At 71.3% G+C, this 98770-nt stretch carries 89 protein-coding genes and 4 pseudogenes; 42 read left to right on the top strand and 51 right to left on the bottom strand.

What is annotated here, in order from left to right; genetic code table 11:
- Positions 1 to 300: 300 nt before the first annotated feature.
- The 7 genes from ABT078_RS23790 to ABT078_RS23760 all read right to left on the bottom strand — a co-directional run bounded on the left by ABT078_RS23790 (position 301) and on the right by ABT078_RS23760 (position 7345).
- Positions 301 to 1092 carry an ABC transporter ATP-binding protein gene (locus tag ABT078_RS23790; RefSeq protein ID WP_351230897.1) on the bottom strand — a complete coding sequence of 264 codons (792 nt, stop codon included), beginning with the start codon at positions 1090 to 1092 and terminating at the stop codon, positions 301 to 303.
- Between the two features lies 1 nt (position 1093).
- Positions 1094 to 2023, bottom strand: coding sequence for an ABC transporter permease (locus ABT078_RS23785; RefSeq protein WP_351230881.1), 930 nt, complete (start codon positions 2021 to 2023; stop codon positions 1094 to 1096).
- Positions 2024 to 2118: 95 nt separating this feature from the next.
- The gene (locus ABT078_RS23780; RefSeq protein WP_351230879.1) at positions 2119 to 3000 is read right to left on the bottom strand and encodes a glycosyltransferase family 2 protein; all 882 of its coding nucleotides are present in this window, start codon (positions 2998 to 3000) and stop codon (positions 2119 to 2121) included.
- Positions 2997 to 3776: a CDP-alcohol phosphatidyltransferase family protein gene (locus ABT078_RS23775; protein WP_351230877.1), complete on the bottom strand. Its 780-nt coding sequence runs from the start codon at positions 3774 to 3776 to the stop codon at positions 2997 to 2999. Before ABT078_RS23775 ends, ABT078_RS23780 begins: the two co-directional genes overlap by 4 nt.
- A complete protein-coding gene (locus ABT078_RS23770) occupies positions 3754 to 4815 on the bottom strand; it encodes an iron-containing alcohol dehydrogenase family protein (RefSeq protein ID WP_351230875.1) in 1062 nt (353 codons plus the stop codon). The genes ABT078_RS23775 and ABT078_RS23770 overlap by 23 nt, the downstream gene beginning before the upstream one ends.
- Positions 4803 to 5555, bottom strand: coding sequence for a phosphocholine cytidylyltransferase family protein (locus ABT078_RS23765; RefSeq protein WP_351230873.1), 753 nt, complete (start codon positions 5553 to 5555; stop codon positions 4803 to 4805). Before ABT078_RS23765 ends, ABT078_RS23770 begins: the two co-directional genes overlap by 13 nt.
- Entirely contained in the window at positions 5552 to 7345 is a 1794-nt protein-coding gene (locus ABT078_RS23760) for a DUF5941 domain-containing protein (RefSeq protein WP_502981285.1), read from the bottom strand. Before ABT078_RS23760 ends, ABT078_RS23765 begins: the two co-directional genes overlap by 4 nt.
- Here ABT078_RS23760 and ABT078_RS23755 point away from each other — a divergent pair.
- The 5 genes and pseudogenes from ABT078_RS23755 (at position 7226) to idi (ending at position 12165) form a co-directional block, all read left to right on the top strand.
- Positions 7226 to 7516 (top strand): hypothetical protein, encoded by a 291-nt coding sequence (locus ABT078_RS23755; protein WP_351230869.1) that lies wholly within the window; start codon positions 7226 to 7228, stop codon positions 7514 to 7516. The genes ABT078_RS23760 and ABT078_RS23755 overlap by 120 nt on opposite strands.
- A 220-nt stretch (positions 7517 to 7736) precedes the next feature.
- Positions 7737 to 8723, top strand: coding sequence for a UDP-glucose 4-epimerase GalE (gene galE / locus ABT078_RS23750; RefSeq protein WP_351230867.1), 987 nt, complete (start codon positions 7737 to 7739; stop codon positions 8721 to 8723).
- Between the two features lie 250 nt (positions 8724 to 8973).
- Entirely contained in the window at positions 8974 to 9915 is a 942-nt protein-coding gene (locus ABT078_RS23745; RefSeq protein ID WP_351230865.1) for a cation diffusion facilitator family transporter, read from the top strand.
- Positions 9916 to 10109: 194 nt separating this feature from the next.
- Positions 10110 to 11437, top strand: a pseudogene (locus tag ABT078_RS23740) (bifunctional class I SAM-dependent methyltransferase/N-acetyltransferase).
- Positions 11438 to 11571: 134 nt separating this feature from the next.
- Positions 11572 to 12165 carry an isopentenyl-diphosphate Delta-isomerase gene (gene idi / locus ABT078_RS23735; RefSeq protein WP_351230863.1) on the top strand — a complete coding sequence of 198 codons (594 nt, stop codon included), beginning with the start codon at positions 11572 to 11574 and terminating at the stop codon, positions 12163 to 12165.
- A 60-nt stretch (positions 12166 to 12225) separates the two neighbouring features.
- Here the strand turns inward: idi and ABT078_RS23730 are convergent, their stop codons facing one another.
- Positions 12226 to 12702 carry an ATP-binding protein gene (locus tag ABT078_RS23730; protein ID WP_351230895.1) on the bottom strand — a complete coding sequence of 159 codons (477 nt, stop codon included), beginning with the start codon at positions 12700 to 12702 and terminating at the stop codon, positions 12226 to 12228.
- A gap of 146 nt (positions 12703 to 12848) precedes the next feature.
- The gene (locus tag ABT078_RS23725) at positions 12849 to 13460 is read right to left on the bottom strand and encodes an HdeD family acid-resistance protein (protein WP_351230861.1); all 612 of its coding nucleotides are present in this window, start codon (positions 13458 to 13460) and stop codon (positions 12849 to 12851) included.
- A 65-nt stretch (positions 13461 to 13525) separates the two neighbouring features.
- Between ABT078_RS23725 and ABT078_RS23720 the strand changes: the two genes are divergently transcribed.
- Complete coding sequence (locus tag ABT078_RS23720; protein ID WP_351230860.1) at positions 13526 to 14299, top strand: enoyl-CoA hydratase/isomerase family protein; 774 nt, start codon at positions 13526 to 13528, stop codon at positions 14297 to 14299.
- Between the two features lie 3 nt (positions 14300 to 14302).
- Here the strand turns inward: ABT078_RS23720 and ABT078_RS23715 are convergent, their stop codons facing one another.
- Complete coding sequence (locus tag ABT078_RS23715) at positions 14303 to 14956, bottom strand: DJ-1/PfpI family protein (protein WP_351230858.1); 654 nt, start codon at positions 14954 to 14956, stop codon at positions 14303 to 14305.
- 25 nt (positions 14957 to 14981) lie between these two features.
- Positions 14982 to 15950 carry a GlxA family transcriptional regulator gene (locus tag ABT078_RS23710; protein ID WP_351230856.1) on the bottom strand — a complete coding sequence of 323 codons (969 nt, stop codon included), beginning with the start codon at positions 15948 to 15950 and terminating at the stop codon, positions 14982 to 14984.
- 125 nt (positions 15951 to 16075) lie between these two features.
- On the opposite strand from ABT078_RS23710, the gene ABT078_RS23705 reads away from it, so the two are divergent.
- The 3 genes from ABT078_RS23705 (at position 16076) to ABT078_RS23695 (ending at position 20331) form a co-directional block, all read left to right on the top strand.
- Positions 16076 to 16939, top strand: coding sequence for an SCO6745 family protein (locus ABT078_RS23705; protein ID WP_351230854.1), 864 nt, complete (start codon positions 16076 to 16078; stop codon positions 16937 to 16939).
- A gap of 254 nt (positions 16940 to 17193) precedes the next feature.
- Positions 17194 to 19578, top strand: a complete 2385-nt coding sequence (locus tag ABT078_RS23700) for a Tex family protein (protein WP_351230852.1) — start codon at positions 17194 to 17196, stop codon at positions 19576 to 19578.
- 291 nt (positions 19579 to 19869) lie between these two features.
- Positions 19870 to 20331, top strand: coding sequence for a type II toxin-antitoxin system PemK/MazF family toxin (locus ABT078_RS23695; protein ID WP_351230850.1), 462 nt, complete (start codon positions 19870 to 19872; stop codon positions 20329 to 20331).
- Between the two features lie 35 nt (positions 20332 to 20366).
- Here ABT078_RS23695 and ABT078_RS23690 read toward each other — a convergent pair whose 3' ends face one another.
- The 4 genes from ABT078_RS23690 to ABT078_RS23675 all read right to left on the bottom strand — a co-directional run bounded on the left by ABT078_RS23690 (position 20367) and on the right by ABT078_RS23675 (position 24770).
- Complete coding sequence (locus tag ABT078_RS23690) at positions 20367 to 21119, bottom strand: 2-phosphosulfolactate phosphatase (protein ID WP_351230848.1); 753 nt, start codon at positions 21117 to 21119, stop codon at positions 20367 to 20369.
- Entirely contained in the window at positions 21116 to 22753 is a 1638-nt protein-coding gene (locus ABT078_RS23685; protein ID WP_351230846.1) for an ABC-F family ATP-binding cassette domain-containing protein, read from the bottom strand. The genes ABT078_RS23690 and ABT078_RS23685 overlap by 4 nt, the downstream gene beginning before the upstream one ends.
- Positions 22754 to 23057: 304 nt before the next feature.
- Positions 23058 to 23594, bottom strand: a complete 537-nt coding sequence (locus tag ABT078_RS23680; protein ID WP_351230844.1) for a TrmH family RNA methyltransferase — start codon at positions 23592 to 23594, stop codon at positions 23058 to 23060.
- 153 nt (positions 23595 to 23747) lie between these two features.
- Positions 23748 to 24770 (bottom strand): oxidoreductase, encoded by a 1023-nt coding sequence (locus ABT078_RS23675; protein ID WP_351230842.1) that lies wholly within the window; start codon positions 24768 to 24770, stop codon positions 23748 to 23750.
- Between the two features lie 67 nt (positions 24771 to 24837).
- On the opposite strand from ABT078_RS23675, the gene ABT078_RS23670 reads away from it, so the two are divergent.
- Complete coding sequence (locus ABT078_RS23670; protein ID WP_351230840.1) at positions 24838 to 25800, top strand: FAD-dependent oxidoreductase; 963 nt, start codon at positions 24838 to 24840, stop codon at positions 25798 to 25800.
- A gap of 19 nt (positions 25801 to 25819) precedes the next feature.
- Here ABT078_RS23670 and ABT078_RS23665 read toward each other — a convergent pair whose 3' ends face one another.
- From ABT078_RS23665 to ABT078_RS23655, 3 genes are all read right to left on the bottom strand, one after another.
- Positions 25820 to 27601, bottom strand: a complete 1782-nt coding sequence (locus ABT078_RS23665) for a BCCT family transporter (RefSeq protein ID WP_502981284.1) — start codon at positions 27599 to 27601, stop codon at positions 25820 to 25822.
- Between the two features lie 80 nt (positions 27602 to 27681).
- A complete protein-coding gene (locus ABT078_RS23660) occupies positions 27682 to 29007 on the bottom strand; it encodes a M14 family metallopeptidase (protein WP_351230838.1) in 1326 nt (441 codons plus the stop codon).
- The gene (locus ABT078_RS23655; RefSeq protein WP_351230836.1) at positions 29004 to 31016 is read right to left on the bottom strand and encodes a Xaa-Pro dipeptidyl-peptidase; all 2013 of its coding nucleotides are present in this window, start codon (positions 31014 to 31016) and stop codon (positions 29004 to 29006) included. Before ABT078_RS23655 ends, ABT078_RS23660 begins: the two co-directional genes overlap by 4 nt.
- Before the next feature lie 199 nt (positions 31017 to 31215).
- On the opposite strand from ABT078_RS23655, the gene ABT078_RS23650 reads away from it, so the two are divergent.
- Positions 31216 to 32760 (top strand): M1 family metallopeptidase, encoded by a 1545-nt coding sequence (locus ABT078_RS23650; protein WP_351230834.1) that lies wholly within the window; start codon positions 31216 to 31218, stop codon positions 32758 to 32760.
- A 98-nt stretch (positions 32761 to 32858) separates the two neighbouring features.
- A complete protein-coding gene (locus ABT078_RS23645) occupies positions 32859 to 33896 on the top strand; it encodes a LacI family DNA-binding transcriptional regulator (protein ID WP_351230831.1) in 1038 nt (345 codons plus the stop codon).
- Here the strand turns inward: ABT078_RS23645 and ABT078_RS23640 are convergent.
- Positions 33859 to 34776, bottom strand: coding sequence for an oxygenase MpaB family protein (locus ABT078_RS23640; protein WP_351230829.1), 918 nt, complete (start codon positions 34774 to 34776; stop codon positions 33859 to 33861). The two genes, ABT078_RS23645 and ABT078_RS23640, sit on opposite strands and share 38 nt — an antisense overlap.
- Before the next feature lie 239 nt (positions 34777 to 35015).
- On the opposite strand from ABT078_RS23640, the gene sph reads away from it, so the two are divergent.
- Both sph and ABT078_RS23630 read left to right on the top strand, forming a co-directional pair.
- The gene (gene sph, locus ABT078_RS23635) at positions 35016 to 36041 is read left to right on the top strand and encodes a sphingomyelin phosphodiesterase (RefSeq protein WP_351230827.1); all 1026 of its coding nucleotides are present in this window, start codon (positions 35016 to 35018) and stop codon (positions 36039 to 36041) included.
- Positions 36042 to 36133: 92 nt separating this feature from the next.
- Entirely contained in the window at positions 36134 to 37132 is a 999-nt protein-coding gene (locus tag ABT078_RS23630; protein ID WP_351230825.1) for a cation diffusion facilitator family transporter, read from the top strand.
- A gap of 214 nt (positions 37133 to 37346) precedes the next feature.
- On the opposite strand, the gene ABT078_RS23625 is transcribed toward ABT078_RS23630, so the two are convergent.
- The 3 genes from ABT078_RS23625 to ABT078_RS23615 all read right to left on the bottom strand — a co-directional run bounded on the left by ABT078_RS23625 (position 37347) and on the right by ABT078_RS23615 (position 39190).
- Entirely contained in the window at positions 37347 to 37832 is a 486-nt protein-coding gene (locus tag ABT078_RS23625; protein WP_351230823.1) for a hypothetical protein, read from the bottom strand.
- Positions 37833 to 37909: 77 nt separating this feature from the next.
- Positions 37910 to 38389 carry a macro domain-containing protein gene (locus ABT078_RS23620; protein WP_351230821.1) on the bottom strand — a complete coding sequence of 160 codons (480 nt, stop codon included), beginning with the start codon at positions 38387 to 38389 and terminating at the stop codon, positions 37910 to 37912.
- A gap of 285 nt (positions 38390 to 38674) precedes the next feature.
- A complete protein-coding gene (locus tag ABT078_RS23615; RefSeq protein ID WP_351230819.1) occupies positions 38675 to 39190 on the bottom strand; it encodes a hypothetical protein in 516 nt (171 codons plus the stop codon).
- A 126-nt stretch (positions 39191 to 39316) separates the two neighbouring features.
- Here ABT078_RS23615 and ABT078_RS23610 point away from each other — a divergent pair, with 126 nt between their 5' ends.
- Entirely contained in the window at positions 39317 to 39598 is a 282-nt protein-coding gene (locus ABT078_RS23610; RefSeq protein WP_351230817.1) for a hypothetical protein, read from the top strand.
- Between the two features lie 100 nt (positions 39599 to 39698).
- On the opposite strand, the gene ABT078_RS23605 is transcribed toward ABT078_RS23610, so the two are convergent.
- Together ABT078_RS23605 and ABT078_RS23600 are read right to left on the bottom strand one after the other, a co-directional pair.
- A complete protein-coding gene (locus tag ABT078_RS23605) occupies positions 39699 to 40577 on the bottom strand; it encodes a class I SAM-dependent methyltransferase (protein ID WP_351230815.1) in 879 nt (292 codons plus the stop codon).
- Positions 40578 to 40733: 156 nt separating this feature from the next.
- The gene (locus tag ABT078_RS23600) at positions 40734 to 41336 is read right to left on the bottom strand and encodes a helix-turn-helix domain-containing protein (RefSeq protein WP_351230891.1); all 603 of its coding nucleotides are present in this window, start codon (positions 41334 to 41336) and stop codon (positions 40734 to 40736) included.
- 59 nt (positions 41337 to 41395) lie between these two features.
- Between ABT078_RS23600 and ABT078_RS23595 the strand changes: the two genes are divergently transcribed.
- Together ABT078_RS23595 and ABT078_RS23590 are read left to right on the top strand one after the other, a co-directional pair.
- Positions 41396 to 41602 (top strand): hypothetical protein, encoded by a 207-nt coding sequence (locus ABT078_RS23595; protein ID WP_502981283.1) that lies wholly within the window; start codon positions 41396 to 41398, stop codon positions 41600 to 41602.
- Positions 41603 to 42138: 536 nt separating this feature from the next.
- Entirely contained in the window at positions 42139 to 42873 is a 735-nt protein-coding gene (locus ABT078_RS23590; protein ID WP_351230813.1) for a MerR family transcriptional regulator, read from the top strand.
- A 55-nt stretch (positions 42874 to 42928) separates the two neighbouring features.
- Here ABT078_RS23590 and ABT078_RS23585 read toward each other — a convergent pair whose 3' ends face one another.
- From ABT078_RS23585 to ABT078_RS23570, 4 genes are all read right to left on the bottom strand, one after another.
- Positions 42929 to 45109 (bottom strand): 3-hydroxyacyl-CoA dehydrogenase NAD-binding domain-containing protein, encoded by a 2181-nt coding sequence (locus tag ABT078_RS23585; protein ID WP_351230811.1) that lies wholly within the window; start codon positions 45107 to 45109, stop codon positions 42929 to 42931.
- A 41-nt stretch (positions 45110 to 45150) separates the two neighbouring features.
- On the bottom strand, positions 45151 to 46365 hold the full coding sequence (locus ABT078_RS23580) for an acetyl-CoA C-acetyltransferase (protein WP_351230809.1): 1215 nt from the start codon (positions 46363 to 46365) through the stop codon (positions 45151 to 45153).
- A gap of 76 nt (positions 46366 to 46441) precedes the next feature.
- A complete protein-coding gene (locus ABT078_RS23575) occupies positions 46442 to 47584 on the bottom strand; it encodes an acyl-CoA dehydrogenase family protein (protein ID WP_351230807.1) in 1143 nt (380 codons plus the stop codon).
- A gap of 49 nt (positions 47585 to 47633) precedes the next feature.
- Positions 47634 to 48782 carry a CaiB/BaiF CoA transferase family protein gene (locus ABT078_RS23570; protein WP_351230805.1) on the bottom strand — a complete coding sequence of 383 codons (1149 nt, stop codon included), beginning with the start codon at positions 48780 to 48782 and terminating at the stop codon, positions 47634 to 47636.
- Between the two features lie 149 nt (positions 48783 to 48931).
- On the opposite strand from ABT078_RS23570, the gene ABT078_RS23565 reads away from it, so the two are divergent.
- Entirely contained in the window at positions 48932 to 49438 is a 507-nt protein-coding gene (locus ABT078_RS23565; RefSeq protein ID WP_351230803.1) for a hypothetical protein, read from the top strand.
- Positions 49439 to 49485: 47 nt separating this feature from the next.
- Here the strand turns inward: ABT078_RS23565 and ABT078_RS23560 are convergent, their stop codons facing one another.
- Entirely contained in the window at positions 49486 to 49869 is a 384-nt protein-coding gene (locus ABT078_RS23560) for an MmcQ/YjbR family DNA-binding protein (RefSeq protein ID WP_351230801.1), read from the bottom strand.
- A gap of 87 nt (positions 49870 to 49956) precedes the next feature.
- Here ABT078_RS23560 and ABT078_RS23555 point away from each other — a divergent pair, with 87 nt between their 5' ends.
- Positions 49957 to 51147, top strand: a complete 1191-nt coding sequence (locus ABT078_RS23555) for a saccharopine dehydrogenase family protein (protein WP_351230799.1) — start codon at positions 49957 to 49959, stop codon at positions 51145 to 51147.
- Positions 51148 to 51320: 173 nt separating this feature from the next.
- Here the strand turns inward: ABT078_RS23555 and mmpA are convergent, their stop codons facing one another.
- Positions 51321 to 51488, bottom strand: a complete 168-nt coding sequence (gene mmpA, locus ABT078_RS23550; protein ID WP_351230797.1) for a morphogenic membrane protein MmpA — start codon at positions 51486 to 51488, stop codon at positions 51321 to 51323.
- A 70-nt stretch (positions 51489 to 51558) separates the two neighbouring features.
- Complete coding sequence (locus ABT078_RS23545; protein WP_351230795.1) at positions 51559 to 52242, bottom strand: endonuclease V; 684 nt, start codon at positions 52240 to 52242, stop codon at positions 51559 to 51561.
- A gap of 39 nt (positions 52243 to 52281) precedes the next feature.
- On the opposite strand from ABT078_RS23545, the gene ABT078_RS23540 reads away from it, so the two are divergent.
- Complete coding sequence (locus tag ABT078_RS23540) at positions 52282 to 52581, top strand: YciI family protein (protein WP_351230793.1); 300 nt, start codon at positions 52282 to 52284, stop codon at positions 52579 to 52581.
- A 131-nt stretch (positions 52582 to 52712) separates the two neighbouring features.
- On the opposite strand, the gene ABT078_RS23535 is transcribed toward ABT078_RS23540, so the two are convergent.
- The gene (locus tag ABT078_RS23535) at positions 52713 to 53792 is read right to left on the bottom strand and encodes a WD40/YVTN/BNR-like repeat-containing protein (RefSeq protein WP_351230791.1); all 1080 of its coding nucleotides are present in this window, start codon (positions 53790 to 53792) and stop codon (positions 52713 to 52715) included.
- Between the two features lie 186 nt (positions 53793 to 53978).
- Between ABT078_RS23535 and ssgD the strand changes: the two genes are divergently transcribed.
- From ssgD to ABT078_RS23510, 5 genes are all read left to right on the top strand, one after another.
- Positions 53979 to 54395: a spore wall synthesis regulator SsgD gene (ssgD, locus tag ABT078_RS23530; RefSeq protein WP_351230789.1), complete on the top strand. Its 417-nt coding sequence runs from the start codon at positions 53979 to 53981 to the stop codon at positions 54393 to 54395.
- Between the two features lie 263 nt (positions 54396 to 54658).
- Positions 54659 to 56305: an ABC-F family ATP-binding cassette domain-containing protein gene (locus ABT078_RS23525; RefSeq protein WP_351230787.1), complete on the top strand. Its 1647-nt coding sequence runs from the start codon at positions 54659 to 54661 to the stop codon at positions 56303 to 56305.
- A gap of 137 nt (positions 56306 to 56442) precedes the next feature.
- Positions 56443 to 57219 carry a dimethylargininase gene (gene ddaH / locus ABT078_RS23520; protein ID WP_351230785.1) on the top strand — a complete coding sequence of 259 codons (777 nt, stop codon included), beginning with the start codon at positions 56443 to 56445 and terminating at the stop codon, positions 57217 to 57219.
- A 181-nt stretch (positions 57220 to 57400) separates the two neighbouring features.
- Positions 57401 to 58375 carry an acyl-ACP desaturase gene (locus tag ABT078_RS23515; protein WP_351230783.1) on the top strand — a complete coding sequence of 325 codons (975 nt, stop codon included), beginning with the start codon at positions 57401 to 57403 and terminating at the stop codon, positions 58373 to 58375.
- A gap of 263 nt (positions 58376 to 58638) precedes the next feature.
- On the top strand, positions 58639 to 59556 hold the full coding sequence (locus tag ABT078_RS23510) for a chitosanase (protein WP_351230889.1): 918 nt from the start codon (positions 58639 to 58641) through the stop codon (positions 59554 to 59556).
- A gap of 67 nt (positions 59557 to 59623) precedes the next feature.
- On the opposite strand, the gene ABT078_RS23505 is transcribed toward ABT078_RS23510, so the two are convergent.
- The 5 genes from ABT078_RS23505 to ABT078_RS23485 all read right to left on the bottom strand — a co-directional run bounded on the left by ABT078_RS23505 (position 59624) and on the right by ABT078_RS23485 (position 65183).
- Positions 59624 to 60955, bottom strand: coding sequence for an SDR family NAD(P)-dependent oxidoreductase (locus ABT078_RS23505; protein WP_351230781.1), 1332 nt, complete (start codon positions 60953 to 60955; stop codon positions 59624 to 59626).
- 108 nt (positions 60956 to 61063) lie between these two features.
- Positions 61064 to 61357 (bottom strand): WhiB family transcriptional regulator, encoded by a 294-nt coding sequence (locus ABT078_RS23500; protein ID WP_502981282.1) that lies wholly within the window; start codon positions 61355 to 61357, stop codon positions 61064 to 61066.
- A 263-nt stretch (positions 61358 to 61620) separates the two neighbouring features.
- Positions 61621 to 62868 carry a hypothetical protein gene (locus ABT078_RS23495; RefSeq protein WP_351230779.1) on the bottom strand — a complete coding sequence of 416 codons (1248 nt, stop codon included), beginning with the start codon at positions 62866 to 62868 and terminating at the stop codon, positions 61621 to 61623.
- A gap of 134 nt (positions 62869 to 63002) precedes the next feature.
- Complete coding sequence (locus ABT078_RS23490; protein WP_351230777.1) at positions 63003 to 63794, bottom strand: VOC family protein; 792 nt, start codon at positions 63792 to 63794, stop codon at positions 63003 to 63005.
- Between the two features lie 888 nt (positions 63795 to 64682).
- Complete coding sequence (locus tag ABT078_RS23485; RefSeq protein ID WP_351230775.1) at positions 64683 to 65183, bottom strand: phytoene desaturase family protein; 501 nt, start codon at positions 65181 to 65183, stop codon at positions 64683 to 64685.
- 394 nt (positions 65184 to 65577) lie between these two features.
- Here ABT078_RS23485 and ABT078_RS23480 point away from each other — a divergent pair, with 394 nt between their 5' ends.
- The gene (locus ABT078_RS23480; protein ID WP_351230773.1) at positions 65578 to 66084 is read left to right on the top strand and encodes a hypothetical protein; all 507 of its coding nucleotides are present in this window, start codon (positions 65578 to 65580) and stop codon (positions 66082 to 66084) included.
- Positions 66085 to 66110: 26 nt separating this feature from the next.
- Here the strand turns inward: ABT078_RS23480 and ABT078_RS23475 are convergent, their stop codons facing one another.
- Both ABT078_RS23475 and ABT078_RS23470 read right to left on the bottom strand, forming a co-directional pair.
- On the bottom strand, positions 66111 to 67073 hold the full coding sequence (locus ABT078_RS23475) for a multicopper oxidase domain-containing protein (protein ID WP_351230771.1): 963 nt from the start codon (positions 67071 to 67073) through the stop codon (positions 66111 to 66113).
- A 309-nt stretch (positions 67074 to 67382) separates the two neighbouring features.
- On the bottom strand, positions 67383 to 68543 hold the full coding sequence (locus tag ABT078_RS23470) for an RNA-guided endonuclease InsQ/TnpB family protein (RefSeq protein WP_351230769.1): 1161 nt from the start codon (positions 68541 to 68543) through the stop codon (positions 67383 to 67385).
- A gap of 160 nt (positions 68544 to 68703) precedes the next feature.
- On the opposite strand from ABT078_RS23470, the gene ABT078_RS23465 reads away from it, so the two are divergent.
- Together ABT078_RS23465 and ABT078_RS23460 are read left to right on the top strand one after the other, a co-directional pair.
- Complete coding sequence (locus ABT078_RS23465; RefSeq protein ID WP_351230885.1) at positions 68704 to 71190, top strand: ThuA domain-containing protein; 2487 nt, start codon at positions 68704 to 68706, stop codon at positions 71188 to 71190.
- Entirely contained in the window at positions 71187 to 73397 is a 2211-nt protein-coding gene (locus tag ABT078_RS23460) for an OmpL47-type beta-barrel domain-containing protein (protein WP_351230767.1), read from the top strand. Before ABT078_RS23465 ends, ABT078_RS23460 begins: the two co-directional genes overlap by 4 nt.
- A gap of 56 nt (positions 73398 to 73453) precedes the next feature.
- On the opposite strand, the gene ligD is transcribed toward ABT078_RS23460, so the two are convergent.
- On the bottom strand, positions 73454 to 74584 hold the full coding sequence (gene ligD / locus ABT078_RS23455; protein ID WP_351230765.1) for a non-homologous end-joining DNA ligase: 1131 nt from the start codon (positions 74582 to 74584) through the stop codon (positions 73454 to 73456).
- Between the two features lie 52 nt (positions 74585 to 74636).
- On the opposite strand from ligD, the gene ABT078_RS23450 reads away from it, so the two are divergent.
- Complete coding sequence (locus ABT078_RS23450) at positions 74637 to 75704, top strand: ATP-dependent DNA ligase (RefSeq protein ID WP_351230763.1); 1068 nt, start codon at positions 74637 to 74639, stop codon at positions 75702 to 75704.
- 228 nt (positions 75705 to 75932) lie between these two features.
- Here ABT078_RS23450 and ABT078_RS23445 read toward each other — a convergent pair whose 3' ends face one another.
- The 3 genes from ABT078_RS23445 to ABT078_RS23435 all read right to left on the bottom strand — a co-directional run bounded on the left by ABT078_RS23445 (position 75933) and on the right by ABT078_RS23435 (position 79016).
- On the bottom strand, positions 75933 to 76679 hold the full coding sequence (locus ABT078_RS23445; protein ID WP_351230760.1) for a class I SAM-dependent methyltransferase: 747 nt from the start codon (positions 76677 to 76679) through the stop codon (positions 75933 to 75935).
- On the bottom strand, positions 76676 to 76990 hold the full coding sequence (locus ABT078_RS23440; RefSeq protein ID WP_351230758.1) for a hypothetical protein: 315 nt from the start codon (positions 76988 to 76990) through the stop codon (positions 76676 to 76678). Before ABT078_RS23440 ends, ABT078_RS23445 begins: the two co-directional genes overlap by 4 nt.
- Before the next feature lie 109 nt (positions 76991 to 77099).
- Positions 77100 to 79016 (bottom strand): AMP-dependent synthetase/ligase, encoded by a 1917-nt coding sequence (locus ABT078_RS23435; protein WP_351230756.1) that lies wholly within the window; start codon positions 79014 to 79016, stop codon positions 77100 to 77102.
- Between the two features lie 191 nt (positions 79017 to 79207).
- Between ABT078_RS23435 and ABT078_RS23430 the strand changes: the two genes are divergently transcribed.
- The gene (locus ABT078_RS23430; RefSeq protein ID WP_351230754.1) at positions 79208 to 79465 is read left to right on the top strand and encodes a hypothetical protein; all 258 of its coding nucleotides are present in this window, start codon (positions 79208 to 79210) and stop codon (positions 79463 to 79465) included.
- 54 nt (positions 79466 to 79519) lie between these two features.
- On the opposite strand, the gene ABT078_RS23425 is transcribed toward ABT078_RS23430, so the two are convergent.
- Positions 79520 to 80473: a GlxA family transcriptional regulator gene (locus tag ABT078_RS23425; protein WP_351230752.1), complete on the bottom strand. Its 954-nt coding sequence runs from the start codon at positions 80471 to 80473 to the stop codon at positions 79520 to 79522.
- Positions 80474 to 80627: 154 nt separating this feature from the next.
- Here ABT078_RS23425 and ABT078_RS23420 point away from each other — a divergent pair, with 154 nt between their 5' ends.
- Both ABT078_RS23420 and ABT078_RS23415 read left to right on the top strand, forming a co-directional pair.
- The gene (locus tag ABT078_RS23420) at positions 80628 to 81077 is read left to right on the top strand and encodes a hypothetical protein (protein ID WP_351230750.1); all 450 of its coding nucleotides are present in this window, start codon (positions 80628 to 80630) and stop codon (positions 81075 to 81077) included.
- Positions 81078 to 81475: 398 nt separating this feature from the next.
- Positions 81476 to 82141, top strand: a complete 666-nt coding sequence (locus tag ABT078_RS23415; protein ID WP_351230748.1) for a GntR family transcriptional regulator — start codon at positions 81476 to 81478, stop codon at positions 82139 to 82141.
- A 51-nt stretch (positions 82142 to 82192) separates the two neighbouring features.
- On the opposite strand, the gene ABT078_RS23410 is transcribed toward ABT078_RS23415, so the two are convergent.
- A complete protein-coding gene (locus tag ABT078_RS23410; RefSeq protein WP_351230746.1) occupies positions 82193 to 82618 on the bottom strand; it encodes a YchJ family protein in 426 nt (141 codons plus the stop codon).
- Between the two features lie 125 nt (positions 82619 to 82743).
- On the opposite strand from ABT078_RS23410, the gene ABT078_RS23405 reads away from it, so the two are divergent.
- The gene (locus ABT078_RS23405) at positions 82744 to 84510 is read left to right on the top strand and encodes a hydroxysqualene dehydroxylase (RefSeq protein ID WP_351230744.1); all 1767 of its coding nucleotides are present in this window, start codon (positions 82744 to 82746) and stop codon (positions 84508 to 84510) included.
- A 51-nt stretch (positions 84511 to 84561) separates the two neighbouring features.
- Here ABT078_RS23405 and ABT078_RS23400 read toward each other — a convergent pair.
- Positions 84562 to 84929: pseudogene (locus ABT078_RS23400) on the bottom strand (beta-galactosidase small subunit-related protein); the annotation flags it as partial.
- 475 nt (positions 84930 to 85404) lie between these two features.
- Between ABT078_RS23400 and ABT078_RS23395 the strand changes: the two are divergent.
- The 6 genes and pseudogenes from ABT078_RS23395 to ABT078_RS23370 all read left to right on the top strand — a co-directional run.
- Positions 85405 to 85642, top strand: a pseudogene (locus ABT078_RS23395) (family 4 glycosyl hydrolase); the annotation flags it as partial.
- A gap of 11 nt (positions 85643 to 85653) precedes the next feature.
- Positions 85654 to 88770 carry an alpha-mannosidase gene (locus tag ABT078_RS23390; protein ID WP_351230742.1) on the top strand — a complete coding sequence of 1039 codons (3117 nt, stop codon included), beginning with the start codon at positions 85654 to 85656 and terminating at the stop codon, positions 88768 to 88770.
- 138 nt (positions 88771 to 88908) lie between these two features.
- Entirely contained in the window at positions 88909 to 89412 is a 504-nt protein-coding gene (locus tag ABT078_RS23385) for a DinB family protein (RefSeq protein ID WP_351230740.1), read from the top strand.
- A 53-nt stretch (positions 89413 to 89465) separates the two neighbouring features.
- A complete protein-coding gene (locus ABT078_RS23380; protein WP_351230738.1) occupies positions 89466 to 89975 on the top strand; it encodes a mycothiol transferase in 510 nt (169 codons plus the stop codon).
- 52 nt (positions 89976 to 90027) lie between these two features.
- Positions 90028 to 91017: a D-cysteine desulfhydrase family protein gene (locus ABT078_RS23375; protein WP_351230736.1), complete on the top strand. Its 990-nt coding sequence runs from the start codon at positions 90028 to 90030 to the stop codon at positions 91015 to 91017.
- A gap of 368 nt (positions 91018 to 91385) precedes the next feature.
- On the top strand, positions 91386 to 93296 hold the full coding sequence (locus ABT078_RS23370) for a M64 family metallopeptidase (RefSeq protein ID WP_351230734.1): 1911 nt from the start codon (positions 91386 to 91388) through the stop codon (positions 93294 to 93296).
- Here ABT078_RS23370 and ABT078_RS23365 read toward each other — a convergent pair.
- The 3 genes from ABT078_RS23365 to ABT078_RS23355 all read right to left on the bottom strand — a co-directional run bounded on the left by ABT078_RS23365 (position 93289) and on the right by ABT078_RS23355 (position 95330).
- Positions 93289 to 94098: an SAM-dependent methyltransferase gene (locus ABT078_RS23365; RefSeq protein WP_351230732.1), complete on the bottom strand. Its 810-nt coding sequence runs from the start codon at positions 94096 to 94098 to the stop codon at positions 93289 to 93291. The genes ABT078_RS23370 and ABT078_RS23365 overlap by 8 nt on opposite strands.
- Positions 94099 to 94232: 134 nt before the next feature.
- Positions 94233 to 94469, bottom strand: coding sequence for a DUF397 domain-containing protein (locus ABT078_RS23360; protein ID WP_093657991.1), 237 nt, complete (start codon positions 94467 to 94469; stop codon positions 94233 to 94235).
- Complete coding sequence (locus tag ABT078_RS23355) at positions 94470 to 95330, bottom strand: Sco1979 family transcriptional regulator (RefSeq protein WP_351230730.1); 861 nt, start codon at positions 95328 to 95330, stop codon at positions 94470 to 94472.
- A 211-nt stretch (positions 95331 to 95541) separates the two neighbouring features.
- On the opposite strand from ABT078_RS23355, the gene ABT078_RS23350 reads away from it, so the two are divergent.
- The 3 genes from ABT078_RS23350 to ABT078_RS23340 all read left to right on the top strand — a co-directional run bounded on the left by ABT078_RS23350 (position 95542) and on the right by ABT078_RS23340 (position 97533).
- The gene (locus tag ABT078_RS23350; protein ID WP_351230728.1) at positions 95542 to 96003 is read left to right on the top strand and encodes an ATP-binding protein; all 462 of its coding nucleotides are present in this window, start codon (positions 95542 to 95544) and stop codon (positions 96001 to 96003) included.
- A gap of 5 nt (positions 96004 to 96008) precedes the next feature.
- Entirely contained in the window at positions 96009 to 96416 is a 408-nt protein-coding gene (locus ABT078_RS23345) for a hypothetical protein (RefSeq protein WP_351230883.1), read from the top strand.
- A gap of 295 nt (positions 96417 to 96711) precedes the next feature.
- The gene (locus ABT078_RS23340; RefSeq protein ID WP_351230726.1) at positions 96712 to 97533 is read left to right on the top strand and encodes a metallophosphoesterase family protein; all 822 of its coding nucleotides are present in this window, start codon (positions 96712 to 96714) and stop codon (positions 97531 to 97533) included.
- 180 nt (positions 97534 to 97713) lie between these two features.
- Here ABT078_RS23340 and ABT078_RS23335 read toward each other — a convergent pair whose 3' ends face one another.
- Positions 97714 to 98061, bottom strand: a complete 348-nt coding sequence (locus ABT078_RS23335; RefSeq protein WP_351230724.1) for a hypothetical protein — start codon at positions 98059 to 98061, stop codon at positions 97714 to 97716.
- 475 nt (positions 98062 to 98536) lie between these two features.
- Positions 98537 to 98770: pseudogene (locus tag ABT078_RS23325) on the bottom strand (IS701 family transposase); the annotation flags it as partial.

Here is a 98770-nt window from a genome sequence, read left to right as displayed (position 1 = left end):
CTCCCGGCAGGGAGCAGCCGCTGCCTGCCAGCGGCAGGCAGGGGATCACTCCCGGGGGGGCGGGTTGGGGGGCCGGGCCCCCGGGGGCGACCACTCGGCGACTGCGCCGAGTGGTCGCCGAGTCGTCGCCGCAGGGCGGGCTCGGGAAGAGAGGCGCGGGCGTCCCACCCCGCCCAGGGCGTCACGGCCTCGCGTTCAGGGCCGGAGGCCTTCACGCGCCGGGGCCGGAGGCGTCGGGGCGCTGGAGTGCGTGAGGCCCCCGTCGGAGCGATCCGGCGGGGGCCTGTGACGACCGGGAAGCTACTTCCCGGTCTCCTTCTCGTACGCCTTGATGACCTCGTCGGTCGGGCCGTCCATCAGCAGCTCGCCCTTCTCCAGCCACAGGACGCGGTCACAGGTGTCCCTGATCGAGCTGTTGCTGTGACTGACCAGGAAGACCGTGCCGGCCTCCTTGCGGAGTTCGCGGATGCGCTCCTCGGAGCGCTTCTGGAACTTCCGGTCACCGGTGGCCAGCGCCTCGTCGATCATCAGGACGTCGTGGTCCTTGGCCGCGGCGATGGAGAAGCGGAGCCTGGCACCCATGCCGGAGGAGTACGTGCGCATGGGCAGCGTGATGAAGTCGCCCTTCTCGTTGATCCCGGAGAAGTCGACGATGCTCTGGTAGCGCTCGCGGACCTCCTCGCGCGACATGCCCATGGCCAGGCCGCCGAGGATGACGTTCCGCTCACCGGTCAGGTCACCCATCAGCGCCGCGTTGACGCCGAGGAGGGACGGCTGGCCGTCGGTGTAGACCTTGCCGCTCTCGGTGGGCAGCAGGCCGGCGATGGCCCGCAGCAGGGTCGACTTGCCGGAGCCGTTGGTGCCGATGAGGCCGATGGCCTCGCCGCGGTACGCCGTGAAGGACACGCCGCGCACGGCGTGCACCTTGCGGACGCCGCGGGACTCGCCGCGGTCCCGTCGCAGTATCCGGCTCAGGGCCGCGGTCGCGCTGCCCCGGCCGCCGGTGCTGCCGTGGACGCGGTAGACGATGTGCACGTCGTCGGCGATGACGGTGGGGACCCGGGCGCCGGGTACCAGGTCTTCTTTCTGCAGATCAGCCACGGCCGTACCGCTCCTCCGCCTTCCAGAAGTACACGAACCCCGCGACACCCAGCAGGACCGCCCAGAGCAGGCCCGCGAGCCACACGTGCGAGGGGAGGTTCGACGAGTCGTACGAGTCGATCAGGGCGAACCGGATCAGGTCCATGTAGATCGCGGCCGGGTTGTACATCAGGACGTCCGCGATCCAGGCCGGCTTGTCCTCCAGCATCACCGGGATCGAGAACATCACGCCCGAGCCGTACATCCACGTGCGGAGGATGAACGGCATCAGCTGGGCGAGGTCCGGGGTCTTGCTGCCCATCCGGGCGAAGATCAGCGCGAGGCCGACGTTGAAGACGAACTGCAGCGCGAGCGCCGGCAGCACCAGCAGCCAGCTCAGCGACGGGTAGCTGCCGAACGCGACCACGATCAGCAGGAGCACGATCATCGAGAACAGCAGCTGCTGGAGCTGCTGCAGCGCGAACGAGACCGGCAGCGAGGCGCGCGGGAAGTGCAGCGCCCTGACCAGCCCCAGGTTGCCGGCGATCGACCGGACACCCGCCATCACCGACGTCTGGGTGAACGTGAACACGAACACGCCCGTGACCAGGAACGGGATGTACGTCTCCTTCGACATCCCGCGTCCCGCGCCGAGGATGAGCCCGAAGATCAGGTAGTACACGAGAGCGTTCAGCAGAGGTGTCGCCACCTGCCACAGCTGGCCGAGCTTCGCCTGGCTGTACTGGGCCGTGAGCTTCGCCTGGGAGAAGGCCAGGATGAAGTGCCGACGGCCCCAGAGCTGCCTGACGTACTCGAAGAGCCCCGGTCGGGCACCGCTCACCGACAGGCCGTACTTGGCGGCGAGTTCCGCCGAGGTCAGACCGTCGTCGGGAGACGGCGGAGCGCTGGTCGCGATCGCGCCGTCGTGGGTTGTGTCACTCACAAGTTGAAACTTTCGTGTTCAAGATGCGCGGCAGGTGGGCGCTCAGGTGGCGGCCAGGTCCCGGAGTACGCCCGATGCTCTCAGATCCCGGTCCGTCAGACGACAGGTGGTCGGCCCAGCCGGGTCAGTCGCCACACGGTACGCCACTTCATCGGACGCCGAGGCCCGCACGGAGTCGTCCAGCCCTCCTTGAAGCCACCGAACCACGCCTTGAGCGCCGAGACCGAAGGCCGCCTCACCAGGGTGAGGAGGATCCAAACGCCCAGGTAGACCGGCACCAGGGGCGCGGGCAGATTGCGCCGGGCCAGCCACACGCGATTGCGCGCGACCATGCGGTGGTAGACCGCATGCCGCGAGGGCGGCGTCGTCGGGTGGAACAGCACCATGTCGGAGCGGTAGTCGATCATCCAGCCGGCGTCGAGCGCCCGCCAGGCGAGGTCCGTCTCCTCGTGCGCGTAGAAGAACTCGTCCGGGAGACCGCCGACCTCGCCGATGACCTTCGTACGGACGGCGTTGGCGCCGCCGAGGAAGGTCGTCACCCGCGACGAGCGCATCGGGTCGGACGCGCGCAGCCGCGGGACGTGCCGGCGCTGGGTGGCCCCGGTGTCCGGATCGGCGATCCGGAAACTCACGATGCCGAGGCAGGGGTCCTCCAGGAACGCCTGGCGGACCAGCTCGCCGGTGTCGTTGTTGGGCAGCAGACCGTCGTCGTCGAGGAAGAGCAGGACGTCGACGTCCCCGCCGCCGGGGCCGAAGGCCTCGATCCCGGCGTTCCGGCCGCCGGGGATGCCCAGGTTCTCCGGCAGGTCGACCGTGCGGACGCCCTCGGGCACATCGGTCACCGGGGCGCCGTTGCCGACGACGACGACCTCGATCGGGTCACCCTCCTGCTTGGCGACCGAGTCGAGAAGGGCACGCAGGTCGTCGGGCCGGTTGCCCATGGTGATGATGACGGCGCCCAGCTTCACGGTGCTCACCTCAGCCTGCTCGACACGAGGACGGACACGAGGTGCAGCAGCGTCTGGACGATCGCGATACCGGCGAGTACGGCGACGCCCAGGCGCGAGAAGAACAAGTCACCCCTGACCGTGTCCAGGACGGCCAGGACCAGGATCAACAGGGACGCCTCGATCCCGAGGACGAGCCGGTGGAACTTCAGCGCCGCGGCGGCCTTGCGGGCCAGCGCCAGGCCGGACGAGCGCGGCTCGGACGCCGCCTCCTTCACCGGCGGCAGCCCGCCCTGGTGACGGGCGACGCCGACCAGATCGGTCTCGGCCTTGATCAGGATTGCGCCGAGGGCGGCCAGGGTGCCGAGGAACGCCCACAGCCAGTCCACCCGCCCCTCGCCCCACAGGTCGGCGGCGCGCAGGCCGAAGCCGACCAGTACCGCCGCGTCGCACAGGTAGGCGCCGACGCGGTCCAGGTACACCCCGCCGAGCGAGTACTGCTTCTTCCAGCGGGCGAGCTCGCCGTCGACGCAGTCGAGCAGCAGATAGAGCTGCACCATGACGACACCGAGCACGGCCCCGGCGATCCCGGGCACCAGCAGGGCCGGGCCCGCGAGCACGCCGGCGACGGTCATCACATAGGTGACCTGGTTCGGCGTGATCCGGGTGTTCACCAGGTACCGGTCGACGCGCAGCGAGATCTCGCGCATATACAGGCGCCCGGCCCAGTGCTCACCGCTCCGCCGGTCCTTCACCCCTTCCGGATGAACGACCGGACGGAGCTCAGCTACGGATGGTCTTGGCATAGTCGGCGTACGCGTCCCTGATCTGGTCGGTGGACAGGTCGAGGTGCTCGAGGATGGTGAAGCGTCCGGGGCGGGTCTGCGGTGCGTACTCCACGGCCTCGACGAACTCGTCGACGGAGAAGCCGATCTCCTCGGGGAGGACCGGCAGTCCGTGGTTGCGCAGCACTTCGGCGAAGAGCCCGGACTCCTCGTGGGCGCCACGCAGATGCATCGCGAAGGCGGCGCCCAGTCCGACCTGCTCGCCGTGGAGCGCGCAGCGCTTGGGGTGGAGCAGGTCGAAGGCATGGCTGATCTCGTGGCAGGCGCCGGACGAGGGCCGGGTGTCTCCACTGATCGACATGGCGATGCCGGTCAGGACCAGGCCCTCGGCCAGCACGGTGAGGAAGCCGTCGTCTCCGACACCACCGGGGTGGCGCAGGACCGCCTCGCCCGCGGTACGGGCCATGGCGGCGGCCAGTCCGTCGACGGGCTCGCCGGTGACCCGGTGCGAGAGCTCCCAGTCGGCGATGGCCGAGAGATTCGAGATCGTGTCGCCGATTCCGGCCCGGACGAAGCGGACCGGAGCCTCGCGGATGATGTCCAGGTCGATGACCACGGCGATAGGTGTCGGGACACCGTAGGAGCCCCGGCCGTTGTCGTTGTCCAGCGTCGCGACCGGGGAGCAGAGCCCGTCGTGCGCGAGGTTGGTCGCCACGGCCACCAACGGCAGGCCGACCCGGGCCGCGGCGTACTTCGTCACATCGATGATCTTGCCGCCGCCGAGACCGACGACCGCGTCGTAGCGCCTGCCCTTGATGTCGTCGGCCAGCTTGACCGCGGCGTCGATCGTGCCGCCCGCGACCTCGTACCAGTCGGCGTCGGGCAGCAGCGGGGCGAGTCGCTCGCGCAGGGCCTGGCCGGAGCCGTTGCTTATGGCGAACGCCAGCCTGCCCGACGCGGAGATCCGCTGGTCGGCGAGGAGTCCGGGGAGGTCGTCCAGGGCGCCCGGCCGGATGTCGACGACGACCGGCGACGGGATGAGCCGGGTCAGTACTGGCACGCGATCTCCCGGCCCTTCGCGAGGTCGTCGTGGTTGTCGATCTCGACCCACTTGACGTCGCCGATGGGCGCCACGTCGATCCGGAAGCCGCGGTGGACCAGCTCCTGGTAGCCGTCCTCGTAGTAGAGGTCGGGGTCGCGCTCGAAGGTGGCCTTCAGCGCGTCGGCGAGTTCCTCGGCCGCCTCGGGCTCGATGAGGGTGACACCGATGTACTCGCCCGTGGCGGCGGCCGGGTCCATCAGCTTGGTGATCTTCTGCACACCCTTGCCGTCGGCGGTGATCACCTTCATCTCCTCGTCGGCGAGCTGCTTCACCGTGTCGAGGGCGAGGATGATCCGCCGGCCTTCACCGCGGGCGGCGAGCAGCGTCTTCTCGACGGAGACCGGGTGCACGGTGTCGCCGTTGGCGAGGATCACGCCCTGCTTCAGGACGTCACGGGCGCACCAGAGGGAGTAGGCGTTGTTCCACTCCTCGGCCTTGTCGTTGTCGATGAGGGTGAGCTTGAGGCCGTACGTGGCCTCGAACTCCTCCTTGCGCGCGTACACGGCTTCCTTGCGGTAGCCGACGACGACGGCGACCTCGGAGAGGCCGATCTCGCTGAAGTTCTGCAGCGTGAGGTCGAGGACCGACAGGGCCGGCCCGTCCTGCTCGGGTCCCACGGGCACGAGGGCCTTCGGAAGCGTGTCGGTGTGGGGACGCAGACGGCGTCCGGCACCGGCTGCCAGTACGAGGCCGATCATGCGGGTTCTCCTTCGTCATGTACGGCGGGTGCTCCGGCGGAGACCCAGAAGCGGATGGACTCCACGAGCACCACCAGCGCCACGGCCACCGCGAGCACGGTGAGCGCGACGGCGAAACCGCTGCCGTGAGACGCCAGGAGCGCAGCGAGAACCGCCACCGCCAGCGTGCGGCCCTCGTGCCCGCCGATCGTCCGCACCAGCCAGGCAGGCGGCGCGCCGGTGCCGCCGCGAATGCGGTACACCGTGTCGTAGTGATGGTAGGCGACCGCGGCCACCAGGCCGAAAGCCGCGGGCAGGGCTCCGTTCACCTCGGAGCGGGCGGCGAGGAGCAGGATCACGCCGTACTCCACGGCCCGGAAGACCGGGGGGACGAGCCAGTCGAGGGCGCCCTTGAGGGGGCGGGCGACGGCGAAGCCGGAGGTCGCGACGTACAGCGCGGCGGCCGCGACCGGCCACCAGCTACCGACCTCCGCGAAGGCCGCGGCGCTCGCGACGGCGGCGCCGCCGGCCACGGCGACGAGGAGGGGCGCGATGCCGGGCAGCGCGCGGGCGGTCCTGGCGAAGGCCGCCGCGAAGCTCTCGGCGAGCTGACCGGAGTCGGTGAGGTCCGCCAGGGCGGTGGCGGCCCGGTCCGTCCTCCGCGCCTTCCGGGTCAGCGACCGCAGGACGCGGCCCGCGGTGGTGTACGTGGCGGCGAAGGCACAGCCGACGAGCAGGGCGTAGAAGACGATCCGGGGCGTGGCCACGGCCGTCAGCACGGCGATCATGGCCCAGCGCTCGCCGATCGGGAGCACGATCATGCGGCGTACCCAGACCGTCCAGCCCACGCTGTCGAGCCTGTCGGAGAGGGCGGCGGTGGGGCTGGTGTTGGACACCGCGTCGTGGTTGGCCTCGTTGAAGGAGAAGTCCACGACATGCCGGCAGGTCTGCAGCACCATCGCGCCGAGGGCCAGCGCCCAGACGTCGTCCCCGCCGCGGGCGGCACCGAGGGCGAGGCCCGCGTAGTAGGCGTACTCCTTGGCCCGGTCGAAGGTGGCGTCGAGCCAGGCGCCCATCGTCGAGTACTGCAGCGAGTAGCGGGCGAGCTGCCCGTCCGTGCAGTCCAGCACGAAGGAGCAGAGCAGCAGCACGCCGGCGGCCACGTATCCCCCGCGCGTGCCGGTCGCGGCGCATCCGGCCGCGATCAGCGCGGTGATCAGCGACGCGGTGGTGACCTGGTTGGGGGTCAGCCCCCGCCGGGCGCACCAGCGGGCGATGTACCTCGAGTAGGGGCTGATGCAGAAGGTGGTGAAGAACCCGTCCCGCGCCTTCACCGCCGAGCGCAGCCGTACGTCCTCGTCGTCGACGGCCGCGACGGCCTGCCGGGCCTCGTTACGGGCCTGGGGGTCTCCCGGCACGGTCGCCACGAGCGAACCGAGCTCGGGCCGGTGCACGGGAGTGCCGTCGGCGTCGATCGCCCCCGCGACCCGGTCGGCGAGCACGCCGGCGGGTACGGGGACGCGCGCACCGGCGGACGACACGGCGTCCGGAGCCGGGGCCGAAGCCGAAGCCGGGGCTCCGGCCGACCGCAGCGCGCTCAGCAGGGCCGCGCGCGCCTCGGCCTGGGCCGTGACCGCGCCCGGGACCGCGGCCGCCGGGAAGCGGGGATCCGTGAGGGCCAGGCGCAGGGCGTGGAGGTGGCCGACGAAGCCGGGGTCGACCAGGGCGACCCGGTCGGCGGCCGGGACACCGGCGAGGAGCGTGGCGGTCTCGTCGGCGCCGGAGGCGGCGACGCGGACGTCGAAGCCCAGCGACCTCAGATCGCCTTCGAGCGGCGATCCGGGTACCGGCGGACCGGTGAGGATGGCGGTCGACAGACGGACTCACTCCTTGGCGCTGAACAGGTGGGTGTACACGGCGGCTCGGCCCGTGACCCGGGCGGCGGCACGTCGGGTGAGGCTATCGGATGTTCGGAATCTTGAGTTCACCGAGGTTTACCGCCGGGGACATCCCCGCTCCCCCGCCCGGCCTTCGTGCCCCCGTCGGGGGACGCCGTTCTCCCGGCCCGGGGCCGCAGTCGTCCCGGCCTCAGGGCCTGTCTCCCGGATCGGACCGGATCGGGGAGGCAGGTCCTAGATCATCATCGTCGATCCTCCCCCATGCCCCACAAACCGCCCCCGCGCACCCCCTAGGGTGGCGGCTATGACTTGGCTGATCACAGGTGGAGTGGGGTACATCGGGGCCCATGTGGCGCATGCCATGACCGAGGCCGGGGAGCGCGTCGTCGTCCTCGACGACGTCTCGTCGGGGGTTCCCGGACGGCTGCCCGACGGCGTGCCCCTGGTGCACGGCTCGGTGCTCGACCGGGAGGTGCTGGACCGCGCGCTCGCCGAGCACGCGATCACGGGTGTGGTGCATCTCGCCGCGAAGAAGCAGGTCGGGGAGTCCGTGGAGCAGCCGCTGCGCTACTACCGCGAGAATGTGCACGGGCTCACAGTCCTGCTGGAGGCCGTGGTCGACGCAGGCGTGAAGCGGTTCCTCTTCTCGTCGTCCGCCGCCGTGTACGGGGTCCCCGATGTGGAGCTCATCACGGAGGACACCCCCGCGGTACCGATCAACCCGTACGGCGAGACCAAGCTCGCGGGCGAGTGGCTGGTGCGGGCGGCGGGACAGGCCCACGGCATCGCCACGGCCTGTCTGCGGTACTTCAACGTGGCGGGCGCCGCCCGGCCCGACCTCGCCGACACCGGGGTGTTCAACATCATCCCGATGTTCTTCGACCGGATCACCCGTGGCGAGGCGCCGCGGATCTTCGGCGACGACTATCCGACTCCGGACGGCACCTGTGTCCGCGACTACATCCATGTCGCCGATCTCGCCGACGCGCACCTGACCGTGGCCCGCCGCCTGGCCGCCCAGGACGGCGCCGGGGACCTCACCGTGAACATCGGCCGCGGCGAGGGCGTCTCGGTGCGCGAGCTCGCCCGCCTCGTCGCCGAGGTGACGGGCCACGGGACACCCGCGGTCGTCGAGCCGCGGCGCGCCGGTGACGCGGCTCGGGCGGTCGCCTCCGTCGAGCGGATCGCGAAGGAACTGGGCTGGACGGCCTCGCGCGGAGTGCGCGAGATGGTCGACTCGGCATGGGAGGGCTGGGTGCTGCGCCACCCCGAGGCGGCCCGCGTCGGCTGAACCGCCCGGCCGGCCGGCCTTCTCGCCGAGCCCTCGGCCCCGTCCCACGGCCGAGCACCCCGGCCCGCCGGCCCGGCCCACACCTACCGGCCGACGGCCGCGCAGATCGCCCGGCGCTCTGACCTGCGGACATAATCGCAGGTCAGAGCATATGACAACGGTGTTCAACGTCGGGTTGCCGGATACCCCCCACCCGTAGTTCACTGGCCACGCGGACAGATCGAATCGGACGATCCGGGAGGCGTCTCTCATGGGGGCTGGGCACGACCACGGACACACGCACGGCGGCGCCCCGCCGACGGGCACCGCGGCCGCCGCCTACAGGAACCGGCTGCGGGTCGCGCTCGGGATCACGCTGGGCGTGATGGTCCTGGAGATCGTCGGCGGAATCCTGGCGGACTCACTGGCCCTCATCGCCGACGCCGCACACATGGCGACGGACGCCCTCGGCCTCGCCATGGCGCTTCTGGCGATCCACTTCGCCGCCCGCCCGGCCGACAGCCGGCGGACCTACGGGTTCGCCCGCGCCGAGATCCTCGCCGCGCTGGCGAACTGTCTGCTGCTGCTCGGGGTCGGCGGCTATCTCGTCTACGAGGCGGTGCAGCGCTTCATCACGCCGGCCGACACCCGGGGCGGCGTCGTCATCGCGTTCGCCCTCGTCGGGCTGGTCGCCAACCTGGTGTCGCTCACACTGCTGATGCGGGGCCAGAAGGAGAGCCTCAATGTGCGCGGCGCGTACCTGGAGGTGCTCGCGGACGCACTCGGCTCGGTGACGGTACTGATCTCGGCGGGCATCATCCTGGCCACCGGCTGGCAGGCCGCCGACCCGATCGCCTCGCTCGCGATCGGGCTGATGATCGTGCCGCGTACGGTCAAGCTGCTCCGGGAGACCATCAACGTGCTGCTGGAGGCGGCGCCGAAGGGTGTGGACATGGCCGAGGTCCGGGAGCACATCGTGGCCCTGCCCGGCGTCGAGGACGTCCACGACCTGCACGCCTGGACCATCACGTCCGGGATGCCGGTGCTCTCCGCGCATGTCGTCGTCGCCCAGGACGTGCTGGACGCGGTCGGGCACGAGAAGATGCTGCACGATCTGCAGGGCTGTCTCGGGTCCCATTTCGACGTCGGGCACTGCACGTTCCAGCTGGAGCCGAGCGGTCATGCCGCGCACGAGGCCGGCCTCTGCCACTGACAGCTGCTAGATTCGTGCGGAGCCGTGATCGTGAGAGGAGCTGAGGTTGATGACCGTCGCAGTGTCGGCTGCCGTGCTGTGCAGCCCCCGGTCCGTCATCGGCCTTCCGGGCTCCCGGCCTGCCTGACTCCGTACGCTGACCTGATTCCGTACGGCACGTCGGCCGGGGCCCACTCACTCAAAGGGTTCCCACGTTGTCCGACAACCCACGCCGCGGCAGCGGCACGTCCAACGCAGCGCACGACGCTTTCTTCTCCCTCCACCACGGGCTGCCCCGGCAGGGCCCCGGCTCCGACGACACCACCCGCCGGCTGCTGGCCCTCGCGGGTCCGCTGCCGTCCCGTCCGCGCGTCCTCGATCTGGGCTGCGGCCCCGGCCGTGCCGCCCTGCTGCTGGCCGCCGAGGCCGGCGCCGAGGTCACGGCCGTGGATCTGCACGAGCCGTTCCTCGAGGAGCTGCGGCGGGCCGCCGAGGCCCGCGGGCTCGGCGACCGTATCCGTACCGTCAACGCCGACATGGGCGAACTGCCCTACCCGGACGGGTCGTTCGATCTGGTCTGGGCGGAGAGTTCCGTGTACTCGATCGGATTCGACACCGCTCTGCGCGGCTGGCGACGGCTGCTCGCACCCGGCGGCGCGCTCGTCGTCACCGAGTGCGAGTGGACCTCCGACACACCCAGCCCGCAGGCCCGCGCCTTCTGGGAGGAGCACTACCCGCTGCGTACGCCGGCGGCGAACACGGCGGCCGCGGTCGAGGCCGGCTACCACGTCCTCGGTGTGTACGGGCAGCCCGTGAGCGACTGGGAGGAGTACTACGGCCCGCTCGGCGCCCGCGCCGACGCCGCCGATCCCACGGCTCCCGGAATGGCGGAGGCACTCGCCGCCACCCGGGCCGAGCTCGCCATGTGGCACGACCACGGCACGGAGTACGGCTACACGGGCTTTGTGCTGCGGCCCGCCGGCGCGCGCCGGCGAACGCTCCCCCAGGGCTTCGTCCGCGGGTACCCCCGGTGACGGGCGGCCGGCAGCCCGGCGGGGAGCGCGGTCGACACGGCGGCGTTCCCCACGGGGGAGGAGGCGGATCCGGTCGACGCGCTGCGCAAGGACGCGTCGGCCCGGCCGCCGGGTCTCTCGTACGTGGCGGAGGCGCCGGACGGCTCGGTGGCGGCGTACGCGCTGCCGAGCCTTCCCCTGCCTTCGGCGGGGAGGCCCCGGGCCGGGTCGGTGACCCGCCCGCGCCGGCCCTGGCGCCGTGCGCCACCGCACGGGAGCATCGGCGACGGGGCGCGGGCTCCGCGGTGATCCGGGCCGTGCCGGACGCGGCACAGGCACGCGGTGAGCGGCTGGTCCTGGTGATGAGCCATCCGGAGTACTGCCCGCGCTTCGGTTTCGCTCCCGCCCCGCGGCTGGGCGTCGCACCGGGGTTCGAGGTGCCCGTCGAGTCGATGTCGGCGCTGTTCCTGGACGGTTCCACGGCTGTGCCGCAGGGCACGATCACCTACCTGGGGGCCTTCGGAGTCTGATCCAGCGTCCGCGCCCGCCGCGCATCCGCGTGGCGGGCGCGGACATGCCCAGGGCGGTGAAGTGCGGACAAGCCGCTTTTGTACGGCAGACTGGGTGCGCCCCGCAGGGCCGAGGAACGAAGCGAAGGATGGCTATGCCGACCACACCCGCCACCGCGGCGAACAGCTCGCCCGCCGGCACCCAGCAGCCGATCTTGCTCGAACTCGTCGACGAGAACGGCCATACCATCGGCACCGCGGAGAAGCTCTCCGCCCATCGGGCGCCCGGGCAGTTGCACCGGGCGTTCTCCGTGTTCCTCTTCGACGAGCAGGGGCGGCTGCTGATCCAGCGCCGCGCCCTGGGGAAGTACCACTCCCCCGGCGTCTGGTCGAACACCTGCTGCGGCCACCCGTACCCGGGCGAGGCGCCGTTCGCCGCCGCCGCGCGGCGTACGTACGAGGAGCTGGGTGTGTCTCCGTCGCTGATGGCGGAGGCGGGCACGGTCCGCTACAACCATCCCGACCCGGCGTCGGGCCTGGTGGAGCAGGAGTTCAACCACCTCTTCGTCGGCCTGGTGCAGGCTCCGCTGCGGCCTGACGCGGAGGAGATCGGCGAGACGGCGTTCGTGACGGCGGGCGAGCTGGCCGAGCGGCACGCCCGGGACCCGTTCTCCGCCTGGTTCATGACGGTGCTGGACGCGGCGCGCCCGTCCATCAAGGAGCTCACGGGGCCGGCCGACGGCTGGTGAGGCCGCCGCCCGGGGACGTGGCTGTGGCTTCGGGCTGCGGCTGCGGGGCCTGGGCGGTGACTACTGAGGCACCACGCCATGGACACCGGCCGTCGCGAGCGGGAGCGCCGCCCAGATGATCTTTCCGCCGGTCGCGGTGTGCTCCACGTCGCAGGTGCCGCCCGCCTCGCGGGTGATCTCCTTGACGAGCAGCAGGCCGCGGCCGCCGGTCTGTGCGTAGTCCGTCTCCAGTGCCTTGGGCCGGTACGGGTGGTTGTCCTCGACGGCCACCCGGATCCACTCGGGACCGATCGCCACCTCGACGGCGACCTCGGGCGACAGCAGGGCGGCGTGCCGCACGGAGTTGGTCACCAGCTCGGAGACGATCACCAGCAGTCCCTGCAGGAGCTCGTCGTGGACAGGCACGCCCTGGCGGCGGATCAGATCACGGACCGCATGCCTGGCCTGCGGCACGGAGACCTCGAGCGCGGGTGCGGTGAACCGCCAGACGCCTTCGTACGACAGTGGCCGGGCCGGGATGCTCCCGGGGCTCTCCATAAGTCCGGCACCCACCCTCGTGAATTGTGGTCAGGAACCAATTGAGTTCTTGACTACAGAGTGTTGGGAACCGGCTGGTCCATACCGGGCTCCTGATCAGAAGTAGCCGCCTATCGACAGAATCTGACCAGATGGGTATGACAGGGTCAGTTCTTCGACTGATCCTGATCTTCTTCTGATGACTTCGCCGACACCTCCGTGTCGCTCACCGTGCCGATGATCCGGCGGCCGCCGATGCCGACCGCGATCAGCCCGAGCCCGTCGAAGAGCAGCGCCAGCGAGAAGAAGGCGCCGAGCACATAACGGCTGCTCTCGGGCCAGTTCGCGAGCACCAGAATGCCGAGCAGCAGGCCGAACGCGCCCTGCAGCAGCGTCCAGCCGAACTGCGGCCCACGCACCACCACACTCCCCACCAGCCGGAACAGGCCACCGGTCAGGAACAGCAGCGCGGCGAACATGGTCAGCGCCTCCGCGCTGCCCTGCGGATGCCGGATGACGACGACACCGGCCGCGATGTTGAGCGCGGCGACGACCACGGCGAGCCAGAAGAAGTGGCTGCCGCGTGACTCGATCGCCTGCAGCAGCCCGACCAGTCCGCCGATCAGCAGCAACCAGCCGAAGAGCAGCATGGAGGTCAGGGTCGCGACGCCGACGTAGACGAGTCCGACCACTCCGGCGAGCACGAGAATCACGCCGAGGGCCGCCAGCCAGCCGAAGCTGCGGCGGAGCTTCCTGCCCTCCTGGGTGGGACCGGCCATGCGTGCCTCCTCGTCACACCCCCTTCTTGATCATAGGTTCGGGCCGGGCGGATAGCATCCGGCGCATGGACCGTACGGAGCCTCAGCAGGGGCACATCTCCGCCGAGGTGGCGGCCGGGGTCGCCACCGTCGTCATCAGCCATCCCGAGAAGCGCAATGCGATGACGGCAGCGATGTGGCGCGCGCTGCCGGACGTGCTGGAGGGCCTGGCGCACGACGTGGAGGTACGGGCGCTGGTGCTGACCGGAGCCGGGAGCACGTTCTGCGCGGGCGCCGACATCTCGTCGCTGCGCGAGCGCGCGACGGTCGCGGGCGAGGAGCCGCAGAGTCTGGCCGTACGGGCCGAGGAGGCGCTCGCCGCCTTCCCCAAGCCGACGCTCGCGGCCGTGCGCGGCTACTGCGTGGGCGGCGGCTGCCAGCTGGCCGCCGCGTGCGATCTGCGGTTCGCCGAGGAGGGTGCCTCCTTCGGGGTCACCCCGGCGAAGCTCGGGATCGTCTATCCGGCGTCCTCGACCCGGCGGCTGGTGTCGTTGGTCGGACCCGCGGCGGCGAAGTACCTGCTGTTCTCGGGCGAGTTGATCGGCACGGAGCGGGCGCTGCGCACCGGCCTGGTGGACGAGGTGCTGCCGGAGGGGGAACTGGGCAAGCGGGTCGCCGAGTTCACCCGCGTGCTGGCGAGCCGCTCGCAGCTGACGCAGGCCGCGGCGAAGGAGTTCGCTTCGGGGCGCACCGACCGGTACGCGTACTGGGCGGAGCAGGCGCGCGGCAGCGGCGACACCGCGGAGGGTGTCGCCGCGTTCCTGGAGCGCAGGCCGCCGCGCTTCACCTGGACCGTGTGACGGTCACTGGTCGCCGGTCCGGACCAGGTCGTCGGTCACCGCCTGCGCGCGCCAGTACTCGACGACCTTGGCCGGGGCCTTGTCCGGCGAGCCCGCGTCGTACGGCGGCTGCGGGTCGTACTCGGTCAGCAGCTGGATCGTCTGCGCGGTCTCCTCGCCCGCGATCCGGCCGATCAGGTGCAGGGCCATGTCGATGCCGGACGACACCCCGGCTGCCGTGACGTACTTGCCGTCGAAGACGACGCGCTCGCCGGTCGTCTCGGCGCCCAGCAGACCGAGTATGTCCAGCGCCAGCCAGTGGCTGGTGGCCCGGCGGCCCTTGAGCAGGCCGGCCCCGCCCAGCACGAGCGAGCCCGTGCACACCGAGGTGGTCCAGGTGCTGGTGGCGTCCACCGCGCGCAGCCACCGCAGAACCGTCTCGTCCGTCATGGTCTGCCGCGAGCCGGGTCCGCCGGGCACGAGGACGATGTCGGGAGCCGTCACATCGGCGAGAGAGCGGTCGGCGACCAGCGCGAGGTTGCCCTGGTCGTTGCGGACGGGGCCCGGCTTCTCGGCGACGAAGACGGTCTCGGCGTCCGGCAGCCGGCTGAGCAGTTCGAACGGGCCGACGGCGTCGAGGCTGGTGAAGCCGTCGTAGAGCAGGATGGCGATCTGCATGGCAGTCCCTCTCGGTTGCACGGGTTCAGTGGACGGGTGCGTGGAAACGGCGGCGGTACTCGGCGGGTGCCGTGCCGAGCGCCTTGACGAAGGCGCGGCGCATCGCCTCGGGCGTTCCGTATCCGCAGGCCCGGGAGATCTCCTCGACGCCGTCGCCGGTGTCCTCGAGCAGCCGCCGGGCGTGCTCGATGCGGACCCGGTCGACGTACCTGCCCGGCGTCGTGCCCGTCTCGCCGCGGAAGGCACGGGCGAACTGGCGCGGTGAGAGCCGGGCGCGGGCGGCCAGTGCCTCGACCGACAGATCGCCCTCCGGGTGCTCGGTGATGTACTGCTGCACCTCGCGCAGCGGTTCGCGCTGCGCGGTCTGGGCGGCGAGCTGGGCGCTGAACTGCGCCTGGTTGCCGGGGCGGCGCAGGAAGACCACGAGGTGGCGGGCGATCGTCAGCGCGGTCTCGCGCCCGAGGTCCTCCTCGACCAGCGCGAGGGCGAGGTCGATACCGGCGGTGACGCCGGCGGACGTCGCGAGCTTCCCGTCCCGTACGAAGATCGGCTCGGGGTCGACCTCGACGGCGGGGTGGCTGCGGGCGAGGTGGTCGCAGACCGCCCAGTGGGTGGTGACGCGATGCCCGTCGAGCAGGCCCGCCTCGGCCAGCAGCAGGGCTCCGGTGCAGACGGAGACGAGGCGCTCGGCGCGCGGGGCGTGGGCGCGCAGCCAGTCGATCAGCTCCGGATCGGGGTGGCGGGTGCCCTGGCCGCCCGGGACGATCAGGCTGTGCGGTGCGTCGGACTCGTACGCGTGCAGAGCCCCGTCCGGTACGAGAGTGAGCCCGCTCGATGTGCGGATCGGCCCGCCGTCGAGCGAGGCGGTGCGGATGCCGTAGGTGAACGGGCGGGCCGGCTGTCTGTTGGCGCCCGCGAACACCTCCAGCGGGCCTGTCACATCAAGACTCTGCACGCCGTCGAAGAGCACGACGAGCACGGTTCGCTCGGTCATGTCTCCATCGTCGGGGCCCCACCATGTGACCGCAACGACATGCACCCCACCATTCCTGCCATCGCGCGTTCGGGCGCCACCCCCGGCCCTTCCTGTCGTACCGACCAGTCGGTAACGTGCCCGTCATGACCTCACTGCCGCCGCGCGCGGGACGGCGCTGCCACAACGCCGTCAACCCGCTGCACTCCACGCTGTACTTCTCGCCCGACTACGCGAAGGAGCTCGCCGCGATCGGCGTAGGGGACACGAGTGCCGCCTACTTCGCGGGGCGCGCCGCCGCGATGGGCGCCGTCGGCCCCGGCACGGTGGCGGCGACGTTCTACAACTTCAACCACGAGCTGATCGCCCGGCATCTGCCCGCGGTGTGGGACACGGCGTCCCCTGCCACCGTCCTGGCGGCCCGGATGCGGGCCGCGGACGCCACGCTGCGCCGGCTGCTCGGCGACGACGTGGTCGCGTCGGACGAGATGGCGGAGGCCGCCGGGCTCGCGCTGCGCGCCACGGAGGCGTGCACGCGGCACGCCCGGCCGCTGTACGCGGCGCACGCCGACCTGCCCGTGCCCGACGAGCCGCACCTCGCCTACTGGCACGCCGCGACCCTGCTGCGCGAGCACCGCGGCGACGGTCATCTCGCCGCGCTGCTGTCCGCGGGGCTCGACCCGCTGGAGGCCCTGGTCAGCCACACCGCGACCGGCAAGGGCATGTCACCGCGGTGGATCCTCGCCAGCCGCGGCTGGCGGCGCACCGACTGGGAGGCCGCGTCCGAGCGGCTGCGCGAGCGTGGACTGCTCGACGCCGAGGGCGAGTTGAGCAGTGCGGGCTCCGCCCTGCGGGCGGAGCTCGAGGACCACACCGACCGGCTCGACGCCGCCCCGTACGAGCACCTCGGCGCCGTGGGCGTCGAACGGCTCACCGAGCTGGCGCGAGGTTTCCTGATGGCGGCCGTCGCGGCCGGGGCGTTCCCGGCGGATCTGACCGGCAGAGGCTGACCCCGCGCCTCGGAGGGGGTGCGCGACACGACACCCGGCCACCCGGCAGAATGCAGCCGAGAGGCCGCGCCGACAGGGAGCGCGGGAGAAGGAGCGGGACGAGGGCCGAGCATGGCGGGGCGGAGGAAGGAGTCATGGCGGAGCCATGGCGACCGACGATGCCGCAGCCAGGCGACAGCCGTCGGCCGGCGGCGCCGCGGACCCTGTCCGCGGCCTCCAAGCACAGCCAGCAGCAGAAGGCGAGTCGGGAAACCGTGACGACGTCCATCGAAGGCAGGATCGCCGAGGAGCTCGGCGTACGGGAGCGGCAGGTGAAGGCGGCCGTCGAGCTGCTCGACGGCGGGTCGACCGTGCCGTTCATCGCTCGCTACCGCAAGGAAGCGACCGAGATGCTCGACGACGCGCAGCTGCGCACGCTCGAGGAGCGGCTGCGGTATCTGCGGGAGCTCGAGGAGCGGCGGACCGCGATCCTGGAGTCCGTGCGGGAGCAGGGCAAGCTCACCGACGAGCTGGAGGCGCAGATCAGGGGCGCCGAGACCAAGGCCCGCCTGGAGGACGTCTATCTGCCCTTCAAGCCCAAGCGGCGCACGAAGGCGCAGATCGCCCGTGAGGCCGGTCTGGAGCCGCTCGCCGAGGGCCTGCTGGGCGACCCTTCGGTGGAGCCGCTCGCGGCCTCGGCGGCGTTCGTCGACGCGGACAAGGGCGTGGCGGATCCAGCGGCGGCACTGGAGGGCGCTCGGGCGATCCTCACCGAACGCTTCTCCGAGGACGCCGACCTCATCGGCGAACTGCGTGAGCGCATGTGGACGCGGGGCCGGCTGGCGGCGAAGGTGCGCGAGGGCAAAGGCGACGCCAAAGAGGGGCCGGGCGCGAAGTTCGCCGACTACTTCGACTTCGCCGAGCCGTTCACCGAGCTGCCCTCGCACCGCGTGCTGGCGATGCTCCGGGGCGAGAAGGAGGAGGTCCTGGACCTGGTCCTGGAGCCCGAGGAGCCGTCGGACGAGCCCGGCCCCACGACCTACGAGGGCATGATCGCCCGCCGCTTCGGCATCGCCGGCCGCGGCCGCCCGGCCGACAAGTGGCTGGCGGACACCGTGCGCTGGGCGTGGCGGACCCGGATCCTCGTCCACCTCGGGATCGATCTGCGGCTGCGGCTGCGGACGGCGGCCGAGGACGAGGCGGTACGGGTCTTCGCGGCGAACCTGCGCGACCTCCTGCTCGCCGCCCCGGCGGGTACGCGGGCGACGCTCGGCCTCGACCCCGGCTTCCGTACGGGCGTGAAGGTGGCCGTCGTCGACGCGACCGGCAAGATCGTCGCCACCGACACGATCTACCCCCATGTCCCCGCGAACAAGTGGGACGAGTCGCTGGCGAAGCTGGCGCGGCTCGCGAAGGAGCACGCGGTCGAGCTGGTCTCCATCGGCAACGGCACGGCGTCGCGCGAGACCGACAAGCTCGCCGGCGAACTCATCGCCAAGCACCCGGAGCTGAAGCTCACCAAGGTGATGGTGTCGGAGGCGGGCGCGTCCGTGTACTCGGCGTCCGCGTTCGCCTCGCAGGAGCTGCCGGACCTCGACGTCTCGCTGCGCGGCGCGGTGTCGATCGCACGGCGGCTGCAGGACCCGCTCGCCGAGCTCGTGAAGATCGACCCCAAGTCGATCGGCGTCGGCCAGTACCAGCACGACCTGTCCGAGGTGAAGCTGTCCCGTTCGCTGGACGCGGTCGTCGAGGACTGTGTGAACGGCGTCGGTGTCGACGTCAACACGGCCTCCGCACCGCTGCTTTCGCGCGTGTCGGGCATCAGCTCGGGCCTCGCCGAGAACATCGTGGCGCACCGGGACGCGAACGGGCCGTTCCGATCGAGGCAGTCGCTCAAGGATGTGGCACGGCTCGGCCCGAAGGCCTACGAGCAGTGCGCCGGCTTCCTGCGCATCCGCGGCGGGGACGACCCGCTGGACGCGTCGAGCGTGCACCCCGAGGCCTACCCGGTGGTGCGGCGGATGGTGAAGACGGCGGGGAGCGAGGTCGCCTCGCTGGTCGGCAACACGTCGGTGCTCCGGTCGCTGCGGCCCGACGACTTCGTGGACGAGACGTTCGGTCTGCCGACGGTGACCGACATCCTGCGTGAGCTGGAGAAGCCGGGTCGCGACCCGCGGCCCGCGTTCAGGACGGCGACCTTCAAGGACGGTGTCGAGAAGATCTCCGACCTGTCGTCGGGCATGGTGCTGGAGGGTGTCGTCACGAACGTGGCGGCGTTCGGGGCCTTCGTGGACGTCGGCGTCCACCAGGACGGGCTCGTCCATGTGTCGGCGATGTCCCGGACCTTCGTCAAGGACCCGCGGGACGTGGTGAAGCCGGGCGACGTGGTCAAGGTCAAGGTGCTCGACGTCGACATCCCGCGCAAGCGGATCTCGCTGACGCTGCGGCTGGACGACGACGCGGCGCCGCAGGCGTCGGGCGGCGGTGCCCGGCGCGAGCGGGGCCAGGGCGGCCGTCCGCCCCAGCAGCGCCAGGGCGGCGGCCGCGGCGCCGGCGCGCCCTCCCGCCAGGCCCCCGCCCCGGCCAACAGCGCGATGGCGGACGCCCTGCGCAAGGCCGGCCTCCTCGACCCGAAGCAGGGTGGGGGCAAGCGGCGCTGACCCGCCCCGTACCGGGGCCCCGCGTCGGGCCCCGGTACGCCCTGTGAGCCGGCGCGGGCGGGCACGGACGGGCGGGCTCCGTGGACGACCGGTACCGTCCGGTGGGCCCGGTGGTGCATCCTCGATCGCCGGTCGGGCCCGACGTGCACCCGGCACCGGCAGGTGCACCCGAGTGTCGTCCTCGAACGCCGGACGGGCCGCGGGAACAGCCCGGGCCGGCCACAACTGCCCCCGCGCCGTGGGGAGGCCCCGCGGTTCGGGGTCGGGTGGGGTGGGCCTAACGTGACCCGTGTGACTGCCCTCACCGAAGAAGACCCGGAACGCTTCGCGTCACCGGGCCGCGTGGGCCCCCACGCGACGACCCAGGTCGACCCGCGCGCAGTGGGTACCGTACGTACCGAGTACTCGCCCGAGTGCGACGGGGATCCGGATCCGGGCGAAATCGTCTGGACCTGGGTGCCGTTCGAGGAGCACGACGGACGGGGCAAGGACCGGCCCGTCCTCGTCGTCGCACGTGAGTCCGGAGGCACGCTGCTGGCCGTGCAGCTGTCCAGCAAGCGGCATGATCACGACCGGGAGTGGGTGCCGCTGGGAACCGGGCCGTGGGACCGCGAGGGCCGGGACTCCTGGGTCGACGTGGATCGGGTGATACGCGTGCACGAGGCCGGAATGCGGCGGGAGGCGTGCGCGCTGGATCGCATGCGCTTCAACCTCGTTGTGCGGCGCTTGCGCGAACTGTACGGCTGGCGCTGACCGCCCGGCCGGCCCGCGAGAGGCGGGCGCCGGCCTCAGGTCGCCGCGGTGAACGCGCCGTCCACCAGCACCGGCACCGACGCCGACGCGTCCAGTTCCGCGGCGATGTCCACGTCCTCCCCGAAGCCCGCAAACGCACCCTCGCTCAGTTCACGGCCGGAGAAGCAGCCGCGGAGCGCAGCCGCCGGATCGGCCGTGGCGTCCCACGTGGCCGCGGCCGCGGCCGCCTCGGGCGTCAGACCGGTGGTGCCGAGGCCGCGGAGCACGGAGATCAGTGACCCCGCGCCCAGCAGGTCCTCCACGGCGGGCCGCAGGGAGCCGTCGGGCCAGTGCTCGCCCGCGGCGACGACCGCGAGGGGGCGCTCGGCGGTGCCGTGGCCCCGGGCCTTCAGCCAACGGGCGACCGCTCGGGCGTTGCGCAGGGACACGGCGACGACCGTCGCCCCGGAGCCGGCGGCCTCGGCGGCGATCGCCGAGCCGTTCGGTGAAGGCAGAACGAGGCGCGCGGTGCGGGGTGCGCGGCGCAGCGCCGCGGGCGACAGGGACCAGGGCGATCCCTCGCCGACCGCGCGCCGGCCGACGCCGAGGGCGGCGTCCATCCGGGCGGCGTACTCCTCGGCGGTCGCGTCGCGCCAGCGGTACGGGTAGACCCGCGTGCCCGCGTCGACGGCGACGCTCACGGCCGTCGTGAAGGACAGCACGTCCACGACGGCCACGCAGGCCGCGTCCGGCGCGAGGTGCCGGGCGCCCGCCGGCCCCCACTCGAAGGCGACGGCGTATCCGGTCACAGCTCGGTCGCCTTGCCGTCCGCCACCTCGATGCGGCGTGTGGTGCGGACCGCCTCCAGCATGCGCCGGTCGTGCGTGACCAGCAGCAGCGTGCCGCCGTACGAGTCGAGCGCGGACTCGAGCTGCTCGATGGCCGGGAGGTCGAGGTGGTTGGTCGGCTCGTCGAGCACGAGGAGATTGACCCCGCGGCCCTGGAGCAGGGCGAGCGCCGCGCGGGTGCGTTCGCCCGGGGAGAGGGTGACGGCGGGGCGCAGCACATGCGCGGCCTTGAGGCCGAACTTGGCGAGGAGCGTGCGGACGTCGGCGGGTTCGGTGTCGGGGACGGCCGTGCAGAAGGCGTCCAGCAACGACTCCGTGCCGTGGAAGAGCTTCCGCGCCTGGTCGACTTCGCCGACGACGACGCCGGAACCGAGCGACGCGTGCCCGGAGTCCAGCGGGAGCCGGCCGAGGAGGGCCGCGAGCAGCGTGGACTTGCCGGCGCCGTTGGCACCGGTGATGGCGACCCGGTCCGCCCAGTCGACCTGCAGCGACACCGGACCGAACCGGAAGTCGCCCCGCCGCACCTCCGCGTCCCGCAGCGTGGCGACGACCGCGCCGGAGCGGGGCGCGGCGGCGATCTCCATCCGCAGGTCCCACTCCTTTCGGGGTTCGTCGACGACGTCGAGGCGTTCGATCATCCGCTGGGTCTGGCGGGCCTTGGCGGCCTGCTTCTCGCTCGCCTCGCTGCGGAACTTCTTGCCGATCTTGTCGTTGTCGGTGGCCTTGCGCCGCGCGTTCTTGACGCCCTTGTCCATCCAGGAGCGCTGCATCTGGGCGCGCCCTTCGAGGGCGGCCTTCTTGTCGGCGTACTCCTCGTAGTCCTCGCGCGCATGCCGCCTCGCGGTCTCCCGCTCCTCCAGATAGGCCGCGTAGCCGCCGCCGTAGAGCGTGATCTGCTGCTGGGCGAGGTCGAGCTCGAGGACCTTGGTGACGGTACGGGTGAGGAACTCGCGGTCGTGGCTGACGACGACCGTTCCGGCGCGCAGCCCCTGGACGAACGTCTCCAGGCGTTCCAGGCCGTCCAGGTCGAGGTCGTTGGTCGGCTCGTCGAGGAGGAAGACGTCGTAGCGGGAGAGGAGCAGCGAGGCGAGCCCGGCGCGGGCCGCCTGGCCGCCGGACAGGGACGTCATCGGCTGGCCGAGGCCGACGGTCAGGCCGAGCGAGTCGGCGACCTCGTCGGCGCGCTCGTCGAGATCGGCGCCGCCTAGCGCCAGCCAGCGCTCGAGGGCGGTGGCGTACGCGTCGTCGGCGCCGGGCGCGCCGTCGACGAGACCCTGCGTGGCCTCGTCCATCGCGGCCTGCGCGGCGGCAACCCCGGTGCGGCGGGCCAGGAACTGCCGTACGGTTTCTCCCTCGCGGCGCTCGGGCTCCTGCGGGAGATGGCCGACGGTGGCGGCCGACGGGGAGAGCCGCAGCTCTCCCTGCTCGGGGGTGTCGAGGCCGGCGAGCAGCCTGAGCAGGGTGGACTTCCCGGCCCCGTTGGCGCCGACGAGGCCGATGACATCGCCGGGCGCGACGACGAGGTCGAGACCGGAGAACAGCGAGCGGTCGCCGTGTGCGGCGGCGAGGTCCTTGGCGACGAGAGTTGCAGTCATCAGGGTGACGATCCTAAGGCCTGTCTCTTCGGGTCGGACCGGATCAGGGAGCCGCCCGCCGCGGAGCGGACGACGTCCCAGCGTACGTGGAGACGCACGGCGGAGGTGCAGACGCACGGCGGAAGTGGGCCCCGCCGAAGGCAGGGGCAGTGATCGACGCGGTGGGGGGACCTCTCGTGCCCGACGGGCTACCGGGGAGTCGGTGAGCGACGACAACGCGGCTGGGGGAACCCCCGGGCGGGGCTCCGGGGCTCGCGTGCCCTGGGCACGCGAGCCCGGCAAGATCGGAAAGAGCGGCCCTGGGTCAGAGGAGACCGGCGAGCTTGTAGAGGGCGAGCGATCCGGCGACGGCCACGTTCAGGCTGGCGCCCGTGCCGACCATCGGGATCTCCACGCACTCGTCGAGCAGGTCGAGTGCTTCGGGCGGGATCCCGGACTGCTCATGGCCGAGGACCATGACGGTGGGCTCCCGGGCGGGCGCGAGGTCGGCGAGGCGCACCGCCTCGTCCGCGAGCTCGACGCCCACGATCCGTACGCCCCGCTCGCGCTGCCGCGCCAGCCAGCCCAGCGGATCGCCGGTCCAGTGGGTGCACAGCGGCTTGCGCAGGGTGTTGCCGCGCGCCAGCGCCTCGGGCACCCACGGGAAGCGCGGCACGGTCAGGCAGGCGCCGACCGCGTCACAGGTGCGGGCCAGGGTTCCCAGGTTGGCTCCGTGCAGCGGCCACAGGGGCGCCGCGTAGAGGTGGTCCCAGCAGGAGTGGGCGCGCGGTCTGCGCGAGCGGCGCAGTTCCGCCGGCGTACGCGTACGGATCGCGGGTCCGTTCCTCCGTGCGCCGCTCATCGGCGGGGGGAGGCGGACCTCCAGTGCGGTCGGTTCCTGTCGTCCCGGCGACTCATGTCGGCTCGGAGACTCGTGTCGGCTCGGAGACTCGTGTTGTCTCGGTGATTCATGCGTCTCGGCGATTCACCGGCTCGCCCGGGCCCCTCGGCTGTGTCATCGCACCACCGGCGCGACCAGCACGCCCCCCGTGGCGCGTGCCACCACGAAGGATTGCCCTTTCACCGCCCGCCCGTCCAGCGGAATTCTGTGGCTGCCGGCCTCCAGCCGCCCGTCGAAGACGTCGTGGGTGTGCGTGCGGTGGAGCCGGTCCATGCGGTACGCGACGAGCCGGACGCGGCAGGCCGAGGTGACCGTCACCTCGGCCTCTCCCGCCTCGGCCGTCAGCCCGGTCAGCCGGCGGCGCTCCACCGGGCTCCGGTCCAGGGCGTGTTCGATCTGGGCGACGAGGAGCGGGACGACCGGGGCAAGGCCGTCGACGTGAGCGGCGTCGACACCTGCGCGTTCGAACGCGGCGCACACCGCGGCGCGTTCCGCCTCCCCGACGGCCCGCCCGAAGGCGACGGCCCCGTACGTCCGCAGCTCCTCGGCGGGGATCTGCGCGGCGTCGTCGGTGATCTCGGCGCCGATGCCGATGGTGCGCAGGGCGGCGGCAAGTTTGGCGAGGACGGCGACGCGGGCGCCGATGAGCAGGACACGGCGCCGCGGGCGGGCCTCCTCGTCGTCGAGCAGCCGCTCGAGCTCCGCGCGGTACTCGGCGGCGCGGAAGCGGAACGGCCCTGTTCCGTGGTAGCCGTTGAGCTCCAGGTCGGCGCTCTCGTCCGTCTGCCAGGCGAAGTCCCGCCAGACGATGTCGTCGCCGTCCCGCTCGATCACCGCGGTGACGGCACCGCAGTCGATCCCTTCGCACTCGGGGCAGCCGTAGATGACGTACCGTCCGCCGGGCAGCGGAGCTTCCGCCTCCAGCAGCAGACTGCGCACCTGGTGGGTGAAGATCGCGGGCGGGATGTCGGAGGCGAGCGGGGAGACCGCGTCGAGGTCGGAGAGCTCGAAGAGGAGCGGCCGGCCGTCGACGATGAAGTCCATGAAGTCCCGGTGGACCTGATAGCCACCATCGGCGAGGACTCCCCCGGCCCGCATCGCGGGCGCCAGCCCGAAGGTCGCGTACTCGGCAGACATGTCCTGAGTATCCCCAGCTGCACGGGGTTGTGAGCACGTCGCGAAGGATTCGGCTACGGTCCCGACCGTGAGCAGGGATTCGGGCGAAGTGATCGTGGTCGGCAGCGGGGTCATCGGGTTGACGACGGCGGTGGTGCTCGCGGGGCGGGGCCGCCGGGTGCGGGTGTGGACGCGCGAGCCGGCCGAGGAGACGACGTCCGCGGTGGCGGGGGCGCTGTGGTGGCCGTACCGGATCGAGCCGCAGGAGCGGGTCGGCGCGTGGTCGCTCACCTCGCTGAAGGTGTACGAGGAGCTGGCGGCGAGGCCGGAGGAGACCGGGGTGCGGCTGGTGCCCGGCGTGCACGCCGGGGTCCGGCTCGACAGTCTCGGTCCGTGGGCGCGGCAGGTGGCGGACCTGCGGCAGTTGCCGGCCGACGAGGTGCCGGGCGCACCCGCGCCGGCGCTCGCTGCACGCCTTCCGCTGATCGACATGCCGGCGCATCTGCCGTGGCTGCGGGCGCGGCTGGAGGCGGCGGGCGGTGTGGTGGAGACCCGGGAGGTGCGCTCGCTCGCCGAGGCGGCGGCGGAGGCCCCGGCGGTGGTCAACTGTACGGGGCTCGGCGCCCGGGAATGCGTACCGGACCCGGACGTGACGCCGGTGCGTGGGCAGTTGGTGCTCGTGGAGAATCCGGGGATCACGTCGTGGTTCACGGCGGCCGACGAGGCGTCGAGCACGACGACGTACTTCTTCCCCCAGCCCGGCCGGCTGATCCTGGGCGGCACGGCCGACGAGGGCGACCGGTCGCTCACCCCCGACCCGGAGACGTCCGCGGCGATCGTGGAGCGCTGCGCCCGGATCCGCCCGGAGATCGCGGACGCGCGGATCCTCGGCCACCGGGTGGGGCTGCGGCCGGTGCGAGCGAAGGGCGTACGGCTCGATGCCGCGGACGGCCCGTACGGCACCCGGCTCGTCCACAACTACGGGCACGGCGGCGCGGGCGTCACCGTGGCGTGGGGCTGCGCGCAGGCGGTGGCATCGCAGCTGGGCTGAACACCCCCTCCGCTCCCGGTCAGGAACCCTTGGCACCATCCGGGCCGCTCCCGGGCTCGTCCCCTTGGTCCGTCTCGTTCCCCGGTTCCGTATCCGTGTCCTTCTCCGCCACGGGTCCGGGCCCGATACGGATCTCGAAGGCACCTGCGTACTTCTCCTGACCCGCGATCACGGCCTCCTCCACGGCCTCCTCGGCCAGCTCGATGCGGACGATCAGCGGGTCCTCGCGGAGGTCGCGCATGAGGGACAGGCACATGCCGACCATCACCAGCACGAACGGGGCCGCGACCAGGATCGTCAGATTCTGCAGTCCGGCGAGCGCGTCACCCATGCCCTCACCGACGAGCAGCATCACGGCCGCCACCGCACCGGTCACCACGCCCCAGAAGACGACGACGAGCCGGGTCGGCTCGAACGTGCCCTTCTGCGAGAGCGTGCCCATCACGATCGAAGCGGCGTCCGCCCCGGAGACGAAGAAGATGCCGACCAGGATCATCACCACGATGCTCGTCACGCCCGCGATCGGCAACTCCTTGAGCACGCCGAAGAGCTGGCCCTCGGGCGTCGTCTCGGCCCCGAGCCGTCCCCCCTCCTGGAGCTTCATCGCCGTACCGCCGAAGATCGCGAACCAGATCAGGCTGACGGTGCTCGGCACCAGGATCACGCCGCCGACGAACTGGCGGATCGTCCGCCCACGGCTGATGCGGGCGATGAACATGCCGACGAACGGCGTCCAGGAGATCCACCATGCCCAGTAGAAGACCGTCCAGTTGCTCAGCCAGTCGGCGACCCCTTCACCGCTCGCTGCCTCCGTACGGCCGGCGAGCTGCGGCAGATCGCCGATGTAGGACGCGAGCGAGGTCGGCACCAGATCGAGGACGAGGATGGTCGGTCCTGCGACGAAGACGAAAAGGGCGAGCGCCACGGCCAGCACCATGTTGGTGTTGGACAGCCACTGGATACCCCGCTCGACCCCGGTGACGGCCGAGACCACGAACGCCACGGTCAGTACACCGATGATGCTGACCAGCAGACCGGTACCGGCCCTCTCCATCCAGCCCAGTTCCGTGAATCCGCTGCCGATCTGCAGGGCGCCGAGCCCCAGCGAGGTGGCGGATCCGAAGAGCGTGGCGAAGATCGCGAGGACATCGATCACCCTCCCCGGCGCGCCGTCCGCACGCCGCTTTCCGATCAGCGGCTCGAAGACGGCGCTGATGGTCTGCCGCCTTCGGCGCCGGAAGGTGCTGTACGCGATGGCGAGGCCGACCACCGCGTAGATCGCCCAGGGGTGCAGCGTCCAGTGGAAGAGCGTGGTGGCCATGGCCGTCTGCATGGCGTCCGCCGAGTCGGCGGGGTCGGTCCCGGGCGGTGGGTTGACGAAGTGCGCCAGCGGCTCGCTGACACCGTAGAACATCAGGCCGATGCCCATGCCCGCGCTGAACATCATCGCGACCCAGGAAACGGTGCGGAACTCGGGTTCCTCGTGCTCCTGGCCGAGCTCGATCCTGCCGTAGCGGCTGATGGCGAGCCAGAGAGCGAAGACGACGAAGCCGGAGGCGGCCAGGACGAACGCCCAGCCGCCGTTGTGCATCAGACCGCCCAGCATCGTGTCGGAGATGCTCTCCAGCGCCTTGGTGGCGACGGATCCCCAGACCACGAAGGCGAGGGTGAGCACGGCCGTCACTCCGAACACCACCCGGTCGGTCACGGGCGGCTTGTCCTCGTGCGGGTGGCGGCCCGGGAGGGCCGCCCTCACCGGGAGCCGCTGCCGCTGACCCGGCCTCTGTTCGTCGTGCGACACAGGGGGCACCTTTCACGAAATTTCGTGCCTGATTTCGCTCTCCGGTACCCCCTACCACACCCTCCCCGCACCGCCCGGGATCAACAGGCGGTCACGGGCTGCCCGGATGTGAGGTGATATGCCGCCCGCTCGTCGAGCAGCAGCGCCGCGAGGGCGCGGCGGGACTGCCGCAGCGGTACGTACGCCCCGTCGCGGAAGGGCTTCGACAGGACGCCGTGCAGGGCGAGTTCGTCCTCGACGTCCGCGTACTGCGCGGCCGTGAGCCGGTAGCCGCACGGCGGGTCCTGAAGGGTCTCCCCGGGTGCTGCCGGGTCGTTGTCGGCGCCACCGAGATACACCGGTCCGCGGTCCGTGAGGCCTGCGAGGCGTGCGGCTCCCGTCGCGGCCTCGATACGCGCCCGCCGCTCGTCGACGAAGCCGAACGCTCCTTCCAGAGCCGCGAGTTGGGTGTTCACCCGACGCCGGTTGTTGAGCGCGGGATCGTGCTTCTCCGCGTCGGTGAGCGCGTCGATGCGGGTCTCGACGAGGAGCCCGACCGCGTGCTTGAGCCCGGCGGTGTTGCGCAGGATGCGCTCCTGGCCGTCGCCGGCGACCTGCTTGACCGGATCACCGGTGACGGGGTCGGTCCAGATGCCGTAGATGCCGCTGCTGAATCCGGCGTCGTGGGCCGCGGGCCGTACATACGTCTCGGAGAGGGTGTGCGCCTCCTCGTGCACCTGCGCCCGGGTGTTGAGGTTGCGCGGCCAGAGGGAGAGCAGCTCCTTGTCGTAGAAGGACGGTGTCGCGTTGTACTCGTGCAGATCGTGGACCACATCGGGCCGATGGTCGCGGATGACGGCGGCCAGGGCGCGGCCCTCGGCGGTTTCGAGGGCGATGTGGTCCCGGTTGATGTCGGTGCCGTCCGCGTTGCCGCGGGTGTCGGCGGATCGGCCGTCGGGATTGGCGGTGGGGACGACGAGCACGGTCGTACGGTCCAGGAAGCGCCGGGTCTTCGCGTCCTCGGCCCGGGCGAGATCGCGAACCGTGGTGAGGCAGGCCTCGCGGCCCGAGGGCTCGTCGCCGTGCTGGGTGCAGATCAGCAGCATGGTGTTCGCGGTGGGCCGGTCGCCGCCGATGCGGACAAGCTGGAGCGGGCGGCCCTGTGCGGTAATGCCGATGGTGCGCAGCGACACCCGGTCGCTCGCCCGGTCGACGGCGGAGAGGAACCGCCACTCCTCGGGCTGGCTGGTCCAGCGCGCGCCGCCCGAAGCTTCGAATCCGGTGCGGGGCAGGGAAGGGCTGTGCGCGTCGGGCGCCGCCCGGGCTGTCGCTGTCCGGGCGGGGGCCGCCGCCTGGGCGTGTGCGGCCGCCAGGGGTACGGCGAGTGCGCAGACGGCCACGGCGACAGCGCGGAGACGGCGGTTCATCGGTTGCCGCCTGCCGGGATCGGGCGGATCGGACGCGGTTCGGCGACACCGTCGAGCCGGGATCCGCGTGGGGCGCCGGCCGGCGGCGCGGTGCCCGTCGTGGCGCTCAGGAACGCGTGGGCGCCGCCGGGGATCGGCAGCCGTGCGGCGGTGCGGGCCAGATCGAGTGTGAGGCTTGGCCGCGCGGACCGCGGGTCCCCCTCGCTCGAAGAGCTCGGGGGAGGGTCGATGAGGCCCCTGTCGGTGCCGCCGATGATGAGGGCCAGCCGGTGCCCCGCCGGGACCACATGGTCGGTGGCGTGCAGATCGAGGGTGATGGTGTAGGCGGTGCCGGGTGTGAGCGGGCGGCCCGCGGCGGCGGATGCGTGGTTGCCGAGGTCGGCCCAGCCGCGGCTGACCACGGTGTGCTCGACGGCGGTCGTACGCGCCACGGTCTCCTTGAAGCAGGAGCTGTCGCCGGTGGTGCTCGCGCCCCAGCAGGTGCGCTCGGGCAGGGTGGTGATGCCTTCGCCGGCGGCGGTGTAGTCGCGGATGGTGTCGGGGCCCAGGTCGACGAGGACCGCGGACAGGTGCGCGGTCGTGGTCGTCGGGGTGGCGGTGACCGTGACCGTGGAGGAGCCGGAGAGCCGCAGTGCGCGACTGAGCGGCGGGGTGATGAATCCGGCCTTGGCCGGGGTGGAGCGGTCGATGTCGGCGGCCCAGTCGGTCTCGCCGAGGGCCGGGTCGTCGGTGAACGTCTCGGTGGCGCCGGGCCGTGCGGGCTTCAGGGCGAGGGTGCCGACCCCGGGTGCGGCGCCCTTGCCAGGGCGGATCGTGGTGACGGCGGTGGAGCGGGGCGGCCAGACGCGGTCGGTGGACCACTGGCCGGGGGCGCGTTCGATGTCGCCCATCGGCTCGCGGTCGATGCCGTTGTCGTAGCCGAGCAGGTAGTGGTCGAACCAGCGGTGCAGGGTCCCGACCCACTCGGCGCGGCGGAAGTCGAAGGGGTCGACATGTCCGGTCTGGGACAGCCAGACCTTGCGCTCGACACCGTGTGCGGCGAGGGCGTCCCACCACTGGCCGAAGTGCTTCGGGCGGACGTTGAGGTCCTGCATGCCGTGGACGGCGAACACACTGGCCCTGACCTTGCGGGCGTCCGGGACGTAGTCGCGTTCGCTCCACAGCCCGGTCCAGTCGCCGGTGCGCGGCGCCTCGTCGACGAGGCGCCGCTGGACGGCCTCGCAGCGGGCGCGGGCGTCGGGGCTTTCGACGTAGTCCGAGAGCCAGTCGGGACCGGAGTCGTAGAGCGGGGCGCCCTTGGCGAAGTAGTAGTCGTACCAGGAGGAGATGGCGGCGATCGGGACGACGGTCTTCAGTCCCTCGACCCCGGTCGCGGCGACGCCGTTGGCGATCGTGCCGTCCCAGCTCTTGCCGATCATCCCGACGTCGCCGGTCGTCCAGCCGGCCGTGGCGCGCTCGGCGCCGGTGCGGCTGGTGTAGGCGCGGGCACGGCCGTTCAGCCAGTCGACGACGGCCTTGGCGGAGTGGATGTCGGAGCGGCCGCCGACGTCGACACAGCCGTCGGAGCGGTTGGTGCCGGCGAGGTCGACGGCGACGAAGGCGTAGCCGCGCGGCACGAAGTAGTTGTCGTAGTAGAGCGGGAACCGGACCGGGTTCCCGTTCGCGTCGTAGGTCTTCTTCTGGCTCTCGTTGCCGCGCCCACAGCAGGAGTAGTACGGGCTGGCGTCCATGATGACCGGTATCTTCCGGCCATGCTGCCCCGCTTCACGCGACCGGACGATGTCGACCGCGACGCGGTCGGTCCTGCCGTCCCCGTCGCCGTCGAGCCGGGTGTCCACCCATACGGACTCACGGATCGCGTTGTCGTACGAGTAGACGGGCCTGCTCTCGCGCGGCGGCGCGGCGCTCTGGGCGCCGGCCGGCGGGACGAGGGCGGCGGTCAGGGCGGCGGTGGCCGCCACGATGAAGGATCTGCTCGAAAGGCGGGTGCCCCGCGCACGTATCGGCATGGGCGGAAGGTACTCCGGTCAACTCCTGTGCAACAGAGGGCAGTCGGGGGCGAAAAACGACCGGAATGGACCGATGGGGCGCGGCACGTCATGTCGGCCGAATGGCGATCGTGTGACAGCAGGGGCCATGGACATGACCGTGCGTAGTGACATGAATAGGGTCCGAAGAGATCATCCGCCCCGACGACTTGGAGCATTCGTGCACCGCAGAATCCTCGTCCCGAGCGTGTTCACGGCCTCACTCCTGCTGGCGATCCCGGCATCGGCCGCTGACTTCTCGCCCGGGGCCCCGGGCATCGGTGACCCCTACTACCCGGCCGGCGGCAACGGCGGCTACGACGTGTCGCATTACGACCTGAGGCTCAAATACCAGCCGAAGACGGACCTGCTGGAGGGCACGGCGACGATTCTCGCCACCACGAAGCAGAATCTGTCGCGTTTCAACCTCGACTTCGGCCTGAAGGTCAGCGAGGTACGGGTGAACGGGCGGAAGGCGTCCTTCACCAAGACCGGCGACCATGAGCTGGAGATCACCCCGGCCTCACCCCTGGAGAAGAACAAGCCCGTCGCCGTCGTGGTGAGGTACGCCGGCAAGCCGTCCGAGCTGACCATCGGCGGCTGGACCGCCTGGCACCGCACCCCGGACGGCGGCGTCGCAGCGCAGGAGCCGGACTCGGCGGTCTGGTGGTTCCCGTCCAACGACCACCCGCTGGACAAGGCGACGTACGACATCTCCGTGTCCGTGCCGGACGGCAGCCAGGCGATCAGCAACGGCGTGCTGAAGTCGCAGTCCTCGCGCCTCGGCTGGACCCGCTTCGCCTGGCGGTCGAACAAGCCGCAGGCGACGTATCTCGCCACCCTCGCGGTCGGCAAGTTCGACATCACGACCGACAAGACCGCGAAGGGCCTGCCGGTCCTCAACGCCTACAGCGTGGACCTGGGCGACAACGCGGGCGCGGCACGCGCGAGCATCGAGCGCACGACCGAGGTCGCGGAGTGGCTGGAAGAGGTCTTCGGCCCGTATCCGTTCAACGCGCTCGGCGGCTACGTTCCGAACGTCACCAGCGGCTACGCCCTGGAGACGCAGACCCGCCCCTTCTACAGCCCGCGGCAGTTCGCCAACGGGGCGAACGTCTCGGTGGTCGTGCACGAGCTGGCCCACCAGTGGTACGGGGACAGTGTCTCCGTCAAGAGCTGGAAGGACATCTGGGTCAACGAGGGCTTCGCCCGCTACAGCCAGTGGCTGTGGTCGGAGAAGGAGGGCGAGGGCACGGCCCAGGAGCTGGCCGACCACGTCTACGCGCTGCACCCGGCGGACGACCCGTTCTGGACGGTGAAGCCGGGCGACCCGGGCCCGGACAAGCAGTTCGACATCGCCGTGTACGACCGCGGCGCGCTGGCCCTGCAGGCACTGCGGGTCGAGATCGGCGACGAGGACTTCTTCGCGATCCTCAAGGGCTGGCCGACCGTGAACGCCCACGGCAACGGCAGTGTGGGCGACTTCGTGACGTACGCCGAGAAGGTCTCGGGCAAGCCGCTCGCCGCGCTCTTCGACACCTGGCTGTACGAGCCGTCGAAGCCGGCCGTCCCGGCCGCGGCGGGAGCGGGGGTCGCGGCGCGCGCCGGTACCCGGCCGGCGCAGCCGAAGTCCTGGAAGAAGATCGCCGCCACGAACACGATCCACGACCACGACCGCGGGCACGGTCGCGCCGGCCTCCAGGGGCACGGCCGCCACGACAACTGACGGGGCTGCCGGACGGTGCCGTCGCCCCCTCGGGGGGCGGCGGCGCCTGCGGTTACCCTCGTGTGCATACGGTCCGACGCGCCGACGAGGAGCATCCGTTGCCCGATCCGACCACTGGAGCCCGGCCCACGCTGGAGGCCGTCGCCGCCCGCGCAGGCGTCTCGCGGGCCACGGTCTCGCGTGTCGTCAACGGCGGGGCCGGTGTCCGGGCGCCGCTGGCCGACCGGGTGCGCGAGGCGGTGGCCGAGCTCGGCTACGTACCGAACCACGCGGCGCGGACCCTGGTCACCCGGCGCAACGGCGCTGTCGCGGTGATCATCGCCGAGCCCGAGTTCAGGATCTTCTCGGATCCGTTCTTCGAGCGGCAGGTGAGGGGCATCAGCCGGGAACTGGCCATGCATGACTCGCAGTTGGTGCTGCTCTGGGTGGAGGGGGCGGACGACCACGACCGGATCGCCCGGTATCTCGGCGGCGGTCATGTCGACGGCGCGCTCGCCTTCTCGCTGCACGACGACGACGAACTCCCCGCCATCGTGGTGGAGTCCTGCGTACCCGCGGTCTTCGGGGGCCGTCCCGGAGGGATCCGCGGCCGCGACCGGGCCGTGCCGTACGTCGACTGCGACAATCGCGGCGGCGCCCACGAGGCGGTGTGCCATCTGGTCGGGCTGGGCCGCACCCGGATCGCGCACATCGCCGGCCCGCTCGACCAGACCTCCGCGCTGGACCGCGTCGACGGCTACCGCGAAGCACTCGGCGGGGCCGCCGGCCCCGTCGCACAGGGGGCCTTCACCGTGGAGAGCGGGGCACGCGCGATGGCGGAGCTGCTGGACCGGCACCCCGACCTGGACGCGGTGTTCGCCGCGAACGATCTGATGGCGTCGGGCGCGCTGCGCGTGCTGCGCGAGCGAGGTCTCAGGGTGCCGGAGGACGTTGCGCTCGTCGGCTTCGACGACGTGGCCTCGGTCGCGGAGGCCACCGATCCCCCGCTGACGACGGTCCGTCAGGACATCGAGGGCAACGGCCGGCTGATGGTGCGGCTGCTGATGGACGTGCTGGGCGAGGGGAACGGTGCGCGGGACGGCGCGCCGCACTCGGTGGTCACCCCGACGACGCTGGTGCGCCGGGCCTCCGCGTGACCGGTGCGCCGTGCGGGCCGCGCTGGATCAGCCCGGCCGCGCGCGCCCTCCGTCGCGCCTCGCGGGCAAGCGGCAGATAGCGCAGCCGCTCGGGAAGGACGGGCACCACGGCCCGTACGAGGAGGCCGAGGCGCCGCAGCCGCCGCTCCTGCCGGTCCGTCCACGGCAGGCCGATCGCCGCGCGCGCGTCGGACGGCATCAGCCCGATGGTGACGAAGCGCCGGAAGCGGAGGAACGGCGGCAGGATCACCGGCCAGAAGGCGCGCAGCAGCAGCCTGAGCGGGAGCGGACCGCGGTCCGGCGGCGGCAGGGGCCGGTCGGTCGCCACGAGCTCCCGGACGACGACGGTCGCTGCGAGTTCATCGGCGAGGACCTTGCGGTAGTACGGCCAGAACTCCTCGATCGTCTGCGGCATGTCCCGGTCCTGGATGCCGAGGACACGGCCGACCCGCAGCCACTCCGCGTACAGCCGGCGCTCCTGGGCCCCGGTGAGCGGGCGGTGCAGATAGCGGGTCGCATGCCGGTAGACGGGGAAGCCGGTGGCATGGACCCAGGCGTAGTTCTCCGGGCTGAGCGCGTGGTAGGGGCGGCCGCGGGCGTCCGTGCCCTGGATGGTCCGGTGGAGCTGCCGCAGCCGCCGGCCCTCCTCGGCCGCAGCGTCGCCTCCGTACACCCACAGCTGGAGCGAACGCAGCGAACGTTCGCCCCTCCCCCAGGGGTCGGTGCGGAAGACGGAGTGCTCGTCGACCCCGGCGCCGACGGCCGGATGCGCGACCTGCATGGTGAGTGCGGCCGGCAGCATCAGCAGCCCGCGGATGTCTCCCGCGAGGCTCCACAGCACGCCGCCGGGCGGCGGTGGCACGGGGTCCGGCCTGTACATACGCACGCTCCAGGTCTCGGAGGACGGCCCGGTGCCCGGTCCCTCCGGTTCCAGTATGGGCGAGACCGGACGCGTCGCCTTGCCCGGACGGCAGGGCATGGCCGGACAAGTTGTTCAGACACGTTCCGAGGATGGTGTCGCTGCGGCAAGAATGTGGGCACCTGGTGGTTACCCAAAGGTAACTGCCGCTGCTTTGATGTGCGCGCCGGTCAATCCCCCACCTTCCACCGGGAGTTCCAGTGCCGCACTCCGCGCTCCGCCGTGTCTCCGGCGCAGCAGTGTCCACCGCGCTCGCTGCCGCCGCCCTCGGCGCGGCGGCGCCCTCCGTCTCCGCCGCACCCGCGGCCGGGACCGCTCGGTCCGCGCAGAACGCTGAGGCCGCAGCGACGCCGTCGCTGAAGGTCCTGACGTACAACGTCTTCCTCTTCAGCAAGACCCTGTACCCGAACTGGGGCCAGGACCACCGCGCCACGGAGATCCCCAGGACGTCGTTCTTCCAGGGCCATGACGTCGTCGTCCTGCAGGAGGCCTTCGACAACTCGTCCTCCGACGCCCTGAAGGCCAACGCCTCCGCCCAGTACCCGTACCAGACCCCCGTGGTGGGCCGCTCCAGGACCGGCTGGGACGCGACAGGCGGGGCGTACTCGGCGACCACGCCCGAGGACGGCGGCGTCACGATCCTCAGCAAGTGGCCCATCCTCCGCAAGGAGCAGCACGTCTACAAGGACGCGTGCGGCTCCGACTGGTGGTCGAACAAGGGCTTCGCGTACGTGGTGCTGGACGTCAACGGCACCAAGGTGCACGTGGTCGGGACCCACGCGCAGTCCACCGACCCGGGCTGTGCGGCCGGTGAGGCGGCACAGATGCGCAGCCGCCAGTTCAAGGCGGTCGACGCGTTCCTCGACGCCAAGAACATCCCCGCGTCCGAGCAGGTCGTCGTCGCCGGCGACCTCAACGTGGACTCGCGCACGGCCGAGTACGCGACGATGCTGGCGGACGGCGGCCTGGCCGGCGCCGACTCCCGTACCGGGCACCCGTACTCCTTCAACACGCAGGAGAACTCGATCGCGGCCGACCGCTACCCGGACGACCCGCGCGAGGACCTGGACTACGTGCTGCACCGGGCGGGCCACGCGAAGCCGGCGGGCTGGAAGAACGAAGTGATCAAGGAGCAGAGCGCGCCCTGGACGGTCACCAGCTGGGGCACGTCGTACACGTACACGAACCTGTCCGACCACTACCCCGTCGCCGCCTCCGGGCAGTAGCGGCGAGAAGGTAGTCGCAAGGCCTTCGCAGCTGGTCAGCGGGCGCTCTTCGACAGTGGCTGCAGGGCTTTCGGGCTGCCATGGTGGTGTCCATGAAGGGTCACGGGCACACTCATGAACACGGGCGTGGACACCACCACCCTCACCATCATCACCACCACCACGGCGAGCGCATCGACGCCGCGCTCGAGGGCTCCGCGCAGGGGCTGCGGACGCTGTGGTTCTCGTTCGGGGTCCTCGCTGCGACCACCGCCGTCCAGGCGGTGATCGCGGCGCTGTCCGGGTCGGTCGCGCTGCTGGGCGACACCGTCCACAACGCGACCGACGCCCTGACCGCGCTGCCGCTCGCACTCGCCTTCGTGCTGGGCCGGCGGGCCGCCACCCGCCGCTACACGTACGGGTTCGGACGGGCCGAGGACCTGGCGGGCGTCTTCGTCGTCCTGGTGATCGCCGCATCGGCCGCCTTCGCGGGCTACGAGGCGGTCCGGCGGCTGCTGGAGCCGCAGGACGTCACCCACCTCCCCGCAGTCGCCGCGGCCGGGCTCGTCGGCTTCGCCGGCAACGAGTGGGTCGCCAGGGCCCGTATCCGTACCGGCAGGCGCATCGGCTCCGCGGCCCTGGTCGCCGACGGACTCCACGCACGCACCGACGGATTCACCTCGCTGGCCGTGCTGCTGGGCGCGGGCGGCTCGGCGCTCGGCTGGCGCTACGCGGACCCGCTGATCGGGCTTGTGATCACGGGCGCGATCCTCATGGTGCTGCGCGGCGCGGCGCGGGAGATCTGGCACCGGCTGATGGACGCCGTGGACCCGCAGCTGGTGGACCGGGCGGAGCAGGCGCTGTCGCACGTCGAGGGCGTACGCGGTGTGGGCGCCGTCCGCATGCGCTGGCTCGGACACGCGCTGCGGGCCGAGACGTCGGTCGAGGTCGACCCGACGCTGACGGTCGTCCAGGCGCATGCGGTGGCGGTGGCCGCCGAGCACGCGCTGCTGCACGCGGTGCCGCGGCTGGCGGGCGCGACCGTCCACATCGACCACGGGCATCCGAAGGGCCAGGACCCGCATGCAGCCCTGTCCCATCACTTCGCCTGACGCACGTCCGGGTGCCACGGCGCCCGGGGCCCTGGCTTGCGGACGGACCTGGTCCGCGTCGCCCTGCGCGTGGCGACGGAGACCGCGAGTAAGCACCCCGCGGCGAGCGCCCCGACTGCGCGAGCACGCCCGACGCGCAGTGCGCGACACCGGGAACAGGCCCGCATCGCTCGCCCGTTGAGCGCATGCGGGAACCGCCCCCGGCTCAACACACCTAGGGGTACACGCGGGCCACGCTGTAGGCGTACAGGGCGACCATGCCGATCACGCAGAGGATGACGACCCACGAGGCGAAGCTCGTGTGCCGCCCCTGTCCCCCGGACCGACCGGAACGCCCGGAACGCCGGGTCCGCCGGGAGCGCTCGGGGCGTGCGGGCCCCCCGGAAGCCCGCGGCGCGGAGGGTGCGGCGTCGGCGGCCGCCTCGGCCAGGAGGCGGCGGCATATCGCGGCAAGTTCACTCGTCCCGGCGGTGAGGCTCGCGACCGCCTCCGAACGCGCAGGGGCGGTCGTGCCGCCGTCCAGTATCCGGCCGGCGCGCAGCAGGATCTCGTCCCTGCCGCCGCTCGGGGCGAGGCTGATCCAGCGCTGAACGTGCTCACCCCGGATGACCACGCCTCCGGCCCGGTCCCGGTACACGGTGTGCTCGCGCCACAAGACGTCGGCCAACTCGGTGGCCATCTCCCTCAGTTGCGCGCTCATGCCCTCCCCGTTCATCGCGCAGCAATTCGAACAAGCACCGCACTCTAGCGTCAGGTACGCACCAATCCCGAGGGGGGTTACGGCTCGAAGTCGTACACCGTCACCGGTACGCCGCGCGTCACCAGCCGCTCCGTGATCAACGGCTCCACCCGTGACCACTTGCCGCCCGCCAGCCCGCAGCCGATCCGCGGCATGTGGACCGACGCGCCGAGCTCCACGGCCCTGTCGCCCAGCGCCCCGAGAGCGGTGCCGATCGCCTCGTACCGCACGGGCACGCCCTTGCTGCCCGTGCGCATTCCGCGCTGCCCCACCATGTTCGCCACCCACAGATACGGGCCGACCTGGACGAACTGGACCGCTCCCATGCCGAAGCCGTTCCCCGCTCGCTCCCGGTGCCAGCGCCGGTACGCCGCCTCGGGCTCGGGCCAGCGCCGGGATATCGCGACGACGAAGCCCTTGCCCCAGCCGCCCAGATCGTTGCAGACGTGCGCGATCAGCTTGACACCCTTGCCGTGCGGCGCGGTGGCATCCCCTCGTACATACATGATCCCCGACATGCCACCACCGTACGAGCCCCCTCCGACAACGGCGACTGAGCTCTCCCGTTGGCCTCACGGGCCGACTCGAGAGCTGAGCTCCGGGACGGCTTCGACGCGTAGCCACTCGTCGTCAAACGTCCATGCGCTCGATGTGCCAGTGATCATCGTTGTCCGTCGCGTGGCGACGTGGCCTGGCGGGACGGTGGCCATCGGGGCAAGCGGGCAAGCGGGCAAGCGAAGGGTCGCAGGCAAGAACGTGGTCGGGGTGCAGCGGACCCGCTCGTGGACAGCTGCGGAAAGGCGCTACCCGCGCACGACGGTGAGGTGGTACGTCGTGTCGACCCAGAACCCGCCGGTCGTGCTGCCCTTGATCTCCAGGACGTACTGTCCCGGCGTCAGGGGAGCTGTGCCCGCCCATATCCCCCAGGCGAGATGCATGCGCAGCCCTACCCGGAACAGAGGCGCGGTGAATTCCCTCAGTGAGAGCGGTACTCCGTTGAGGAAGGCCTTCGCCTCCGCCACCGAGAGGGTCAGCGGCTTCCGCGAGTAGTACTTCGTGTGCTGGATGTTGAGAACGGGGAAGAACAGGGGGCGGTCGGAGGGCACCTCGCACCGCCGGACCACACGGCCTCCGTAGGTCCCGGAGAGGAACCACAGGTCCTCCGGCTGCTGCCAGCCCGCGTGTTCACCGGTCTCGTCGGCGACCGGGCTCATGTCGTCGGGCGCCGACAGCGCCCACTGCCACCAGCGTGCCGCCAGTACGCCGCCCTCCTGATCGCCGATCTCCCAGGAACCGCTGCTCCGAACCGCGTCGCTCACGCCCCACACCCCTCCCCCGGGGCCTGCCGCCCCGCCTGTCGAACAAGCGAACCCTACAGACGCGGCTGCGCTCCACCTCGACCCGAGGTCGTTGCCGGCCCCAGCCACACCGCGAGCCTGCCGTTCTTGTTCGCCATGGCCGACGACCCCGCCACGCCCGACCGTGCTGCGATCGTCGAGCTGCTGGTCAGCATCGGGCGCCATGCCGTAGAGCTCTGCGAAACCGTCTACGTCGACGGACCGGATTACGCAGGCAGCGCGGTGGTGGTGCGCGACCGCGCGGACGCAGCCCTGCCTCGCATCCGCGCGGAGCTCGCCCTGCTCCGCCGCAGTGGCCGATTCAGAAGCATCCAGCACGACGAGGAACTGCAGCGCACCGGTCGCGCCATCCTCACGCGGTCGGCCTGAATCCTGACGGAGCCTGCCCCACCCGGCACACGGGTCGGCAGGTGCCGGCGCACCGACGGTCGGCACGCCGGCTGAGTCACGCGTCGGCCACGAAGCGCCTTCAGGTGCGTCGTGCGGCCCACACCGTGCGCTCGGTGCGTACCGTCAGGTCGTCGCGACGCAGGACGCTGTGGGGGCTGTCGGTGTCGAGGAGCTCGTCGAGGGCGGTGAGGTCCTCGGCTGCCAGTGCCTGGGCGACGCTGCCGCGCATGCGGCGCAGACTGTTGAGTGCGTAGCGGCCGACTGCCTCCGTGTGGGGTGGCCCGATGTTCACGGTGATGGTGCGTTCGGCCTCGATGGCGAAGCCGGTGGCGGTGAGTTCGGATCCCCAGTCGGCGCCGCGGTACGGCACGTGCTCGGCGTGGTGCCGGTCGAGTGCGGCGTGGCAGCGTTCCTCGAGACCGGGACGGCCTTCGGGAGCGTCTTCGGGCAGGAACCTGGGGAAGCCGGCCAGCTCGACGACGGCGAACAGCCCGCCCGGCGTGAGCGTGTCGTGGACCCGGCGCAGGGTGTCGTCAGGGTTGGCCATGTGGTGCATGGACGCTGATGCCCACACCAGGTCGGGCGTGGCGAGGTCGGGCCACGCTGCGTCGAGATCGGCCTGGACGATGTGCACTCGATCGGCCAGGCCTGCTGTCCTGGCCTTCTCGAGCAGACGGTGCAGGTGGCCGGCCGAGGTGTCGACGGCGGTCACCTCGGCATGGGGGAAGCGTTTGAGCAGTGCGAAGGTGCCGGCCCCGGTCCCGCAGCCCAGATCCACGATGTGACGGGGGTCGGCTTTGACGGGCAACCATGCGGTGATGGAGGCGATGTGCTCGGCAAGCACTTCCGCGTCCAGGTCGAGGATCTCCGCCTGACCGTCGGCGTCGTGGTCCGCGCCGTGCTGATGGACCGGGTGGGCGCCGTGGTCGTGCGCCGTGTTGGGGGATGCGTGAGTCATGCCGGCCACGCTAAGAGGATCAAGGGCGTGCGGCACGGCCGCTTCCCGGAAGAGCGGGACGATGGCCGCTGGGCCTGCTCGCTGCGCAAGACGTTGCTGACCTGAGGTGTGCTCCGGCACCTTGCCGCACGGAGGAGCCGCTGAAGGGCAGCGCATTCATGGCGATGGGCGGCTCGCTTCGCCGCTGCCCTCGTTGCGCTGGTGGCCGCGGCGGGCGTCGCGGTCGAAGATGCCGAGGATCTCGCACGGTCCGCCATCGGCGCCGATGGCGTGCGGGAGCATCGTGGGGAACTCGGCGGCCTGGTTGGTCTCCACGCGAAAGCGCCGGTTGCCCAGCAGCAGGATGGCAGTGCCGGAGAGGACGACGAGCCATTCGCGGCCGGGGTGGGCGCGCATGCGCGAGGGGCTGTCGGGCGGCGGGTTCGTCAGTCGCTGGCGCACGACGGTCATGCCCGGGTCCGCGCGGATGGGCCACCGCATCAGCTGGTGGGCTGCGTCGATCATCGGGCTGGAGATGACATCGTCGGTGGCGGTCTCGACCAGCTGGTCGAGGGAGGTGTCCAGGGCGCGGGCGAGGGTGACGAGTTGATCCAGCGCAAGGCGGCGCTGGCCGGTCTCGATGCGGCTGAGCGTGGACGGGCTGAGCCGGGCGCGGGTGGCCAGCTCGTCGAGCGACCATCCCTGTGCCACGCGCAGTGCGCGGATCCGTTTGCGTACGAGGCTGTCGAGCTCGCCGTTGCCCTGCGTCATAGGCAACATCATATGCCCGGTACGCAAGGGTTGCTCAGTGTGAACGTGTAAGGGCCCTGGGGGCCCGCTTGTGGGTCGCAGGTAACGCCACCGAGCTGACCGCCCAGGTCGGCGCCTCCGCCGCAGCCGGCGCCCTGGCCGGAGCCCACATGAATGCCGACGTGGCCGGCGCCGACACCGATGCTGCCCTCGCCGCCGCACAGCACGGCGCGGTCGGCTCAGGGGCCGACCGGAGCGCGCCTTATCGGGAGACCGAGGGGCCTGGGTGTGGCTGAAAGCGCCATGCCGTACGTGTGACTTCGGCTGCGCCGGACCGGCCCCATGACGCCGGCCGGTATCTCGGCCGTCTCGCTGACAGGGAGGACCACCTGCGTGCGTGCCGACTTCCACACGGTCGTCCACCTCGTGCCCGAGCCCCTCGGCAGGCTCACCGTTCGAGGAGGGAGACCGCCGTACGTTCGCACCTGCCACTCAAGATCTTCGACGTTCACAGACCCGAGCACAGGTACGGCCCCTGACACTGCCGCCCAGGGCGATCCGCGGCCACCTGGATCGCCGACACGGGGAGGCAATGCGTGTCCAGGGCTCCTATGCAGGAGCAGGCCGGATCGAGTGCCCGTACCGGAACTCGCCCAGTCCGCTGCGCCGCAGGCCACATGAAGCGCTCATCCGGGCCAACCAGAACGCTCACGGGGCGACTACAGCGCCACGTCACAACGATCGGCCCGGAATTTCCCGCCGCTTTCACAACACTGGTGAGACAGCAATACTGTTGCACCCGAGGCGGTGCACGCGCGGAGTGAGGGAGACCATGGCGACCGAGACCGAGGAGTTGACGCTGACCGTCGACGAGCTGGCCGCGCGGGCCGGGGTCACCGTCCGCACGATCCGGTTCTACAGCACCCGCGGCCTGCTGCCGCCGCCGGTGATCGGTCCTCGTCGGGTCGGGCACTACGGCGCGGACCACCTGTCCCGGCTGGCGCTGATCGAGGAGCTGCAGCACCAGGGAATGACGCTCGCCGCGATCGAGCGCTATCTGGAACAGCTGCCGCCCGATCTGAGCGCGCACGACCTGGCGATCCACCGCGCGCTGGTGTCGTCCTGGGCCCCCGAGTCGGCCGAGGAGGTCGCGCGGGCCGATCTGGAGCGCAGGGCCGGGCGTCCGCTGTCGGACCAGGACGTCGACCGCCTCGCGGCGATGGGCGTCCTCGACCGCGCGGACGTCCCCGACGTGTTCCGGCTCGACGGGGGGCTGCTGCGGCTCGGCGTGGAGCTCCTCGACGTCCCCATCGCGCACGAGACGATCCTCGCCTCGCGCACGGTGCTCCTGGAGCACGCGCGCGCGGCTGCGCACGAACTGACCCGGCTGTTCCGGGACGAGGTGTGGGGGCCGTACCGGGAGCGGGAGTCGGATCCCGATCATGTCGCGACGATGAAGTCGCTGTCGGCGCACATGCAGCCGATGGTGATCCAGGCGCTGGTGACGGCGTTCCAGCGGTCGCTGCGCGAGGAACTGCGGGCCGCGTTCCAGTCGCAGCCCGAATGAGGGCAGGGCCCCCGCGCGATCCACGGGGGCCCTGCCTTTCGCCGACGGCGCCGGCTCAGGCGTCGGTGAAGACCTCGCCCTTCTCGGCCTTCCGCACCAGCAGCGACGGGGGCTCGAAGCGCTCGCCGTAAGCCGCGGCCAGCTCACGCGCCCGGGCGACGAAGCCGGGCAGGCCGCCCTCGTAGCCGTTGATGTACTGGAGCACACCGCCCGTCCAGGCCGGGAAGCCGATGCCCATGATGGAGCCGATGTTGGCATCGGCGACCGAGGTCAGCACGCCCTCCTCGATGCAGCGGACGGTGTCCAGCGCCTCGGAGAAGAGCATCCGCTCCTTCATGTCGATGAACGGAACCTGCACGTTCGGCTTCCCGAAGTGCTCGCGCAGCCCCGGCCACAGCCCGGCCCGCTTGCCGTCCACGTAGTCGTAGAAGCCGGCCCCGCCGCTGCGGCCCGTACGCCCGAACTCGTCGACCATCCGGTCGATCACCGCGTCCGCGGGGTGGCCCGCCCACGTACCGCCGGCCTCCTCCACGGCCCGCTTCGACTCGCCACGGATCTTGCGCGGGAGGGTCAGGGTCAGCTCGTCCATCAGCGAGAGCACCTTCGCCGGGTATCCGGCCTGCCCCGCGGCCTGCTCGACCGAGGCGGGCTCGATGCCCTCGCCGATCATCGCCACACCTTCGTTGATGAACTGCCCGATGACGCGCGAGGTGAAGAAGCCGCGCGAGTCGTTGACGACGATGGGGGTCTTGTTGATCTGGCGCACCAGGTCGAAGGCGCGGGCCAGCGCCTCGTCGCCGGTCCGCGCGCCCTTGATGATCTCGACGAGCGGCATCTTGTCGACGGGCGAGAAGAAGTGGAGTCCGATGAAGTCGGCGGGCCGCTCGACGCCCTCGGCGAGCAGGGTGATGGGCAGCGTGGAGGTGTTGGAGCAGAGCAGCGCGTCCGGCTCCACGAGGCCCTGGACCTCCTGGAAGACCTTGTGCTTGAGCGCCGGGTCCTCGAAGACGGCCTCGATGACGGCGTCGCAGCCCGCGAGATCGGCCGGGTCGGCGGTCGGGGTGATCCTGGCGAGCAGTTCGGCGCGCTTGGCCTCGGTCGTGCGGCCCCGGCTGAGCGCCTTGTCGAGCAGCTTCTCCGAGTACGCCTTGCCGCGCGCGGCGGCGTCGGCGTCGACGTCCTTGAGGACGACCTCGATCCCCGCCCTGGCGCAGGAGTACGCGATGCCCGCGCCCATCATCCCGGCGCCGAGGACGGCGACCTTGCGGACGGGGCGCGGCTCGATGCCCTGGGGGCGGTTGGCGCCGGAGTTGACGGCCTGGAGGTCGAAGAAGAACGCCTGGATCATGTTCTTGGCGGTCTGGCCGGTGACCAGCTCGGTGAAGTACCGGGCCTCGATGGTCAGCGCGGTCTCGAAGTCCACCTGGGAGCCCTCGACGGCGGCCGCGAGGATGTTGCGCGGTGCCGGGTACGGGGCGCCGTTCAGCTGCTTCTTGAGGTTGGCCGGGAAGGCGGGCAGGTTGGCGGCGAACTTCGGGTTGGACGGCGTACCGCCCGGGATCCTGTAGCCCTTGACGTCCCAGGGCTGCTGGGACTCGGGGTGGGCGTCGATGAAGGCGCGCGCCTTGGCGAGCATCTCCTCGGGCGTGGCGGCCACTTCGTGGACAAGGCCGTTCTCCAGCGCGCGCTGCGGGGCGTACTGGGTTCCCTGCAGCAGCACCTTCAGCAGCGCGTCCGCGATGCCCATGAGGCGCACGGTGCGGGTGACGCCACCGCCCGCGGGGAGCAGGCCGAGGGTGACCTCGGGCAGGCCGATCTTGGAGCCGGGCGCGTCGAGCGCGATGCGGTGGTGGGAGGCGAGCGCGATCTCGTAACCGCCGCCGAGGGCGGCACCGTTGATGGCCGCGACGACCGGCTTGCCGAGGGTCTCGATGCGGCGCAGCGAGTTCTTGATGGCCGTGCCGGTGTCGAAGGCGAGCCGGGCGTCCTCGGGCCGGAGCCTGATCATGTCCTTGAGGTCGCCGCCCGCGAAGAAGGTCTTCTTGGCGGAGGTGTAGATGATGCCGCGGATCGAGTCCTTCTCGGCCTCGGCGCGGTCGGCGATCGCCGCGATGGAGTCCTTGAAGGCCTGGTTCATCGTGTTGGCGGACTGGTTGGGGTCGTCGAGGACGAGGGTGACGACGCCGGTCTCGTCCTGTTCCCAGCGGATGGTGGAACTCGTCGGTGTTGCTGCCATTGCTGCTCTCCGTACGGCGGGAAGGGGAAGGGACGGGACGGTCAGAGACGCTCGACGACGGTGGCGACGCCCATGCCGCCGCCGACGCAGAGCGTTGCCAGGCCGTACCGCTTGTCCTGGCGTTCCAGTTCGTCGACGAGCGTGCCGAGGATCATCGCGCCGGTGGCGCCGAGCGGGTGGCCGAGCGCGATGGCGCCGCCGTTGACGTTGACCTTGTCCAGGGAGAGCCCCATGTCCCGTACGAAGCGCAGCACGACCGCGGCGAACGCCTCGTTGATCTCGACCAGGTCGATGTCGTCGATGGTCAGTCCGGCCTTGGCCAGGGCCTTGCGGGTCGCCGGGGCCGGGCCGGTGAGCATGATGGTGGGCTCGGAGCCCGAGACCGCCGCGGAGACGATGCGGGCCCGGGGCGTGAGCCCGTACCGCTCGCCGACGGCCTTGGAGCCGATCGCGACGAGCGAGGCGCCGTCCACGATGCCCGAGGAGTTGCCGGCGTGGTGGACGTGGTCGATCTTCTCGACCCAGTGGTACTTCTGCAGCGCGACGGCGTCGAAGCCGCCCATGTCGCCGATGCCCGCGAACGAGGGCTTGAGCGCGGCCAGCGAGTCGGCGGTGGTGCCCGGGCGCATGTGCTCGTCGTGGTCGAGCACGACCAGCCCGTTGCGGTCCTGCACCGGGACGACGGAGCGGTCGAAGCGCCCGTCCTTCCAGGCGGCCGCGGCCCGCTCCTGGGAGAGCGCCGCGTACTCGTCGACGTCGCGCCGCGAGAAGCCCTCGATGGTGGCGATCAGGTCGGCACCGATGCCCTGCGGTACGAAGCCGGTGTCGAAGTTGGTCATCGGGTCGGCGAACCAGGCGCCGCCGTCGGACGCCATCGGCACCCGGGACATCGACTCGACGCCGCCGGCGAGCACCAGGTCCTCCCAGCCGGAGCGGACCTTCGCCGCGGCCAGGTTGACGGCCTCCAGACCCGAGGCGCAGAAGCGGTTCTCCTGCACGCCCGCGACGGTGTCCGGCAGTCCGGCCGCGATGGCGGCGATACGGGCGATGTCGGAGCCCTGGTCGCCGACCGGGCCGACGACGCCGAGGACGATGTCGTCGATGGCCGCCGGGTCCAGCTCCGGGTGGCGGGCGCGGATCTCGTGGATCAGCCCGACGACGAGGTCGATGGGCTTGGTGCCGTGCAGGGCGCCGTTGGCCTTTCCGCGGCCGCGCGGGGTGCGGATCGCGTCGTACACAAACGCTTCGGTACTCAAGACAGAGCCTTTCGCATCACGAATGAGAGCTGCGCAAACGGAGTGAGGAGTGGGAAGGGACGGGTGAGGACCGGGGTCAGGAGAGCAGGGAGCGGCCGATGATCTCCTTCATGATCTCGGTGGTGCCGCCGTAGATCGTCTGGATGCGGCCGTCCGTGAACGCCTTCGCGACCCGGTACTCACTCATGTAGCCGTATCCGCCGTGCAGCTGGAGGCAGCGGTCGGCGACGCGTTTCTGCAGCTCCGTGGCCCACCACTTGGCCATCGACGCATGCACGGCGTCGAGCTCCCCGTTCGAGTGATCGACGATGCAGCGGTCGAGGAACGTGCGGGTGACGGCGCACTCGGTGGCCATCTCGGCGATCTCGAAGCGGATGTGCTGGAGCTTGGCGAGCGAGCGCCCGAACGCCTCGCGCTCCTTCACGTACTGCGTGGTGATCTCCAGCAGAAACTCGGCCGCCGCGATCCCGGCGACCGCGATGTTGAGCCTCTCCTGGGCGAGATTGGTCATCAGATGGAGGAAGGCGCCGTGGAGGTCGCCGAGCAGGTTCTCCTTCGGGACGCGTACGTCGGTGAAGAAGAGCTCCGCCGTGTCCTGCGCCTTCTGGCCGATCTTGTCGAGGTTGCGGCCGCGCTCGAAGCCCTCCATGCCGCGCTCGACGACGAGCAGCGACAGTCCCCTGGCCCCGCCCTCGGCGGTCGTCTTCGCGACGACGATCACCAGGTCGGCGAGGATGCCGTTGGAGATGAACGTCTTGGAGCCGTTGAGCAGCCAGTGGTCGCCGCGGTCCTCCGCGGTGGTGCGGATGCCCTGGAGGTCGGAGCCGGCACCCGGCTCGGTCATCGCGATGGCGGTGATGATCTCGCCGCTGCAGAAGCCGGGCAGCCAGCGCCGCTTCTGCTCCTCGGTGGCGAGCGAGGTGAGGTACGGGCCGATGATGTCGTTGTGCAGCCCGATGGCGAGCCCGGCGGCACCGGCCCGGGCGAACTCCTCGGCGAGCACGGCGCTGTAGCGGAAGTCGGCGTTCCCGCCTCCGCCGTACTCCTCGGGAACGGCGAGCCCGAGGAGTCCCTGCCTGCCCGCCGCCAGCCAGGCGGCACGCGAGACGATGCCGTCCTTCTCCCACTGCTCGTAGTGCGGCAGCACCTCCTTGGCGAGGAAGGTCCGGACGGTCTCGCGGAACGCGTCGTGCTCGGCGCCGAAGATCTGTCGTTCCATTCCGCCTGTTCCACTCATTCCGCTCATTCCCTTCACTGCTCCCGCCCCTTCATTGCTCCCCGCCCTGCTGCCGGATGCTCGGCACGTCCCAGTCGCGTGCCACCTCTTCGGTGTCCGCGCCCGGCTGCGCGGGCGGGCGCCGCACGGAACCCGGCGTCTCGGAGAACCGCGGCGCGGGCGCCGGCTGGGTGATCCCGCCGTGGTGGACGAAGGTGCTCCGCGCGGCGAGATGCGGATGGGACGGGGCCTCGCGCAGTGACAGCACGGGCGCGACACACGCGTCGGAGCCCTCGAAGACCGCCGTCCACTCCTCGCGCGTCTTCGTACGGAAGCGGTCGGCCACGACCCGGCGCAGCTCGCCCCAGCGGGCGAAGTCCTTGCGGGCCGGGGCCTCGTCCGTGATGCCGAGCAGCTCGACGAACTCGTTGTAGAACTGCTGCTCGAGCGGCCCGACCGCCATGTACTGCCCGTCGGCGGTCTCGTAGTTCCCGTAGAAGGGGCAGCCGCCGTCGAGGAGGTTCGCACCGCGCCGATCCTGCCAGCCGCCCGCCGCCATCATCCCGTGGATCATCGTGGCGAGATGCGCGGCCCCGTCGACGATCGCCGCGTCCACGACCTGGCCGGTGCCGCCGGGAGTGCGAGCGTGCTGCAGTGCGGCGAGCACGCCGATGACGAGATAGAGCGAACCGCCGGCGTAGTCGCCGACGAGGTTGGCGGGTACGGCGGGCGGCTCGTCGGGCTTCCCGATCATGCCGAGGGTGCCGGTGACGGCGATGTACGCGATGTCGTGTCCGGCCCGCTGGGCGAGCGGCCCCTCCTGGCCCCAGCCGGTCATCCGCCCGTACACCAGCCGCGGGTTGCGGGCGTGGCACTCCTTGGGTCCGATGCCGAGCCGCTCGGCGACTCCGGGGCGGTACCCCTCGATCAGCACATCGGCGCGCTCGACCAGGTCCAGGACCTGCTCGGGCCCGCCGTCGGCCTTCAGATCGACGAGCACGGACCGCTTGCTGCGGTTGGTGAGGTCGTACGCCGGGTCGATCGCGAGTCCCGCGCCGCCGGGGCGGTCGATCCTCACGACATCGGCGCCGAGGTCGGCGAGCAGCATGGCGGCGAACGGACCGGGTCCGATTCCCGCCAGTTCGACCACGCGAACTCCGGCCAGCGGACCGCTCGGCGGACCGTTCCCTGTCGCTGCCATCAAGCCCCCAGCACTATGACACAACTGATGTAACATCAGTGATGTTAAGAACGCGTTCCACTCCGCACAAGCCCTTGAGGCGAGCAAGCGCTTGGTTTTCTCGCCGGTGGCAGTAGAGTCTGCCCGCCGGATCCGAGAACGGAGACTTCATGCGTATACCCCGCCCCGTCCGCGTCGCATCGCTCGTCGCACTTCCGGCGGCACTGCTGATCTCCTGCTCGTCCGTGGACGGCGCGGAGCCCGGCGGCGTCACGGACAGCCCGACGGCAGCCGCGGCTCCCGCGTCTCCCACGGCGGCGGACGAGGCGCCGACGGCTGACGCGGCCACCGTGATGCCCACACCCGGACCCGAAAAGGTCCCCGACGCGTTCGCCGGGCTGCAGGCCACGCTCGACGACAGCTGCACGACCGAGGGGAACTGCGCGTATGTCCTCGGGCGCGTGTACGACGAGTTGGAAGGGCTGGACGCCGCGATGAAGGCCGATCCCAAGGGCCCCGGGCACTTCCCCGAGCCCATCGCCTGGATCGGGGAGCTGCACAAGACCATCGGCGCGGACCGGAGCTACCCGAACCTCAAGAAGCACGAGGCGGAACTCCTGGGCACACGCGACCGGATCAACGTCTGGATGCAGGACCACCCCGACGACTACCGGTGACCTCGGAGATCTGGACGCGTGCGCGTCGTCACCAGTGCGCGTCGTCGTCAGCGCGCGTCCAGCTCTGCGATCAGCTTCTTCGTGGCGATGGTGCGGTAGCTCTCCTCGACCCAGTCGCAGAGCACGTCGGCACCGGGAGCGCCCTTCGGGGCCAGGGGGATCTGCACCCAGCCCGCTTTCCCCAGGCCGTATCCCGACGGCTCGGCACCCGGGCAGGACAGGGCGTGCGCATGTATCGCCTCGTCCTTCAGCTTGACCCCGATACCGAGCGGATAGCTGCCGTCGTTCGTGCCCAGGAAGACGAAGATCTTCTTGTTGACCTTCACGACGGTGTCGCCCCACGGGAATTCCTCGCCTGCGCCCGGCAGACCCAGGGCAAAGGACCGCACCCTCTCCCATTTCGCCAGGGCCGCCTTCGGTGGTGCCGCCATCCCGCTCCTCCCGGTCGCACGGTCCGTCCGGTCCCACGCTAGCCTCGCCCAGCGACATCGGCGCGGGGCTAGCAGGCGGAGGGGTCATTGAACAGGCAGAACGGACCGGAGCGGCCGTACGACATCGTGCTCTTCGGAGCCACCGGCTTCGTCGGGACACTCACCGCGGAGTACCTGGCGACGCATGCGCCCAAGGACTGCCGCTGGGCCGTCGCCGGGCGCAGCGCGGCCAAGCTGGAGCGGCTGCGCGAGCGGCTCGCCGCGATCGATCCGGCCTGTTCCGAGCTGCCGCTGCTCGTCGCCGACGCCTCGGACCCGGACTCGCTGCGCGAACTCGCCGAGTCCACCCGTGTCGTCGCCACGACCGTCGGCCCGTACGTCTGGTACGGGGAGCCGCTGGTCGCCGCCTGCGCCGAGGCCGGGACGGACTACGCCGACCTCACCGGTGAGCCGGAGTTCGTGGACACGATGTTCGTACGCCACGACGCGCGCGCCCGCGAGACGGGGGCCCGGCTCGTGCATGCCTGCGGATTCGACTCCGTACCGCACGACCTGGGCGCCTACTTCACGGTCCAGCAGCTGCCACAGGACGTGCCGCTGCGGGTCGACGGTTTCGTCAGCGGTGGCGGGATGTTCTCCGGCGGTACGTTCGCGTCCGCCGTCACCGCGATGGGCCGGCAGCGCGAGGCCGTGCGGGCGGCGCGGGAGCGGCGGCTGCACGAGCCGCGGCTGGTGGGCCGCCGGGCCCGGGCTCCGCTCGGAACGCCCCGGTTCAGCAGGGAGACCGGCACCTGGGCGCTGCCGCTCCCGACGCTGGACCCGCGGATAGTGGCGCGGTCGGCGGCGGGGCTCAAGCGCTACGGCCCCGACTTCCAGTACCGGCACTACGCGTCGGTCAGGACGCTCCCGGTGGCACTCGGCGGCCCCGCCGCGCTCGGGGCCCTCGCGGCACTGGCCCAGGTCCCGCCCGCCCGCGAGTGGCTGATGGCCCGCTACGAGCCGGGCCGCGGGCCCAGTGCGGAACAGCGCGAACGGAGCTGGTTCCGCGTCCGCTTCGTCGGCGAGGGCGGGGGGCACCGGGTCTTCACGGAGGTGTCGGGCGGTGACCCCGGCTACGGCGAAACGGCGAAGATGCTGGCGGAGTCGGTCCTCAGCCTCGCGTTCGACGAACTCCCCGCGACGGCGGGCCAGGTCACCACGGCCGTCGCCCTGGGCGACGCCCTGATCGCCCGGCTGCGCGCCGCGGGCATCGTCTTCCGGGTGGCGCACGCGCGGTAGGGGTGTGCGGCGGGGGCGAGGGCGTGGCGCTGCGGAGGGCCTTCTCCCCGCCGCCTGGTGCGCGCCGGCACCGTCCGGTGGGCCCGCCCGCGGCCGGGGGCGCAGCCCCCGGTTCGGGAAGCGGGGGCTGTGCCAATGTGCGGCTCCGCCGCGTGGGCCCCGCACGCGACGCCCTAGTCCATCGCCCATCCGGCGATCGTGTACACCATCGAACCCAGCCACACGAGCCCGATCACCAGCGCACCGAACAGCACGGCGTTCACGCCCCGCTCGACGGGCCGGAAGTCGGCAGATGCTGCGGAGGCGGCGCGGTGCTTCGGGATGGCTCGGTGTGTCGTCATACGGTCAGCCTGCCGATCATGAAGCGCGGCGGGCATCCGTACGGCTACTCAGATCGCCGCACTCCGCTACTCATGCGACCGTCTCCTCCCGCAGCGCGCGCCGGCACAGCGCGTCCGCACGCCGCGTGGACTCGGGCAGACGGAAGCGGGGGGCGAGGGCGAGCGTGTGGGCGCAGGCGTTGTCGAGCGAGACGCGGTGGCCGACCGAGACGTACACCGGCTTGACGCCGGCCTGGGTGCGCAGCGCCCTGCCGAGTTCCTCGCCGTCGTCCGCGAGGAGCGGCGAGACGTCCCCGCGCCGGTCGCCCGGCGGGTCGGCGGTGAAGGTGAAGGGGTTCTTGGCGACGCCGATCACCGGCAGTCCGGTGAGGACGCCGAGGTGGCTGGCGAGTCCGAAACGGCGGGGGTGGGCGCGGCCGTAACCGTCGCAGACGACGAGCCCGGGGCCGGCCTTCAGGGACTCCAGCGCGGCCAGCACGGTCGGGATCTCACGGAAGGCGAGGAGCCCCGGTATGTAGGGGAATGCCACCTTGCCGACCGCGGTGGCCTCCTCGACGACGGCGAGCGTGCGGGCATCGAGGACGACGGCGGCCGCGACGACGATGTCGCGCTCGTCGTCGTAGGCCACGTCCACTCCGGTGACCAGGCCGCTGCCGGGCGGCGGCCCGGGCTCGTCGAGTACGACGCGGGCGCGCAGCTCGTCCTGGACGGCGCGGGCCTCGGTCGCGTCGGCGGGTGTCCTGATGGTGGTCATGGTGACTTCCACCTTAGACACCCGGCTAACCTGCCGATCATGTTCGTAATGGAATTGACCTACACCGCACCGATCGAGCGTGTCGACGAACTGTTGGAAGCTCATGTGGCCTGGCTGGAGGCCCTGTACGAGGAGGGCGTCGTCCTCGCCTCGGGCCGCAAGAACCCGCGCGACGGCGGTGTGCTGATCGCCGTCGGCGCCGACCGCGTACGCATCGAGGCGATCGCGGCGGCCGACCCGTACACGGTGGGCGGGGTGTGCGAGTACCGGATCACGGAGTTCGTGGCCACGAAGACGGCGCCGGCGCTGGAGCAGTACAGGCAGCAGCCTCTCGCGTAGGGCAGACGCCCGGAGCGCTTCCGGCCGCCCGTAGGCCGCCTGTCACGACCGATCCGGCCTGGCGCAGGCGGCGTACGGGCGCGCGCCCGGTGGCGACGGCATCCGTCCTCGGCACCGCTCGTCACCGCTCGTCACCGCTCCAGGCGTGCCACGCGTCCCTTCTCGCCCGCCGCCCAGCAGCCGAAGTCCGGTGTGCAGTCGACGGTGTCGTAGGAGCCGGTGTCGACGGTGCGCCAGCTGCGGCCGCCGTCCGTCGTCAGGTCCGTACCGGTGGGGCCGACGGCGAGCGCGGCTGACCGGCTGTGCGGGAGCCAGGTGACTCCCGAGCGGTAGGCGGGCGGCGGGGTCGTCGCCTGCCGCCAGCTGCGGCCGCCGTCCCGGGTCACCGCCCCGGCCTGCGGGGACGCCTGGCCGGCCCGGTAGTCGCCGCCGACGGCGAGTCCGTGCGTGCGATCGCGGAAGGCGAGGCCGAACACGCCGCGGGCCGGGTCGCCGGCCGGGACGGTCGACTCGGCGGCTGTCCAGTGCAGTCCGCGGTCCGCGGAGTGCAGGACGCGCGCGGTGGCGCCGCCTCCGGTCGCCAGCCAGACGTCCTTGGGCCCGGAGCTGACCAGGCACTGGCCGCTCGCCGCGAAGCCCGCCTCGCCGGGCTGGGCGGGCGGCATCCCCTCGCTCGGCAGCACCTTCCAGGACTTGCCGCCGTCGCCGGTCGACAGGATCCGGTACTTCCCGTCGACCGGATCGCTCATCGCGAGGCCGTGGCTGCTGTCGAAGAAGGTGATGCAGTCGTAGAAGGCCTTCGGATCGGTGTTGCGGAAGGACTCGGTCCAGGTCGCCCCGCCGTCGCCGGTGCGGAAGACACGGGATGCCTCGCCCTCTCCGATGGCCAGGACGACGGCCCGTCTGCCGTCGAAGGCCTCGATGTCCCGGAACTCCAGCTCACCGGCGCCCGGCGGGGAGACGTTCCGCCAGTTCCTGCCGCCGTCGGTGGTGCGGAGCACCGTGCCCTTGGAACCCGCGGCCCACGCGGTGTCCCGGGTGACGGCGGCGAGCCCCCGGAACCGCACCTCCGTGCCGGTCTGCTTGAGTTCCCAGTGCGGTTGCCACCGCTCGCCGGCCTGCGCCGTGCCCGGGGCGGCGAGGGCCGCGGCAAGCGCCGCCCCGCACAGTCCCAGCGACACCGTTCGTCTCGTCTTCCCCATGGACGTCATGGCGCGCGAACGTAGCCCACCACCGGCACCCGGTCCAGACCGCGTCCCGTGCCGGTTGCACCGCCGCCGGCGGTGACGCAGCTCACTGCCCCGGCCTTTCCCACCGATGCACGGATTTCGCCGTTCCACCGTCTTCCTCTGTGCGTGGAGACGTCGCCGCGCCGTATCGAAGAGAGGGAGCGGGCCTTGTCCACCGTCATCGAGCAGGCCGTGCAGGCACGTCTGGTCGCATCCGCGCCGCAGATGGAATCCGTACCGACGACCCTCCGCTACGACCCTGCGGATCCGTTCGCCGTCAGCATGGAATTCCCTCCTCCGGCGACCCTGGAGGGCACCCAGGTGTCCTGGGCGTTCTCGCGCGAGCTGCTCACGGAGGGCATGGAGGCGCCGACGGGACTGGGTGACGTGCGGGTGCGGCCGTACGGATACGACCGCACGGTTGTGGAGTTCCACGCTCCCGAGGGCACCGCGGTGATCCACATCCGCTCCTCCGAACTGCGGCGTTTCCTCGAGCGGGCGCAGGGGCTGGTTCCTGCGGGCCGCGAGCACCTCCACCTCGGCCTGGACGAGGACCTCGCCGAGCTGTTGCGCGACGCCTGCTGAGTAATTCGTTTGCCCCAGGCCCTGCCCGGGCGTACTTTCGATGACGGCCCTGTTGTCGTTGATCGGAGAAGGACATTGCTCGTCTGAGGTCTTGAGACACCGTGTGTCGCGGCATCTCCCGCGCGCCCGTGTGCGACCTCGGCGTACGAGCCGTCCCGTCCCTCCGGACCAGGGCCTTTGTGCTGTCCCGAGCTGTCCCGACCGGTGTCACCGGTGTCTCACCCGTTGCCCTTACCCCTTCCATCGCAACAGGGAGACCCACCATGTCTACGCTCCCCACCTCCGTCACCTGCACGTCCCTCTCCTTCTCCTGGCCGGACGGCACCCTGGTCTTCGAGGACTTCCAGCTCGCCGCCGGCCCCGGCAGGACCGGCCTGGTCGGCCTCAACGGCTCCGGGAAGTCGACGCTGCTCCGCCTGATCGCGGGTGAGCTCACGCCCACCGGCGGCTCCGTGCGGGTCGCGGGCGAAGTCGGGTACCTGCCGCAGAATCTGGTGCTCGACACGGCCCTGCGTGTGGACGAGGCGCTCGGTGTGGCCGCCACCCGCGCCGCGCTGCACGCCATCGAGGCGGGCGATGTGCGCGAGGAGCACTTCACGGCGGTCGGCGACGACTGGGACGTCGAGGAGCGCGCACGCGCCACGCTCGACCAGCTCGGCCTCGGGCACATCGACCTGGACCGGACCATCGGCGAGATGTCGGGCGGCGAGTGCGTCCTGCTGCGGCTCGCGGCGCTGCTGCTGGCCCGCCCGGACGTGCTGCTGCTCGACGAGCCGACCAACAATCTGGATCTGTACGCGAGGGGTCGGCTGTACGACGCGGTCCAGGCCTGGTCCGGGGTGATGGTCGTGGTCAGCCACGACCGTGAACTTCTGGAGCGGGTCGACCAGATCGCCGATCTGCGGGACGGCGAGGTCGCCTGGTACGGCGGCGCCTACTCGGCGTACGAGGAAGCGCTCGCCGTCGAGCAGCAGGCCGCCGAGCGCATGGTCCGCGTCGCGGAGGCCGATGTGCAGCGGCAGAAGCGTGAACTGGCCGATGCCCAGGTGAAGCTGGCCCGCCGCAAGCGGTACGGCCAGAAGATGTTCGACAGCAAGCGTGAGCCGAAGATCGTGATGGGTGCCCGTAAACGGGAGGCCCAGGTCTCCGCCGGCAAGCACCGCATCATGCACACCGAGAAGTTGGAGGAGGCGAGGGAGCGGCTCGACGCCGCGGTCGAGGCGGTGCGCGACGACGACGAGATCCGCGTCGAGCTGCCGCACACCAAGGTCCATCCGGGCCGCGACGTACTGCGGCTCTCCGGTGTGGAGCTGCTCCACGGGGGCCGGGTCGCGGGCGAGTTCGAGCTGCGCGGCCCGGAGCGGATCGCGCTCGTCGGGCGGAACGGCGCGGGGAAGACGACGCTGTTGCGCACGATCGCCGGGCAGTTGGAGCCGGTCGCGGGAGAGGTGACGGCCCAGGTGCCGTTGCGCTTCCTGCCGCAGCGGCTGGACCTGCTCGACGACGGGCTGAGCGTGGCGGAGAACGTGGCCCGGTTCGCACCCGCGGCGACGGACAACGCGATCCGGGCACGGCTGGCGCGTTTCCTGTTCAAGGGGGCGCGGGCGGACCGTGCGGCCGGGACTCTGTCCGGCGGAGAGCGGTTCCGTGCCGCGCTGGCGGCGCTGCTGCTCGCCGAGCCGGCTCCCCAGCTGCTCATGCTGGACGAGCCGACGAACAATCTGGACATGGCGAGTGTGCGCAGTCTGACGGCCGCGCTGGAGGCGTACGAGGGTGCGCTGATCGTGGCGAGCCACGATGTGCGGTTCCTGGAGTCCCTCGGAATCACGCGCTGGCTCCTGCTCGACGGCGAGTTGCGGCCCACGACGGCCGACGAGGTGCGCCGGGCACCGGCGGAGGAGGAGCAATGACGAGGGAGCGGTGATCCCCGCGTATCCGGGTGACCCCCGAGTGGGTCTTTACGGCACCGGGCAGGTAGGGCTAATGATGGGCGCCGTCATCCCCCGAGGATGGGCGCCGTCACCCCCGAGTCCGCCCAGGAGACCCCGTGCCGAGCAGAAGAGCCCTGATCCGACGCCCGAGCCCGCGCCTGGCCGAGGGCATGGTCACCCATGTCGAGCGCCGCCCCGTCGACACGGAGGCGGCGCTCGCCCAGTGGGAGGCGTACGCGGACGCCCTGCGCGAGCACGGCTGGGAGACCGTGGAGACCGAGCCCGCCGACGACTGCCCGGACGGGGTCTTCGTCGAGGACACGGTGGTGATGTTCCGGAACGTGGCCCTCATCGCCAGGTCCGGAGCCGAGTCCCGCAGGCCGGAGACCACGGCCGTCGAAGAGTCGCTGGCCCGCCTCGGCTGCTCGGTGAACTGGGTGTGGGAGCCGGGCACGCTCGACGGCGGGGATGTGCTCAAGATCGGCGACACGGTGTACGTGGGCCGCGGCGGGCGGACCAACGCGGCGGGCGTCCAGCAGCTCCGGGCGGCGTTCGAGCCGCTGGGGGCGCGCGTGGTCCCCGTACCGGTGTCGAAGGTGCTGCACCTGAAGTCGGCGGTGACCGCACTGCCGGACGGGACCGTGATCGGGTACGAGCCGCTGGTGGAGCAGCCGTCGCTCTTTCCGCGATTCCTGCCGGTGCCGGAGGAGCCCGGGGCGCACGTGGTGCTGCTGGGTGGCGGAAAGCTGCTGATGGCGGCGAGTGCACCGAAGACGGCAGAGCTGTTCAAGGATCTCGGTTATGTCCCGGTTCTCGTGGACATCAGCGAGTTCGAGAAGCTCGAAGGCTGCGTGACCTGCCTCTCGGTGCGCCTCCGGGACCTGCATACATAACCGGACGTTACGGGACATGAGGAGGTCAGGCTTGGCCCACGGCTTACCTGGCCTTTAACCTACGGTTTCGTAACCTACGAGGCCGTAGGTAATCCGCCTTCCCCAGGCCATCCGGCGGAGTGCCCGCGGCCTCGGCGCTGCATGCGTCCCCTGATATGTTTCCGCGTCCCCAGGAGCACCCGTGACGATCACCTCTCCCCACCTCGGCAGTTCAGAAGCGTGGACGGACGCCCGGCTGCTGTACGCGCTGGAAGAGGTCGTGGAGAAGGAGCTCAACCGGCATCTCAAGGTCGTCAAGGACTGGATGCCGCACGAGTACGTCCCGTGGGCCGACGGGCGGAACTTCCCCGGCCTCTTCGAGGACGGCGAGCCCTGGGAGCCCGGCCAGTCCAAGGTCACCGACATCGGCAAGATCGCCCTCGTCGTGAACCTGCTCACCGAGGACAACCTGCCGAGCTACCACCACGAGATCGCGACGCTCTTCGGCCGTGACGGCGCCTGGGGCACCTGGGTCCACCGCTGGACCGCGGAGGAGGGCCGGCACGGCATCGTGATGCGCGACTACCTGCTCGCCTCGCGTGCCGTCGACCCGGACAAGCTGGAGCAGTTCCGCATGGCGCACATGTCGGAGGGCTTCGAGTCCGACAACCGCCACTCCATGCTGCACTCGGTGGCGTACGTCGCCTTCCAGGAGCTGGCGACGCGCATCTCGCACCGCAACACCGGGCATCAGTCGGGCGACCCGGTCTGCGACCGGATGCTGGCGCGGATCGCCACCGACGAGAACCTGCACATGGTCTTCTACCGGAACCTGCTGGGCGCCGCCTTCGAGCTCGCCCCGGATCTGACGATGCAGGCCGTGCGCGACGTCGTGGTCAACTTCCGGATGCCCGGGCACGGCATGCCTGGCTTCGAGCGGGCTGCGGCGCAGATGGCGATCGGCGAGATCTACAACCTGCGCATCCACCACGACGACGTGCTGCAGCCGGTGCTGCGGTTCCTGAAGGTCCTGGAGATCGACGGGCTCGGCCCCGAGGGCCTGAAGGCGCAGGAGGAACTGGGCCTGTACATGGGCGGACTGGACGCAGAGGCCGGCAAGTTCGACGAGAGGCTCGCGGCGCGCAAGACGCGGTTGGCGGCGCGCGCAGCGGGCTGACGCCCACGGCGGACCCGGGCAGCGGGCTGACGCCCACGGCGGACCCGGGCTGCGCGCTGACCCACGCGGCGGACCCAGGCGACGGGACCACCCGCGCGGCGGCCTGATGCACGCCAGGGCACCGACGCGGCGGACGGGGCAGGCAGAGGGCGCCTCGGGTCCCCGAGGGATACTCCCGGCCACTGCGGTGCGGAAGGGATGATTCCGCAGGGCGGGGCGTTTACGCAGGTGAGCATCCCCGTACGCTGTGCCGCGTGAAGCCTGTGACCCGCATCCTCCTCGTGGCCGCGCCCGTCGCGATAGCCGTGTCCGTCTTCATCGGCGGAGGCGGCGAGTCGGACGTGCCGCTCGCCGACCGGCCGAACATGGCGTCGCAGGCGCCGAGCCACGCCGCGAACCCCCTGAAGGCGGGCTCGGCGTCGGAGCAGAAGGCGCTGGAGGCCCGCATCGCGAAGCTGCCGCCGGGCCTCGCCGACCCCGCGAAGAAGGAGATCGCCGCGCGGCTCGTGGCCAGCGCGGACAACTCCACGCTCGACTGGCGCGGCCAGTACGACGCGATCGAGGACCACGGCGACGGCAACGGCTACACCGCCGGAGTGGTCGGCTTCTGCTCCGGCACGAACGACATGCTCCAGCTGGTCGAGTCGTACACCACCGCCCACCCGGACAACGGACTCGCCCGCTACCTGCCCGCCCTCCGCAAGGTCGACGGCACCGACTCCCACGAGGGCCTCGACCCCGGGTTCACGGACGCCTGGGCGCGGGAGGCGCAGAAGCCCTCCTTCCGGAAGGCCCAGGACGAGGCCCGGGACCGGATCTACTTCGACCCGGCCGTCCGGCTCGCGAAGATGGACGGCCTCGGCACGCTCGGCCAGTTCATCTACTACGACGCCATGGTGCTGCACGGCCCCGGCCTGGAGGCCGACGGCTTCTACGGCATCCGGCAGGCGGCGATGAACAAGGCGAAGACGGCGGCGGAGGGCGGCGACGAGAAGGCGTACCTCAACGCCTTCCTCGATGCGGGCCGGGCCGTGATGCTGACCAGGCTCACCCGGTCCGAGCGCGACACGTCCCGAATCGACACCGAGCAGCGGGAGTTCCTCCGGAACGGGAACATGGAGCTGGCCGCGCCGCTGGCGTGGCGCACGAACGGGGAGACGTTCCGCATCCCGTCGAGCTGACCGCCCGCCGGGGCGACGCTGCCGCTGCGACTGCCCCCTGAGCCTGCACCTGTCCCCGCCCCTGCCGTCACCAGTCGGCCGCGCGGTAGTCCTTGAGGAACACGCCGGCCACCGGCGCACCCGCCTCACCCCGCACGATCGGGTCGTACACGCGCGCCGCGCCGTCCACGATGTCGAGCGGCGTGCGGGTGCCGGCCGCGGCGATCCGCGCCTTGCGCGGGGCCGGGTTCTCGTCGGTGATCCAGCCCGTGTCCACGCTGCACATGTGCACACCCTGCGCGGCGAGTTCCGCCGCACTGGTGCGGGTCAGCATGTTGAGAGCGGCCTTGGCCATGTTGGTGTGCGGATGGCCGCCGGTCTTGTTGCGCACGGCGAACCGGCCCTCCACCGCCGACACGTTGACGATGTACCGGCGCGGCCGCGGTGACGCGAGCAGCAGCGGCAGCAGCCGGTCGCAGAGCAGCGCGGGTGCCACGGCGTTGACGAGCTGGGTCTCGAGCAGTTCGGCGGGGTCGAGTTCACCGATGCGTGTGGACCAGGAGTTGGAGGGTGCGGCGTCGGGCAGCAGACCGGCCTCGTCCGCGTCGGGCAGGACGAGGGCGAGGGAGCCTGCCGGCCGGCCGACGTCGGCCATCGGCGCGTACCCGGGCGCGGAGAGCACGCCACGCGGTGGCGGGCCTGCCTCGCCCGCGGCCAGCAGGGCGTACGAGTCGGGCGGCCGCCGGATGGTCTGCGCCGCGTTGTTGACGAGTATGTCGAGGGGCGTGCCGTCCGCGCGGAGCCGGTCGCACAGGCCGAGCACCTGCCGCGGGTCGCGCAGGTCGATCGCGATGGCGGTCAGCCGCTCGGACCACTCCCTGCTCCCTTCGACCGCACGGAACCGGCGCAGCGTGTCCTGCGGAAAGCGACTCGTGACGAGGACGTCGGCGCCGTCCCGGAGCATCATCAGCGCGAGCTGGAAACCGATCTTCACCCGGCCGCCGGTCAGCAGCACACGGCGGCCGGAGAGGTCGGTCCGCAGGGCGCGGCGGGCTGCGTTGTCGCGGGCGCAGTCGGGGCAGAGCCGGTGGTAGAACGCGTCGGCCTGCCGATAGAGCGATTTGCAGACATAGCAGTGGCGGGGCTTCAGATACTCCCCCACCGTCCCGTGCCGCAGCTCCAGCGCGGTGTCCTCACGGCGGTCGAGCGCACCGGTGGCGGTGGCGGCACTCAGCGCGGCGTCGGCCTCGGAGCGCGCCCGCTGACGGGCCTTGCGTCGTTTGTTCCGGCTTTCCCTGGCGAACGAGGCGGCGAGCTCCTCGCCCCGCCTGCGCGTCGGATCGTCCAGCGGCAGCGTCCGCAGCCGGTCCACCGTGCGGCCGAACGCCGCAAACTCCTCATCCGTGATCAGGTCCCCCATGCCCGTTGATCGTAATGACACACGAGGGTCGTCAGCATCCGGTTATCGCGCCGGTCCGACGGCCGACGACAAGGCCGCCGAGCGGGCCGAGCTCTCCGAGGACGGCCGTCACCCCGCGGGCCGGCTCTGACCACGCCTCAGCCGTCCCCGCTCCTTCTCGGACAGCCCGCCCCACACCCCGAACCGCTCGTCGTGCGCCAGGGCGTACTCCAGGCACGCCACACGTCCCTCGCAGGCGCCGCACAGCAGTTTGGCCTCGCGGGTCGAGGATCCGGGGGCGGGGAAGAAGAACTCGGGGCCGGCCTGGGCGCAAAGGGCTGATTCCTGCCACGAGAGTTCGGCGGCGATCGTGCTCGTGGTCCTGCTGGTGGTCGAACTGGTCGTCATGGTGTTGATCGGCATGCGGAACACGTTGCCCGCAGCTCATAAACACCGCGTCAATGAACACTCAACGAAACAGTGGCGGTCGCCCTGAGGCCTTGCGAGCGCCCTGCCAGGCGGCCCTGGCGGGCCGTCACGATCTGGCGTCCGGAGGGGATTTCACCGCTGCGTCCATCAGGACGCCGAGACCGGGGTCGGCCTCCGTGGCGTGAGGGTTGTGTGCGGTGGTGTCGGCGCGCAACGTCAGCTGAGCACCTGGTCTTCCGTTCCCTGTCGGGAGGCCGTCAGTTCGGCCGCCGGAGAGGTACGACCTCGTCACCCTTTCCGGCATGCCGGAGGATGGCAGTCTCCGCGGCACCATGGCTGTGCAGGATCCGGGCGACGATCGTCACGCCGACGGCGAGGTCGTCACGGATCAGGAGGTCGAGGTGGTCCTCCACGTGGACGTAGCCGTCGCCCTCCTGCCGTGACATGCTGCCGCCGACTTCCGCCCGGCCGAGGCCGGCGTCCTGAAGGGCGGTGCTGAGCTCCCCGGCGACCTGCTGGCCGAAGCGCCACGGACGTCCCGCCACGGGGAGAGTGAGCGACAGTCGCCAGGATTCGCTGCCGGACAGCGGGCTCGGGCCGAACCAGCGGGGCACAAGTTCGCCCTGCGGCAGGCCGCTCAGGGTTTCGACGGCCCAGCAGGCCTCTGCCCGGTGACTGGGTTGCGCGACCGCGCGCATCAGGACGGGATGGGTGTACCCGGCTTCGGCCAGCGCGTCGGCCAGCGGGGCCAGGTGCTCGTATCCGTCGGGCGCGCTGCAGCGGTCGAGGGCCTGTCGTACTGCCGGAGCCCTGAGTGTGCGGTCGCCGGCCGCTGCACCCATGCGCTCCCGGGCGTGGGCGAGCAGCGCCGACCAGGCACCGAACGGGAAGTCCTCCGAGTCCGGCGCGCGGAGGGAGTACAGCGGCAGACCGTCGTCGCCGTGCTGGTCGACGGCCCGGTGGCCGTCGGCCCGGCTGGTCCATACAACCCCGGTACCGCGCAGATCCCGCAGGTCGAACCAGTCGCGGGTCTCCGCCTGCACCCCGCCTCCCCCGTCCCCGGGCCGCATCAGCCCGAACGCCGCGTCCACCAGCGGCGTGACCCCGTCCAGGTCGTCCCCCTCCGTCAGAAACGCGAAGCGGCACAACAACGCCAGCATCGGCCCGGGATGCCGCAGCTCCGGGTCGTGCAGGGAGACCGCACGGCACAGCAGGTCAAGCTCCGGCCATGCCATCACATGCGGGTGGAAGTGGGCCTGGTCGTCCCAGCCGACCGTCACAGGCTGCGGAAGGCCTGGGGCCGCCAGGGCAAGATCGACGTACTCCAGCGCGAGCGTCAGGTCGAGGACCAGCGCGAAACCGCCACCCAGCTGGAACCGTGCGACATGCGACTCCTGGTCCTCCGCATCCTCGTCGTAGACGTCGGGTGCGTCGCCGTCGAACAGGTACACGGGCCAGAAGTCCGGCTCGGCCATACGGGCCGCCAGTGCGTCATCGAGTGGCATGCGGTCACGCTAGACCGCTCCGCTGACATTGCGGACTGTACAAACACTGAGGGCTTCGCACCCGGACATCCTGGAGCGGAGGTGTCCGAGTGATCCGACCTTTGCGGATCACTCGGACACCTCCCCAAGACCGCTCAGCCCTGCGGCACGCTCTTGATGACCGCGAAGCGGGCCCCGAACGGGTCCGCCAGCTTCGCGATGCGGCCCACGTCCTCCAGGTCGAGGGGTGCCAACCGGACCTTGCCGCCCAGCTTTTCGGCCTGGGCGACGGATGCGTCCGTGTCGTCGACCTCGAAGTACGGGAGCCAGTAGGGACCGTCGGCCGCCTCCGTGGCGTCGGTCTCGAGGGGGACGAGGCCCGCGAACATGCCTTGTGGACCCGCACCGGCCGGGTTGACCGTCGTATAGGTGTCGCCGCCCGGGATCGGGACGCCGAACTCCTCCCACCCGAAGATCGAGCGGTAGAAGCCGAGGGCGGACTCCGTGTCGGGCGTGTAGAGCTCCGCCCATCGCAGCGAACCCGTCTCGTTCAGTACGTCCAGGCCCTTGTTGGTGCCGGGCTGCCAGGTCGCGAAGCCGACGCCTGCCGGGTCGGTGAAGATCGCCATGCGGCCCAGGTCGAAGACGTCCATAGGCTCGGCCACGACCGTTCCGCCGCCGTCGCGCACCCGCTTGGCTGTGGCGTCCGCGTCGGGCGACTGGAAGTAGAGATTCCAGGCGGCGGCTCCCTGCTCGGGCGGCACGGTCATCGCCCCGGCAGCCGTCTTCCCGCCGAGCTGGAACATCCCGTAGCCGCCCGCCTGGGGGCCGGCCGACTGAAAAGTCCAGCCGAAGAGGCCGCCGTAGAAGGCGCCGGCGCCCTCGATGTCGGGCGTGCCGAGTTCGAGCCAGTTCGGGGAACCTGTGACGTAGCGCGTGGTGAGCATGGTGCGTCGCCCCTTCCTCGGGTTCAGCTAACGAGTCTGCTACCGATCCCGGCCCGCCGCACGCAGTGCCGAGCGCGCCGCGTGGTGCCCGCACATTCCGTGCGCGCCCGTGCCCGGCGGGGACGCGGCGGAGCACAGACGGACGCGGGATCCCGGTGCTGTAGGGGTCCAGGGTGGCGCGGCGCGGCCGCAGGGCGAGCTGGAGAGGGCCGGTGGCGCCGGTGATGATGTCGCCGCCGACGTGGTTCGGGTTGCACGCCTCGGTCGCAAGGACCGACCGTACGGCCGTCGCGACGATCCGCTCGCGGACGTCCGGAGCGAAACGCTCGAACTGCCGGAGCACGGCCTCGGTCGCGTTCCCGCGATAGCCGTTGGGCACGTGTGCGTACGCGTACACGGGATGGACGTCGCCGCGCGATCTGCCCCGATCGGCGAGATACTGCTGCGCGGTAAGCACGAAGGGCCGTTCGGGCATCCGCCCCCGCTTGATCTCCCGTTCCGTGTGCGCGACCTCCGCCGCCGAGCCGCCGAGGTGCAGGGTGCCGGCACGCCGGCAGCCCTCGTCACGCCAGGGCACACCGCCTTCGACGGCGAGATCGACCTTGTACGCGCCCGGTGCGTACCGGAAGCGTGTGTGAGCCCGTCGTACGCGCGGCGGCAGTCTGTCGGCCGCGATGCGGAGGACGGCATCGGGCGCGAGGTCGAGCAGGACGGTGTCGTACGGCGGGAGCTGGTCCAGCGAGTCGACGCGTATGCCGGTCTCGACCGTCCCGCCGAGCTCCTTGAGCCGGGCGATGAGCGCATCGCTGACGGCGCGCGAGCCGCCGCGGGCGACGGGCCGGCCGCAGGCGTGGCCGGCGGCGCCCAGCATCAGCGGGATTGCGCTGGTCAGCGGGCGGTTGGGGTGGAAGCCGTGCGCCGCGAGCCCGGCGAACAGCGCGCGGCCGGCATCGGTGCGCCATCGCCGGGCGGGCACCGCCGCGGGCAGCGCGGCCAGGAGCCCGTACCGCGCGAGGTGCACGGGGTGGGCGGGTGGGTGGCGATCGGCCGCATGATGTCCGCGAGCAGGGCGTCGAAGCCGTCCGCGAGCGGGGCGAAGACGGCTCGCCACGCGGGGCCGTCGACCGGGCCGAGCGCGGTGGCGGTCGCGTCGAGGGAGCGCAGCAGCACCCCGGGCGGTCCCGAGTCCAGGGGGTGCGCCAGATCGACCTCGGGCCAGGCCCACTCCAGGCCGTACCGCTCGAGGCCGAGCGAGCTCAGGAACGGTGAGGCGACTCCCGTGGCGTGCACGGCGCAGCAGTGGTCGTGGATCAGCCCGGGCAGCGTGAGTTCGCCGGAACGACAGCCTCCGCCCGGCTCGTCCGCAGCCGCCAGGACGGTGACGCGCATGCCGCCTGGGCGAGAGTGACCGCGCCCGCAAGGCCGTTCGGGCCGGATCCGACGACGATCGCGTCTGCCATGCCGTACAGCGTAGGGACCGTGAGGCGCGGTCATGTGTCCCGGACGTGGGGTATGACCGCCTCCAGGTCCTGCGGAGCGGCCGTCAGGCGCGCCGGTCGTCGACGAAGGGGCCGTCAGGTCCGGCAGGACCTGGCAAGGCCGGCGGCCGCCCGGCGACCGGGTCCCGGTCGCCGGGCGGCGTGACCGTCCCGGCGATCACATGGTGGTCGCCGGTGATCCACGACGTCACCCGCCGTCGCCCGCGGTCCCTGTGATCACTCGTCATGGTGGTCCGGGCCGGATCCGCTACCAGGTGCGTCGCCCGCTGCGGCAAGGTGGTGGGATGCGCCTGCGGACCATGCCCCTTGCTATTCTCACCCTCCTCACCGCGACCGGCTGCGTCTCCGTGTCGGGGCCGCCGGCGTCGCCGCCGGCGCCGAGTCTCGCTCCGGCGGGCGACCGCTCGTCCGCGCCGCTCGCACCCGGACAGACGTCGGCGCGCCAGGAACTCGGGGAGACGGCGCCCGAGAAGTCGCAGCAGCAGACCACGGACAAGGGCATGGGCACGGGTGAGCAACGGCCGGACCAGGACCCGGCCCCGGGCACGCCGGACCGTACGCGTCCGGACGGCGACAGGTCCGCGCCCGTCCCGCCCCGCCGCGCCGGGCACCCGGAGTTCCCCGGCCGTCGCACCCCGCCCAAGGTCCGGCTCCCGCGGACGGACCGGCCCGGCGTGCGTCCGCCGGCCCGGCCGCGGCCCGACTACGACATGCGGAAGCTCTGCGCCCGCTCCGAGGGGGTCGCGGATCCGTCGCTGACCGCCTTGTGCCGGGACACCTACGGTCGCTGACCCGCCTGCCCGGCCGGGGCGCGGCCTCAGTGCTCGTGCGGCTCGTAGCCCGGGATCGTCCCGTCCGGTTTCGCGACCAGGAACAGCCCGGCCATCCCCATGTCCGAGTGGCTCTGCACATGGCAGTGGTACATCCAGGCTCCCGCGCCCACATGCTCCCCCGCGATGATCTGGAAGCCGAACGAGTCGGCGGGTCCCGTGATCTTGTTGTCGATGACGCGTGACGGGTCGTCAGGGCCGGTGAGCAGTCCGGTCCTGTTGTCGGCCCAGCGGTGACCGTGGATGTGGAACGTGTGGTAGTACTCGCCGTGCGTGATCATGACGATCTCGACCCGGTCCCCCACCGTGGCCCGGAATTCGGGGCTCTGGTGGGCCGGTTTGTTGTTGATCATCATATCGTTGAAGACGATCGTGAACTGCTTGTCCGGGAGGATGTCGCCCTTACGCCGCACCACCACCGGGCCGTACAGCCCCTTGCGGATCCCGCCCGTCCCGTGGTCGGTGCCGACCACGTGGTCGTGGTAGTGCCAGTACCCCGCGCTCCCAGGCCGCCAGGTGCCGTCCTTGCGCCGCCCCGGGGTGTGGGTGCGCCAGGTGTACGTGCGCGTGCCGCCCGGCTCCACATGACTGCGGCTCAGCTTGGTGCCGTCACTCGCGATGTCGTAGTCGACGCCGTGGACATGCAGGCTGACCGGGACGTCCATCGTGTTCTCGAACTCAACGTGCAGGGTGTCGCCCTCGATGAGCTCGATCATCGGCCCGGGCACCGTCGCCTTGCCCTTCTCGAGGCCGTAGCCCATCCGACCGTCCGGCAGTTTCTCGGCGTACAGCTTGAGATGGCGTACGGCACCGCCCGCCGGGGCAGTCTTCGGGGCGTCTCCCTCGGCGGAGGTCGCAGCAGGGGCGGCGGCGAGCGACAACGATGTCGCGCCGGCCGCCGCGGCTGCGCCTCCGGCGAGCAGGCGCCAGTTGAAGCTCCGTCTGTCCATACGAACTCCCCAGTGCCGAAAGGGTCATTGAGCCGGGTGGAAATCAGGGCGGGCGGCACACGGTAGTCGGGTGATCTTCGTTTCTCCACACCCAGGACAAAGTTCGTCGTATCGCGGCCTTACCTATTGGCGTCTCGCCAAAAGAGGTCTAGCTTCAACGGCTGTTGCTGTGACCAATGAGGGATGGGTCAACTTCTCGGCCGTAAACGACCGAGCGGGTTGGCTCTGTCGTTTGCGCCTTGTCGCGCTCCCGACTGCCCCCTACGGCAGGGCGGTCACGGGTCGCATCTACCAGCGAAAAGGAGGTGTTCAGGTCCTTTGTGGTACGGGTCCGTTGACGAGAACCCACGCCGAGCGTGCCCGGTTGCGCACGTTGACCCCGGCGACGTGATCGGCGGGGCCAGCGAGCCCGCACCGACGACAGCAGAAGGTGTCCCGGACGGGACGATTGTGCCTGGCGGTGTGCCCGCATCTGGGGCACATCTGCGAGGTGTAGCGGGCGTCCACCCAGATCACCGGCACCCCGGCCCGCCGGGCCTTGTAGCGGATGTGCTCTTCGAGCTGGTGGAACGGCCAGGAGGAGAGCGCGGCCCGCTGGTCGCGAGAAGGCCGTACCCGGTCACGGATGCCACCCAGCTCTTCGAGAGCGACACCCCGTCCGGTGCGTTGTGCGACGGCCACGATCTCTTTGCTGATCCTGTGATTGACGTGGGCGGCGTGCCGGGCCTCGCGGCGTGCCCGGCGTTTGGCCCGCCGAGTAGCGGACCGGGTCTGCTTCGCCTGCAGTTCGGCTCGCTTGCGGGCGTGCCAGCGCCGGTACCGGCCAAGACGACGGCCCTGGTGGTTGGTCCCGTCCGACGTGGTGGCGAGGTTGGTAATCCCCCGGTCCACCCCGATCCAGTCCACCGGGTCGGAGTTGAGCGGCGCTTCGGGAATCTCGCAGGTGGCGACCAGGAACCACATGCCGTCCCGATGGACGAGATCCGACTCGCCCCGCCGGTATTTCTCGAGCATCGCCAACTGGCCGGGATGCCCGGCGTACCGGACGCCCTTCATCCGCCCGGCCACCGTCCAGACGCTGACCGTCCGCGCGTCGTGCTGCCAGGACAGGATCCGGTCGTCATACGGCTGGGCCGCATCAGACCGGAAAACGACCGGCTTCGACTCCGCACGCCTGCGCCGCTTCGATGCGGCCGAACCCAGGTTCCCCGCCCGGATGTTCGCACGCAACGTGGCGTAGGCATCCACGACCTTCTTCACCACCCGCACGGCCGGCTGGGCAGCAAGCCCGAACTCCGCCTTCAAGCGGGCGTAGACGAGCTTCTGCAGCTCGTTGCGGGTGGTGGTGCCCGTCTCGTACGCCACCGCCGATGCGGCATCAGCCGCCCGGTTGCACACGCGCAGGGTCGCCGCCAAAGCCGCCGCCACCTCCGGCGACGGCAACAGCTTCACCTGCACCACGACCTTCACCCCATCAACCTAACCGCCACCACTGACAACAGCCGAAAGCACAGGTCACGACAGACACGAAGGGAACTCCGCCGCTACGCGGCTCCGCTCCAAGGACCCATTCCTCCCCGGCCTGAAGGCCGGGGCCTCCTGGGAGAAATCAGGTGAACACATGCACCACATGCACCGTGCACCACATCACCGGTCGAGATCCCGGCGCGCGACGACCGCCGTCCTGCTGGCCGGGGCACTGGGCGCGTCCCTGCTCGGTGGGAACGCGGCTGTGGCGAGGCCCGATCCGGGAGAACCGACGGCTGCACCGACAACGTTGTCCCTTCCGTCGCCGCCGGGTGGCGCGAACGTCCGGGTCCTGGTCTTCCACGCCTCGGCCACCGAGGAGTCACCGACCGTCGACGCAGGCATCGCGGCGATCGAGCAGATCGGCCTGTCGGGCCCTGCCGCGGGCCGGTTCCGTACCGAAGCCACCGACGATGCCTCCGTGTTCACCAATGCCAGAAAGCTGGGACGGTACAACGCCGTGGTCTTCCTGACCGGCGGAGGCGACGTTCTCGACCCGGAGCAGGAAGCCGGACTGGAGACGTACATGGAGGCGGGCGGCGGCTTCGTCGGCATCCATGACGCGGCCCGCACCGAGCCGTACTCGGACTGGTTCACCGGACTGGTGGGCGCCCGGCCGACAGCCTCCCCGGCGACCGTGCAGCGCGCGGTCGTCGAGGTGGGAGACCGTCTGCACCCCGCCACCAAGAGCCTGCCGCTGAACTGGAAGCGTCCCGACAAGTGGCTCAACTGGGCCGTGAACCCATCCGGTTCCGTGCACACCGTGGCCCGGGTCAAGGAGAGCTCGTACCAGGCGGGCCAGGGCGCCAACGGCTGGGACCACCCGGTGTCCTGGTGCCGTGACTACGACGGCGGCCGCTCCTTCTTCACCGGTATGGGCGGCACGGTCGACTCGTACGCCGAGACCGACTTCCGCGACCATCTGCGCGGCGCCCTGGCGTGGACGACGCGGACCTCCCGCGCCGACTGCAAGGCCACCATCACCGCCAACTACACGGCGGAGCGCGTCACCCAGCCCAACCAGCCAGGGCAGAACGACCAGATCGGCGAGCCGCACGGTCTGGTCGCGGCCCCCGACGGGCGGATCCTGTACATCGGCCGCGGCGGCGCGGACTCGTCCAAGCCGGTCGTGACCGACTGGAACAACCCGGACATCGGCAAGGGCCAGGGCGAGATCCACGTCTACGACCCGAAGACGAAGCAGGTGACCCTCGCGGGCGCGCTGACGGTCTTCGGCAACAAGGGCGGCGGCGACGAGCTCACCAAGAACGAGGAAGGGCTCCTCGGCATCGAGCTCGACCCGGACTTCATGTCCAACGGCTGGGTGTATCTGCACTACACACCGCACTCGAAGATCAACCGTGACACGCACATGGCCGAACGGTACGTGTCACGTTTCACCTTCGACCTCGCCGCCAACAAGCTGGACCTGGCGAGCGAGAAGGTGCTCCTGAAGTGGCCCGTGCAGATCCACAGCTGCTGCCACGCGGGCGGCGGAATGGCCTTCGACTCGAAGGGCAATCTGTACATCGCCACCGGTGACAACAACTCCTCCGGCTTCAGCGGCGGTTACTCGGGCAACAACCCGGAGCCGAACTTCAAGGGCGTCTCCTTCGCGGACGCGCGGCGCACGGCAGGCAACACCAACAACCTCAACGGCAAGATCCTCCGCATCCACCCGGAGGACGACGGCACCTACACGCTCCCCGTGGGGAACCTCTTCACCGGCGAGGAGCCCGACGAGGGCGGCGGGAAGACCCGCGGCGAGATCTATGTGATGGGCGTGCGCAACCCGGCGCGGATCTTCGTCGACAGGACGACCGACATCCTCTACGCGGGCTGGGTCGGCCCGGACGCCGGTTCGCCGTCCACCACGTGGGGCCCGGCCAAGTACGACACGTTCGCCGCGATCACCAAGCCGGGCAACCACGGCTGGCCCTACTGCATGGGCAACAACCAGCCCTACCGGGACCGCAATCTGCCGGACCCGAGCCGGCCGCTGGGCTGGTACGACTGCGCCAAGCCCAAGAACGAGTCGCCGAACAACGACGGGCTCGTGAACCTGCCGCCCGTCACACCGAACACCATCTGGTACTCGCCGCAGGGAGGCGGCCCCGACTATCCGCGCGACGCCGCCGGCGTCCCCAGCTACAAGGTGGAGGAACAGAAGCTGCTGCTGCCGTGGCTCAAGGGCGGCGGCCAGGCGACGATGAACGGGCCGGTCTACCGCTACGACGCGGCGGGCGACTCGGCGGTGAAGTGGCCGTCGTACTGGGACGGGAAGTGGTTCGTCGGTGACTTCTACGACGGCGACCAGCCGCGCCACGCGGTGCTGACCGACCCGAAGACGGTCGGCAAGGGCGGAATCCCCGTGCACGCCGAGTCCCTGAAGAAGATCGTCCCGGGCGGGACGAACGGCATCCGCAACCTCATGGACTGGAAGTTCGCGCCGGACGGCTCGCTGTACGTCCTGGACTACGGACGCGGCTTCTTCACCTCGGACCCCAAGTCCGCACTGTGGCGTGTGACCTACAAGGGCGGCGAGGCCACACCGGCCGCCGATCAGCTCGCGAGGAAGGCGGCGCAATGAGACACCGACCGGGACACCGGCCACTGCGTCTGTGGGCGGCTCTGCTCGCGGCGCTCGCCATGGTCGTCGGGCTGACGTCGACGGCCGCGTACGGAAGGACCGACGACCGGGAAGCCGCGGCGCAGGTCCTCACCTGGACGGCGGGCGATCCGATAGACCGCTATCTGTCCTTCCCCACCACGGCGGTGGCGGGGCCGACGACCATCGTCTTCGAGAACAGCACGGCGACCGGCAACACCACCGGGATGCCACACACGCTGACGTTCGACGTCTCCGACCCCGAGTACAACAACGACGTCCCGCTGAACATCCTGGCCAACCCCAGTGACGCCCAGGGCGGGAAGCACACGGCGGAGGTCACCCTCACGCCCGGCCGCTACCGCTTCTACTGCTCCATCCCCGGGCACGGGCAGATGCAGGGCATCATCACCGTGACCGAGGGCGGCGGCGAGGACACCACCGCGCCGGAGACCCAGGCGAACGTGGAGGGCGAGCAGAACACGGACGGCGCGTACATCGGGCACGCCACGGTGACCGTGTCGGCGACCGACGCCGGCTCGGGCGTGGACAAGGTCGAGTACGCGGTCGGCGCGGACGGCCCCTGGCAGCCGTACACGACCCCGGTGATGGTCCACGAGGTCGGCACCCACAAGATCCGCTACCGGGCGACCGACAAGGCGGGCAACGTGGCGGCCGAGAAGGCCGTCGACTTCACCGTCGTCGCCCCGCCGACGAACGACAGGACGCCGCCCGAGACCTCGGCGACCGTGAGCGGCGAGAAGGACGACCAGGGCCGGTACCTGGGCATGGCGACGGTCACCGTCACCGCGTCGGACACCGGCTCGGGCGTCAACACCATCGAATACGCACTCGGGGCCGACGGCGCCTGGCAGGCGTACACCGCGCCGGTCATGGTCCACGAGGTGGGCACCCACAAGGTGCGCTACCGGGCGACCGACAGAGCGGGCAACGTGGCGGCCGAGAAGGCCGTCGACTTCACCGTCGTCGCCCCGCCGACGCAGGACAAGACCCCGCCGGCGACCTCGGCGACCGTCACCGGCGACAAGAACTCGGACGGCGCGTTCATCACGAGCGCCACCGTGACCGTGTCGGCGACCGACGCGGACTCCGGGGTGGACAAGGTCGAGTACTCGCTCGACGGCGGCCCCTACCTCGCGTACACCACCCCGGTGATCGTCGACCGGGTCGGTTTCCACACCGTGCAGCACCGGGCGACCGACAAGGCCGGCAACACCTCCTCGGCGAAGCAGGTGTCCTTCACCGTCGCGGAGGGCGGTGGCGTTCCGGCGCCCAACTGCCCGGAGTTCGACGAACGGCTGACCGTCATCGTCGGCACGGTCGACACGGGCGTCCCGAACCGGGTCACCCGCTCCCGCTGCACCATCAACGAGCTGATCGAGGACGAGAAGGACTGGACGTCCCACGCGCTCTTCCTCAAGCACGTCGACAAGGTGCTGGACCAGCTGCTCGCGGACGGGGTGATCGACCAGCGCGAACACAAGAAGATCTACCGGGCGGCCAAGCAGTCCGGCATCGGCAAGCCGGGCCAGACCAGTGGCTACCGCGATCTGTTCGACGGCACGGCGGCGTCGTTCGCCACGTGGCAGCACGTGGGCGGCGGGTCGTTCGGGCTCAACCCCGACGGCTCCATGACGAGCGGCACGACCAAGGGCGGCCTGGGCATGCTGTGGTTGCCGCAGCGGCAGTACGGCGACTTCTCGCTGAAGCTCCAGTGGCGTGACGACGCCCCGGGATCGGGCAACGCGAACAGCGGTGTCTTCGTCCGCTTCCCGTACGTCCACGGCAACCCCGAGGAGCCGAGGCCCGAGTGGGTCGCGATCAAGTACGGCCACGAGGTGCAGGTCCTGGACCGGCCCGACGGCGACATGTACAAGACGGGCTCGATCTACGGCTTCGACCGCGTCGGCCTCGGCGGCGCCGGAGTCACCCCCAAGGGCACCTGGAACGACTACGAGATCCGCGTGGTCGGCCAGCACTACGAGATCTACCGCAACGGTGTCCTGATCAACGAGTTCGACAACACCGGCGGCCAGGAGTTCGTCCCGCCGCGGGCCGACGACCCGGGCACGGACGGCCGTCGGTACGCGCAGGGGTACATCGGCCTCCAGGTCCACGGGACGACGGATGTGATCTCGTACCGCAACATCCGGATCAAGGAGCTTTAGCTCCGGCGTTCCGATGAAACAGCGGCCCCCTTCCCGCCCCGGGAAGGGGGCCGCCGTCACTCGGACTCGTCGGCGCCGGACTTCCTGGCGCCGGACTTCTTTGCGTCCGGCTTCCCGTTGTCGGGCTTTTCGCTTTCGGGCTTCTCGCCTTCGGGCTTCTTGGCGCCGGACTTCTTGGCGTCCGGCTTCTTGGCGCGGCTCGGCTGGACCCGCTTCGGTTCGCCCGGCATCTTCGGGTACTCCGGCGGGTACGGCAGATCGCCGAGGCCGTGCTCGGCCTCGTCCCGGCGGGCGTGCTCCAGCAGGCTCTCCAGGCTGAAGCGGTGCTCGTCCATGTCGGAGTGGACGTCGCCCACCTCGGCGTACCTGCCGGGCATCGACGTGATGTCGAAGTCCTCCGGCACGGCGTCGTCGACCTCGTCCCAGCGCAGCGGGGCCGAGACGGGGGCGTGCGGTCGCGGGCGGACGGAGTAGGCGGAGGCGATGGTGCGGTCGCGGGCGGTCTGGTTGTAGTCGACGAAGATCCGCTCGCCGCGCTCCTCCTTCCACCACTTGATGGTCACCTGGTCCGGCATCCGGCGCTCCAGCTCCCGGCCGCAGGCGATCGCGGCGCGCCTGACCTGGGTGAAGGTCCAGCGCGGCTCGATCGGGACGAAGACGTGGATGCCGCGCCCGCCGGAAGTCTTGGGCCAGCCGCGCAGGCCGTGCTCGTCCAGGACCGCGCGCAGTTCGTGGGCGGCGCGCACGGCGTCGGCGTAGTCCGTGCCGGGCTGGGGATCGAGGTCGATGCGCAGCTCGTCGGGGTGATCGGTGTCGTCGCGGCGCACGGGCCACGGGTGGAACGTGACGGCTCCGAGGTTGGCGGCCCACAGCACGGCGGCGGGTTCGGTCGGGCACATCTCGTCGGCGGTCCGGCCGCTGGGGAAGGTGATGTGGGCGGTCGGGATCCAGTCCGGGAGGTATTTCGGGGCGCGCTTCTGGAAGAAGGACTCGCCGGTCACTCCTTCGGGGTAGCGCTCCAGGGTGGTGGGGCGGTCGCGCAGGGCGCGGGTGATGCCGGGGCCGACGGCGAGGTAGTACTGGACCATGTCCAGCTTGGTGTAGCCGTGCTCCGGGAAGTACACCTTGTCGGGGTTGGACACACGGACGGTCCGCTCCCCGACCTCCAGTTCCACCGCTCCGGCCATGCCCGTCAGCGTAGGCCGTGCCACGACGCCCTGCATACCGGACAATCGGCACATGGATCTGCCGGTGATGCCGCCCGTGAAGCCGATGCTCGCCAAGTCCGTGGCGAAGATCCCGCCCGGGATGCAGTACGAGGCCAAGTGGGACGGCTTCCGTGCGATCGTGCACCGGGACGGCGACGAGGTGGTGATCGGCAGCCGTACGGGCAAGCCGCTGACCCGTTACTTCCCCGAGCTGGTCGTCGCGCTCCGGGAGAACCTGCCGGAGCGGTGTGTCGTCGACGGCGAGATCGTGATCGCGTACGAGGGCAGGCTGGACTTCGACCGGCTCACCGAACGCATCCATCCGGCCGACTCACGGGTGCGGATGCTCGCGGAGACGACCCCGGCGAGTTTCGTGGCCTTCGATCTGCTGGCGCTCGCCGACGAGTCGCTGCTGGAGACCCCGCTGGCCGAGCGGCGCGCCACGCTCACCGAGGCCCTCGGGGACGCCCGCGACCCGGTCCATCTGGCGCCCGCCACGAGGGACACGGCGGTGGCCGCGGAGTGGTTCGAACGGTACGAGGGCGCCGGCCTCGACGGGGTCATCGCCAAGCCGCTCGACCTTCCGTACCGCCCGGACGCCCGGCTGATGTACAAGATCAAGCACGAGCGGACGGCGGATGTCGTCGTCGCCGGCTACCGCTTCCACAAGAGTGGGCCGGTCGTGGGCTCGCTGCTGCTCGGCCTGTACGACGCCGGGGGCACCCTGCAGCATGTGGGCGTCTGCGCCGCGTTCTCGATGAAGCGGCGTGAGGAGCTGGTGGCCGAGCTGGAGTCGCTACGGCTGGACGATGTGGCGGAGCACCCGTGGGCGCGCTGGTCCGATGAGGCGGCGCACGAGTCGGCCCGGCTGCCCGGGGCGCCGAGCCGCTGGTCGGGCAAGAAGGACCTGTCGTGGGTGGCGTTGCGGCCGGAGCGGGTGGTGGAGGTCGCGTACGACCACATGGAGGGCGACCGCTTCCGGCACACGGCCCAGTTCCGGCGCTGGCGCCCCGATCGCACCCCCGAGAGCTGTACGTACGCCCAGCTGGAGGAGCCGGTGCGGTACGACCTCTCGGAGGTGCTGTCGGGAAGGGACTGAGCCGTCAGCCGGTGGTGGGCGGGCAGGTGCCGTCGCCCCGCGTCTCGCCCGGGTCCGGCGAAGGGGTCTCGGTGGCCGACGGGTCCGGGGCCGGTTGTCGTGCAGCCGGGGTCCGGCTCGGACGGTGTCGGGTCCGGCGACTGCGTCGGGGGCTCGGACGGGGTGGGGTCCGGCTCCGATGCCGTGGGACTCGGGTCCGGCGACCCGGTCGCGGACGTGCCCCGCCGGTCATCGCCGGATGTATCGCGCCACTGTGTACGCGGTGGGGCCGGTAAACCCTGTCCCTATGCCGTCGTTCATGTCCAGGACCTCGAAGCCGGCGCCCTCCGCGTAGCGTTCGAGCTCCTGGGGGAACAGGACACGCCTGCGGATCTCGTCTCGGGCCTCGTCGCCCGAGGGGAGCATCCAGTGCCGGTGCACGGTGTTGATCTGGGTCCGCAGGTCCCACGTGTGGCGGATGGTGACGGTCGCGGATCCCGTCGGGGTGTCGACCGTGGCGGTGGTCGGCTCAGTCCGGGTGATCGGGGCGACGGGGGAACACAGCACGAGCAGCGCTCCCGGCCGGGCATGGGCCGCGAACGTGGCGAAGACCTGGCCGATGTCGTTGTTGTCGTGCACGTAGGCGAGGCTGTTGCCCATACAGGTCACCACGTCCATGCGGCTGCCGAGTCGTGCGGTGCGCATGTCGCCGGTGCGGATGTCCAGCCCGGGCCGGGCCTGGTGGGCGTAGTCGACCATGCTGGGCTGGAGGTCCACGCCGATGCACTCGAAGCGCTTGGCGAGGATCTCCAGGTCGCGGCCGGTACCGCATCCGAAGTCGACCAGGGTCCGGGCGTCCGGCCGGTGCAGCTCGATCAGGGTCTGGCACATTCCGGCGCTAGTGCTGTCGGACTGGACCACGTCGTAGAGTGCCGGATCGCGGTACAGGAGGTTGGTGGCTTCCACGTGCTCGGCTTCCGTGTCGGGGCTGGTCACATGAGGCTTCGCAGCCCGACCTCCAAGGCGACTACATCGCACAGCAGATCGGGGACAACCGGCGCGGAGTCGGCGTTCCTCCGTGCCTGGGCGAGAGCCTTGCCGTCAACGTAGCCGAGGTCCACCAGGATGGACTCCTTCAGCATGTCGTCCAGGACGGGCAGGCCGTAGGACCGCAGTCCCTTCTCCAGGACGGCCAGGAAGTTCTCCGGTTCGGCCGGCGCGGCCACCCACTCTGGCAGCCCGGCCCGTCTGATCCGTTCGCGGAACAACGCCTTGCCGCGCTTGTGCTCGTGCGGTAGCTGCTCCATGAACCGCACGATCCGCGGGTGTACGAGCGGGCTCACCGGACAGATGCCGCGACGCTCGCGGAGGCCCGCGAAGCCAGCGCGTGAGGGGTACCCGGGTGAGCCTGCCGAGTCAGCCGTACAGCGCCTCGATCTCCCTGGAGTACGCCGCCGTCACCGCGTGCCGTTTGATCTTCAGCGACGGCGTCAGCAGCCCGTTCTCCTCGGTGAACTCCCCCGCCACGATGCGGAATTCACGGATCGACTCCGCCCTCGACACGGCCTTGTTGGTGTACTCGACGGCCTTACGGACGTCGGCGATCATCGCCGGGTCGTCGCACAGGTCGGCGAGCGGGGTGTCCGCGGGACGTTTGCGGACCGTGAGCCAGTGCTGGACGGCGTCCGGGTCGAGGGTGACGAGCGCGGCGACGAAGGGGCGGTTGTCCCCGACGACGATGCACTGGCCGACGGGCGGGCGGCTGCGCAGCCGGTCCTCGAGCACGGCGGGCGAGACGTTCTTGCCGCCGGAGGTGACGAGTATGTCCTTCTTCCGCCCGGTGATCGTGAGATGGCCGTCCTCGTCCAGTGACCCGAGATCGCCGGTGGCGAACCATTCGTCGTGCAGCACGTCGCCGGTGGCCGCGGGGTTGTTCCAGTACGCGCCGAAGACGATGCCGCCCTTGATCAGCACCTCACCGTCGTCGGCGATCCGCACGGCCGTGCCGGGGACGGGCAGCCCGACGGTACCGGGGCGTGGGCTGAGCGGCGGGGTGATCGTGGCGGCCGCGGTGGTCTCCGTGAGGCCGTACCCCTCGTAGATGATGATCCCGGCGGCGTAGAAGAAGAGGTTGAGGCGGCGGTCGAGCGGGGAGCCGCCGCTGATGGCGTACCGCAGTCTGCCGCCGAGCTCCTTGCGGATGCGCCGGTAGACGAGCAGGTCGTACAGCGCCCAGCCGAGGTACAGGCCGGGCCCCGGTCCCTTGCCGCGGCCGAGGAACTTGTCGAGGTACGCCTCGCCGAACCGTACGCCGATCCGGTCGGCCCGGTCGAAGGACGAGCCGCGGCCGATCTTCTCGGCGGTGGCCCGGCCGGTGTCGTGGATCTTCTCGAAGAGATACGGCACGCCGACGACGAAGGTCGGCCTGAACCCCTGGAGCTCGGGGCGGAGTTCGTCGGGCTTGATGCTCGGGCAGTGTCCGAGTTCGATGCGCGCGAGGAGGCAGGCGATCTGGAGGGTGCGCCCGAGGATGTGCGCGAGCGGAAGGAAGAGGAGGGTGGCCGCGGTCTGGCCGGTGACCTCCTTGAAGACCGGGTGCAGCAGCTCGACGGTGTTCGCGGCCTCGGCGTGCAGATTGCCGTGGGTGAGTACGCAGCCCTTGGGGCGGCCGGTCGTGCCCGAGGTGTAGCAGAGGGTGGCGATGGTGTCGGGGGTGAGCGCGGCCCGGCGCTTGGTGACCTCGTCGTCCGGTACGTCCCGGCCGAGGGTGGCGAGGTCCCTCAGCGCGCCGCCGTCGATGCGCCACTCACGGGGCGGTTCGGGGAGCTGCCGGGAGGCTTCGGCGACGGTCGCGGCGTTGTCGTCGTTCTCCACGACGACGAAGCGGGCGCCGGAGTCGCGCAGGATCCAGGCGATCTGCTCGGCGGACGAGGTGGCGTACACGGGCACGGATTGTCCGCCCGCGGCCCAGACGGCGAAGTCCAGGACGGTCCACTCGTAGCGGGTGCGCGACATCAGGGCGACCCGCCCGCCGGGCTCCAGACCGGACGCGATCAGGCCTTTCGCCACGGCCGTGACCTCCTGGGCGAAGGCGGCCGCCGTCACGGGCCGCCAGCTGCCGGCCTCCTTGCGCCTGAGGACGACCGCGTCGGGCGCCTCCTCGGCATTGACGTAAGGTATGTCGGCGGTGGATCCGGAGGCCACTGGCCCGACGAGCGGCGCGGCCCGCACCTCCCGAACGGTTCCGTCCTGGTCCCTGATCAGTTCGACCATGGCGCGTTCCGCCAGGTCGGAGCGGTGTTTGGCCCTCCTGAGATCCTTGCGCACGCCCATGGTCGGCTCCCGTTCGCGGACTTGGGGGCTTACTGCGGAGTCAACTTACTCCCGCGTAAGGAGAAATCAACCGAACGGTTGCAGCACAGAGACATCCCTGCGGGCGAACCGTGAAGCCCATCCGGTACCTATAGAGGACAACACACCCCATGCCCGGCGACCCCGGAGCAAGCAGCAGCGAAGGACCTCACGTGACCGCGTCGAACCTCGTCCCCGTCCCGATCCCTGATGGCGTAGCAGCCCTGATCGGGTCCTGCATGCCGCTCGGCATCCTCCAGGCGGAGATCGACGCCGAATGCGCCGCCCGCGAGGCCCGTCGCTTCCGTGCGCCGTTCTGCCCCGAGGACCAGGCGGACCGCGAGCACGCGCTCGCGGCGCTGGCCAGGGCGAACAAGGTCCTGGCGGCGTACAACCCGGGTCTGGTGCTGCGGCACGGCAGGGGGTTCTGACGGTCGGTCCGGCGTGATCCACAGACGCCGGACGGGCTCGGAACGAGGCGCCGCCTAGGACGCCCCGGTGCCGCGGAAGGCGCGGCGGTAGGCGTGCGGGCTGGTGCCGACCTGGCGTTTGAAGCGGTCACGGAAGGACGTCGGAGACCCGAAGCCCACCTGCGTGGCGATGCGGTCGACCGGGTGGGCGGTCGTCTCCAGCAGGTGCTGGGCCTGGCGGATGCGGGCCCGGTGGAGCCACTGCAGCGGAGTCGTGCCGGTCTGCTCGCGGAAGCGACGGTTGATCGTGCGCGCGCTCATCCCGGCGTGCTCGGCGATATCGGCGAGGGTGAGCTCACGACCGGCGTTCTCCTCCATCCAGAGCAGCACCGGCTCGAGTGTGGCGCCGGCCGGAGCCGGAGGCTGTTCATGGACGATGAACTGGGCCTGGCCGCCCTCGCGTTCGAGGGGCATGACCGAGAGGCGGGCCGTGTCCGCGGCGACCGCCGAGCCGTAGTCACGGCGGATCATGTGCAGGCACAGATCGAGTCCCGCGGCCGACCCCGCCGAGGTGAGGAACTGGCCGTTGTCGACGTAGAGCACGTCCGGGTCGACCTGGATCCTCGGGTACATCCGGGCGAGGGCCTCGGTGCCCAGCCAGTGCGTGGTGGCCCTCAGGCCGTCGAGCAGCCCGGTGGCGGCGAGGATGAAGGAGCCCACGCAGATCGAGGCGATCCGGGTGCCGTCCGCCGCGGCCTGCCGCAGGGCGTCGATCACCTCGCTCGTCACCTGCGTCGCCGGGTCGGCACAGCCGGGCAGCATGATCGTGTCCGCGTCGGTGAGCGCGTCGAGGCCCCACGGTGCGCGCAGCGTGAAGGCACCGGCGTCGATCTCGTCGGCCGGCGAGCAGACCTTCACCCGGTAGGCGGGCCGGCCGTCGGGCAGCCGGGCGCGCCCCAAGGCGTCGATGGGGGTGGACAGATCGAAGGGGATGACGCCGTCGAGGGCGAGTACGGCCACGGTGTGCATGGCCACAAAGTACGCCACCACCGGGTTCCGGCCAACAGCGGTGAGCTGCGACGCAGCCCTCTGATGCCGGACCGCACCGCCGTGGCGAGAATCCGTTGGAACCTGGCATGACGGCCACTGGTCCGACCTCGCCGACCCTCGTTACCGTCCATCCGTGACCAAGATCCTCCTCATCGTCCATGTCCTGGCCGCGATCATCGCCATCGGTCCCGTCACCGTGGCCGCCAGCATGTTCCCGGCTGCCGCCCGCCACGTCCTCGCCGAGCCGGACGACGGGCGGGCCCGCGCCGTGCTCCGGAACCTCCACCGTGTGTGCCGGGTGTACGCCGTCGTCGGCGTCGTCGTCCCCGTCTTCGGTCTCGCGACCGCGATCAGCCTCCACGTCCTGGGCGACACCTGGCTGATCGTCTCGATGGTGCTCACCGCCGTGGCGGCCGCCGTGCTCGCGGCGCTGGTGCTGCCACGGCAGAGCGCGGTCCTGGAAGGCCCGGCCGACGTCGCGGACACCAGGCGGCTCGCGATGTACACCGGCATGTTCAACCTGCTCTGGGCCACGGTCACCGTGCTGATGATCGTGCGGCCGGGGTCGACGACGAGCGTCTGATCCCGTCGGCGTGCGTCAGGCGGTGGCGAACCAGGACTCCGCGAGCGCGGGCAGCATGACCGCGACCGTAGGACGTCCGGCGTCCGGCGTCCGGCGTCCGGCGTCCGGCGTCCGGCGTCCGGCAACAACTGATCAAGAGAGCCCGGAAGTAGGCGTGCGGGGGCAGTTGACGGCGGGATCACCTTCCCTGTGTCACGCCTGTTCGCGAACGCCGTGGCCGCGCAGGCGCCGTTGCGAAGGGGAATCGGCCGGGGCGCCGGTCGAGCCCCCTCACCGCCAGGGGTGTCGTGCCTGACGGGCGCACGACCCTGGACCACGATCCGTTCCCGCGTTCATACTCACCCACGCCGGATGAGATCCGTAGATCGACGAAACAAGAGAGGTCACTGGAGGCCGAGATGCTGTTCAACGGGCTGCCGCAAGGATCAGTGCCCAAGCTGGAGCGCCCGGCACCGCTGCGCGAGCAGGTGTACGAGGCTCTGCTGGAGCTGATCAGTTCGCAGTCGCTGCACCCTGGCCAGCACCTGGTGGAGGGCGAGCTCGCGAGCCACCTCGGGGTCTCCCGGCAGCCCGTACGCGAGGCGCTGCAACGGCTGAACACCGAAGGGTGGGTGGACCTTCGCCCCGACCAGGGTGCCTTCGTCCACGAACCGACCGGGGACGAGACCGACCAGCTCTTCGTCGTCCGCGCTCTGCTGGAGACCGAGGCGGCGCGCCTGGCCGCGGTAAGCTCCTCGGCCGAGGGACTTGAGCGGCTGCACGAGCTGTGCGCGACGGGCGAGGCTGCGGTCGCCGCCGACGACGTGGAGACGGTGGTGATCGCGAACGCCACGTTCCACGCTTGTGTCATGGAACTGGCGGGGAACGCAGTGCTCGCGGAGCTGGCCGCGCATGTCGAGCACAGGGTCCGCCGGTACTACACACCCATCGTCCGCCAGGCTTGGGTGGAGCACCGTGAGCTGATCGCGGCCATCGCCGACCGCGATGACGCACGCGCCCAGCAGGTCATGCGCGCCCACACCGAGGACGCCAGGACACGCTTCCCCCCAAGGCCGCGTGGTTGACGTATTCACGCTGATGGCGAGCGAGCCGGAAAGCCCGGCACTTCACCGGACTCACTTTTCGAACGTGCCGTCCACATACACCCAGGCGCCGTCGTGGCGTTCGAAGCGGCTGCGCTCGCGCAGTGCGCCGGGCTCTCCGCCGTGGGTGTAGCGGGCGAGGAAGGTGACGGTGCCGGTGGTGTGGAACATGCTGCCGTCGGTGGTGTCCAGGATCTCCAGACCGCTCCAGCGCATGCCGGGGTCGAAGTCCACGGCCGGCGGCCGGGTGGAGGGGTGCCAGGTGCGCAGCAGATACGCCTCGTCGCGGACGACGAAGGCGCTGTAGCGGGACCGCATCAGCAGTTCGGCGGTCGGGGCCGCGGACCGGCCCGTGTGGAAGCGGCCGCAGCATGCGCCGTACGAGGCGGGCAGCCCGCAGGGACAGGGCGACTCGGCGGTGACGGTGGGTCGGGCGGGGCGGGTGGTGCGTCGGGGCATGGCCTCATTGTGTCGCGCGCCGTGTCGCGCTGGGTGAATGGGCCCGCGCACGGCTTCCGGGTCGCGGGGGCCGTCCGTATGCTCCTGCGCCGGACGTGACAGTTACCGCTGAGTAGGGGCTGGACATGGATCGGTCGGGAACCACACGGCGCACCTTCATCGCAGGAGCCGCGGCGGCCGGGTCCGCCGCGGCACTCACCACGGGAGGCGGGGCGTCGGCGGCGCCCCGCTCGGCTTCCCCGTCCGTCGCCGTTCTGGGCGGCGGTGTCGCGGGCCTCACCGCGGCACATGAACTCGCGGAGCGCGGCTTACGCGTGACGGTGTACGAGAGGAGGGCCCTGGGCGGCAAGGCCCGCAGCATGGACGTGCCCGGCACGGGGAAGGGCGGCCGCAGGCCCCTGCCCGCCGAGCACGGCTTCCGCTTCATCCCCGGCATCTACCACAATCTGCCGGACACGATGCGGCGCATCCCCTTCCCCGGAAATCCGAACGGCGTCTGGGACAACCTCGTCGCCCCGCCCGAGATGTCCTTCGCCCGCACCGGGCGCGAGGACCTGCGGATCCCGCTGCCCTGGCCGGGCCACCGTCCCGCCGAGCTCACCCTGGACGAGATCCGCCGCGCCCTCACCGCGTTCTTCGACACGGCAGCCGGCATCCCGCCGCACGAGACCGCCTACTTCGTGAACCGCGGACTCGTCTTCCTCACCAGCTGTGACGAGCGGCGCAACGAGGCCTGGGAGCACACACCCTGGTGGGACTTCATCCGGGCCGAGGAGATGTCGTACGACTACCAGCGCATCCTCGCCGTCGGCCTGACGCGCAACATCGTGGCGACGAAGGCCGAGGAGGCGAGTACGCGGACGGTCGCCACGCTGCTGGAGGCGTTCGTCTTCAACGCGCTGGGCCGCGGCGCGGACGGTCCTCTGGACCGGATCCTCAACGCCCCGACCAACGAGGCCTGGATCGACCCCTGGGTCGGTCATCTGCGCTCGCTGGGCGTCGAGTTCAAGGTCGGCTGGACGCTGCGCGAGCTCGCGTACGGCTCGGGCCGGATCACGGAGGCGGTGCTGGAGGACCCGGCCGGGGCACGGCGGTCCGTCACCGCCGACCACTACATCTCGGCCATTCCGGTGGAGCACGCCCGGCGCACCTGGGGCGCGGCGCTGCGGGCCGCCGATCCTCAGCTCGCGCGGTGCGACAGGCTGGAGACGGACTGGATGACGGGCATCCAGTTCTATCTGACCGAGCGGGCGCCGCTGCTCCACGGGCATCTCAACTGCATCGACTCGCCCTGGTCCCTGACCGCCATCCAGCAGGCCGGCCACTGGCCGCACCGCGACTTCCCGCAGGACTACGGCGACGGGGCCGCGGTCGACTGCGTCTCCGTCGACATCTCCGAGTGGGACAGGCCGGGCATCCTGTACGGGAGGACGGCCAAGCAGTGCACGCGCGAGCAGGTCGCCCGTGAGGTGTGGGCCCAGCTCAAGGCCGCCCTCAACGACACGGGCCGTACGGTCCTCAAGGACAGCGCCCTGCACTCCTGGTTCCTGGACCCGGGCGTCGACGGCCTCGGCACGCCGCACCCCACGAACGACGACGAGCTCCTCATCCACCCCGTGGGCACCTTCCACAACCGGCCGACGGCCGCGACCAGGGTGCCGAACCTCTTCCTCTCGGGGGACTACGTCGCCGTCGACATCGACCTGGCGACGATGGAGGGCGCCAACGCCTCGGCCCGCGCCGCGGTCAACGCCCTCCTCGATCGCATCGGTTCACCGGCCGGGCGCTGCACGATCACGCCCCTGTTCCGTGCCCCGGAGCTCGATCACCTCAAGCGCCACGACCGCACGCGCTACCGGCTGGGGCTGCGGAACGCCTTCGACCTCGGATAGGCGAACCCGACCGGGATCCCCACCGGTCCGCAGCGCGGGGAAGGAGTTCTGCAGGGGGGCGATGGTCCAGGCCCATGATGGGTTCCGGGCGCGATCAGGTACGGGGGCAGGCTGTCCGGGCCGCAGGAGGCCGTGCCGAGGCCCCGGTGGGCCGCGTCGATGTGGACGACGCACTCGGGGCGCGGGGTGAGTTCGTCGTGGTGGGCGGCGGCGGCGAGGTCGGCGGCCCGGTGGCGGGTGACGGAGACCTGGCGGGGTGCGTCGAGCCGTACGGCCAGACCGGTGCCGTCGCCGCGGGTGAGCGTGAAGGCCCGCACTCCTGCCCGGCCGCCGCTCCCCTGGGGGCGCAGATACGGCGTGAAGGGGTCGTCGACGCGCGTCCGGTGCCGGGCCACGGCGCCGCCCGCGCACCGGTCGGGATCCAGGCCCTTTCGGCCGGTCGGCGCTCATCCTGCAGATGACGACAGGATCCTACAGAAACTCACAGAATCCAACGGCCGGGTGTGAAGAACCTGCCACCGACCAGGCGCTGCCGGGGAATCCTCGGTTCTCGCGGGTACGACACAGAAGTGACAGCGTGGTGGCAGGACACGACACGGGACCGCGGCCCGGCACCTCACTGCGCCGCGCCGCGACGCGTGACTCTGCACGCCACCGCGCGGCACGGCCCGGCAGCAGGCATCGGAGGCACACGGCATGAGGACGGTCGCGTCATGAGGCCGGCGATTCCCGGCGGCGGAGGATTCCGGGTGCCGCTCGGGTACGCGCGCTCCTCGGCGACCCCGCCGAACAGCGGGGCACCCACGTCACCCTCCACGAACTCGACCCCGCCCGGCTCGGCGCCGTCGCCAAGGCACTCCCCCACCAGGCCGCCGGGATCCGGGAAGCGCCCGTCTCGTCGACGCCGACGGCGCCCACCCGTGCGCGGTCGATCCGCTGCCGTACCACGCGACCGGCCCGGACAGGCCGTCGAACGTTTGAGGTCCTCGCCGCCGCGGTCAGCGGCTCGCGCACCACCACCGTCAGGGCCTTCGCCCTGCACCCCTGGTCGACTCCGTCACTGTCGCCCGCCGTCTGTCTCGACGGCTGCACGGGCGAGCATCCCGGCCTCGCCCATCTCAACCGGAAGTAGGTGTCTGTCACATGCACGACGAACGCCGCAGGATCGAGCAGCGGGTCGAGCGCGTACTGGAGCAGCGGATCCGGCCGCTGATCCACTCCGCCGCCGTGCCGCTGACGGTGGAGGCCTGGCAGGTCCCGGACGAGCCGGTGCCGTTCGCCGAGGCGCGGGCGGCGGCGTACGAGCCGTTCGCGATGGGCACGCCGTGGGGGCCGCCGTGGGGCACGACCTGGTTCCGGGCGCGCGGCGAGGTGCCGGCCGACTGGGCGGGGCGGAGGGTGGAGGCCTGGTTCGATCTCGGGTTCGTCAGCAGCTGGCCGGGCAACCAGGCCGAGGCGCTCGTGCATCTGCCGGACGGCACCCCGCTCAAGGCCGTCAATCCGCAGAACCAGTACGTCCCCGTCGCCTCCCCCGCCGCCGGAGGCGAGCAGGTGGCGTTCCTCGTCGAAGCCGCCTCCAACCCGGACATCCTCGCCGGCCACTTCCGCTGCCCGACTCCGATGGGCGACAAGCGCACGGCGGGCGTCGAACCGCTCTACACGTTCACGCGCGCCGATCTCGCCGTACTCGACGAGGAGGTCTGGCACCTGTCGCTGGACCTGCAGGTGCTGCGCGAGCTGATGCTGGAGCTCGGCGAGGGCGAACCGCGCCGTCACGAGATCCTGCACACGCTGGAGCGGGCGCTGGACGCACTGGACCTCGACGACGTCCCGGGGACCGCGGAAGCCGCGCGCGGCGTCCTGGCCGCCGCGCTCGCGCGTCCCGCGCACGCCGGCGCGCACACCCTGTCGGCGGTCGGGCACGCGCACATCGACACCGCCTGGCTGTGGCCGATCCGTGAGACCAGGCGCAAGACGGCCCGGACGTTCGCCAACGTCACGGCACTGGCGAAGGAGTACCCGGAGTTCGTCTTCGCCTGCTCGCAGGCGCAGCAGTACGCATGGGTGCGCGACACCCACCCGCAGGTGTGGGCCCGTATCCAGGAAGCGGTGAAGAGCGGGCAGTGGGCGCCGGTCGGCGGCATGTGGGTGGAGGCCGACGGCAATCTGCCCGGTGGTGAGGCGCTGGCCCGTCAGCTGGTGCACGGCAAGCGCTTCTTCCTCGAGGCGTTCGGGATCGAGACGGAGGGGGTGTGGCTGCCGGACTCCTTCGGGTACACGGCCGCCTATCCGCAGCTGGCGAAACTCGCCGGGATGAAGTGGTTCCTCACCCAGAAGCTGTCCTGGAACCAGACCAACGCCTTCCCCCACCACACCTTCTGGTGGGAGGGCATCGACGGCTCCCGGGTCTTCACGCACTTCCCCCCGGTGGACACGTACAACGTGGTCTTCTCCGGACGGGAGGTGGCGCACGCGGTGCGCAACTACCGGGAGAAGGGCGGAGGTACGAGGTCGCTGGCGCCGTTCGGGCACGGTGACGGCGGGGGCGGGCCCACGCGGGAAATGCTGGAGCGGGCACGGCGGCTGGCCGACCTCGAGGGCTCGGCCAAGGTCGTGATCGAGCATCCGAACGCCTTCTTCGCCGCGGCCCTGGCGGAGTACCCGGACGCTCCCGTGTGGTCGGGCGAGCTCTACCTGGAGCTGCACCGGGCTACGTACACCTCGCAGGCGCGCACCAAGCAGGGCAACCGCCGCAGTGAACACGCCCTGCGGGAGGCCGAGTTGTGGCCGACGGCAGCGGCGCTGCACGTTCCCGGGTACGCGTATCCGTACCAGGAGCTCGACGAGCTGTGGAAGACGGTGCTGCTGCACCAGTTCCACGACATCCTGCCGGGCTCCTCGATCGCGTGGGTGCACCGGGAGGCGGAGGCGGAGTACGCGCGGGTCGCGGTGGAGCTGGAGGCGCTGACCGCGCAGGCGCTGGAGGCCGTGGGCGGGGCGGGACCGGTCGAGCCGTGGGTGTACAACGCCGGTCCTCGCGACCGGGCGGAGGTCGTGCGCGTACCGGCGACGCTGGCCGGCATCCTCGATCCGGGCCTGCCTCGGCTGTCGGACGGTTCGGCGGCCGTGTTCGTCGAGGTGCCCGCGTCGGGCTGCGCGCCCGTCACGTCCGACGCGCCGGCTCAGCGGCCGGTGAGGGTCACCAACCGGTCCCTCGACAACAGTCTCGTACGGGTCGAACTGGCGGACGACGGCACCTTCGCGTCGGTCCGGGACCTGGTGGCCGACCGCGAGGTGCTGGCGCCCGGCGGCCAGGGCAATCTGCTCCGGCTGCACAGCGACCTGCCCAACTACTGGGACGCCTGGGACATCGACAAGCACTACCGCCACCGCTGGACCGACCTGCTGGAGGGCGCGACCATCAGGATCGCCGAGGACGACGCTCTGCTCGGCGCGCTGCGGGTGGAGCGGAGCTTCGGCAAGGGGTCGCGGATCGTCCAGACCGTCACCGTCAGGGCCGGCAGCCGGCGGATCGACATCGCGACCGAGATCGACTGGCACGAGGCCGAGAAGATCCTCAAGGCCGCCTTTCCGGTCGACGTGCACGCCGACCGGTCCACCGCCGAGATCCAGTTCGGCCACGTCCACCGGCCGACACACACCAACACCAGCTGGGAGGCGGCCCGGTTCGAGGTCTACGGCCACCGCTGGGTGCACGTCGGCGAGCCCGGTTACGGCGTCGCGGTCGTCAACGACTCCACATACGGACACGACGTCTCACGCACGACGCGAGAGGACGGCGGCACGACCACGACGCTACGGCTCAGCCTGGTGCGCGCGCCCCGGGTGCCCGACCCGGAGGCCGACCAGGGGCTGCACCGCTTCACCTACTCCCTGCTGCCGGGCGCGACGATCGAGGACGCGGTGGCGGAAGGGTACGCGCTGAATCTGCCGCTGCGGGTCGGGCCCGCAGGGGCGCAGGTGCCGTCCGTGGTGACGACGGACGGTCCCGCGGTCGTGGTGGAGGCGGTGAAACTCGCGGACGACGGTTCCGGCGATGTGGTCGTACGCCTCTACGAATCGCTGGGCGGGCGGGCGGCGACGACGCTGCGCACGGGGTTCCACACGACCGGGGCAGTGCTCACCGATCTCCTGGAGCGCCCCCTGCCGGACCGGCCGCCGCTCGACGTCGAGCGCGACGGCGTTGCGCTGACGCTGCGGCCGTTCCAGATCGTGACGGTGCGGCTGACCCGCGGATAGTCCTCACAGACCTTTGAACCCTCCCCCTCGTGCACGAGAGGGATCCCTGGCTCACGTCGGCTGCGGGTCGGCAACCCGTCAACTGTCCCGGGACCCGGCCCCGACGCCGTTGTCAGTGACGGCTGTTACATTCCCGGCATGACGAAGGATGTGCCCTACACCGGGGGCGAGAAGGAAAGTCTGCACGCCAGTCTGGACCGCCACCGAGACGCCGTGCTCTGGAAGCTCGACGGGCTCGACGACGAGGCCCTGCGCCGCCCGCTCACTCCGTCCGGGACGAATCTGCTGGGACTGGTGAAGCACCTGGCGTCCGTCGAGTACGGCTGGTTCTGCGAGACGTTCGGCCGCGCGGGCGAGCCTCTCTGGTTCGACCCGTTCCAGAACGAGGACATGGTGGTCGCGCCCGGCGAGTCGACCTCGGACATCGTCGAGTTCTACGGCCGGGCACGCGCCGCGGCCGACAAGGCGATCACCGAGCTCGACCTGGACGCGCTCGGTACGTCGTGGAACGGCGCAACGGTGTCGATGCGCTGGACCCTGATCCACATGATCGAGGACACCGCCAGGCACGCCGGCCACATGGACATCCTGCGCGAACTGATCGACGGCGCGACGGGCGACCATCCGGGCTCGGGCAACTGAATCCCCGCCGTGTCGGACCCCGCCGCGCGAGAGGCGCACGGTTCACTCGCCGTATGAACGCCGCAGATGTGCTTGCCGACACTTTCGGACGGATCCAGGAGGTGGTGCACGAGGCGGTCGAGGGGCTCTCCGTCGACGATCTCCACGCCCGGCTCGACCCCGGTGCGAACACCATCGCCTGGCTGGTGTGGCACCTGACGCGCATCCAGGACGACCACGTGGCCGATGCGGCCGGGCGTGAGCAGGTCTGGGTCTCCCAGGACTGGGTGGGCCGCTTCGGGCTGCCGTTCGCGGAGGATGCGACCGGCTATGGACAGTCCCGCAAGCAGGTCGCAGCGCTCCGGGTCGACTCTGCGGAGTTGCTCCTCGGCTACTTCGACGCCGTCCACGAGGAGACCGTCGCGTTCGTGGGCGGTCTGAGGGGCACGGCACTGAACAGGATCGTGGACGACTCGTGGTCGCCGCCCGTGACGCTCGGCGTCCGGCTGGTGAGCGTCATCGCGGACGATCTCCAGCACGCCGGACAGGCAGCCTTCGTGCGGGGCTCGCTCGAGCGGCGCTGAGATACCTTCTTCCTCGTCCTCGCCTTCGCCTTCAGGAGAGCAGCGCCGCAAGATGACGTCCGACAGCACCGCCCGGCGCCGGGCCGCCCTCGGCACCTGGCCGACCCCGCTCGAACCCATGCCGCGGCTGTCCCGTGCGCTCGGGCTCGGCCCGGACGACCTGTGGCTCAAGCGCGACGACCTCATCGGCCTGGGCGGCGGCGGGAACAAGATCCGCAAGCTCGAGTGGCTCTGCGGCGCGGCGCTCGCCGACGACGCCACCGTGCTGGTGACCACGGGCGCGCCACAGAGCAACCACGCCCGGCTGACCGCGGCGGCCGGGGCCCGGCTGGGGCTGGACGTCGTTCTGGTGCTCGCCGGCACGCCCGGGTCCTCGGCCTCCGGCAATCTCGCGCTCGACGGCCTCTTCGGCGCCGAGGTCGTGTGGGCGGGTGACGTCGGCGGCGCGGCGCTCGGACCCGTGGCCGAGCGGACGGCCGAGCGGCTGCGGCGTCAGGGCGCCGTCCCTGCGGTGATCCCCTTCGGCGGTTCCAGCGTGCTCGGTGCCCGCGGCTACGTCGAGTGCGGCCGCGAACTCCTCGCCCAGGCCCCCGACCTGGCCACGGTCGTCGTCGCGCTCGGCTCCGGCGGGACCATGGCCGGTCTCGTCGACGCACTGGGTCCCGCGCGCGTGCTCGGTGTCCACTGCGGGGCAGTCGACGATCCTGCCCGGACCGTGTCCGATCTGGTCTGCGGCCTCTCCGGCACGGCCTGCCCGCCGGAGAGCCTGAGGCTGAGGCTCGATCAGGTCGGCGACAGCTACGGGGCGTTGACCGAACCGGTCATGGCCGCCCTGACCCTGGCGGCCCGCACCGAAGGCATCGTGTTCGACCCGATCTACACCGGGCGCGCGATGGCCGGCCTGGCCCAGGCGGTCGAGGACGGCGACATCGTGCCCGGGCAGCGCACGGTCCTCCTGCACTCGGGCGGGCTGCCCGGGCTCTTCGGCCACCCGGAGACGCTCGCCAGGGCGGAGGCCGCGCTCAAGGCCTCAAAGGCCTAGGACTTCCCGGCGTCGGGCCTGCCCGCATCGCGCTTTCCGACCTCCGTTGCGCGGGCCCTCTCCGCAGGACGAGCCCCTCTCCGCTCCGGCCATCCCGACACTCTGCGCGCGCCGCCCTGGGCAGGCGCCGCCCGGTCGATCCGGTCGTAGCGGCTCGTGTCGAGGGGCCGACGGTGCCTTCGTCGGCGCGGGCCTCATCGCGGGCTCCCGCGACACGGGACCGGCGGCCCCCGGCGTGAGCCCGGTCGAGGAACATCGGGTCGGCGGCCCCGAAGGCGGCACATGGTCCGGGCGCCGCCCGGCGGTCGCCGCATGGCCAACTCGGCTGTCTTTACGCCCTGTTCGGCGCCGCCCTACGCTCCCGCCCCATGGACACCTCCGGCACACGTCTTCCCAGAGCCGCGGCGCTCGCCACCGCGGGCGCCCTGCTCCTCTCCGGTCTCATCGGCGCCACGCCCTCGGCGTCGGCGACCGCGGCCCCGTCACCGGCCGAGAGCGCCACCGTCGTTCCCGTCCAGACCACCGGCCCGGCCGACAAGCGCTTCAACCTGGTCCTGCTCGGCGACGGGTACACCGCCGCCGGCATGGACGAGTTCCGCGCGGACGTCGACAAGCACCTCAATGTGCTCTGGAGCATCGAGCCGTTCGCCTCGTACCGCTCGTACATCAACGTCTGGATGGTAGAGGTGCCGTCCCCCGAATCGGGTGTGGACTGCGACCCGTCGCTGGACGCGCCGCGCCGGGACACCCCGCTGAACATGGGCTTCTGGGGTGGCTGCAACCCGAGCAGCGTGCAGCGGCTGCTCACCGTCGACAGCGGCGCCGCGACCGCGCTCGCCGACCTCGTCACCGGTACGACGAGCGCCAACCGCCAGATCGTGGCGCTCGCGAACAGCGACACGTACGGCGGCGCGGGTGGTACGTACGCCACCGCGTCCGGCGGCAACGCCCTCTCCTCGCTCATCACCCCGCACGAGATAGGCCACTCGCTCGGCAAGCTCCAGGACGAGTACGACTACTACGGCCGCGGCGTCCCCGGCGGCACGTACGCCGGAGGTGAGCCCGGCTCCGTGCACCACACCCTCCTCACCGAGCAGGAGATGCGCGAACAGCGGGCGAAGTGGTGGCGCTGGCTGGGCGAGAGGAGCGAGTCCGGCGGGGTCATCGGCCGCTACGAGGGCGGGATGTACAGCACCAAGGGTGTCTGGCGGCCGAGCAAGCACTCGATCATGAAGACCCTGGGCTACGCCTTCGACCAGATCGAACGGGAGGTGATGGTCCACGCCATCTCGGCGAAGGTGAAGCTGGTCCAGGACCACACCCCGGCCACCGCCCCGATCGGAGCCGACCGGACGGTGTGGGTGGACACCCTCCACCCCGTCGGCGGCGAACTCGAGGTCGTCTGGCGGCTCGACGGCCGCCGGCTGCGGCACGCCGACGGCGCCCGCACGCTCGATCTGCGCCGTCTCGGCATCGACCGCGGCACGCACACCCTCACCGCCACGGTCAGCGACCCGACCCCGTTCGTGCGCGACCCCGCGATCCGCGCATCGGCCGCGCTGACCCGCACCGTGAGCTGGACGGTCGACGCCTCCGTAGGGACCACGCACACGCCGGTAGCGGCCGCGTTCACGGGCCACACCGCCACCGGCACACCCGTGGCGTCCACGTCCGTCGTGTACGCGGACACGACGCACCCCGGCGACCGGACGTACGCCGTCCGCTGGTCCCTCGACGGCCGCCCGCTCCCGAACCCCGGCAACGACCGCGATCTGGACCTCGGCGCACTGCGGATGAGTCCGGGCGCGCACACGCTCACGGCCCGGATCGCCGGTTCGTCCGCGGTGCTGCGCTGGACGGTTGACGCGTCCCCGGCCGCCGGGTCGTACGAACTGTCCGAGCCGCTGCGGACGGTGCACCGGCCGGGCCGGCCGCCCGAGTACGTCTACGACGGCCCGTTCACGATGAAACTGACCGCGCGCGACGACCGACCGGGCACCGTCGTCTCGCAGTTCCGGGTGGACGGCGACGGCTGGTACACGTACTACGGCTGGCCGACCGACGCGGACGCGCCGTTCCGCTTCACGCCGAGCGGCACCGTCATCGACGATCTCGTCTACGGCAAGCTGGGCACCCCGCGCGCCGTGCCGTGGGACGACGCCACACCGGACTACGGCACCCACACCGTCGAGCAGCGCACCATCGACGCGGCCGGAAACGTCAGCAGGGCGACGAGTTTCTTCGTCACCCTGCTGCCTGCCGGAGGGAGCGTCAGCTGACGCGCGCGACGCCCGCGTAACCCGGAATCGGATCGTCTCCCGGCACCTCGATGACCTCACCGAGCTCCGGGTGCCAGTCGGCGGTCAGCGAGACGCCGGGCTCGACGAGCTCGAGCCCGTCGAAGAAGCGCGTGAACTCCTCGCGGGAGCGGGTGCGCAGGGTCAGCCCGCGGGCCTTGTACATCGCGCGGGCCTCTGCCGCCTTCTCGGGGTCGAAGTCGCCCGTGGTGTGTGAGAGCACGAGGTAGCTGCCGGGTGCGAGCTGCTGGACCAGCCGGTCCACCAGCTCGTACGCCCCGTCCTCGTCGTCCACGAAGTGCAGCAGGGCGAGCATTGACAGGGCGATCGGCTGTGAGAAGTCGAGGACCTTGCCGGCCGCCTCCAGGATCGTCTCGGGGCGGCGGGCGTCGGCCTGGATGTACTCGGTGGCGCCTTCCGGGGTGCTGCGCAGCAGCGCCTCGGCGTGGGCGAGCACGATCGGGTCGTTGTCGCAGTAGACGACGCGGGACTCGGGTGCCACCTCCTGGGCTATCTGGTGGAGATTGGGCTCGGTGGGAATGCCGGTGCCGATGTCGAGGTACTGGCGTATGCCGTTGCTGCCGAGCCAGCGCGTGGCGCGGTGCATGTAGGCGCGGTTGACGCGCGCCATGTCCCGTCCGCGTGCGTCGAGGGCGAGGAGCTGCTTGGCCATCTCCTCGTCCACCGGGTAGTTGTCCTTGCCGCCGAGGAACCAGTCGTACATCCGGGCCGGGTGCGGCTTGCTGGTGTCGATGCGTACGGCGGCGGGGTCTTGCCCGGTCATCTGGCGTCTCCAAGGGTCTGCGGGTGAGCGACAAGTGGACGAACGGAACAGCGCGTACTGCACGGGCGGTTGAGCCCGGGTCATCAGGCCGGTCAGGCGGTCAGGTCAGGCCGGTCAGGCGGTCAGACAGTCGGTCAGGTCAGGAGAAAGTCTGCCTGACCTGACTTGGCGCCCTGGATGAAAGCGGCAATCTCGCCGTGCGTGTAGATGAGTGCGGGGCCGTCAGGGTCGGCGGACTGGCGCACAGCGACCCTGCCGTCGGCCAGCTTCATGGCCTCGATGCAGTTGCCGCCGTTGCCGCCGCTCCACGGCTTGTGCCATCCCTCGGAGCCGAGCTCACGGGCAGGCATGCCGTTGTATATGCGATCCATTCACAGCTCCTTGCGGACGCCCCGGAGGATGTCCTTCGTGCGTTGTGCGGTGGCGGCCTGGGCCGCCATGCGGTCCATGACCTCCAGGTGCGAGGCCACCTCGGGGCGCGCGTCGAGATAGACGGCGCCGGTCAGGTACTCGCTGTAGACCATGTCGGGCAGCTCGTGCACCGCGAACCGGAAGAGCACGAACGGGCCGTACGTGCCGGGGTGCGGTCCGGTCGCGAACTCCGCGATCTGCAGGGTGACGTTCGGCAGCGCGGTGGCCTCGAGCAGCCGGTCGATCTGGGCCCGCATCACCTTCGGGCCGCCCGCCGGCCTGCGGAGCACCGTCTCGTCGACGATCACCCAGAATCTGGGGGCCTCGGACCTGGTGAGCAGCGCCTGCCGTTCCATCCGGAGGGCGACGTGCCGCTCGATGTCGTCGGCGCTGGTGTCTCCGAGGGCGCCGCTGTGCATGACGGCGCGTGCGTAGTCCTCCGTCTGCAGCAGACCGGGGACGAAATGGGGCTCGTACGCCCGGATGAGGCTGGCGGCACCCTCCAGGCTGACGTACATGCTGAACCAGCCGGGCAGGACGTCGTGGAAGCGCTGCCACCAGCCCGGCCTGTTGGCTTCCTCGGTGAGTTGGACGAAGCCCTCGGCCTCGTCGTCGGCGATGCCGTACGCCCTGAGCAGCAGCTGCACGTAGGGGATCTTCAGCGCGACCTCGGCCGTCTCCATCCGTCGGATGGTGGCAGGGGCGACGCGGAGCACCTTGGCGGCCTCCTCGCGCTTCAGGCCGGCCCGCTCCCGCAGATCCTGCAGTTGCTTGCCGAGTACGACCTGTCCCACAGTGGGGGCGGATCGCGGCTCGCTCACTACAGCCTCCCCAGCGCCCTGTTCTCGATGTCACGACGAGTGTGCCATGCCACTGTCCCCCAGAACTCGGCACTCTGCAATTTTCAGAGTGCCTCTTGCCAAGTGTCGTCTCCGGGTGGAGAGTGACTCGGTGAACCAGTTCACGAGGCTGCCGTGCCGTGCCCGGGGAGAGGCATGTTCGGCACTGCTTCCCCACCGTGAAGGATTGGTCGTGGCACCTGGTAACGCGCTCAGCCCCCAGCTCGTCGATCCGTACGCGCCGGTGTCGACCGTCCGCCGCTTCGGGTTCGAGCTGCCCGGCCGAACCGATTCCGTGGCACGGGCCCGGCGGCTGATAAAGGAGCGGATGCAGCGCTGGGGCATCGGCGGGGACCCCCTCGACACGGTCGCACTGGTCGCCTCCGAACTCTTCACGAACGCCGTCGTGCACACCGTCAGCGAGCGGGTTCTGTGTGAACTGCGCGACATTGAGGGCCAGTTGCGCATAGCGGTGCAGGACCAGGGCTGGCCGCCCGGCGAGCCGCGGCTGCGCCGGGCGTCCGAGGACGAGCGCGGCCGCGGGCTGCTGCTGGTGGACGCGGTGAGCAGCGCCTGGGGAGCGCACGACGCCAAGCCGGGTCCCGGCCGTATCGTCTGGGCCGAGCTGGCGCTCGAGGCGGGGCGTCCGTGCTGAGGACGATGGCCGGGCTGCTCTCGCGCAGGCGGGACGAGGGCGGGGACGGCTGCGCGCAGCTGGACGTACCGGCCGGTCTGCCGGCCGCGCTGGGTTGCGACGCGGTGGGGGTGCCCGCGCGGCACGGGCGGCGGATGCTGATGCGCCTGCCGCACACGGGCTGTGTCTACTCGGACACGGACTGGTGGTGGTGGATCGTGCCGGCGGGCTCCGACGTGGAGCTGACCTGGCCGTTTCCCTCCTACTACTCCCGCGGGGCGTATGTGCCGACCTCGACGGTGCGGCTGATCCACTGGCCCGACGACACCAGCCCGTACACCCCGCCGATCCCGCTCTACCTCATGATCTGCCAGATCACGGGTACGGCGCCGGCGTGGGCGAGCTACGGCCTCCGCAGCCCGCAGGGAGCCTGAGCGCGGCAGCGGCGGCCGCTGCGGCGGGCCTCGGCACAAGCCAAGCCCGGTCCGGCGTTCGCGGACGGACGCCCCGGCCCACCGACCGGTATCGGGCACACCGACGGGGCCTGGGGGCCGGCCCAGGTACGGGAAGGGACGGGGCGGGGACAAAGCCCGCGGCCGCCGCCGCGCCGGCTCACTCCACCCTTGCCCGGTCCGCCCCGCGCAACGGGGTGGTGGTGGCGGACAGTTGGCGCCCCACGATGGGATGATCGGCGCAACGTGTCCGGTCGGGTCCATACACGGGGGTTCGATGTCTCTGCTCGCCATCAGTGATCTGCACGTCAACCACCCGGAGAACCGCAAGCACGTCGACGCCCTGCGCCCGGACTCCGACGACGACTGGCTGCTGGTCGCGGGCGATGTGGGCGACCTCGTGCAGGACGTGGAGTGGACCCTGCGGCTGCTGCGCGACCGGTTCGCCACGGTCGTCTGGGCGCCGGGGAACCACGAGCTGTGGACCGTGTCCGCCGACCCGGTCCAGGCACGCGGCGTGGAGCGCTACGACCGGCTCGTGGAGATGTGCCGGCGGCTCGGCGTCGTGACGCCGGAGGATCCACACCCGCTCTGGACGGGCGAGGACGGACAGTCCGTCGCGATCGCCCCACTGTTCCTGCTGTACGACTACACCTTCCGCCCCGACGGCACGGCCACCAAGGACGAGGCACTGGCCCAGGCGCACCGCGCGCATGTCGTCTGCACCGACGAGCACCTGCTGCACCCGGACCCGTATCCGAGCCTCGACGCCTGGTGCCGGGCACGACTGGAGCTGACCAGGTCGCGCCTGGACCAGGTGCCGGCAGAGCTGTCGACGGTACTGGTCAACCACTATCCGCTGGTGCGCGAGCCGACGCGGGTGCTGCGGTACCCGGAGTTCGCGCTGTGGTGCGGGACGGAACAGACGGCCGACTGGCACGTCCGGTACCGGGCGCGGGCGATGGTCTACGGCCATCTGCACATTCCCCGGACGACCCGGCACGACGGAGTGCCGTTCCACGAGGTGTCCGTGGGCTATCCCCGCGAGTGGCGGCCACGCGGTCGTGGGCCCGCCCGGCCCACGACCGTGCTGCGCTGACCCGCGGTCAGCAGACAGCACGTCAGCGCCCAAGGCGGCCGTCGAGTACGCAGAAGCGCCCTGTGACCAGCAGCGACGCCACGGACCCCAAGGGCCTCCGGAGGCGTGTGCGTAGGCGCTACAACGCAGAGGGGCCTCAGACTATGTCCGGGCCCCTCTGTCTTTGTGCGCTCATCAGCGCTAGCCGAAGGCTGCCGCCGGCAGTCGTGGGCCTTCCTTGCCTTCGCGAGTGCTGAGGTCCGGTGCTGCCAGGCGATAGCCGCGGCTTGTTGCTACGCGGAGCGCGTCCTTGAGGGCATCCGTCAAGTCCGCCGCCAGGTGTCGAAGTTCCTCGGGCTCGGTCTCTTCATCATCACCGAGCACTTCCAGCGCGTGCGCCACGAGGTCGGCAGCCAAGCCGAGTTGGATCGTTTCGGTGTTGTCGGCCAGGCGGGACAGGTGGCTGTTGCTGTTGTCGGTGCTCAGGTAGCAGGGCTTGCCGTCGGGGCCCGTCCACGGGAGGAGGCGCAGTCCGTTGTGGGGTGTCATCCGTCGGCCCTTCTGTCTTCGGTCGTGTGGTGGGTGGTGAAGAGTGCGTCGGCGCGGTCGCCGGGGAGGACCAGGAGGGCTGCCTCGACCACGCGGCCGGTGGTGTCGGCAGATACGCGAGTGATCGCGAGGACAGCCAGCGCCGAGCTGATCCGGAGGGTTGAGGCTTTCCTCTGAGGTTGGGAGGCGGGCGTTGACCCTTTCTCGGATCTCCGCGAGCCGGGGGCGGAGATCCGCCCGCTCCAGCCAACGACAGGACGCCTCGGGCGGCGCCAGGTCTCGGGGGACGTAGATGCGGGCCAGGCTGTGGGGCGACTCCCCCTCGTGGCTTAGTACTGCAACCGCATGTGAGGGTTGTGGCCTCGGCGTTGGTAGTGGCAGCGGCGGGCGCGGGCTTGGCTGCGGCGGCGGAAGTGTGACCAGTGCAGACGATGCTCGTTGGGATGGCAGCGGGGCGTGAGGACAACGTGCCCGATCAGCCGGCGGATCTCCGGGACGCTGAGGGGTATGAGGTCTTGTCCGTCGTCTCCACCGCCCCTTTTGCGGCTTCTGTGGCGCGGACGGCGGTGAGGTAGGCGAGGGCGGCCATGGCCAGGGTGATGTGCCGGTACCAAGCCCGGTAGAGCCGGACCTGGTAGTGGTCCAGCCCGCACTCGCCTTTCGCGGTCTGGAAGCACTCCTCCACCTGCCAGCGGGCACCGGCCGTCCT

This window comes from Streptomyces sp. NPDC002133, from assembly GCF_040296405.1.
GTDB lineage: Bacteria > Actinomycetota > Actinomycetes > Streptomycetales > Streptomycetaceae > Streptomyces.
The sequence above is the reverse complement of the archived record's forward strand: the minus strand, read 5'-3'. Positions and strand labels throughout refer to the sequence as shown.

Coding starts and splice junctions, on each gene's coding strand:
- ABT078_RS23490 (WP_351230777.1), bottom strand. CDS start 63,794: ATGCTCACCACGCGCTACGTCACAGGTTCCCCGAACTGGCTCGAACTC.
- ABT078_RS23370 (WP_351230734.1), top strand. CDS start 91,386: ATGGACACCTCCGGCACACGTCTTCCCAGAGCCGCGGCGCTCGCCACC.
- ABT078_RS23505 (WP_351230781.1), bottom strand. CDS start 60,955: ATGGGGGACCTGATCACGGATGAGGAGTTTGCGGCGTTCGGCCGCACG.
- ABT078_RS23715 (WP_351230858.1), bottom strand. CDS start 14,956: ATGCAGATCGCCATCCTGCTCTACGACGGCTTCACCAGCCTCGACGCC.
- ABT078_RS23375 (WP_351230736.1), top strand. CDS start 90,028: ATGACGTCCGACAGCACCGCCCGGCGCCGGGCCGCCCTCGGCACCTGG.
- ABT078_RS23335 (WP_351230724.1), bottom strand. CDS start 98,061: ATGACACCCCACAACGGACTGCGCCTCCTCCCGTGGACGGGCCCCGAC.
- ABT078_RS23590 (WP_351230813.1), top strand. CDS start 42,139: ATGGCGACCGAGACCGAGGAGTTGACGCTGACCGTCGACGAGCTGGCC.
- ABT078_RS23605 (WP_351230815.1), bottom strand. CDS start 40,577: ATGACTCACGCATCCCCCAACACGGCGCACGACCACGGCGCCCACCCG.
- ABT078_RS23630 (WP_351230825.1), top strand. CDS start 36,134: ATGAAGGGTCACGGGCACACTCATGAACACGGGCGTGGACACCACCAC.
- ABT078_RS23720 (WP_351230860.1), top strand. CDS start 13,526: ATGGACCGTACGGAGCCTCAGCAGGGGCACATCTCCGCCGAGGTGGCG.
- ABT078_RS23440 (WP_351230758.1), bottom strand. CDS start 76,990: ATGGAGCAGCTACCGCACGAGCACAAGCGCGGCAAGGCGTTGTTCCGC.
- ABT078_RS23560 (WP_351230801.1), bottom strand. CDS start 49,869: ATGGCGGCACCACCGAAGGCGGCCCTGGCGAAATGGGAGAGGGTGCGG.
- ABT078_RS23585 (WP_351230811.1), bottom strand. CDS start 45,109: ATGGCAGCAACACCGACGAGTTCCACCATCCGCTGGGAACAGGACGAG.
- ABT078_RS23765 (WP_351230873.1), bottom strand. CDS start 5,555: ATGATCGGCCTCGTACTGGCAGCCGGTGCCGGACGCCGTCTGCGTCCC.
- ABT078_RS23725 (WP_351230861.1), bottom strand. CDS start 13,460: ATGGCCGGTCCCACCCAGGAGGGCAGGAAGCTCCGCCGCAGCTTCGGC.
- ABT078_RS23535 (WP_351230791.1), bottom strand. CDS start 53,792: ATGACGTCCATGGGGAAGACGAGACGAACGGTGTCGCTGGGACTGTGC.
- idi (WP_351230863.1), top strand. CDS start 11,572: ATGCCGACCACACCCGCCACCGCGGCGAACAGCTCGCCCGCCGGCACC.
- ligD (WP_351230765.1), bottom strand. CDS start 74,584: ATGGCCGGAGCGGTGGAACTGGAGGTCGGGGAGCGGACCGTCCGTGTG.
- galE (WP_351230867.1), top strand. CDS start 7,737: ATGACTTGGCTGATCACAGGTGGAGTGGGGTACATCGGGGCCCATGTG.
- ABT078_RS23575 (WP_351230807.1), bottom strand. CDS start 47,584: ATGGAACGACAGATCTTCGGCGCCGAGCACGACGCGTTCCGCGAGACC.
- ABT078_RS23410 (WP_351230746.1), bottom strand. CDS start 82,618: ATGCCCCGACGCACCACCCGCCCCGCCCGACCCACCGTCACCGCCGAG.
- ABT078_RS23655 (WP_351230836.1), bottom strand. CDS start 31,016: ATGCCGATACGTGCGCGGGGCACCCGCCTTTCGAGCAGATCCTTCATC.
- ABT078_RS23460 (WP_351230767.1), top strand. CDS start 71,187: ATGAGACACCGACCGGGACACCGGCCACTGCGTCTGTGGGCGGCTCTG.
- ABT078_RS23705 (WP_351230854.1), top strand. CDS start 16,076: ATGACCTCACTGCCGCCGCGCGCGGGACGGCGCTGCCACAACGCCGTC.
- ABT078_RS23710 (WP_351230856.1), bottom strand. CDS start 15,950: ATGACCGAGCGAACCGTGCTCGTCGTGCTCTTCGACGGCGTGCAGAGT.
- ABT078_RS23485 (WP_351230775.1), bottom strand. CDS start 65,183: ATGCGCGTCACCGTCCTGGCGGCTGCGGACGAGCCGGGCGGAGGCTGT.
- ABT078_RS23405 (WP_351230744.1), top strand. CDS start 82,744: ATGGATCGGTCGGGAACCACACGGCGCACCTTCATCGCAGGAGCCGCG.
- ABT078_RS23425 (WP_351230752.1), bottom strand. CDS start 80,473: ATGCACACCGTGGCCGTACTCGCCCTCGACGGCGTCATCCCCTTCGAT.
- ABT078_RS23495 (WP_351230779.1), bottom strand. CDS start 62,868: ATGCCACTCGATGACGCACTGGCGGCCCGTATGGCCGAGCCGGACTTC.
- ABT078_RS23660 (WP_351230838.1), bottom strand. CDS start 29,007: ATGAACCGCCGTCTCCGCGCTGTCGCCGTGGCCGTCTGCGCACTCGCC.
- ABT078_RS23730 (WP_351230895.1), bottom strand. CDS start 12,702: ATGGAGAGCCCCGGGAGCATCCCGGCCCGGCCACTGTCGTACGAAGGC.
- ABT078_RS23775 (WP_351230877.1), bottom strand. CDS start 3,776: ATGCCAAGACCATCCGTAGCTGAGCTCCGTCCGGTCGTTCATCCGGAA.
- ABT078_RS23450 (WP_351230763.1), top strand. CDS start 74,637: ATGGATCTGCCGGTGATGCCGCCCGTGAAGCCGATGCTCGCCAAGTCC.
- mmpA (WP_351230797.1), bottom strand. CDS start 51,488: ATGACGACACACCGAGCCATCCCGAAGCACCGCGCCGCCTCCGCAGCA.
- ABT078_RS23745 (WP_351230865.1), top strand. CDS start 8,974: ATGGGGGCTGGGCACGACCACGGACACACGCACGGCGGCGCCCCGCCG.
- ABT078_RS23415 (WP_351230748.1), top strand. CDS start 81,476: ATGCTGTTCAACGGGCTGCCGCAAGGATCAGTGCCCAAGCTGGAGCGC.
- ABT078_RS23475 (WP_351230771.1), bottom strand. CDS start 67,073: ATGGACAGACGGAGCTTCAACTGGCGCCTGCTCGCCGGAGGCGCAGCC.
- ABT078_RS23625 (WP_351230823.1), bottom strand. CDS start 37,832: ATGAGCGCGCAACTGAGGGAGATGGCCACCGAGTTGGCCGACGTCTTG.
- ABT078_RS23365 (WP_351230732.1), bottom strand. CDS start 94,098: ATGACCGGGCAAGACCCCGCCGCCGTACGCATCGACACCAGCAAGCCG.
- ABT078_RS23525 (WP_351230787.1), top strand. CDS start 54,659: ATGTCTACGCTCCCCACCTCCGTCACCTGCACGTCCCTCTCCTTCTCC.
- ABT078_RS23435 (WP_351230756.1), bottom strand. CDS start 79,016: ATGGGCGTGCGCAAGGATCTCAGGAGGGCCAAACACCGCTCCGACCTG.
- ABT078_RS23685 (WP_351230846.1), bottom strand. CDS start 22,753: ATGACTGCAACTCTCGTCGCCAAGGACCTCGCCGCCGCACACGGCGAC.
- ABT078_RS23360 (WP_093657991.1), bottom strand. CDS start 94,469: ATGGATCGCATATACAACGGCATGCCTGCCCGTGAGCTCGGCTCCGAG.
- ABT078_RS23480 (WP_351230773.1), top strand. CDS start 65,578: ATGCGCCTGCGGACCATGCCCCTTGCTATTCTCACCCTCCTCACCGCG.
- ABT078_RS23380 (WP_351230738.1), top strand. CDS start 89,466: ATGAACGCCGCAGATGTGCTTGCCGACACTTTCGGACGGATCCAGGAG.
- ABT078_RS23680 (WP_351230844.1), bottom strand. CDS start 23,594: ATGAGCGGCGCACGGAGGAACGGACCCGCGATCCGTACGCGTACGCCG.
- ABT078_RS23390 (WP_351230742.1), top strand. CDS start 85,654: ATGCACGACGAACGCCGCAGGATCGAGCAGCGGGTCGAGCGCGTACTG.
- ABT078_RS23385 (WP_351230740.1), top strand. CDS start 88,909: ATGACGAAGGATGTGCCCTACACCGGGGGCGAGAAGGAAAGTCTGCAC.
- ABT078_RS23675 (WP_351230842.1), bottom strand. CDS start 24,770: ATGTCTGCCGAGTACGCGACCTTCGGGCTGGCGCCCGCGATGCGGGCC.
- ABT078_RS23640 (WP_351230829.1), bottom strand. CDS start 34,776: ATGTACAGGCCGGACCCCGTGCCACCGCCGCCCGGCGGCGTGCTGTGG.
- ABT078_RS23540 (WP_351230793.1), top strand. CDS start 52,282: ATGTTCGTAATGGAATTGACCTACACCGCACCGATCGAGCGTGTCGAC.
- ABT078_RS23345 (WP_351230883.1), top strand. CDS start 96,009: ATGGCCGGGCTGCTCTCGCGCAGGCGGGACGAGGGCGGGGACGGCTGC.
- ABT078_RS23545 (WP_351230795.1), bottom strand. CDS start 52,242: ATGACCACCATCAGGACACCCGCCGACGCGACCGAGGCCCGCGCCGTC.
- ABT078_RS23600 (WP_351230891.1), bottom strand. CDS start 41,336: ATGTTGCCTATGACGCAGGGCAACGGCGAGCTCGACAGCCTCGTACGC.
- ABT078_RS23465 (WP_351230885.1), top strand. CDS start 68,704: ATGCACCGTGCACCACATCACCGGTCGAGATCCCGGCGCGCGACGACC.
- ABT078_RS23340 (WP_351230726.1), top strand. CDS start 96,712: ATGTCTCTGCTCGCCATCAGTGATCTGCACGTCAACCACCCGGAGAAC.
- ABT078_RS23565 (WP_351230803.1), top strand. CDS start 48,932: ATGCGTATACCCCGCCCCGTCCGCGTCGCATCGCTCGTCGCACTTCCG.
- ABT078_RS23500 (WP_502981282.1), bottom strand. CDS start 61,357: ATGCCGATCAACACCATGACGACCAGTTCGACCACCAGCAGGACCACG.
- ABT078_RS23570 (WP_351230805.1), bottom strand. CDS start 48,782: ATGGCAGCGACAGGGAACGGTCCGCCGAGCGGTCCGCTGGCCGGAGTT.
- ABT078_RS23620 (WP_351230821.1), bottom strand. CDS start 38,389: ATGTCGGGGATCATGTATGTACGAGGGGATGCCACCGCGCCGCACGGC.